Origin of the sequence: Sinomonas sp. ASV322, from assembly GCF_030908245.1 — a bacterium.
GTDB lineage: Bacteria > Actinomycetota > Actinomycetes > Actinomycetales > Micrococcaceae > Sinomonas.
Window position 1 is genome coordinate 56,730 of sequence record NZ_JAVFJJ010000006.1, and the last position, 112,471, is coordinate 169,200.

The 112,471-nt window shown below is 68.7% G+C and carries 112 protein-coding genes and 3 tRNA genes (2 of these 115 only partly in view); 25 read left to right on the plus strand and 90 right to left on the minus strand.

From position 1 onward, the window contains the following. From miaB to RBS12_RS10195, 5 genes are all read right to left on the minus strand, one after another. On the minus strand, positions 1-987 hold the 5' portion of the coding sequence (gene miaB, locus RBS12_RS10175) for a tRNA (N6-isopentenyl adenosine(37)-C2)-methylthiotransferase MiaB (protein ID WP_307965981.1). 519 nt of this gene lie to the left of the window's left edge; only the first 987 of its 1,506 coding nucleotides appear in the window; its start codon is at positions 985-987; its stop codon lies off the left edge, out of view. 51 nt (positions 988-1,038) lie between these two features. Then, positions 1,039-2,256: a hypothetical protein gene (locus RBS12_RS10180; RefSeq protein WP_307965982.1), complete on the minus strand. Its 1,218-nt coding sequence runs from the start codon at positions 2,254-2,256 to the stop codon at positions 1,039-1,041. Between the two features lie 66 nt (positions 2,257-2,322). Continuing rightward, positions 2,323-2,841, minus strand: a complete 519-nt coding sequence (locus RBS12_RS10185) for a regulatory protein RecX (RefSeq protein ID WP_307965983.1) — start codon at positions 2,839-2,841, stop codon at positions 2,323-2,325. After that, on the minus strand, positions 2,838-3,884 hold the full coding sequence (recA, locus tag RBS12_RS10190) for a recombinase RecA (protein ID WP_307965984.1): 1,047 nt from the start codon (positions 3,882-3,884) through the stop codon (positions 2,838-2,840). The genes RBS12_RS10185 and recA overlap by 4 nt, the downstream gene beginning before the upstream one ends. Before the next feature lie 214 nt (positions 3,885-4,098). Next, complete coding sequence (locus RBS12_RS10195; RefSeq protein WP_307965985.1) at positions 4,099-4,320, minus strand: DUF3046 domain-containing protein; 222 nt, start codon at positions 4,318-4,320, stop codon at positions 4,099-4,101. Positions 4,321-4,353: 33 nt separating this feature from the next. Between RBS12_RS10195 and RBS12_RS10200 the strand changes: the two genes are divergently transcribed. Next, positions 4,354-4,902, plus strand: a complete 549-nt coding sequence (locus RBS12_RS10200; protein ID WP_307965986.1) for a MarR family transcriptional regulator — start codon at positions 4,354-4,356, stop codon at positions 4,900-4,902. Positions 4,903-4,936: 34 nt separating this feature from the next. Here RBS12_RS10200 and RBS12_RS10205 read toward each other — a convergent pair whose 3' ends face one another. The 8 genes from RBS12_RS10205 to RBS12_RS10240 form a co-directional block, all read right to left on the minus strand. Then, positions 4,937-5,344, minus strand: a complete 408-nt coding sequence (locus RBS12_RS10205) for a helix-turn-helix transcriptional regulator (protein WP_307965987.1) — start codon at positions 5,342-5,344, stop codon at positions 4,937-4,939. A 147-nt stretch (positions 5,345-5,491) separates the two neighbouring features. Then, on the minus strand, positions 5,492-5,968 hold the full coding sequence (locus RBS12_RS10210) for a nicotinamide-nucleotide amidohydrolase family protein (RefSeq protein WP_307965988.1): 477 nt from the start codon (positions 5,966-5,968) through the stop codon (positions 5,492-5,494). A 10-nt stretch (positions 5,969-5,978) separates the two neighbouring features. Continuing rightward, positions 5,979-6,563 (minus strand): CDP-diacylglycerol--glycerol-3-phosphate 3-phosphatidyltransferase, encoded by a 585-nt coding sequence (gene pgsA, locus RBS12_RS10215; protein ID WP_307965989.1) that lies wholly within the window; start codon positions 6,561-6,563, stop codon positions 5,979-5,981. A gap of 9 nt (positions 6,564-6,572) precedes the next feature. Further along, positions 6,573-9,554, minus strand: a complete 2,982-nt coding sequence (locus RBS12_RS10220; protein ID WP_307965990.1) for a DNA translocase FtsK 4TM domain-containing protein — start codon at positions 9,552-9,554, stop codon at positions 6,573-6,575. Positions 9,555-9,655: 101 nt separating this feature from the next. Further along, complete coding sequence (locus RBS12_RS10225; RefSeq protein ID WP_307965991.1) at positions 9,656-11,347, minus strand: ribonuclease J; 1,692 nt, start codon at positions 11,345-11,347, stop codon at positions 9,656-9,658. Between the two features lie 43 nt (positions 11,348-11,390). Next, entirely contained in the window at positions 11,391-12,299 is a 909-nt protein-coding gene (dapA, locus tag RBS12_RS10230; RefSeq protein ID WP_307965992.1) for a 4-hydroxy-tetrahydrodipicolinate synthase, read from the minus strand. Between the two features lie 59 nt (positions 12,300-12,358). Next, complete coding sequence (locus RBS12_RS10235) at positions 12,359-13,108, minus strand: carbon-nitrogen hydrolase family protein (protein WP_307965993.1); 750 nt, start codon at positions 13,106-13,108, stop codon at positions 12,359-12,361. Between the two features lie 29 nt (positions 13,109-13,137). Next, positions 13,138-13,440 carry a hypothetical protein gene (locus RBS12_RS10240; RefSeq protein ID WP_307965994.1) on the minus strand — a complete coding sequence of 101 codons (303 nt, stop codon included), beginning with the start codon at positions 13,438-13,440 and terminating at the stop codon, positions 13,138-13,140. Positions 13,441-13,523: 83 nt separating this feature from the next. Between RBS12_RS10240 and RBS12_RS10245 the strand changes: the two genes are divergently transcribed. Beyond that, a complete protein-coding gene (locus RBS12_RS10245) occupies positions 13,524-14,804 on the plus strand; it encodes a heparan-alpha-glucosaminide N-acetyltransferase domain-containing protein (protein WP_307965995.1) in 1,281 nt (426 codons plus the stop codon). Here the strand turns inward: RBS12_RS10245 and RBS12_RS10250 are convergent. From RBS12_RS10250 to RBS12_RS10295, 10 genes are all read right to left on the minus strand, one after another. After that, positions 14,764-16,365 (minus strand): DUF222 domain-containing protein, encoded by a 1,602-nt coding sequence (locus RBS12_RS10250; RefSeq protein ID WP_307965996.1) that lies wholly within the window; start codon positions 16,363-16,365, stop codon positions 14,764-14,766. The genes RBS12_RS10245 and RBS12_RS10250 overlap by 41 nt on opposite strands. Positions 16,366-16,617: 252 nt before the next feature. After that, the gene (locus RBS12_RS10255; protein WP_307965997.1) at positions 16,618-17,376 is read right to left on the minus strand and encodes a hypothetical protein; all 759 of its coding nucleotides are present in this window, start codon (positions 17,374-17,376) and stop codon (positions 16,618-16,620) included. A gap of 122 nt (positions 17,377-17,498) precedes the next feature. Next, positions 17,499-18,113, minus strand: coding sequence for a DUF6318 family protein (locus RBS12_RS10260; RefSeq protein WP_307965998.1), 615 nt, complete (start codon positions 18,111-18,113; stop codon positions 17,499-17,501). A gap of 164 nt (positions 18,114-18,277) precedes the next feature. Next, positions 18,278-18,739: a hypothetical protein gene (locus RBS12_RS10265; protein WP_307965999.1), complete on the minus strand. Its 462-nt coding sequence runs from the start codon at positions 18,737-18,739 to the stop codon at positions 18,278-18,280. 4 nt (positions 18,740-18,743) lie between these two features. Then, positions 18,744-19,502, minus strand: a complete 759-nt coding sequence (gene dapB / locus RBS12_RS10270) for a 4-hydroxy-tetrahydrodipicolinate reductase (protein WP_307966000.1) — start codon at positions 19,500-19,502, stop codon at positions 18,744-18,746. Positions 19,503-19,540: 38 nt separating this feature from the next. Beyond that, the gene (locus RBS12_RS10275; protein ID WP_307966001.1) at positions 19,541-19,993 is read right to left on the minus strand and encodes a molybdenum cofactor biosynthesis protein MoaE; all 453 of its coding nucleotides are present in this window, start codon (positions 19,991-19,993) and stop codon (positions 19,541-19,543) included. After that, the gene (locus RBS12_RS10280; protein ID WP_307966002.1) at positions 19,983-20,459 is read right to left on the minus strand and encodes a MogA/MoaB family molybdenum cofactor biosynthesis protein; all 477 of its coding nucleotides are present in this window, start codon (positions 20,457-20,459) and stop codon (positions 19,983-19,985) included. The genes RBS12_RS10275 and RBS12_RS10280 overlap by 11 nt, the downstream gene beginning before the upstream one ends. Further along, positions 20,456-21,010: a cyclic pyranopterin monophosphate synthase MoaC gene (gene moaC, locus RBS12_RS10285; protein WP_373886505.1), complete on the minus strand. Its 555-nt coding sequence runs from the start codon at positions 21,008-21,010 to the stop codon at positions 20,456-20,458. The genes RBS12_RS10280 and moaC overlap by 4 nt, the downstream gene beginning before the upstream one ends. Continuing rightward, the gene (gene glp, locus RBS12_RS10290) at positions 20,998-22,389 is read right to left on the minus strand and encodes a gephyrin-like molybdotransferase Glp (RefSeq protein WP_307966003.1); all 1,392 of its coding nucleotides are present in this window, start codon (positions 22,387-22,389) and stop codon (positions 20,998-21,000) included. Before glp ends, moaC begins: the two co-directional genes overlap by 13 nt. 3 nt (positions 22,390-22,392) lie before the next feature. Continuing rightward, positions 22,393-24,045 carry a molybdopterin-dependent oxidoreductase gene (locus RBS12_RS10295; RefSeq protein ID WP_307966004.1) on the minus strand — a complete coding sequence of 551 codons (1,653 nt, stop codon included), beginning with the start codon at positions 24,043-24,045 and terminating at the stop codon, positions 22,393-22,395. Between the two features lie 36 nt (positions 24,046-24,081). On the opposite strand from RBS12_RS10295, the gene moaA reads away from it, so the two are divergent. From moaA to RBS12_RS10320, 5 genes are all read left to right on the plus strand, one after another. Continuing rightward, entirely contained in the window at positions 24,082-25,152 is a 1,071-nt protein-coding gene (moaA, locus tag RBS12_RS10300; RefSeq protein WP_307966005.1) for a GTP 3',8-cyclase MoaA, read from the plus strand. Between the two features lie 7 nt (positions 25,153-25,159). Next, the gene (locus RBS12_RS10305; protein ID WP_307966006.1) at positions 25,160-25,441 is read left to right on the plus strand and encodes a MoaD/ThiS family protein; all 282 of its coding nucleotides are present in this window, start codon (positions 25,160-25,162) and stop codon (positions 25,439-25,441) included. A gap of 103 nt (positions 25,442-25,544) precedes the next feature. Continuing rightward, complete coding sequence (locus tag RBS12_RS10310) at positions 25,545-26,807, plus strand: hypothetical protein (protein ID WP_307966007.1); 1,263 nt, start codon at positions 25,545-25,547, stop codon at positions 26,805-26,807. Between the two features lie 10 nt (positions 26,808-26,817). Further along, entirely contained in the window at positions 26,818-27,768 is a 951-nt protein-coding gene (locus tag RBS12_RS10315; protein ID WP_307966008.1) for an ATP-binding cassette domain-containing protein, read from the plus strand. Then, the gene (locus RBS12_RS10320; protein WP_307966009.1) at positions 27,755-28,609 is read left to right on the plus strand and encodes an ABC transporter permease; all 855 of its coding nucleotides are present in this window, start codon (positions 27,755-27,757) and stop codon (positions 28,607-28,609) included. The genes RBS12_RS10315 and RBS12_RS10320 overlap by 14 nt, the downstream gene beginning before the upstream one ends. On the opposite strand, the gene RBS12_RS10325 is transcribed toward RBS12_RS10320, so the two are convergent. From RBS12_RS10325 to rimP, 16 genes are all read right to left on the minus strand, one after another. Then, complete coding sequence (locus RBS12_RS10325; protein WP_307966010.1) at positions 28,606-29,970, minus strand: pitrilysin family protein; 1,365 nt, start codon at positions 29,968-29,970, stop codon at positions 28,606-28,608. The two genes, RBS12_RS10320 and RBS12_RS10325, sit on opposite strands and share 4 nt — an antisense overlap. 3 nt (positions 29,971-29,973) lie before the next feature. After that, complete coding sequence (locus RBS12_RS10330) at positions 29,974-32,229, minus strand: polyribonucleotide nucleotidyltransferase (RefSeq protein ID WP_307966011.1); 2,256 nt, start codon at positions 32,227-32,229, stop codon at positions 29,974-29,976. A gap of 201 nt (positions 32,230-32,430) precedes the next feature. Further along, positions 32,431-32,700, minus strand: coding sequence for a 30S ribosomal protein S15 (rpsO, locus tag RBS12_RS10335; protein ID WP_307966012.1), 270 nt, complete (start codon positions 32,698-32,700; stop codon positions 32,431-32,433). Positions 32,701-32,832: 132 nt separating this feature from the next. Beyond that, a complete protein-coding gene (gene kynU / locus RBS12_RS10340) occupies positions 32,833-34,065 on the minus strand; it encodes a kynureninase (protein ID WP_307966013.1) in 1,233 nt (410 codons plus the stop codon). Then, positions 34,062-34,853 (minus strand): tryptophan 2,3-dioxygenase, encoded by a 792-nt coding sequence (gene kynA, locus RBS12_RS10345; protein WP_307966149.1) that lies wholly within the window; start codon positions 34,851-34,853, stop codon positions 34,062-34,064. The genes kynU and kynA overlap by 4 nt, the downstream gene beginning before the upstream one ends. Before the next feature lie 81 nt (positions 34,854-34,934). Continuing rightward, on the minus strand, positions 34,935-35,519 hold the full coding sequence (locus RBS12_RS10350; protein ID WP_307966014.1) for a hypothetical protein: 585 nt from the start codon (positions 35,517-35,519) through the stop codon (positions 34,935-34,937). Positions 35,520-35,528: 9 nt separating this feature from the next. Next, complete coding sequence (locus tag RBS12_RS10355) at positions 35,529-36,530, minus strand: bifunctional riboflavin kinase/FAD synthetase (protein WP_307966015.1); 1,002 nt, start codon at positions 36,528-36,530, stop codon at positions 35,529-35,531. A gap of 49 nt (positions 36,531-36,579) precedes the next feature. After that, positions 36,580-37,053: a hypothetical protein gene (locus RBS12_RS10360; protein WP_307966016.1), complete on the minus strand. Its 474-nt coding sequence runs from the start codon at positions 37,051-37,053 to the stop codon at positions 36,580-36,582. A 2-nt stretch (positions 37,054-37,055) separates the two neighbouring features. Then, positions 37,056-37,424 (minus strand): hypothetical protein, encoded by a 369-nt coding sequence (locus tag RBS12_RS10365; RefSeq protein ID WP_307966017.1) that lies wholly within the window; start codon positions 37,422-37,424, stop codon positions 37,056-37,058. Further along, positions 37,421-38,326: a tRNA pseudouridine(55) synthase TruB gene (gene truB, locus RBS12_RS10370; RefSeq protein ID WP_307966018.1), complete on the minus strand. Its 906-nt coding sequence runs from the start codon at positions 38,324-38,326 to the stop codon at positions 37,421-37,423. Before truB ends, RBS12_RS10365 begins: the two co-directional genes overlap by 4 nt. Positions 38,327-38,377: 51 nt before the next feature. Continuing rightward, positions 38,378-38,851 (minus strand): nucleoside deaminase, encoded by a 474-nt coding sequence (locus RBS12_RS10375; RefSeq protein WP_307966019.1) that lies wholly within the window; start codon positions 38,849-38,851, stop codon positions 38,378-38,380. A 42-nt stretch (positions 38,852-38,893) separates the two neighbouring features. Then, the gene (gene rbfA / locus RBS12_RS10380; protein ID WP_307966020.1) at positions 38,894-39,394 is read right to left on the minus strand and encodes a 30S ribosome-binding factor RbfA; all 501 of its coding nucleotides are present in this window, start codon (positions 39,392-39,394) and stop codon (positions 38,894-38,896) included. A 66-nt stretch (positions 39,395-39,460) separates the two neighbouring features. Then, positions 39,461-42,352 carry a translation initiation factor IF-2 gene (gene infB, locus RBS12_RS10385; protein ID WP_307966021.1) on the minus strand — a complete coding sequence of 964 codons (2,892 nt, stop codon included), beginning with the start codon at positions 42,350-42,352 and terminating at the stop codon, positions 39,461-39,463. 171 nt (positions 42,353-42,523) lie between these two features. Next, positions 42,524-43,003 (minus strand): YlxR family protein, encoded by a 480-nt coding sequence (locus RBS12_RS10390; protein WP_307966022.1) that lies wholly within the window; start codon positions 43,001-43,003, stop codon positions 42,524-42,526. Beyond that, entirely contained in the window at positions 42,967-43,935 is a 969-nt protein-coding gene (nusA, locus tag RBS12_RS10395; protein WP_307966023.1) for a transcription termination factor NusA, read from the minus strand. The genes RBS12_RS10390 and nusA overlap by 37 nt, the downstream gene beginning before the upstream one ends. Then, entirely contained in the window at positions 43,935-44,606 is a 672-nt protein-coding gene (rimP, locus tag RBS12_RS10400; RefSeq protein WP_307966024.1) for a ribosome maturation factor RimP, read from the minus strand. The genes nusA and rimP overlap by 1 nt, the downstream gene beginning before the upstream one ends. A 98-nt stretch (positions 44,607-44,704) precedes the next feature. Here rimP and RBS12_RS10405 point away from each other — a divergent pair, with 98 nt between their 5' ends. The 3 genes from RBS12_RS10405 to RBS12_RS10415 are packed head-to-tail and all read left to right on the plus strand — an operon-like array spanning position 44,705 to position 49,921. Then, a complete protein-coding gene (locus tag RBS12_RS10405; RefSeq protein WP_307966025.1) occupies positions 44,705-48,142 on the plus strand; it encodes a hypothetical protein in 3,438 nt (1,145 codons plus the stop codon). Between the two features lie 52 nt (positions 48,143-48,194). After that, complete coding sequence (locus tag RBS12_RS10410) at positions 48,195-48,920, plus strand: VIT1/CCC1 transporter family protein (RefSeq protein ID WP_307966026.1); 726 nt, start codon at positions 48,195-48,197, stop codon at positions 48,918-48,920. A gap of 11 nt (positions 48,921-48,931) precedes the next feature. Continuing rightward, a complete protein-coding gene (locus tag RBS12_RS10415) occupies positions 48,932-49,921 on the plus strand; it encodes an aminoglycoside phosphotransferase family protein (protein WP_307966027.1) in 990 nt (329 codons plus the stop codon). 3 nt (positions 49,922-49,924) lie between these two features. On the opposite strand, the gene RBS12_RS10420 is transcribed toward RBS12_RS10415, so the two are convergent. Genes RBS12_RS10420 through RBS12_RS10430 form a run of 3 tightly spaced genes read right to left on the minus strand, consistent with a single transcriptional unit; the run spans position 49,925 to position 53,989 of the window. Further along, a complete protein-coding gene (locus tag RBS12_RS10420) occupies positions 49,925-51,322 on the minus strand; it encodes an aminotransferase class V-fold PLP-dependent enzyme (protein ID WP_307966028.1) in 1,398 nt (465 codons plus the stop codon). 43 nt (positions 51,323-51,365) lie between these two features. After that, complete coding sequence (locus RBS12_RS10425) at positions 51,366-52,160, minus strand: TSUP family transporter (protein WP_307966029.1); 795 nt, start codon at positions 52,158-52,160, stop codon at positions 51,366-51,368. A 26-nt stretch (positions 52,161-52,186) separates the two neighbouring features. After that, positions 52,187-53,989 carry a proline--tRNA ligase gene (locus tag RBS12_RS10430; protein WP_307966030.1) on the minus strand — a complete coding sequence of 601 codons (1,803 nt, stop codon included), beginning with the start codon at positions 53,987-53,989 and terminating at the stop codon, positions 52,187-52,189. A gap of 182 nt (positions 53,990-54,171) precedes the next feature. On the opposite strand from RBS12_RS10430, the gene RBS12_RS10435 reads away from it, so the two are divergent. From RBS12_RS10435 to RBS12_RS10445, 3 genes are read left to right on the plus strand one after another with little or no spacing between them, the layout of a single operon-like run. Next, complete coding sequence (locus RBS12_RS10435) at positions 54,172-54,954, plus strand: ABC transporter ATP-binding protein (protein WP_307966031.1); 783 nt, start codon at positions 54,172-54,174, stop codon at positions 54,952-54,954. Next, positions 54,951-55,706 carry an ABC transporter permease gene (locus tag RBS12_RS10440; RefSeq protein WP_307966032.1) on the plus strand — a complete coding sequence of 252 codons (756 nt, stop codon included), beginning with the start codon at positions 54,951-54,953 and terminating at the stop codon, positions 55,704-55,706. The genes RBS12_RS10435 and RBS12_RS10440 overlap by 4 nt, the downstream gene beginning before the upstream one ends. A gap of 10 nt (positions 55,707-55,716) precedes the next feature. Then, positions 55,717-56,349 (plus strand): TetR family transcriptional regulator, encoded by a 633-nt coding sequence (locus RBS12_RS10445; protein ID WP_307966033.1) that lies wholly within the window; start codon positions 55,717-55,719, stop codon positions 56,347-56,349. Here RBS12_RS10445 and RBS12_RS10450 read toward each other — a convergent pair. From RBS12_RS10450 to dxr, 6 genes are read right to left on the minus strand one after another with little or no spacing between them, the layout of a single operon-like run. Continuing rightward, positions 56,303-57,073: a hypothetical protein gene (locus RBS12_RS10450; RefSeq protein WP_307966034.1), complete on the minus strand. Its 771-nt coding sequence runs from the start codon at positions 57,071-57,073 to the stop codon at positions 56,303-56,305. The genes RBS12_RS10445 and RBS12_RS10450 overlap by 47 nt on opposite strands. A 53-nt stretch (positions 57,074-57,126) precedes the next feature. Then, on the minus strand, positions 57,127-58,008 hold the full coding sequence (locus tag RBS12_RS10455; RefSeq protein WP_307966035.1) for a GNAT family N-acetyltransferase: 882 nt from the start codon (positions 58,006-58,008) through the stop codon (positions 57,127-57,129). Beyond that, positions 57,962-59,128 carry a flavodoxin-dependent (E)-4-hydroxy-3-methylbut-2-enyl-diphosphate synthase gene (ispG, locus tag RBS12_RS10460; protein WP_307966036.1) on the minus strand — a complete coding sequence of 389 codons (1,167 nt, stop codon included), beginning with the start codon at positions 59,126-59,128 and terminating at the stop codon, positions 57,962-57,964. The genes RBS12_RS10455 and ispG overlap by 47 nt, the downstream gene beginning before the upstream one ends. Positions 59,129-59,176: 48 nt before the next feature. Continuing rightward, on the minus strand, positions 59,177-59,467 hold the full coding sequence (locus RBS12_RS10465) for a YciI family protein (RefSeq protein ID WP_307966037.1): 291 nt from the start codon (positions 59,465-59,467) through the stop codon (positions 59,177-59,179). A gap of 33 nt (positions 59,468-59,500) precedes the next feature. Further along, the gene (locus RBS12_RS10470) at positions 59,501-60,832 is read right to left on the minus strand and encodes a site-2 protease family protein (RefSeq protein WP_307966038.1); all 1,332 of its coding nucleotides are present in this window, start codon (positions 60,830-60,832) and stop codon (positions 59,501-59,503) included. Beyond that, a complete protein-coding gene (dxr, locus tag RBS12_RS10475; RefSeq protein WP_307966039.1) occupies positions 60,832-62,055 on the minus strand; it encodes a 1-deoxy-D-xylulose-5-phosphate reductoisomerase in 1,224 nt (407 codons plus the stop codon). The genes RBS12_RS10470 and dxr overlap by 1 nt, the downstream gene beginning before the upstream one ends. Positions 62,056-62,206: 151 nt before the next feature. On the opposite strand from dxr, the gene RBS12_RS10480 reads away from it, so the two are divergent. Then, positions 62,207-62,821, plus strand: coding sequence for a DUF6318 family protein (locus RBS12_RS10480; RefSeq protein WP_307966040.1), 615 nt, complete (start codon positions 62,207-62,209; stop codon positions 62,819-62,821). Positions 62,822-63,116: 295 nt separating this feature from the next. Further along, complete coding sequence (locus RBS12_RS10485) at positions 63,117-63,746, plus strand: hypothetical protein (RefSeq protein ID WP_307966041.1); 630 nt, start codon at positions 63,117-63,119, stop codon at positions 63,744-63,746. On the opposite strand, the gene RBS12_RS10490 is transcribed toward RBS12_RS10485, so the two are convergent. The 6 genes from RBS12_RS10490 to RBS12_RS10515 are packed head-to-tail and all read right to left on the minus strand — an operon-like array spanning position 63,743 to position 70,292. Beyond that, a complete protein-coding gene (locus RBS12_RS10490; RefSeq protein WP_307966042.1) occupies positions 63,743-65,587 on the minus strand; it encodes a phosphocholine-specific phospholipase C in 1,845 nt (614 codons plus the stop codon). The two genes, RBS12_RS10485 and RBS12_RS10490, sit on opposite strands and share 4 nt — an antisense overlap. Continuing rightward, positions 65,584-66,240, minus strand: a complete 657-nt coding sequence (locus RBS12_RS10495) for an HAD family phosphatase (protein ID WP_307966043.1) — start codon at positions 66,238-66,240, stop codon at positions 65,584-65,586. Before RBS12_RS10495 ends, RBS12_RS10490 begins: the two co-directional genes overlap by 4 nt. After that, on the minus strand, positions 66,237-67,301 hold the full coding sequence (locus tag RBS12_RS10500; RefSeq protein WP_307966044.1) for an ABC transporter ATP-binding protein: 1,065 nt from the start codon (positions 67,299-67,301) through the stop codon (positions 66,237-66,239). The genes RBS12_RS10495 and RBS12_RS10500 overlap by 4 nt, the downstream gene beginning before the upstream one ends. Continuing rightward, complete coding sequence (locus RBS12_RS10505; RefSeq protein WP_307966045.1) at positions 67,298-68,164, minus strand: ABC transporter permease subunit; 867 nt, start codon at positions 68,162-68,164, stop codon at positions 67,298-67,300. The genes RBS12_RS10500 and RBS12_RS10505 overlap by 4 nt, the downstream gene beginning before the upstream one ends. Beyond that, positions 68,161-69,123, minus strand: coding sequence for an ABC transporter permease subunit (locus RBS12_RS10510; RefSeq protein WP_307966046.1), 963 nt, complete (start codon positions 69,121-69,123; stop codon positions 68,161-68,163). Before RBS12_RS10510 ends, RBS12_RS10505 begins: the two co-directional genes overlap by 4 nt. Beyond that, positions 69,123-70,292 carry an ABC transporter substrate-binding protein gene (locus RBS12_RS10515; protein WP_307966047.1) on the minus strand — a complete coding sequence of 390 codons (1,170 nt, stop codon included), beginning with the start codon at positions 70,290-70,292 and terminating at the stop codon, positions 69,123-69,125. Before RBS12_RS10515 ends, RBS12_RS10510 begins: the two co-directional genes overlap by 1 nt. Positions 70,293-70,501: 209 nt before the next feature. Here RBS12_RS10515 and RBS12_RS10520 point away from each other — a divergent pair, with 209 nt between their 5' ends. Next, the gene (locus tag RBS12_RS10520; protein ID WP_307966048.1) at positions 70,502-71,260 is read left to right on the plus strand and encodes a GntR family transcriptional regulator; all 759 of its coding nucleotides are present in this window, start codon (positions 70,502-70,504) and stop codon (positions 71,258-71,260) included. A 25-nt stretch (positions 71,261-71,285) separates the two neighbouring features. Here RBS12_RS10520 and RBS12_RS10525 read toward each other — a convergent pair whose 3' ends face one another. The 8 genes from RBS12_RS10525 to RBS12_RS10560 are packed head-to-tail and all read right to left on the minus strand — an operon-like array spanning position 71,286 to position 79,926. Then, entirely contained in the window at positions 71,286-72,053 is a 768-nt protein-coding gene (locus RBS12_RS10525) for a sulfite exporter TauE/SafE family protein (RefSeq protein ID WP_307966049.1), read from the minus strand. Positions 72,054-72,062: 9 nt separating this feature from the next. Continuing rightward, positions 72,063-72,893: a CoA ester lyase gene (locus RBS12_RS10530; protein ID WP_307966150.1), complete on the minus strand. Its 831-nt coding sequence runs from the start codon at positions 72,891-72,893 to the stop codon at positions 72,063-72,065. 22 nt (positions 72,894-72,915) lie between these two features. Continuing rightward, the gene (locus RBS12_RS10535) at positions 72,916-73,458 is read right to left on the minus strand and encodes a MaoC family dehydratase (RefSeq protein ID WP_307966050.1); all 543 of its coding nucleotides are present in this window, start codon (positions 73,456-73,458) and stop codon (positions 72,916-72,918) included. After that, entirely contained in the window at positions 73,442-74,140 is a 699-nt protein-coding gene (locus tag RBS12_RS10540; protein WP_307966051.1) for a 3-oxoacid CoA-transferase subunit B, read from the minus strand. Before RBS12_RS10540 ends, RBS12_RS10535 begins: the two co-directional genes overlap by 17 nt. Next, the gene (locus RBS12_RS10545) at positions 74,140-74,901 is read right to left on the minus strand and encodes a CoA transferase subunit A (protein WP_307966052.1); all 762 of its coding nucleotides are present in this window, start codon (positions 74,899-74,901) and stop codon (positions 74,140-74,142) included. The genes RBS12_RS10540 and RBS12_RS10545 overlap by 1 nt, the downstream gene beginning before the upstream one ends. 40 nt (positions 74,902-74,941) lie before the next feature. Beyond that, on the minus strand, positions 74,942-76,117 hold the full coding sequence (locus RBS12_RS10550; RefSeq protein ID WP_307966053.1) for an acyl-CoA dehydrogenase family protein: 1,176 nt from the start codon (positions 76,115-76,117) through the stop codon (positions 74,942-74,944). Between the two features lie 9 nt (positions 76,118-76,126). After that, positions 76,127-78,298, minus strand: a complete 2,172-nt coding sequence (locus tag RBS12_RS10555) for a biotin carboxylase N-terminal domain-containing protein (RefSeq protein ID WP_307966054.1) — start codon at positions 78,296-78,298, stop codon at positions 76,127-76,129. Positions 78,299-78,303: 5 nt separating this feature from the next. Then, positions 78,304-79,926, minus strand: coding sequence for a carboxyl transferase domain-containing protein (locus RBS12_RS10560; protein ID WP_307966055.1), 1,623 nt, complete (start codon positions 79,924-79,926; stop codon positions 78,304-78,306). Between the two features lie 79 nt (positions 79,927-80,005). Between RBS12_RS10560 and RBS12_RS10565 the strand changes: the two genes are divergently transcribed. Beyond that, complete coding sequence (locus RBS12_RS10565; protein ID WP_307966056.1) at positions 80,006-80,683, plus strand: TetR/AcrR family transcriptional regulator; 678 nt, start codon at positions 80,006-80,008, stop codon at positions 80,681-80,683. On the opposite strand, the gene RBS12_RS10570 is transcribed toward RBS12_RS10565, so the two are convergent. From RBS12_RS10570 to pdhA, 3 genes are read right to left on the minus strand one after another with little or no spacing between them, the layout of a single operon-like run. After that, complete coding sequence (locus RBS12_RS10570; protein WP_307966057.1) at positions 80,680-82,137, minus strand: dihydrolipoamide acetyltransferase family protein; 1,458 nt, start codon at positions 82,135-82,137, stop codon at positions 80,680-80,682. The two genes, RBS12_RS10565 and RBS12_RS10570, sit on opposite strands and share 4 nt — an antisense overlap. Then, positions 82,134-83,174: an alpha-ketoacid dehydrogenase subunit beta gene (locus tag RBS12_RS10575; RefSeq protein ID WP_307966058.1), complete on the minus strand. Its 1,041-nt coding sequence runs from the start codon at positions 83,172-83,174 to the stop codon at positions 82,134-82,136. The genes RBS12_RS10570 and RBS12_RS10575 overlap by 4 nt, the downstream gene beginning before the upstream one ends. After that, the gene (pdhA, locus tag RBS12_RS10580; protein WP_307966151.1) at positions 83,174-84,304 is read right to left on the minus strand and encodes a pyruvate dehydrogenase (acetyl-transferring) E1 component subunit alpha; all 1,131 of its coding nucleotides are present in this window, start codon (positions 84,302-84,304) and stop codon (positions 83,174-83,176) included. The genes RBS12_RS10575 and pdhA overlap by 1 nt, the downstream gene beginning before the upstream one ends. A gap of 167 nt (positions 84,305-84,471) precedes the next feature. Here pdhA and RBS12_RS10585 point away from each other — a divergent pair, with 167 nt between their 5' ends. Then, entirely contained in the window at positions 84,472-84,945 is a 474-nt protein-coding gene (locus RBS12_RS10585; RefSeq protein WP_307966059.1) for an Lrp/AsnC family transcriptional regulator, read from the plus strand. Between the two features lie 24 nt (positions 84,946-84,969). Here the strand turns inward: RBS12_RS10585 and RBS12_RS10590 are convergent, their stop codons facing one another. Together RBS12_RS10590 and RBS12_RS10595 are read right to left on the minus strand one after the other, a co-directional pair. Then, on the minus strand, positions 84,970-86,565 hold the full coding sequence (locus RBS12_RS10590; RefSeq protein ID WP_307966060.1) for a sodium/solute symporter: 1,596 nt from the start codon (positions 86,563-86,565) through the stop codon (positions 84,970-84,972). Continuing rightward, positions 86,562-86,915 carry a DUF485 domain-containing protein gene (locus RBS12_RS10595; RefSeq protein ID WP_307966061.1) on the minus strand — a complete coding sequence of 118 codons (354 nt, stop codon included), beginning with the start codon at positions 86,913-86,915 and terminating at the stop codon, positions 86,562-86,564. Before RBS12_RS10595 ends, RBS12_RS10590 begins: the two co-directional genes overlap by 4 nt. Positions 86,916-87,159: 244 nt before the next feature. On the opposite strand from RBS12_RS10595, the gene RBS12_RS10600 reads away from it, so the two are divergent. From RBS12_RS10600 to RBS12_RS10615, 4 genes are read left to right on the plus strand one after another with little or no spacing between them, the layout of a single operon-like run. After that, complete coding sequence (locus RBS12_RS10600; RefSeq protein WP_307966062.1) at positions 87,160-88,380, plus strand: histidine kinase; 1,221 nt, start codon at positions 87,160-87,162, stop codon at positions 88,378-88,380. A 27-nt stretch (positions 88,381-88,407) separates the two neighbouring features. After that, on the plus strand, positions 88,408-89,142 hold the full coding sequence (locus RBS12_RS10605; RefSeq protein ID WP_307966063.1) for a LytTR family DNA-binding domain-containing protein: 735 nt from the start codon (positions 88,408-88,410) through the stop codon (positions 89,140-89,142). 29 nt (positions 89,143-89,171) lie between these two features. Beyond that, entirely contained in the window at positions 89,172-89,525 is a 354-nt protein-coding gene (locus RBS12_RS10610; protein WP_307966064.1) for a hypothetical protein, read from the plus strand. After that, on the plus strand, positions 89,522-91,069 hold the full coding sequence (locus RBS12_RS10615; protein ID WP_307966065.1) for a cation acetate symporter: 1,548 nt from the start codon (positions 89,522-89,524) through the stop codon (positions 91,067-91,069). The genes RBS12_RS10610 and RBS12_RS10615 overlap by 4 nt, the downstream gene beginning before the upstream one ends. Here RBS12_RS10615 and RBS12_RS10620 read toward each other — a convergent pair. The 6 genes from RBS12_RS10620 to rpsB form a co-directional block, all read right to left on the minus strand. Next, positions 91,050-91,631, minus strand: coding sequence for a DivIVA domain-containing protein (locus RBS12_RS10620; protein WP_307966066.1), 582 nt, complete (start codon positions 91,629-91,631; stop codon positions 91,050-91,052). The genes RBS12_RS10615 and RBS12_RS10620 overlap by 20 nt on opposite strands. A 113-nt stretch (positions 91,632-91,744) precedes the next feature. Further along, positions 91,745-92,716 (minus strand): phosphatidate cytidylyltransferase, encoded by a 972-nt coding sequence (locus RBS12_RS10625; protein ID WP_307966067.1) that lies wholly within the window; start codon positions 92,714-92,716, stop codon positions 91,745-91,747. After that, complete coding sequence (gene frr / locus RBS12_RS10630) at positions 92,716-93,273, minus strand: ribosome recycling factor (protein ID WP_307966068.1); 558 nt, start codon at positions 93,271-93,273, stop codon at positions 92,716-92,718. Before frr ends, RBS12_RS10625 begins: the two co-directional genes overlap by 1 nt. A 75-nt stretch (positions 93,274-93,348) precedes the next feature. After that, entirely contained in the window at positions 93,349-94,116 is a 768-nt protein-coding gene (gene pyrH, locus RBS12_RS10635; protein ID WP_307966069.1) for a UMP kinase, read from the minus strand. Between the two features lie 125 nt (positions 94,117-94,241). After that, positions 94,242-95,078, minus strand: coding sequence for a translation elongation factor Ts (gene tsf / locus RBS12_RS10640; RefSeq protein ID WP_307966070.1), 837 nt, complete (start codon positions 95,076-95,078; stop codon positions 94,242-94,244). A 123-nt stretch (positions 95,079-95,201) separates the two neighbouring features. Next, complete coding sequence (gene rpsB, locus RBS12_RS10645; protein WP_307966071.1) at positions 95,202-96,047, minus strand: 30S ribosomal protein S2; 846 nt, start codon at positions 96,045-96,047, stop codon at positions 95,202-95,204. A 464-nt stretch (positions 96,048-96,511) separates the two neighbouring features. On the opposite strand from rpsB, the gene RBS12_RS10650 reads away from it, so the two are divergent. Next, positions 96,512-97,123, plus strand: coding sequence for a peptidoglycan DD-metalloendopeptidase family protein (locus tag RBS12_RS10650; RefSeq protein ID WP_307966072.1), 612 nt, complete (start codon positions 96,512-96,514; stop codon positions 97,121-97,123). A gap of 1 nt (position 97,124) precedes the next feature. Here RBS12_RS10650 and RBS12_RS10655 read toward each other — a convergent pair whose 3' ends face one another. After that, complete coding sequence (locus tag RBS12_RS10655; RefSeq protein WP_307966073.1) at positions 97,125-98,309, minus strand: acyl-CoA dehydrogenase family protein; 1,185 nt, start codon at positions 98,307-98,309, stop codon at positions 97,125-97,127. Positions 98,310-98,452: 143 nt separating this feature from the next. Here RBS12_RS10655 and RBS12_RS10660 point away from each other — a divergent pair, with 143 nt between their 5' ends. Beyond that, a complete protein-coding gene (locus RBS12_RS10660) occupies positions 98,453-98,881 on the plus strand; it encodes a protease inhibitor I42 family protein (RefSeq protein ID WP_307966074.1) in 429 nt (142 codons plus the stop codon). A gap of 150 nt (positions 98,882-99,031) precedes the next feature. Here RBS12_RS10660 and RBS12_RS10665 read toward each other — a convergent pair whose 3' ends face one another. From RBS12_RS10665 to RBS12_RS10685, 5 genes are read right to left on the minus strand one after another with little or no spacing between them, the layout of a single operon-like run. Beyond that, positions 99,032-99,706: a hypothetical protein gene (locus tag RBS12_RS10665; RefSeq protein ID WP_307966075.1), complete on the minus strand. Its 675-nt coding sequence runs from the start codon at positions 99,704-99,706 to the stop codon at positions 99,032-99,034. 40 nt (positions 99,707-99,746) lie between these two features. Further along, complete coding sequence (locus RBS12_RS10670) at positions 99,747-100,967, minus strand: hypothetical protein (protein WP_307966076.1); 1,221 nt, start codon at positions 100,965-100,967, stop codon at positions 99,747-99,749. 5 nt (positions 100,968-100,972) lie between these two features. Next, positions 100,973-101,224 carry a hypothetical protein gene (locus RBS12_RS10675; RefSeq protein WP_307966077.1) on the minus strand — a complete coding sequence of 84 codons (252 nt, stop codon included), beginning with the start codon at positions 101,222-101,224 and terminating at the stop codon, positions 100,973-100,975. After that, positions 101,221-101,505, minus strand: coding sequence for a hypothetical protein (locus tag RBS12_RS10680; RefSeq protein WP_307966078.1), 285 nt, complete (start codon positions 101,503-101,505; stop codon positions 101,221-101,223). The genes RBS12_RS10675 and RBS12_RS10680 overlap by 4 nt, the downstream gene beginning before the upstream one ends. Further along, on the minus strand, positions 101,502-102,275 hold the full coding sequence (locus tag RBS12_RS10685; protein WP_307966079.1) for an ABC transporter ATP-binding protein: 774 nt from the start codon (positions 102,273-102,275) through the stop codon (positions 101,502-101,504). The genes RBS12_RS10680 and RBS12_RS10685 overlap by 4 nt, the downstream gene beginning before the upstream one ends. Before the next feature lie 849 nt (positions 102,276-103,124). Between RBS12_RS10685 and RBS12_RS10690 the strand changes: the two genes are divergently transcribed. Continuing rightward, positions 103,125-103,631, plus strand: a complete 507-nt coding sequence (locus RBS12_RS10690) for a hypothetical protein (protein WP_307966080.1) — start codon at positions 103,125-103,127, stop codon at positions 103,629-103,631. 215 nt (positions 103,632-103,846) lie between these two features. On the opposite strand, the gene RBS12_RS10695 is transcribed toward RBS12_RS10690, so the two are convergent. The 11 genes from RBS12_RS10695 to dusB form a co-directional block, all read right to left on the minus strand. Then, positions 103,847-103,920, minus strand: a tRNA-Ile gene (locus tag RBS12_RS10695). 69 nt (positions 103,921-103,989) lie between these two features. Continuing rightward, positions 103,990-105,210, minus strand: coding sequence for a glycosyltransferase (locus RBS12_RS10700; protein ID WP_307966081.1), 1,221 nt, complete (start codon positions 105,208-105,210; stop codon positions 103,990-103,992). A gap of 22 nt (positions 105,211-105,232) precedes the next feature. Next, on the minus strand, positions 105,233-106,150 hold the full coding sequence (locus tag RBS12_RS10705; protein WP_307966082.1) for a DMT family transporter: 918 nt from the start codon (positions 106,148-106,150) through the stop codon (positions 105,233-105,235). Continuing rightward, positions 106,150-106,863 (minus strand): CDP-alcohol phosphatidyltransferase family protein, encoded by a 714-nt coding sequence (locus tag RBS12_RS10710; RefSeq protein WP_307966083.1) that lies wholly within the window; start codon positions 106,861-106,863, stop codon positions 106,150-106,152. The genes RBS12_RS10705 and RBS12_RS10710 overlap by 1 nt, the downstream gene beginning before the upstream one ends. Positions 106,864-106,894: 31 nt before the next feature. Further along, the gene (locus RBS12_RS10715; RefSeq protein ID WP_307966084.1) at positions 106,895-107,821 is read right to left on the minus strand and encodes a phage holin family protein; all 927 of its coding nucleotides are present in this window, start codon (positions 107,819-107,821) and stop codon (positions 106,895-106,897) included. 258 nt (positions 107,822-108,079) lie between these two features. Next, entirely contained in the window at positions 108,080-108,490 is a 411-nt protein-coding gene (locus RBS12_RS10720) for a hypothetical protein (RefSeq protein ID WP_307966085.1), read from the minus strand. A 22-nt stretch (positions 108,491-108,512) separates the two neighbouring features. Beyond that, positions 108,513-108,588: transfer RNA gene (locus tag RBS12_RS10725), tRNA-Asn, on the minus strand. A 39-nt stretch (positions 108,589-108,627) separates the two neighbouring features. Further along, positions 108,628-108,700: transfer RNA gene (locus RBS12_RS10730), tRNA-Asn, on the minus strand. Between the two features lie 74 nt (positions 108,701-108,774). Then, a complete protein-coding gene (gene dnaG / locus RBS12_RS10735) occupies positions 108,775-110,655 on the minus strand; it encodes a DNA primase (RefSeq protein WP_307966086.1) in 1,881 nt (626 codons plus the stop codon). Between the two features lie 34 nt (positions 110,656-110,689). Further along, positions 110,690-112,024, minus strand: a complete 1,335-nt coding sequence (locus RBS12_RS10740) for a deoxyguanosinetriphosphate triphosphohydrolase (protein ID WP_373886506.1) — start codon at positions 112,022-112,024, stop codon at positions 110,690-110,692. Beyond that, positions 111,969-112,471 carry the 3' end of a tRNA dihydrouridine synthase DusB gene (gene dusB, locus RBS12_RS10745; protein WP_307966152.1) on the minus strand. Its footprint extends 706 nt past the window's final position, so 503 of the gene's 1,209 nt are visible here — the last part of the coding sequence; its start codon lies beyond the right edge, outside the window — the gene reads right to left on this strand; the stop codon is at positions 111,969-111,971. Before dusB ends, RBS12_RS10740 begins: the two co-directional genes overlap by 56 nt.

Consider the following 112,471-nt stretch of genomic DNA (forward strand, 5'->3'; position numbering starts at 1 on the left):
CTCGACGACGTCGAGCGTCGCCTGGAAGTCCTCTTCGGTCTCGCCGGGGAAGCCGACGATGATGTCCGTCGTGATCGCAGCGTGCGGAATCCGCTCGCGGACCCTGTCGAGGATGCCGAGGAACTTCGCCGAGCGGTACGAGCGTCGCATGGCGCGAAGAAGGCTGTCCGAGCCGGACTGGAGCGGCATGTGCAGCTGCGGCATGACGTTGGGTGTCTCGGCCATCGCGTCGATCACGTCGTCGGTGAAGGCGGCCGGGTGCGGGCTCGTGAAGCGCACGCGCTCGAGACCCTCGATCTCGCCGCAAGCCCGGAGCAGCTTGCCAAAAGCGAGTCGATCGCCGAACTCGACGCCGTACGAATTGACGTTCTGACCCAACAGCGTGACCTCGATCGCGCCGTCGTCGACGAGGGCCTGCACCTCGGCGAGGATCTCGCCCGGCCGGCGGTCGCGCTCCTTACCACGGAGGCTCGGGACGATGCAGAACGTGCACGTGTTGTTGCAGCCCACCGAGATGGACACCCACCCGCTGTAGACCGAGTCTCGCTTCGTCGGAAGCGTCGACGGGAACACCTCGAGGGACTCAAGAATCTCGAGCTGGGCCTCATGGTTGTGGCGCGAACGCTCGAGGAGTGCGGGCAGGGCGCCGACGTTGTGGGTCCCGAAGACGGCGTCGACCCAAGGGGCCTTCTCGAGGATCGTCTCGCGGTCTTTCTGCGCGAGGCAGCCGCCGACGGCGATCTGCATCCCTGGGTGGCGATCCTTGACGGGGCGGAGCTGGCCGAGGTTGCCGTACAGACGGTTGTCGGCGTTCTCGCGGACCGCACACGTGTTGAAGACCACGACGTCGGGCTCTGCCCCCTCTGCGGCACGCACATAGCCCGCGGCCTCAAGGAGGCCGGACATACGCTCAGAGTCGTGGACGTTCATCTGGCAGCCGAAGGTGCGCACCTCGTAGCTGCGGGGCTCGTCGATCGTGGAACTCACCCATCAAGGGTACTGGCTCGTCCGGTCTAGTGGCTCGTCGGGCGTAGTGGCTCAGTACCAGCCGATCGCCACCTCGTGCCCCCACGCGTTGCAGGGGCTGGCGTAACGGTCCCGGATGTAGCCGAGCCCCCAGTTGATCTGGGTCCTGTAGTTCGTCAGCCAGTCGCTGCCGGCGGAGTAATACTTGCCTGCGGGAAGGGCCTGCGCGATGCCGTACGCGCCACTCGACGGATTGGTGGCGTCGGTCATCCAGCTCGACTCTCGCGTCCACAGCTGGAGGAGGCACTGGAACTCGGATCCGCCCCATCCATAGCCGCCGATCTGCGAGCCCGCATAGGACTGGGCGCCTCTGGGATCGTTGACGACCAATCCGACGCCCGGGCTCACGGCCGTCGCGGCCGGCCCAACCTGGACGGCTGTTGCGGCGGCTGCTGCTGCCTGTTCCCTCTGCAACTCGACCTGCTCGGCAGCCCGTCTCTTCGCCTCCTGAGCGGCCTGATACGCCGCAAGCGCCGCCTGACCCGCCTCGTACTGCTGCTCGACGCCCGCCGACGTGTTCTTGAGATCGGCGAGCTGAGCCGTGAGTGTGTCCTGCTGCTGCTGCGTCTGGGCGACCACGTCCTGGGCGTGCTTTTGCGCTGCCCCGGCGGCCTCGAAGTCCTGCTTCGCGGCGTCCGAAAGCTTTGCAAGGGCGTCTTCGGCCTGCTGGGACTGTGCCTCGGCCGCATTCGCGTTGTTGGCCGCCGCCTTGTATTGGGCAACGGCCTTGGCGGCCTGGTCGCCGAGGATCTGGAGGGTCCCCAGCCGGTCGAGGCCGTCCGACTGCCCGAGAACCGAGAATGCGTCGAGCATCCCCGAGGTGCTTCCACCCGTGTACGCGGCCGCGGCCACTCGACCGGCCGTCTGCTGGCTCGCGTCGCGTTCCTTGACGCGCTGAGCCGCAACCGCGTGGAGCGCGTCGACGACCTTCTGCTGATCCTTGACGGCCTGCGCCGCCTTTGCGTACGCCGCGCCAGCAGCTACCGCCTTTGCCGACGCGTCGGCCGCGCTGGCCTGCACGTTCGCGAGAAGGCCAGTGATCTTCGTGACCTCAGCCTGCGCAGTCCCGACGTTGGCCTTCGCCGCCTGCACGTCGTCCCACGAAGGAAACCCTGTGGGCGGCCCATCGTCGGCCACAGCGGACGTCACGCATGAGCCCAGCACCAGAAGGGCGCTGAACATCGCCGCGAGGGCGGGTCCGTGCGGGGAAATCGGCCAGACGCGTCGCATAGTGTCTACGAGTATTAGACGTCCACACCCGCAGAGTCCACGAGGCGCGCGCACGGCACCCGCAATTCATCGGGTATTCACAGAGTCGGACCCGAGCACCTCGGAAACGATTCTGAATGCCCGGCCCGGTGAGTGACCCTTTCGGGCGAGCATGCCGACGAGTCGGCGAACCTCACGATCGATGGCCGCCCGATCGTCCGCGGGGACCTCCCGTCGACGCCGTTCCACGAGCAGCCTCGCCGCGTCGTCCTCCTCGTCCATGCTCACCGTGGCCAGAGCCTCTTCGGCCGGGGCGCCCGTGATCCCCTTGGTGGCGAGCTCTCGACGGAGCGCCGAGCGCGAGAGCGCCTTCGCACCGGACCGGCTGCTCACCCACAGCGCGGCGAACTCCGCGTCATCGACGAGGCCGACCTCTTCGAATCTCTCGAGAACGGCCTCCGCCGCCTCCTCAGGGACGTTGCGCTCCCTCAGCTTCGTGGCCAGCTGGTGCCGGCTCTTCCGCCCAAGCGTGAGCTGGCGAAGGAGGATCGCTCGCGCCACCGACTCCGGATCGGCGTCGCGATCCTCCGGATGAGGATCGCTCACTCCCCGTCGACTGCCTTGAGACGAGGCTCCTCGTCGGCTTCCTTCTTGGCACCAACCCCGAGCTTCTCCTTGATGAGCCGCTCAAGCTCATCCGCAAGTTCCGGGTTATCTCGGAGGAAGCGGCGTGAGTTCTCCATGCCCTGGCCGAGCTGATCGCCGTCGTAGGTGAACCACGAGCCCGACTTCTTGATGATTCCGTGCTCGACACCCATGTCGATGATCCCGCCCTCGCGCGAGATGCCCTGCCCGTAGATGATGTCGAACTCGGCCTGCTTGAACGGCGGGGCCATCTTGTTCTTGACGATCTTGGCCTTTGTGCGGTTGCCGACGGAGTCAGCCCCCTCCTTGAGGGTCTGGACCCGACGCACATCAATGCGCACCGACGCGTAGAACTTGAGCGCCTTACCACCCGTGGTCGTCTCGGGCGAGCCGAAGAACACGCCGATCTTCTCGCGGAGCTGGTTGATGAAGATCGCCGTCGTCTTGGTCTGGTTGAGACGACCGGTGACCTTGCGGAGTGCTTGGCTCATGAGGCGGGCCTGAAGGCCAACATGGCTGTCGCCCATCTCACCCTCGATCTCGGCCCGGGGAACGAGAGCCGCGACCGAGTCGATGACGATGATGTCGATCGAGCCCGAGCCCACAAGCATGTCCATGATCTCGAGCGCCTGCTCACCGGTATCGGGCTGGGAGACAAGAAGGGCGTCGGTATCGACGCCGAGCTTCGCGGCGTATTCGGGATCGAGGGCATGCTCCGCGTCGATGAAGGCCGCGATTCCGCCGTTGCGCTGCGCGTTGGCCACGGCATGGAGGGCGACCGTCGTCTTACCCGAGGATTCCGGGCCGTAGATCTCGACGACGCGTCCTCGAGGAAGGCCTCCGATGCCGAGCGCGACGTCGAGGGCAATGGAGCCAGTGGGAATCACTTCAATGGGGGCTCGGGTGTCATCTCCGAGCCGCATGATCGAGCCCTTGCCGAACTGCTTGTCAATCTGCGCGAGCGCCGCCTCAAGGGCCTTCGCACGCTCTGGCGATGCCGCCATGGTCCACCTCCGGTCGGGTTGCCGTTCAATCCACTCGCTACGCTACCGAGGCCCACCGACAAAACACGCTGCGTGCTCGGCTATGTGGATGGTTCGGCCTGAAATCGCGAATTCTCGTCCTGTTGAGGACAATACATCGAACCGAACACATCTTCGAATAGCGTCGCGGCGTGTCGCGCGGAGAATTGGGCGCACCCGGGCTGACGACGGCGGATCAGCCCTTGAGCGGGCGATCCTTGCCGAACCGTCGCTCCGGCGGGACGTCCTGCATGTCGCATACCGCAAGCCACACTTCCCGCGGACTCCGTCCTGCCCGGAGCGCCTCGTCTGCTGTGCGTCCGCCGACCGAGGTCAGCACGAGCGTCGCGGCAAGCACGCGCGCGTATGCCGCCCCGAATTCATCCTCCATGAGTCGCCAGAAGTCACTGTGCCGCACCGGTCAATTCTCCCTCACTTCTATGATGGGCTCATGCCCACCCCCAGCCAGAGCCCCCAAGAGTTCGACGCGGCTTTCGAAACGATCGAACAGCAGCTGAGCCTCTTCTGGCGTCGTGCCAGGGCCGTCTCACACGGGATTTCCCGCTCACTCCACCCTGACATGGAGCCTGGGGCATATGGCCTCCTGATGATCCTTCGCCGCGAGGGCCCCCTGCGCGTTACCGAGCTCGCGGCGCTCATCGGCATCGGGAAGCCGTCCGTGAGCCGTCAGGTGGCCCTCCTCGAGCAGCTCGGCCTCGTCTTCAAGGAAGACGATCCCAACGACCGGCGCGCCCAGCGTGTGACTCTCAGCGCGGCCGGCGCGTCCGAAGTCGACGAGCTCCGCCGTCGGCGCCTCTCCTTCTTTCGTGACGCCTTGGGATCGTGGGATCTGGCCGATCTGTCGCAGCTCGCGGACTATTTCTCGCGCGTCAACGAGGCCCTCGCCGCGGCAAAGCAGCGTCGGCAGAGCACAACGCCGGAGGGACCGGGTGAAAACCCGGTCCCTCCGGCGGACGAAGAATCGGTGGGCGAGGACTGACGCGCCCGATCAGATCAGGGGATCCGCGATCCGCTCAGCTCATCAGCTCTGCCGAGAGGTCCCGGCCGTAACGCTGCGAGAACTCCTGAGGAACCGTGTCGGGCACCGCAATCCCCTCAGCGACGGCAACGCGATCACTCACCTCGCGGAGCATTGCGGAGAGCGGAACGTCGAGAGCCCCGCAGATCGACGAGAGCAGCTCGGAAGAAGCTTCCTTCTGGCCACGCTCGACCTCGCTCAGATAGCCGAGCGAAACCCGTGCATTGTGAGAGACTTCACGGAGCGTGCGGCCCTGGCGCTGGCGGACGTCGCGCAGGACGTCTCCAATCTCATGACGCAGAACAACCATCTTGCGCTCCTTCTTCTCTTCAGGGGCGATTTCAGCCAAGCCCACATCGCGCCAGCGGACTACTCCATTGACGGTTACGGGCTGCTTGACCATGCGAATCAGTGCGCTCCTTGTCGTTGGAAGCCGGCCTCCCGGGCTTCCGTGTCACCCATCCTAGTGGTGCCGCCGCTCACGGCGACACTAACAACAACTCCCAGCTGCGATTCTTTGTTCCCCTGCGGACCCCGCTCCGGGCCAAATTCACAGCTGGCTCTCAGTAAGCGCCGCCAGCAGTGCCGCGAGGGCGGCGTCCCGTGCGGCTTCCCTGATCTCGGCCCGAGATCCCGAAAAGCGGTATTCGCGCGCACTCGCGGCGCCGGGCCCAGCGATGCCCACGAAGACGGTCCCGACAGGCTTGCCATCGTGGGCCTCGGGCCCAGCGACCCCCGTCGTCGAGACCGCATAGTCGGCACCGCAGGCCAAGCGGGCACCCGAGGCCATCTCCCGCGCGACCCGCGCATCCACCGAACCGGCCTCGGCGAGCAACGCCGTCGACACGCCGAGGAGTCCGGACTTCACCTCGTTCGCGTAGCTCACCACTCCCCCGCGCAGCATGGCGGAGGCCCCCGGGACATCGGCGAGGCTCGCCGCGACAAGGCCCGCCGTGAGGGACTCGGCCGTCGCGGCAGTAAGGCCTCGGGCGATGTAGGCCGCGACCACGTCCTGCGGGTTCACCATGGCTGGGCTCCTAGTCCCCTCGCAGGGCCGCAGCACGGAGCCGGGCGGCCTTCACAACATAGTCGACGCCCGTCACCACCGTGACGGCCGCCGCGGCGAGCATGACGACGAAGGCCACGGGCGGTAGTGCGGGGATTGCGTCCCGCAGCGGCAGCAGGTACAGGAAGAGCGCGATGGTCTGGAGGACCGTCTTGAGCTTTCCTCCCCGAGAGGCAGGCATCACACCGTAGCGGATGACGACGAAGCGCAGCACCGTGATGCCCCATTCGCGCACAAGGATGACGATCGTGATCCACCACGGGAGCTCGCCGAGCCCGGAGAGCAGGATGAGCGCCGCGCCGGTCAGGAGCTTGTCCGCAATCGGATCAGCGATCTTGCCGAAGTTCGTCACGAGGTTCCGACGGCGGGCGATCTGCCCATCGAGCTGGTCCGTGTACATCGCAACCGCGAACGCGAGCAGGGCAAACCACCGCAGCGGTCCCTGATGGGAACCGTCGGCCACCATGAACCAGACGAACACCGGGACGAGGACGATGCGGAACATCGTGAGAACGTTGGGCAAGTTCCAGAGCTGGGACGGCCCCCTGCTAATCATCACCCAAGCCTAGCGGCCGGTGAGCTGCCAGGCGTCTTCCCCGCCGTCGTCGTCGTCATCGTCGTAGTAGTCGACCGCCTGCGGGCGCGAGTCGAGATCCTTGGCGACGAGGTCCTCCGCATAGGGCGAGTCGATCGCGTGCTCGCCGAGCTGGTGGTTCGCGTTCGCGTTGTCGGCGAGGGCCCGATCCGCTGGGTTCGCTGGGGAGGCGGACGACGGCGAGTCCTCGCCCCGGAGAGCTGCGAGGACGGCGGGCAGGTCGTCCGGCTTGACGAGCACGTCGCGCGCCTTCGACCCCTCCGACGGGCCGACGACGCCGCGGCTCTCGAGAAGGTCCATGAGCCGCCCCGCCTTGGCGAAGCCGACGCGAAGCTTGCGCTGGAGCATCGACGTCGAGCCGAACTGCGTTGTCACGACGAGCTCGGTGGCCTGGAGCAAGACTTCGAGGTCGTCGCCGATCTCCTCGTCGATCTGCTTCTTCTCAGGTTCTGCGGAGACATCCTCGCGGTAGGTCACCTGGAGCTGGCCCTTGACGTGCTCGACGACCTGGTGGATCTCCGACTCGGAGACCCACGCGCCCTGGACGCGCATGGGCTTGGACGCCCCCATGGGGAGGAACAGCGCGTCGCCCTGGCCAATGAGCTTCTCGGCGCCCGGCTGATCGAGCACGACGCGCGAGTCCGTCACCGAGGACGTCGCGAACGCCATGCGCGAGGGCACGTTCGCCTTGATCAGGCCGGTCACGACGTCGACCGAGGGCCGCTGCGTCGCGAGGACGAGGTGGATGCCGGCCGCGCGGGCGAGCTGGGTGATGCGGACGATCGAGTCTTCGACGTCGCGCGGGGCCACCATCATGAGGTCGGCGAGCTCGTCGACGATGACCAAGAGGTACGGGTATGCCCTCACCTTCCGCTCCGAACCGGGCGGCGGCACGACCTTTCCGGCCTTGACCGCCTTGTTGAAGTCGTCGATGTGCTTGAAGCCGTAGTTTGCGAGGTCGTCGTATCGGGCATCCATCTCGCGCACGACCCACTGCAACGCCTCGGCGGCCTTCTTCGGGTTCGTGATGATCGGGGTGATGAGGTGCGGGACACCCTCGTACGCCGTGAGCTCGACGCGCTTCGGGTCGACCATGACCATGCGGACCTCGTCCGGCGTCGACCGCATGAGGATCGACGTGATCATCGAGTTCACAAACGAAGACTTGCCCGCACCCGTCGCGCCGGCGACGAGCATGTGCGGCATCTTCGCGAGGTTCGCGACGACGAAGCCGCCCTCGACGTCCTTGCCGACACCCATGACCATGGGATGGTCGGTGCGCCGCGCATTCTGGCTGCGCAGCACGTCGCCGAGCGAGACGGTCTCGCGATCCGTGTTCGGGATCTCGATGCCGATCGCGCTCTTGCCCGGGATGGGGCTCAGGATGCGCACGTCCGAGCTCGCGACCGCGTAGGCGATGTTCTTGCTGAGCGCGGTGACCTTCTCAACCTTGGTGCCCGGTGAGAGCTCGATCTCGTAGCGCGTCACGGTCGGGCCGCGGCTGAAGCCGGTCACTTCGGCGTCGACGTTGAACTGCTGGAGGGTGTTCGTGAGCGCCGCGACGACCGCGTCATTCGCCTCCGTGCGTTCCTTCGGCACCGTACCGTGGACAAGCACCTCGGATGAGGGGAGCGTGTACGTCACGTCGCCGGCGAGCTGGAGCTGCTCCGTGCGCTGGGGAATGGGCGACGGCGGGGCCATCGGCGGGCGTGGCACCGAGGGGACGCTTGCGGCGGCAACCGCGGGCGCTGCGCCCGGAAGACCCACGGCATCTGGAAGGCCCCCTGCACCCGGAAGACCCACAGCCGGGATCGCCTCCGTCGCTGCCTCGGGGCCCTTGCCCGCGCGCGCGGCGCGGATCTTCTCGATGGCGGCCTCGGCCTGGGACCGGCCGCCCATCGAGGCGCCGTCGGCCGGGGCGCCGTCGGCCGAGAAAGCGCCAGCCGAAATGGCGCTCGCTGAAATGGCACCGGCTGAAATGACACCGGCGAGCTGCGAGTCGCCGACAACGGCTTGCTCGTACGGCTCGTCGCCAGCGAAGCCCTCGGAAGTCGACGCGTCGTCGTCGCCCGTTTCTCTGCCGAACAGCCCGCGCTTCTTCCTGGCCTTCTTCTCGCCCTTCTGCTTCGCGGCTTCCGCGGCGCGGCGCTCGGAGTCGTAGAGGTAGCTGCGGTCGTGCCCGTCCTCGACTTCGTCGACGAAATCAACACCGACGAGATGGTCCCACGCCGAGCGGAGTCGCCGCGGAATGGCGGTGAACGGCGTCGCCGTCACGATGAGGACCGAGACCGCGATGAGGAAGGAATACATGACCACGGGCACGGCCGGGTGGACCGAGGCAAGGAGCGACGACGCGAGGAAGCCGAGCATGCCACCCGCCCGACGGAGGCCGTCAAAGCCCTGGGTCACGGACGGGAGGCCGCCCATGACATGGGCGAGTCCCGTCGCCGAAAACGCCATGACGAGGAAGCCGATGCCGATCCGGTTGTTGCCGCGCTGGTCCTCCGGATGGCGGAAGAGGCGCACCGCGCACGCGAACAGCATGAGCGGAAGGATGAGCGCGATAAAGCCGAACGTGCCGTTCACGACCGCGTAGACGACATCCGGGAACCAGCCGTGCCAGCCCCACCAGGCAAAGGTCGCGATGAAGACGGCGAGGGCAAGGTTGAAGAGCCCGGCGCCGTCGCGGCGGATCTCGGGGTCGACGTCGCTCACGTCGGTGCCGATCCTGCGAATGCCAGCACCCACCGCGTGCGCGAGGGCCTGCCATGCCCCGCCGACGACGCGAGCGAGCCACGGCTGCCCAGTGTCATGGCTCGTGACGGCGGCGGACCGGCCCGAGGGTCGCTTCGATCCCGGGCCCGAGCTCTTGGCGGGGCCTGTTCGGGCGGCTCGCGCCGCGGTGTTTCGTGGCGCGGTGCTTCGTGGCGCAGAGGATGTACGGGTCGCCATGTTCCCTACGCTAACGCGAAGGGCCGCCGATCCCGGGGATATCCACGGGTATCGGCGGCCCTTCCTGAAGAACCTGGCTGCTGCTCAGGCTTCTCGCGCTGTCACGCCTCGAGGACCACCGGAATGATCATCGGGCGTCGACGCAGCTTGCGGCTCACCCACGTGCCGATGACTCGGCGGACCACCTGCTGGAGCTGGTACGCCGTGTGGTCTGGCTTGGCAAGGATGGCCTCTTCGAGGGCCTCGTTGACCTTCGGGATGATGTCGTCGAACACGGCATCATCCTCGGCGACGCCGCGCGCGTGGATCTCCGGCCCGGAGACGACCTTGCCGGTCGAGCGGTTCACGACCGTGATCACCGAGATGAAGCCCTCGTCGCCGAGGATCCGGCGGTCCTTGAGGTCCGCGTCGGTGATCGCGCCGACGCTGCTGCCGTCGACATACACGAAGCCCACTTCGACCTGGCCAACAATCGTGGCCTTCCCGTTCGCGAGGTCTACGACCGTGCCGTTGTCCGCCAGGATGACGCTGTCCGGCTCCATGCCAGTCTCGAGCGCGAGGTTGCCGTTCGCGATGAGATGGCGCGTCTCCCCGTGCACCGGCATCGCGTTGAGGGGCTCGAGGATGTTGTAGCAGTACAGGAGCTCGCCGGCCGCCGCGTGGCCCGAGACGTGCACCTTCGCGTTGCCCTTGTGCACGACGTTCGCGCCGAGCTTGAGGAGGCCGTTGATGACACGGAAGACCGCGTTCTCATTGCCCGGGATGAGCGAGGACGCGAGAATCACCGTGTCGCCAGGGCTGACCTGAACGCGGTGGTCCCCGTTCGCCATGCGGGAGAGCGCCGCCATGGGCTCACCCTGCGAACCCGTGGACATGAGCACAAGCTGGTGGTCCGGGTAGTCGTCGATGTTCTTCATGTCGACGAGGATTCCGGGCGGGACGTCGAGGTAGCCGAGCTTCGCCGCGATCGTCATGTTCCGCACCATCGAGCGGCCCACGAAGGCGACCTTTCGGCCATGGTGATGGGCGGCGTCGAGCACTTGCTGCACGCGGTGGACGTGCGACGAGAAGCTCGCCACGATGATCCGCTTGCGCGCCTGGCCGAAAAGCCGGTCGAGGACCGGGCCGATCTCCTTCTCCGCCGTCGTGAACCCGGGGACGTCCGCGTTCGTCGAGTCGGCCATCAGCAGGTCCACGCCCTCCTCGCCCAGGCGGGCGAAATGGCGCAGGTCCGTGATGCGGCCGTCGAGCGGGAGCTGGTCCATCTTGAAGTCGCCGGTGTGCAACACCGTGCCGCCGGCCGTTCGGATGAACACCGCGAGGGCGTCGGGGATCGAGTGGTTGACGGCGACGAATTCGGTCTGGAACGGACCGAAGTCGAGGACCTGCCCCTCCTCGACGACGCGCAGCACGGGAGTGATGCGGTGCTCGGCGAGCTTCGCCTCAACAAGGGCAAGCGTGAGCTGGGAGCCCACGAGCGGGATGTCGCGGCGGTGCCGGAGCAGGTAGGGAACAGCCCCGATGTGGTCCTCGTGGCCGTGCGTCAGCACACACGCCACGATGTCCTGCATGCGGTCCTCGATGTAGGAGAAATCGGGCAGGATGAGGTCCACGCCCGGCTGGTTCTCCTCAGGGAAGAGGACGCCGCAGTCGACAATCAGGAGCTTGCCGTCGATCTCGAAGACGGCCATGTTGCGGCCGACCTCGCCCAGTCCCCCGAGGGGCACGATCCGGAGTGTGCCCTGCGGCAACGTCGGCGGCGTCGTGAGGACTGGGAGGGCAAGTTGGGTCATTTGTTCTTCTTTCTTGGGACAAGCCTTCAGCTAGCACCGGCCGTCAGGCAAAGTCCATTCCGGCTTCGGCCAGATCGGCTCGGATGAGGTCGAGCTCCGCGTCGCTGGGCTCGACGAGCGGCAGGCGGACGGTGGAGCTGGGCAGGACTCCCTGCCACGTGAGAACTTGCTTCGCAGCGACGGCGCCTTGGACGCGCGTCATGATGCCGCGGATCACAGGGTCGAGCTCGAAGTGGATCGCGCGGGCCGTCGCGAAGTCGCCCGCGAGGCCCGCATCGACGAGAGCCCGGAACTGCTTCGTGACGACGTGAGCCGTGACACTCACGACGCCGAGCGCGCCCGCGGCCATCCACGGCAGCGTCAGGCCGTCGTCGCCCGAGTAGACGGCGAGGTCAGTCTTGGCGAGCACGCTCGTGACGGAACCGAAATCCGCCTTCGCGTCCTTGAGGCCCTTGATGTTGGGGTGCTCTGCGAGGCGGATGATGGTCTCCGGCTGGATCGGGATGCCCGAGCGGCCGGGGATGTCGTACAGCATGACCGGGAGGTCGGTGGCCGAGGCGACCGTCTCGAAATGGGCCTGAACCCCGGCCTGGCTGGGCTTGTTGTAGTACGGGGTGACGAGCAGGAGACCGTCGACGCCGAGCTCCGCCGCGCGGCGGGACAGGTTCACGGAGTGACGAGTGTCATTCGTTCCGGTGCCCGCGATGACCTTCGCGCACCCGCCCACGGCCTCGAGGACGACCTTGAACATGCCAAGGTTCTCTTCGTCGGTGAGGGTGGACGTCTCGCCGGTGGTGCCTGTCACGACGAGGCCGTCGCATCCGTCGTCGACAAGCTTGGCTGCCAGGTGACCCGCTGCGTCGTAGTCGACGTCGCCATCCTTCGTGAAAGGCGTGACCATGGCGGTCAGAAGTGTGCCGAAGGTATTCACCCGGATGTCAGAGTCAGCCATGGTCAAAACGTTACCCTGTCCGCGCTGGTCATGGAGACCGTCGGCGGCCTCAGAACGCTTCAGTGCCGGTAGCGTTCGAGCGCCGACCGGAAGAGGAGGGCCGAGACGACCTCGGGGCCTGTGCCCTGAGCGTGGACCATACGATGGCCGTCAGGGCCCCAGACTCCGCTCTCCCCGCACGACGGGCCGAGCGACGACTCCCCTGCAGCGTTCGCGAGAAGCGCGAAAAAGCGGCTGTCCATGGCGCGCGCCCCGAAATGCAGATCGAGCCTGCGCTCCTCGCCGACGACATAGACGGCCGACGCCGCGTAGAGGTCAGCGCCCGACGACGCGGCTTGGGCAGCGTGGGCTGGCTGGGCGACGTCGAAGCACACCGCGAGGGCCACATTCCACCCGTCGATGTCTGCGTGAGTGGGCCCGGCTCCAGGCTCGAAGTGGTGCTGCTCGTCGCCGTGAACGTGGGTCTTGGGAGCGATGAGCGGCACCGTCCCGGGACGCAGGAGGACCGAGGCCAGGCGCGGGGTCCCATCGGGTTCGCGCACTGCTGCACCGACGACGGCGATGATCCCCATGTCCTCGCACGCCGATTGAATCTCGGCGAGCTCAGCCGACGGATTCGTGAGCCAGCACGCTTCGTCATCCAAGCGCGAGAGGTCGTAGCCCATGAGGGAAAGCTCAGGGAAGACCGCGAGACGGGCACCGTGCCCATCTGCGTCCTCGAGAGCCCGGACATGGCCGTCAAGATTGGCGGCGACGCCGCCTTCCTTCGACTCGTACTGCACGGCTGCGACAGTGAGCTCAGCAGTCATGCGGCAATCCTAGGCCATCGCGAGCTGCCTCAGTGGCGATCCGAAAGCCAGGCGAGCCGCGATACGGCTGCCAGATGGAGTGCTTCCGCCCATTGGGCAAGGTGTGCCGCAGCCAACGAGAACTGGACCAGCTCGGCCGGTCTCAGCACAGAGAGATCGGCCTCGCCGAGCCGGCGCGCGAGCTCGCCCACCGACGCAGATCCGACCGACGTGGGCTCGGGCGACGAGTCCTCCGGACGCCAGGCCTCGGGATCCGGGCCCGCCGACCCGTTGGACAGGTGCGGGTCGACGGGCCAGACCTTTAGTGGCCCCGAGTGCTGTGGAGCGGCCATGGTCTGAAGACTAATCGAATATATGTTCGATTAGCAAGGGCGCCTTCCCTCTTCTCCCCCGGGCCGCGTGAGAGCATTGGTCCATGGCCGCGCTGACTGCCCGACGGCGGCGCTCCCGCAAGCAGGCGTTATCAGGTTCCAGCCAGCGCATCATGGGGGTGGATCTAGCCCGAGGCGCAGCGCTCCTCGCCATGATCTCGACGCATCTCCTCCCGACCTTCGCCGCCGAACCGAGTCTCGGCGGACAGATCGTTCCCACCTTCGTCGGGCTCGTGTTCTCCGGGCGCTCCGCGGCTCTCTTCGCGGTACTCGCCGGCGTATCCCTCTCCCTTGGTCGCGTCCCCGCAGCCGCGAACCGCCCTGGGCTCGGCCTCCGCGCCGGCGTCATCGCCGTCGTCGGCCTCTCCCTCGGCGCCCTCAGCGTGAACATCGCCGTCATCCTCGTCCAGTACGCCGTGCTCTTCTGGTGCGTGATTCCGGTGCTCAGGCTCCAGACAAAGGCGCTCGGGCTCCTCGCGGGCGCCTGGATTCTCCTCGTGCCACTCGTGGCGTTCGGGCTGCGGCCTTGGCTGGTCGACGCACCAGAGCCGCTCCGTCTCGGGCACAATCCGACGTGGGTCGACCTGTTGGAGCCGCCGAAGCTCCTCGCCGACGTGTTCGTCACCGGGACATATCCCGTCGTCGAATGGTTCGGATACGTCCTCGTCGGCCTCTGGATCGGCAGACTCCCCCTTCGACGGGCCGGAACGCAGGTGGGCCTCCTCATCGGTGGCGCCGTGGCGGCCGTCTTGGCCAAGGGCGCCGAATGGGCCCTCATGGTGCCGCTGGGAGGCCGCGCTGCCCTGCTCGCGACGCCGCAAGCCAAGCAGTGGCCGCTCGAAGCGATGCTCAGGGCGAATCTCACGGGAGTCGACCAAACAGGCTCAGTGTGGTGGCTCGCAACGGCAGCGCCCCATTCGGGAACGACACTCGATCTCCTCCACACCTCGGGGACATCGGCCGCAGTCCTCGGCGCGTTCCTGCTCGTCGCGCGGGTCCGGCCGCTCGAAAGGACGCGGATCCTCGCGCCGCTCGCCGGCGCCGGCGCCATGACGCTCACGCTCTACACCGCCCACGTGTGCGCCGTGGCGTGGTCAGAGGCGGGCAACCCCCCGCAGATCTCGCGCGAAGGCCTGCTCGCGGTCCATATCGTGGCAGCCCTCGCCATCGGGCTGCTCTTCCGCGCGAATGACTGGCGTGGCCCACTCGAGTGGGCCGCGCATGGCGTCTATCGGCTCGGTCTGGCTGGCCGAACTGGCCGGCAGCGGTCCGGCGGAGGCCGGCTCAGAACGGCGGAGGCCCGCCCTCCGAAACCGAACCGTTGAACCGCGCCCGCGGCGCGGGAGGAGATGGCGCGGGAGGAGATTCGGAAGGACGTGTTGGCTTCACCGACCGCACGGGGTACGTCGATCTCTCATATCGTGCGGGTTCGGTGTGTTGTGCGGGTTCGGTGTGGTGAGTGCGACCGAGGGGTGAGCGCCATCGGAGGTTGCCGTCTCGGGTGTGGGTGTAGGTCCAGGCGCCAATGGATTTGAGGGCGTGGTGTTTGCGGCAGAGGAAGGCGAGGTTGTGCGGGTCGGTGGTTCCGCCGTCCTGCCATTCGGTTGTGTGGTCGGGCTCGCATCGGTCGGCCGGGCGGGTGCAGCCGGGGAAGCGGCAGGTGCCGTCACGGTGGGCGAGGTAGCGGCGCAGTGCTTTCGGGGGCCGGTAGGCAGTGCGGCCGACGCCGAGGGCGGTTCCGGTGGTGGCGTCTGTGTACAGCCGCTGCCAATTCTGGGCCAGGGCCGCCAACTGCCGGGCCGTGGAGGTGTCAATGGGTCCGTAGCCTGCGAGCTCCGCCAGCGACCAGTCCGCCCCCTGTCTCAGGTCCGCCGCCTGTGTCAGCTCCCGCTCCTGTGTCAGGTCCCCCGCCTGTGTCAGGTCCCCTGGGTGTTCTCCCAGGTGTGGCTGTTCCCCTGGGTGTAGTGGTTCGCCAGCGCGTGCGGCTCCCTCGCCGAGCAGCGTGTGGACTGGGATGGTGACGATGACCTCGGGGCGGAACGCGGGGAAGGGCTCGTCGGGGCCGGTGCCGGCCCCGAGGAGTCGTGCGGCGAGGGCATCGGCGCGGAGCTGGTCGAGGGTCTCGGGGGCGCCGCTGGCGCGGGCGGTGCGGGCGGCGGTGTCGAGGCCGTTGTAGATGGCCAAGCCTGCCTCGGCGGGCAGGTGGGCTTCGAGCGTGCACATGCCGTCCGGGTTCGGGGTGAACCAGACCCCTCGTTCCTTGAGGGCGGCATGCTTGCGCGTCGCGATGGTTTCGGGGTGGACTCGTTCGCGCATGCGGCGCAGGACCGTGCGCAGTTCCCCAGGGGCACGCCGGCGCCCGGTCCGGGTCGCTGCGCGCAGGAGGGCAGCGCGCGCGAAGTGCGGTGCGTCCTCAGCCGGAACCGAGCGGGCTGCGTCGAGGATGATCCGGGCGTGAGCGTCACTGATCTGCCCTTCTTCGAGGGCGCCCAGCACGGCCCGCTGCGTCGTGCAGAGATCGATTGCATCGTCCAGCTGCCGCGCCGCCGCTGATTCCGACACGGCGGTCGCAGTCGCGATCTCAGTCGCGGCCAAGGCGTGGACCTCTGCGCCATCGAAGCGTTCGGGTTGGCATTCGCGACGCGGCCCAAACTCCCCAGCGATCGTGTCCGCGAGGCGGGAGAAGGCCCGGTACTTCACGGCCGTGGCCCACGCGATCAGTCGGTCCGCGGCCAGGGCCGTCTCGATCGCGCCCGACGCGTCAGCGAATGCGTCGCGAGCGAGGCCGAGCCCTCCCCGGATCGGAGAACCGGGACCGGGCGCGAACCGTGGCGCGGCCGCCGGCCCGGTGCCGGATGCGGGATCCCCCATCTGATCCACCCCCATGAATCGAATCTATGTTCGATTATAGTCGGCGCGGGCCTCGCCCCGCGACCCTGTGGAGGGCCAATGCGGCCCCGGCAGACCCGGCCGGACCGCAAGCCTGCGGCGGCCACGGCCTGCCAGCCTGATGGGCCAAGCCCCGCAGCCGTTCGACCCGCGGACCTGCGCCAACCGCGCGCCCGGGGCCCGGCGGCGACCGGCACCTATTGGGGCTGGCTCATGTGGGGGCCGGCACCTGTGGGTTCGGCGTGGGCGTCAGCAGCCTTCGCCGTGGGGGTTCTGGAGGCAGTTCTCGGCGTAGAGCCTGACCTCGGAGCGCCACACGCTCAGGGTCCTGGGCGCGGAGGGGACCGCGGCGGTGCCGGCGATACCCTGCCAGGGCCCGCCCTCGACGGAGAACTCCCCGGCGAACACGGTCGTCAGCCCGACCCGGAAGTCCCCGGTGGCCTGGTAGGCGTGGCTCGTGGCGGTCTTCTCCCCCCACCGCGCCTCGGGCACCGGCCCGCCCGGGGCCGCCGAGACCAGGGTGGTGCCGTCGCCGTAGTCGAAGCGGTGCTCGACCGGGCGCACCCGCACCCGCACCTTCCGGCCCAGCACGGTCGTCTCGAACGACTGCACCCCCTCCCGGGAGGCACCGGCCGGCTCGGCGTACACGTTCGTCTCCGCGCCCTTGAGCGTATGCCTCCCCGGCTGCGCCCCCACCACCGACGGCGCGATCGGCAACTCCCGCAACTGCTTTTCCGTCACGACCACCACCTCGCCACCACCCGGCCGCTGAGGCGGCTCGCCGTCGTACAGGCAATCCATGGCTTCCCGCTTGCGCTCCCCCGGGTTGGACCGCGGGGCGCTGTACCACAGCACCATCCGACCGCCCGGGCGTTCAGTGCACATCCCGTCGAAACCTGAACAGAAGGCGAACGCCTTGGTGCCGATACCCATCATGCACGTGGGCTCATAGGTGTACACGGTCGCGGCGGAGTCCTCCGCCTTCGCACTCGGAGGGCGGTACTCCACTCGTCCCTTTGATTCAGCGTAGACCTGAGCAGAATCGCCGTTCCATTCGACCTTCGGGGGACTTGTTTCTGACGCCGCGATTGCTACCGAGACGACGAACGCTCCCAACAGACGCTGCCCAATCATGCCCGCCCGGCCTCTACCGTGGTCCACGCGCTATCAAACCTTGCATAGATGACCTGAGCGCCTTCGGCAGTTCCCCCTTCGTAGCTTTTGACCGCTGAACCGTCTCGGTCAAATCTCGTCGACGCCGATTCGTCGAGACTGAACAGGGCCATAACGTTTCCAACGGCGTCAATTGCCATGTTTGCCTGGAAACTGCTGACGGTTCTCCGAGGGCCGACTGACCAGCCACCATCCTGGTGGAGCTCTTTGGCTTTATCTATCTGAAACTGACACATCTTGCACGATGGTTGCGATGATTCGCTAAGTGGACCGATGTCGCCCGTTTCTCTCGCGTACGTCACCGTGTCGAACCAGTACTGCGTGAACGCCGCGAAACCCTCTTCGGTGTTCTGCTTGGCGGCCTCGGGAAGCACGGGCTTGGGCAGGTTGCGGGCCGGGCCCTTTGAGCTCGCGGGCGTGGGCCGGGGGTCCGGCGTTGGCGTCGAGACAGTGCCCGAGGCGGTGGCTGAGCCATCAGTGGCGTCGGGCGGCCCGCCGCACGCCACAAGCGAAAGCGCGAAGACCACAAGGCCGACGGGCAGCAAGGACAACAGAACACGGCGCAGCGCCATTAATCCCCCATATAGTCACGGTGCCAGTTTGTGACAGTGCCTAAGAACAGGCGCCCACGATCGGTGCGGATCGATGGGCTCTTCGCAGTCTAACAACCCGGGCGCGAGTCGGGGAAAGTTATCCACAGCCTGCCCGGCCGGCGGCACAGCCGCGAAATCGACCCTCAGCCGGCGCTTCGGTGCAGGGCAATCGCGCGACGCATCGCGGCACGAGCGCGCTTGCGGTCCCCCGAGGCGTCGTAGGCGAGGCCGAGTCGGTACCAGGTGCGCCAATCGCTCGGCGTGGCTTCGACGTCGGCCTGGAAGGCGGGGAACTCGGCGTCCGCGGCCGCGCGGACGATGCGTCCTCCCGGCGTCCTCGGAAGGTTGTCCTCAGGGAGTCCCCCCTCGGCGGCGAGCTCGCGGCCCAGCCGCTCGAGGCCCGCGCCGAACATGATCTCCCGCACGAGTGCCCACGCACCGATGATCGGCAGGACGAGGTACCCGACACCGATCGCCTTGGCCACGAGCTGAGGGTCAGCGAGAAGGAGAATCGCCCGATTGAACGTCAGGACGAGATAGAACACGAGCAGGAGCGCGACTCCCGCGACCCACAGCTTGGTGCGGTGCGCCTTCAGCCATTCCACGCGCTCACAGCCCCAGATCGAGGTAGCCGTCGAGTCCGTACGTCAGCCCCGGGTGCGCGGCAACGGAGCGGAGGCCGAGGAGGACTCCGGGCATGAAGGACGCGCGGTCGAACGAATCGTGACGAATCGTGAGCTGCTCCCCCGGCCCGCCGAGGAGAACCTCTTGGTGGGCAACGAGCCCGCGAAGCCGCACAGAGTGGACGTGGACGCCGTCGACGTCGGCGCCTCGTGCGCCGTCGAGCTGCTTCTCCGTGGCGTCGGGCGACGGCGCGACGCCGGCTTCCGCCCGCGAGGCCGCCACGAGCTGCGCGGTCCGCACCGCCGTGCCGGACGGTGCATCGACCTTGTCCGGGTGATGGAGCTCGATGATCTCGACGGACTCGAAATACCGCGCAGCCTTCGCAGCGAAAGCGCTCGCCAGAACTGATCCGAGCGCAAAGTTCGGCGCGATGAGCACCCCGACTCCAGGATTCCCCTCAAGCAGGCCGCGGAGCGATTCGAGGCGTTCGGCCGTCCAGCCGGTCGTGCCGACGACGGCGTGCAGGCCATGCTCGACCGCGAAGCGAACATTCGCCTCGGTCGAATCCGGGACGGTGAGATCCACGATGTAGCGGGCTCCGGCGTCGACAATCGCCTCAAGCGAATCGCTCCGGCCGAGTGCCGCGACGAGTTCCATGTCCGGGGCCGCAGCGACGGCCTTGACCGCCTCGGATCCCATGCGCCCGTTCGCGCCCAGCACTGCCACCGGAAGTCGTTCTGCCATGGGAACAAGCCTATCTGAGCCGACTTGGCCGAACGGCCTCACCCGAGCGCCGCGACCCACTCCTTGCCGCCGTCGTCGAAGAACTGCTCCTTCCAGATCGGCACTTCGGCCTTGACCCGATCTACGAGATCCGAGCACAGGCGGAAGGCCTCGCCTCGATGGGCGGAGGACACGGCGCAGGCGAACGCGACATCCCCGACGCCGAGATCGCCGATGCGATGGGCGATCCACACGCGCATGGCGCGCTCAGACGGCCCGTACCGCTCGAGGTGATCCGCGACGACAGCGTCGACGACGCCGCGCAGCGTCGCCTCGGCGGTCGGATGGGCCGTGTAGGAAAGGCGGAGGACGCCTCGACCCTCGTCGTGGTCCCGCACGATCCCGGAGAAGGCGACGACGGCGCCCGCGTCCGGGGCGTCGACGGCGGCGCGCGCGGCGGCCTCGTCGAGAGGCTCGAAGGAGATGGAGGCGTGAATGATCTCAGTGTCCATGGCTGCCCTCCAGCTGATCGCACAGATGAGCGATGATCGGATCGAGCACCGAAAGCCCGTCCATGACGCCCGACGGCGAGCCGGGCAGGTTCACGACGAAGGTCTTCCCTGCGGTCCCAGCGTGGCCGCGGCTCAGCGCGGCGAGGGGCGTCTTCGCCGTGCCGGCGCTGCGGATCGCCTCCATGATCCCCGGGATCTCGCGATCGAGGAGCGGAAGCGTTTCTTCAGGGGTCGCGTCGTCGGGGCTCAGCCCGGTGCCGCCACTCGTCACGACGATGGACGGACCAAGCGCCAGGAGCGCGCGGATGGCCGCTCCCACCGAGGGTCCATCAGGCACGACGGCGGCCGGAATCACGTCGAATCCGTGCTCGACCAGCCAGTCGGCGATCACGGGTGCCGAGCGATCCTCGTACACGCCCGTCGCGGCCCGCGTCGAGGCGATGACGATTCCCGCGCGGCGCGTCACCCGCCTACTCCGGTCCCGGCGCCGAGCGCCCAGTCCCCGCTCTTGCCCCCGCTCTTCGCGAGCACCATGACATCCGAGATCACGGCGTGCCGGTCGACGGCCTTGATCATGTCGTAGACGCCGAGCGCGGCGATGCTCGCCGCCGTGAGCGCCTCCATCTCGACCCCGGTCACGCCGCGGGTCTTGACGGTCGCAATGACGCGCACGGCGTCCATTTCGAGCTCGAAATCCACTGTCACCTTGGAGATGGGAAGCGGATGGCACAGCGGAATGAGCTCCGACGTCTTCTTGGCGGCCATGATGCCGGCGACGCGGGCGACGGCGAGCGCGTCGCCTTTGGGCAGTCCGCCCTCGGCGAGAAGCGAGAGCACCTCGCCGGTCGTGCGCAGGACGGCCTGGGCCGTCGCCTCACGGGTCGTCTCGGTCTTGACGCTCACGTCGACCATGTGCGCGCTCCCGTCGGATCGCACATGGGTAAGGCGAGCGGCATGTTGGGGATCGTTCACGGGATCGTTCACGGGATCGTTCACGGGATCGTTCACAGCAGCCATACTTCCACGTCGGCCCCAGCGGGCAGGTCGGTGACGTCCTCGGGGACCAGGACGAGGGCGTCGGACGTTGCGAGGGCGCCGAGGAGATGTGACCCCGGGCCCCCGACGAGGGCGACGGCGCCGTCCTCCAACCGCGCGCGCCGCACCTGGAGCTTCCCAGAAGGTGAATCGAGCGGCTCGGCAAGCGGAACCACGATTCGGCGCCGCGGCGCCGGCGCGCCGAGCAGCTCGGCAAGGACCGGCCGCACGAGGATCTCCCACGAGACCCAACAGCTCACGGGGTTGCCCGGCAGGCCGAGGAACGGCACGCCGTGGACCGTTCCGATCCCCTGTGGCCCCCCGGGCTGCATGGCAAGGTGCACGAAGTCGACCGGCTCGTCCGCGAGCGCGAGCTTCGTCGCCTCGAACGCGCCCTTCGAGACTCCGCCGGTCGTGACGATGAGATCGGCCCACGTCGCGGCTTCCGCGAGCGCGTCGCGAAGAGCCGTCGGCTCGTCGCTGCGCACCGCCGTCGCCCGCGCGTCGAGACCAGCCTCGCGCAGAGCCGCAGCAAGGAGCGTGCCATTCGCATCGTGGATCTGCCCAGGGAGCAGGGACGCGCCGGGCTCGGCGAGCTCGGCCCCCGTGCTCACGATGGCCACGCGCGGCGGCATCCGGACGGTCACCTCGGTGAGACCGAGCCCGGCCGCAAGCCCGAGCTGGGCCGGGCCGAGGCGGGTTCCCGCGGCGAGCACGACGGCACCCTCCGCGACATCGCTTCCGAGGCGCCGCACGAAAGTTCCCGACTCGGTCTCCGGAAGCAGGACCGGCCCGGACGCGCTGGTCGTCGACGACGTCGCGCTGGTGGTGGAAGACGGCACAGACTCCGGGAACCTGGGCGGCACGGCTCGCTCGACGGGCACGACGGCGTCGGCGCCCTCGGGCAGCATGGCGCCCGTCATGATCGGAGCGGCGTGCCCAGCGGGAAGGGGCACGGGAACAGAGCCCGCGGGAATCGACGCCGCGAGTGCGAATTCGCGGAGGGTTGCCCTGCCGTCATGAGCAGCGCCGTCATGAGCAGCGCCGCCGTGAGCAGCGCCGCCGTCAGCAGCGCCGCCGTCAGCAGCGCCGCCGTCAGCAGCGCCGCCGTCAGCAGCGCCGCCGTGAGCAGCGCCGTCGTGAGCAGCGCCGTCGGCGGCGAGCGCGAAATCGGCGGCGCGAACCGCGAAGCCATCCATCTGGGAGTTGTCGAACGGCGGCAGGCTCACGGGCGCCCTGAGGTCGCTGGCGAGGGCGAGGCCGAGCGCGTCGTCGAGCGCGCGGATCTCCGGTTCGCGGCCTGCGAGCGGCGCGAGCAGCTCGCGGATCGCGGCGCGGTGCGCGGAAACGCTTCTCCCCATGTATCAGGCTCCTGCCTCGATCGTGATGCTGTGGTGCCCCGTGGCGCCGTCCGGCGGCGGAGGCGCGGACTGCTCGGTCTGAAGGGCACCCGAGCCGTCGGTAGCGCGAACGCTCAGCACATGGCGTCCGGGCGAGAGCTGGACTGTCGCTGACCATTGGTACCACGTGTCGCGCGAGATCCCGGTGCCGAGCCGCGCGGGCCGCCAGTCGCCGTCGTCGACTTTGACCTCGACGCGCGAGATCCCGCGATGCTGCGCCCACGCAACTCCGCCGAGCGCTACCGTTCCGGCCGCCACACGCGCTCCGTCGCGCGGAGCGTCGATGCGCGAGGCGGTCTTGATCGGCCCGTGGTCCGACCAGCCGCGCGTGCTCCAGTACGCCTTGTCTGCCGCGAACGTCGTGACCTTGAGCTCCGTAATCCATTTCGTGGCCGAGACGAAGCCGTACAGCCCGGGGACGATCATGCGGACCGGGAATCCGTGCTCGGCCGGAAGGGGTTCGCCGTTCATCCCGATCGCGAGCATCGCATCCAATTCCGGGTCCATGAGGACTTCGAGCGGTGTCCCGGCCGTGAAGCCGTCGACGCTGCGCGAGAGCACCATGTCCGCCCCGGCGCGCGGCCGCGCCCGCGCGAGAAGCTCGCGGACGGGCCAGCCGAGCCAGCGGGCGTTCCCGACGAGACTGCCCCCGACAGTGTTGGAGACGCACGCGATCGTCACGTAGCGCTCGATCATGGGCTGCGACACGAGCTCCTGCCACGCGATCGACACCGGGTTGTCGACGAGCCCCGTGACGTCGAGCTTCCAGCCGTTCGGGTCGACGGACGGCACGACGAGCGCGGTGTCGATGCGATAGAAGTCCGCGTTCGGGGTCACGAGCGGCGTGATCCCTTTGACGTCCAGGCTTGCGTCGGGCGGAATCGGAGCCGCTGACGACGCTGGCGAGGGCAGGCGGAGCGCTTCCCGTGCTGCGCTCGCGGCGAGGGACGTGCCGCGGACGACGGCGGTGACCACGGCTCCGAGGGCGACGACGGCGGCGCTCCCCGCGAGCGCACGGACGAACCCCCTGCGAGACAGAGCCTGGGACGTCCCGGGCTGCCCCAGATCGCGGCCAGGCTCTGCGTCTCGGCCAGGCTCTGTGTCTCGGCCAGGCTCTGCGTCTCGGCCAGGCTCTGCGTCTCGGCGGAGGCGGCGCACGAGCCAGCGCACCATCCAGACCGCGACGATCCCCGCCGCGACCGCGCACGCGACCGCGAGGACGCTCACGAGCGAACGCGTTGCGACCGCGACGACCCCGACGACGCCGATCAGGGCCGCGAGGGCTGCCCCGAAACCGGGGCGGCGCAGCTCGAGGACGCCAGCGGCGGCCCCTAGGGCAACGAGCGCAACGCCGATGGCCGTCACGAGGAACGCCTTGTCCCCCGTGCCGAACGTCTGGATCGCCCACTCCTTGGCCGCGGGCGGCGCGAAATCGACGACTGCGCCGGCGACCGCGGACACGGGGCTCAGCGAGGGGCTTGCGACGCCCGCGAGGAGCTCGCCCGTGAGGACGCCGGCGATGGCGGCCAGCACCCCGGCGGCCGCGGCCCACCACGTCGTATGACGCAGGGGATGGCCTTGCGTGAGCTCGGCTGGTCGGGACTTGATTGCTCCCATGCGTCCAGAATAGGTCCGCTGGCGTACCGTAGATCTATGACTGTCCATCTCGGCATCCCGCAAGTTCTGGGGAACCGACCGCAGTTCGAGGGGCTCAAGGACCGGTACGGACGAGTCGCGACCGATCTGCGGGTCTCGCTCACGGACAAGTGCAATCTTCGCTGTTCGTATTGCATGCCGGCCGAAGGCCTCCCCTGGCTCGTCAAGGACGCCGTGCTCACCGCGGGGGAGATCGTCCGGCTCGTCGGCATCGGCGTCGACCTCCTCGGAGTGCGGGAGCTGCGCCTCACGGGCGGAGAGCCGCTCGTGCGCGCCGACGTCGTCGACATCGTTGCCGCCCTGCGCGCGGCGCACCCGGGCCTGCCGATCGCCCTCACGACCAACGCCGTGGGCCTCGACAAGAAGGCCGCCCCGCTCAAGGCGGCCGGGCTCACGCGCATCAACATCTCGCTCGACACCCTCCACCCCGAGACGTTCGCCCGGCTCGCGCGTCGGCCGTTCTTCGATCGCGTGCTCGCCGGGATCGAGGCGGCCGACGCCGCGGGGCTCGGCCCGATCAAGATCAACTCCGTGCTCATGCGGGGAATCAACGACGGCGACGCCCCCGATCTCCTCGCGTGGTGCCTCGAGCGGGACTACGAGCTGCGCTTCATCGAGCAGATGCCGCTCGACGCCGACCATGGTTGGACCCGCGAGGGCATGGTCTCGGCCGCCGAGATCCGGGCGATCCTCGGCGAGCGCTTCAGGCTCTCCCCTGACCAGAGGGCGCGCGACGGCGCCCCGGCCGAGCGCTTCGAGGTCCGGGGCCTCGAGGGAGACGCAATCCTTGGGACCGTCGGAATCATCGCCTCGGTCACCGAGCCGTTCTGCGCCGACTGCAAGCGAACCCGGATCACGGCCGAAGGCAAGGTCATGAGCTGCCTGTTCTCCCACGAGGAAGTCGACCTCCGCGGGCTGCTCCGCTCGGGCGCGGGCGACGCCGAGATCGCCTCTCGCTGGCAGGACGCGATGTGGCTCAAGCCGCGGGCCCACGGCATGGAGCACACGGGCCTCGGTGCCGCGGACTTCGTCCAGCCTGATCGCACGATGAGCGCGATCGGAGGCTGACCCGCCCGTGATCGTCACCGTGCGGTACTACGCCGCGGCCAAAGCCGCCACCGGCGTGGAGGCCGAAGCCGTCGATGTGCCCGATGGCGCGACGCTCGTGGCCCTGCTCGCTGCCTTGGATTCCCCCAACCGCGCGACGGCTCGCTCCCCCGAGCCCGGCGCGCCGGAACTCGGCGACGTGCTGCGCCGTTGCTCGTTCCTCGTCAACGAGGTCGCGGCGAAAGACCCGAGCCGACCCCTCGGAGACGGGGACACGGTGGACATCCTCCCGCCGTTCGCGGGCGGGTAGTGCCCCGTTCCCTTTCGTGATCGAGGGCGGGCTACTACCACGGGATGACGACACAGCCCCGGCCCAGGCGTAGTTTGGAGGGAGAATCCCTCTGGAGGTCGTCATGAAGCGAATCTGGACGAGATGGCTCCCCGCGGCCGCCGTGCCCGCCGTTGTCGCGGTTGCGGCGCTGGCCGGCGGTGCGGCGGCGGTCTCTCCGCCCCCGCCGTCGACGCCGGAGCAGGTGCTCGCGCTCATGGCGTCCCACGCGTCCCGCCCGCAGTTCTCCGGGACCATCGAGGAGCGGGCCAATCTCGGCCTCCCGTCGATCCCGTCCCAGGCGCTCGGGCCAGCCACGAAGAGCTCGACGCTCGGCGCCGAGGCGGCCTTCCTCGAGCTCCTCACGACGGCGCATACCGCGCGCGTGTTCGTGAACGGACCCATGTTGGTACGCGTCCAGGTCATGGACCAGCTCGCGGAGCGCGACTTCATTCGCGCTGGGAGCGATTGGTGGACGTTCGATTCGAAGACCAACGCCGTGACACACGCGACGATACCCACCCACGGCATCGGCAGCGACGGAAACAACCCGGCCGAACCGGGGACAGCGCCGAAGGCCCCTGTCGTCACGCCCGATCAGCTCGCGCAGCGCTTCCTCGCCGCGGCTGATGCGAGCACGAATGTGACGCTCGGACCGTCCGTGACCGTCGCGGGCCACGCCGCCTACGAACTCGTGCTCACGCCGAAGGCCTCCGGCACGCTTGTCGGCTCGGTGCAGATCGCCGTCGAGGCGCAGACCGGGATGCCGCTCGGGGTCGACGTCTATGCGAAGGGCCAGAAGGATCCCGCCTACCACGAGGCCTTCACGCAGCTCGACCTCAAGGCGCCGGACGCGTCGATCTTCATGTTCACGCCTCCCCCTGGCGCGACGGTGACGCAGGTGCCCGACCCCGCGAAGGAAGGCACCCAGAAGGCGCCGTCGAGCACCGCCCCGTCGAACACCGCCCCGAAGGCCCCGTCGAACACCGCCCCGAAGGCCCCGTCGAACACCGCCCCGTCGAACACAGCGCCGCCGAGCACCGCCCCGAAGGCCCCGTCGAACACAGCCCCGTCGAACACAGCGCCGCCGAGCACCGCCCCGAAGGCCCCGTCGAACACAGCGCAGGGGCCGACAATCATCGGCAAGGGCTGGGACGCCGTCGTCGTCATCCCTGCCGGCGACGTTCCCGTCGGAGTCTTGGACACCCCGCTCGTCAAGCAGCTCGCGACGCCCGTGGCGGGTGGGCGCGTGCTTTCGTCGTCCCTCCTGAACATCTTCCTGACGGACGACGGCCGGGTGATCGCGGGGGCCGTGCCGGTCGCCACGCTGATCGCGACAGCGAAGTGACCGTGGCCACGTGACCGAGTCCCCTGGGAGCCCGCTCGCCGTCCGCACGACCGGGCTCACCAAGCGCTTCGGCCGCCACACCGCCGTCGACCGGGTCGACCTCGAAGTGCCGCGCGGCGCGGTCTTCGGCTTCCTGGGACCCAACGGCTCGGGAAAGACGACGACGATCCGCATGCTCCTCGGACTCGTCTCGGCGAGCGCAGGCCACGCCGAAGTGCTCGGGGAGGAGATGCCGACCCGCCTCATGACGGTGCTCCCGCGCGTGGGAGCCCTCGTCGAGGGGCCCGCCTTCTACCCGTTCCTGAGCGGCGCATCGAATCTGCGCCGCCTCGATACCGCAGACCTGCGCGCGCCGGCCGGGACGCGCGAGAAACGAGTCGCCGCCGCGCTCGAGCGGGTCGGCCTCACCCACGCCGCCCACAAGCGCGTCCACGCGTACTCGCTCGGCATGAAGCAGCGGCTCGGCCTCGCGGCCGCCCTCCTCGCGCCTCGGGAACTCCTCGTGCTCGACGAACCGACGAACGGCCTTGACCCGCAGGGCACGCGCGAGGTCAGGAGCCTGATCCGATCGCTCGCGGACGACGGCACGACCGTGTTCGTCTCGAGCCACCTCCTCGCGGAGGTCGAGCAGATCTGCACGCACGCCGCCGTGCTCAGGGCCGGGAAGCTCGTTGCCCAGGGGCCGCTCGACGAGCTCCGGAACGCGGCGCGTCCGCGGATCGAGGTCCGGACCCCGGACGTCGAGAAGGCGGCAGAGGTCCTGCGCGAGCTCGGCGTCGCGACTGAGCCCGCCCCGCCGGGGACGGTCGTCGGGGCGTCGAACGGGTTGCCCGCCCCCGAGGATGTCGTCGCCGCGCTCGTCGCGGCCGGGGTGCGCGTGCGGGGCTTCTCGGCCGCCGCTGCGAGCCTTGAGGAACGCTTCGTCGAGCTCACGGGAGAGGGATTCGATGTCGCTGAGTGAAACGACGGCGGTCACGAGACAGCCACTGGGCGTGAGGCTCTTCGCGTCGGAGCTCTCAGTGCTGTTCCGCCGGTGGCGCACATGGGCGATGCTCGCTGCCCTAGGGGCCGTTCCCATGCTCATCGGGCTCGCCGTGAAGTTCTCCCCCAAGGGACCGCCGAGCGGCCGCGGACCGGCCTTCCTCGACCAGATCACCCACAACGGGCTCTTTGTCGGCGTCGTGGCGCTCGTCGTGAGCACCCCGCTCTTCCTTCCGCTCACGGTGGGGGTCGTCGCGGGAGACACCATCGCGGGAGAAGCCGGCCTCGGGACGCTGCGCTACCTTCTCGCGGCTCCCACGGGCCGCATCCGGCTGCTTGTTGTGAAGTACGTCTCGTCGGTCGTCTTCTGCGCCGCTGCGGCGCTCGCCGTCGTCCTCGGTGGCACCATCACGGGCGCCGTCCTGTTCCCCCTCGGCCAGGCGACGCTCCTCTCGGGCGACACGATCGGCCCGGCCGAGTCCTTCGGGCGGCTCCTGCTCATGGCGGGATACGTCACGGTCTCGCTTCTCGGCCTCTCAGCCATCGGACTGTTCGCGTCGTCGATGACTACCGTCCCCGTCGGGGCGATGGCCGCGACAGTTGTGCTCGCCGTCGTCTCCCAGGTGCTCGACAACCTCGACCAGCTCGACTGGCTCCACCCGTGGCTCTTCACGGACAAGTGGCTCGCCCTCGCCGATCTGCTGCGGCAGCCCATCTCGTGGACCTCGTTCGGCGATAACGCGCTCCTGCAGCTTGGCTATATCGCGCTGTTCGGCGCACTCGCGTATGGGCGGTTCACCACTAAGGATGTCTTGAGCTAGAGCTCGAGCCCGAAAGTCTCGGTATCCTCGAACGGCCCCACGACCGTAATCGTGCGCGGCGCGGCAGCGAGCTGAGCCGCGAGCTCGCGAACCTGGTCGGCCGTGACGGCGCGGATCTGCGCGAGCGTCTCGTCGACGTCCTGGAACTCACCCGAGACGAGCTCGGCCCGCCCGAGCCGGGACATGCGCGAACCCGTGTCTTCGAGGGCCAGGACGATGCCGCCGGAGAGCTGGCCGACGGCCTTGCGGAGCTCTTCGTCGGTCACGCCGTGTTCGGCCAGCTTGGCGAGCTCGGCGTCCATAAGGGACAGGACCTGAGGGACCTTCGCGGGCGCACAGCCGCCATACATGCCGAAATAGCCCGCGTCGGCGTACGCGGACGCGAACGAATACGTCGAATAGACGAGGCCGCGCTTCTCACGGATCTCTTGGAAGAGCCGGGAGGACATCCCGCCGCCGAGCACGGCGTTGAGCACGCTCATGACGTAGCGGCGAGGGTCGGTCGCGGTGAGCGCTGGGCAGCCGAAGATGACATTCGCCTGCTCGACCTGGCGCTTCACGACTGTCAAGCCGGGCCGGCCCGCAATCTCGGCAGCCGAGGTTGAGCGCCGCGGAACCGGCGCCGCGCCGTCGTCGAGCGTCCAGCCCGCGGACCGCAGCGCGTCGAGCACGAGCCGGCAGACGACGTCGTGGTCGAGCCCGCCCGCCGCCGTGACGACGAGCTCCGACGGGCGGTAGTACCGGCGGTAGTGCTCCCACACGGAATCGCGGGCGACGGCGCGGATCGCCTCGGGCGTGCCGCCGATCGGCCTGCCAAGGGGGTGCTCGCCGAGGACGGCTGCAACGAAGTGCTCGTGGGCGACGTCCGTCGGGTCGTCGCCGTCCATCGCGATTTCCTCGAGGATGACGTCGCGCTCCTGCTCGAGCTCGTCCGGGTCGAGGACCGCAGACGTGACCATGTCCGCGATGACGTCAATCGCCATGGGGAGATCGGTGTCGAGCACGCGCGCGTAGTAGCACGTGCTCTCCTTCGCGGTCGCCGCGTTGGACTCGCCGCCGACCTCGTCGAACGCCGAGGCGATCTCGAGCGCCGTGCGGCGGCGCGTGCCCTTGAAGAGCAGGTGCTCGAGGAAGTGGGTCGAGCCGTGCTGGCCGGCGGCCTCGTCACGCGACCCGACCCCCACCCAGAAGCCAATCGATGCCGACCTCTGGCCGGGCATCGCCTCCGTGAGGACGCGGACGCCCCCGGGCAGGATGGAGCGGCGCACGAGGGCGCCCCCATCCTGCCCGAAGATCGTGGTCGACGACGGTTCGCCGTCCACGAGCTGGCCGGAGGTCAGCGGCAAGGCAACGCTTGCCATGGGTTACGCGTCGGCGGCCTCGACCGCCGCCTCAGCCGACTCGGCCGGAGCGGATCCGGCCTCGTTCTCCTCGATCACGGGCGCGAGCGAGAGCTTGCCACGGTCGTCGATCTTCGTGATCTCGACCTGGACCTTCTGGCCGACCGAGACGACGTCCTCGACGTTGTCCACGCGCTTGCCGCCCGCGAGCTTGCGCAGCTCGGAGATGTGCAGGAGGCCGTCCTTGCCCGGCGTGAGGGAAACGAACGCGCCGAACGTCGTCGTCTTCACGACGGTGCCGAGGTAGCGCTCGCCGACCTCGGGGAGCTGCGGGTTCGCGATCGCGTTGATCGCGGCCCGCGCGGCCTCGGCCGAGGAGCCGTCGGTCGCGCCGATGAGCACGGTGCCGTCGTCCTCGATCGAGATGTCGGCGCCCGTGTCCTCCTGGATCTGGTTGATCATCTTGCCCTTGGGGCCGATGACCTCGCCGATCTTGTCCACCGGGATCTTGATCGCGATGATGCGCGGCGCGAACTCGGAGAGCTCGTCCGGGCCCTCGATCGCGGCGTTGATGACCGAGAGGATGTGCAGGCGGGCCTCGCGGGCCTGCTTGAGCGCCGCTGCGAGGACCGAGGCGGGGATGCCATCGAGCTTCGTGTCGAGCTGGATGGCCGTGACGAACTCGCTCGTGCCAGCGACCTTGAAGTCCATGTCGCCGAACGCGTCCTCGGCACCGAGGATGTCGGTGAGGGCCGCGTAGCGGGTCTGGCCGTCGACCTCGTCGGAGACAAGGCCCATCGCGATGCCGGCCACGGGCGCCTTGAGGGGAACGCCCGCGTTGAGCAGCGAGAGCGTCGAGGCGCACACGGAGCCCATCGACGTCGAGCCGTTCGAGCCGAGCGCCTCGGACACCTGGCGGATCGCGTACGGGAACTCCTCGCGAGACGGCAGCACCGGCACGAGCGCGCGCTCGGCGAGGGCGCCGTGGCCGATCTCGCGGCGCTTCGGCGAACCGACGCGGCCGGTCTCACCCGTCGAATACGGCGGGAAGTTGTAGTTGTGCATGTACCGCTTGTGCGTCTCGGGCGAGAGCGAGTCGATCTGCTGCTCCATCTTGAGCATGTTGAGCGTCGTGACGCCGAGGATCTGCGTCTCGCCGCGCTCGAAGATCGCCGAGCCGTGGACGCGCGGGAGCACCTCTACCTCGGCCGTGAGCTGGCGGATGTCAGTGAGGCCGCGGCCGTCGATGCGGACCTGGTCGCGGAGGATCCGCTGGCGAACGACCTTCTTCGTGACCGAGCGGAACGCTGCGGAGAGCTCCTTCTCGCGGCCCTCGAACTGGCCCGCGAGCGAAGCGAGCACCTCGTCCTTGAGCTGGTCCGAAGCCGCCTCGCGCTCCTGCTTGTCCGCGATGCTGAAGACCTGCGTGAGTCGCTCGTTCGCGGCGGCGTCGACGGCCTCGTACACGTCCTGCTCGTAGTCGAGGAAGATCGGGAACTCGGTGGTCGGCTTCGCGGCGCGGTCGGCGAGGTCCTGCTGGGCCTCGCACAGCGCGCGGATGAACGGCTTCGCAGCCTCGAGGCCCTCGGCGACGACCTCTTCGGTCGGAGCGGTCGCGCCCTCGTCCTTGATGAGGTTCCAGGAGTGGTCGGTGGCCTCGGCCTCGACCATCATGATGGCAACGTCGTCGCCGGCGATCCTACCGGCCACGACCATGTCGAACGTCGCGTTCTCGAGCTGCGAGTGCTTCGGGAACGCAACCCACTGCGAGCCCTCGGCGTCGTGCACGAGCGCGACGCGCACGCCGCCGATCGGGCCCGAGAACGGGAGGCCGGCAAGCTGCGTGGACATTGACGCGGCGTTGATCGCGACGACGTCGTAGAGCTCGTCCGGGTTGATCGCGAGGACGGTCACGACGACCTGGACCTCGTTGCGCAGGCCCTTGACGAACGCGGGGCGCAGCGGGCGGTCCATGAGCCGGCACGCGAGGATCGCGTCCGTGGACGGGCGGCCCTCGCGGCGGAAGAACGAGCCGGGGATGCGGCCCGCGGCGTACATGCGCTCCTCGACGTCGACCGTGAGGGGGAAGAAGTCGAAGCCCTCGCGCGGGGCCTTGCCGGCCGTCGTCGCGGAGAGCAGCGCGGTCTCGTCGTCGATGTACGCCATCGCGGAACCGGCGGCCTGCTTGGCCAGACGGCCCGTCTCGAAGCGCAGGACGCGCTGGCCGAAGCGGCCGTTGTCGATGACGGCCTCGGCAAACTGGATCTCGGGACCCTCCATGGGAGAGCCACCTCCCTTTCATTGTCAGGCGGAGGCGGCGGGAACCCGGTCTTCGATCGAGGCCCTTGGCGCGGTGCGAAGCCGCCCGCAAGGGCCACTACCGAGGACCGCAGATTGCCGGTGCCTCCGATGGTCTAAAACATGTTTGCGTGCTGAAGCGGCCCACCCATTCCCCAGAGGAAAAAGCGGGCCGCCCCAAGACTATCGGCGCAGGCCGAGACGCTCGATGAGCGAACGGTAGCGTTCGATGTCGGTGTCGTGCAGGTAGGCGAGCATGCGCTTGCGACGGCCGACGAGCGCGAGCAGGCCGCGCTGCGTGTGGAAGTCGTGCTTGTGCTGCTTCATGTGCTCAGTCAAGTCCTTGATGCGCTTCGTGAGAACGGCGATCTGGACCTCGGGAGACCCGGTGTCGCCTTCCTTGGTCGCGTATTCCTCGATGATCGCCTGCTTGACGGCGGGATCCAAAGCCATTGAGCTCAGTACCTCTCGAATTGTGCCGTGCGGCCCGCGGGACGCTTCGTCCCCGGGGAACACCGAACAGGTTTCCCGGATCGGCGCGGCCCAGGCCGCCACGGACTGCAGCGAGGACCACAGAGGATTCTATCAAACAAGCTCGTCGCGAACGGCCTCGATCCCGCGCAGCGTCTCTCCGAAGCTCGTGCTGAGTGGCGAGAGCCCGAGCCTGAGTCCCTGTGGCGCCCGGAAGTCGGGGATGACTCCGCGGCCCCACAGGCGCTGCGTGACCTCCCGGAACGACGGATGCTCGAGCGTCACGTGCCCGCCGCGCACGGCCGCGTCCGCGGGCGAGGCGAGCGTCACTCCGAGCGGCTCGAGGAGCTTGCCGTGCGCGGCGATCGCGAATTCGGTGAGCGCGATCGACTTCTCCCGGATCGCCGCGATGCCCGCCTCCTCGACGAGCTCGAGCATGCCGCGCAGCGGGAGCATCGCGAAGATCGGTGGCGTCCCGCTGATGAAGCGGCGGATGCCGTCCGCGGGCTCGTACCCTGGCCCCATCTCGAACGCGTCGCGCCGGCCGAGCCAGCCCTGGACCGGCTGCCGAAGGGCCGCGTGGTGCCGAGCGGCGACGTACGCGAACGCGGGCGAGCCGGGCCCGCCGTTGAGGTACTTGTAGGTGCAGCCCGCCGCGAAGTCGGCGCCCCACGCGTCGAGCTCCACCGGGACGGCGCCCGCCGAGTGGCACAGGTCCCACACGACGAGCGCTCCGGCGCGGTGCGCGAACTCGGTGATGGCCCGCGCGTCGGCAATGTAGCCCGAGCGGTACGCGACGTGGGAGAGGACGACGACGGCGGTGCGCTCCGAGATCGCCTCGGCGGCCTGCGCCGTGGTCACCCCGGTCAACGGGTCGGCGTCGATCCACCGCACGGTGAGTCCCCGCTCGGCGCCGATGCCCTCGACGAGATAGCGGTCCGTCGGGAAGTTGTCCGTGTCCGCCACGATCTCGGTGCGGTCGGGTCCTGCGAGCTCGACGGCAGCGCGGATGAGCTTGTACAGGTTGACGGTGGTCGAGTCGGCAATGACCGTCTGGCCAGCGGCAGCGCCGAGGCACGCGCCCCCGAGCCGATCGCCGAGGACCAGCGGCTCGTCGAGCCAGCGCTCGTCCCAGCCCCGGATCAGCCGGCCGCCCCACTCCTCCTCCGCGAAGACCCGCACATCCTCGGCCGTGCGCCGCAGCGGTCGTCCGAGCGAGTTTCCGTCGAGGTAGGACACGACGTCCGGCGACTCGACGAAGAGCTCGCGGAACCGCGCGAGCGGATCGTCGGCGTCGAGCGCCGCGGCGCGCCCGGCCAGCTCGCTCACCGGCGCCACCTCGCTCATCGGCCGATCTCCGTCCGCACGGCGAACAGCTCGGGGAAGAACGTGAGCTCGAGGGCTTTGCGGAGGAACCCGACGCCGCTCGAGCCGCCCGTCCCGACCTTCATGCCGATGGTCCGCTGGACGGTTCGAAGGTGCCGGAAGCGCCACAGCTGGAAGTTGTCCTCGAGGTCCACGAGCTCCTCGCACGTCTCGTACGCCGACCAATGCTCCTCGGCATGGTCGTAGATCTCCTTGAAGAGCGGCACGAGCGCCTCACAGAAGGAGTGCGCGACGCGCACGTCCCGGTCGAGCACCACGGCCGGAATTGCGTAGCCCTGACGAGCGAGGTAGCGGAGGAACTCGTCGTAGAGGCTCGGAGCGTTGAGAAGCTCCTCGAGCTGCGCCTGCATCTCGGGCTCGGAATCGAAGATCGGCAGCATGTCCGCGTTCTTGTTGCCGAGGATGAACTCGACCGAGCGGTACTGCCCGGACTGGAAGCCGGAGGCATGGCCGAGGAAGCCGCGGAACTGGGCGTATTCGTGCGGCGTGAGGGTCGCGAGGACGCTCCACTGCTCCGTGAGCGTCTTCTGGATGTGCTTGACCCTCGCGATGGCTTTGAGTGCGGCCCCGAGGTTGTCCTCGCGCAGCCACGCGCACGCACTCCGCAGCTCGTGCAGCACGAGTTTGAGCCACAGCTCCGTGGTCTGGTGCTGGATGATGAAGAGGAGCTCGTCGTGGTGCTCGGGAACGCTCACGGGGTGCTGGGCGCTCAGGAGCCGGTCGAGCTGGAGGTAGCCGCTGTAGGTCATGCGGCCAGCCAGATCGCGGACGATGCCGTCTTCGAGCGCGCGCGTATTGGGGTTTTCTGTGAGATGGGTCACCCAATCAGCCTAGCGGGCGCGGCGGCCCCGGGGCTGCCCATCGATCCGCACGGGTTCGAGCGGCGGCTCGCGCAGTTCGGCCCAGCCGAGCAGCACGAACGCAAGGCCCCACACGCCCACCGCGAATTCGCCCACGACGTTCCCCGCCGCGTACACGGGAAGGATCACGAACGGCAGGATCCCCACTCCGAGGGGCACGAAGCGCTCCCAGCCGTGCCACGTGTGGTTCCTCAGCGCGGCGATCCCGGCGAGCACGAAGCCGACCGGAATCGCCACCGTGGCGGACGCGTAGAAGAGCGCGAGATCGACAAACGGCTCGAAGATGTTGCCGATCGCGAGGAGCGCGAGGCCCACGATGGCGAGCGCAAGGCCCGTGCGCGCGAGCACGCCTCCCCCGAACGCGTGGTCGGACCAGAGCCCAACGCAGCCGAACGCGATGAGCAGCTGCGCAACGCCGATCGCCGGTCCGACGATGGCAAAGTATGCCGTCCTGTTGGACGCGAAGAGCTCCCCCGCCTGCAGGAGGAACATGACGGCCCCGCCGAGAATCATCGCGAAGGCCGCCCAGCGGAACCAGGCTCGTGACTCGCTCATGGCGGGATTCTAGGCCCCGGGCTTGGCCCCCACCAGAATCCGGCGAGCCTGATCGACGTCGACCTTCATTTGCTCGACGAGCGCCTCGGGACCCCGATACGCGACCATGCCCCGGAGGCGCTCGACGAACTCGACAACGACGTTCTGGCCGTAGAGGTCGAAGTCGTCGGGTGACTCGTCGGGGCGGTCGAGGACGTGCGCCTCGACCTGCCGCGCGACGCCCGCGAACGTCGGATTCGAGCCGACCGAGATCGCTGCGGGCCAGCGCGTTCCGGCGGCGTCGAGGAGCCAACCCGCGTAGATGCCGTCAGCGGGGATGTGGCCGATCGAATCGTGGGCGAGGTTGGCCGTCGGGAAGCCGAGCGCGCGTCCGCGGGCCGCGCCGTGGACCACCTCGCCGTGGATCGCGTGCGGGCGGCCGAGGATCTCCGCGGCCGTGCGGACATCGCCCCGGTCGAGGGCCTCGCGGACCCAGGTCGACGAGCAGCGCCGCTCCTCGCCGTCGTCCGCTGGCTCGGTGGGCTCGGGGTCCTTCTCCGTGAACTCCTCCACGACCACGACGTCGAAGCCGTGCTTGCGCCCGAGCTCCTCCATCGTGCGGAGGTCGCCGGTGTTGCCGCGGCCGAAGCGGACGTCATGGCCGACGACGACGGCGCTCGCCCTGAGCCCGTCGACGAAGACGTTCTTGACGAATTCCTCGGCGGTCTGTTGGGCGAACTCGAGCGTGTAGTGGAGCACGAGCACCGCGTCGAGCCCGAACGCGAGCAGCGCCGCGATGCGGTCCTCGATGCCCATGATGAGATCGGGCGCGGTGTCGGGCCGGTGGACCTGGGCAGGGTGGGGGTCGAACGTCACCGCGACGGTCTTGCTCCCAGACTCGCGCGCCGTACGCTCGAGCTGCGCGAGAACCTGCTGGTGCCCGCGGTGGACGCCGTCGAAGTTGCCGACCGTCACCGCCGCCGGGCCGAAATCGTCGGGGACTTCGTCAAGCCCCCGCCATATGTGAACCATCGTCCTCGCCTCGTCGCCGAATGTCTCGCGTCCCAACACTACCGGCCCGCTACCGGCGAGACGGCCGGCCGACCCTGCGGGGTCGGTTGGTGTAGAGCCAGGCGAGACCGATGAACGGCAGGACGAGGGGCACGAAGCCGTACCCGCGTCCGTAGACGCTCCACACCGTGTCCTGGGCGAAATCCTGCGGGGCGACGACGCTGATCGTGCCGACCACGAGCACGCCCACGAGCTCGACGAGCACGGCGCTGAGCGTGACGTACCAGCCCGGCACGCCGCGCCGAGCCATGGCGACAGTCGCGACGATGTAGACGACGGCGGCCACCGCGCTCAGTATGTACGCGAGGGGCGCCTCGCTGAACTTGGTGAGGATCTGGTAGCCGGCGCGGGCAGACGCAGACAGGGCGAAGATCCCATAGATGGCCACGATGATGCGGCCGACCCCTCGGCCCCTCGCGCTCGGCGAGTATTCGAGGTCCTGGGAATCGTCGGCAGACTTGTCAGGGGCGGTATTGTCGGCCACCTTCAGAACGCTCCATTCCAGATCTGTTCCATGCGGAAAAGCATCACGAACACCGTAACGGGAACGGCCGCGAGCACGACGTTGCTCCACCGGCTCTTGTCGAGGACGGCCCACCAGAAGGCGGCGATCGGCAGGACGAAAGCCGTCGCGGCGTAGCCCCAGAACTCCCACGACTCGCCCCGCACGGGCTCACCGCTGCTCTGGCGGATCGCGGCGCCGACGGCGAAGGCCACGAGGAAGAGCTCGACGGCGGCGACGGAAAGGATCGCGGCGTCGCCCGGGTACCGCTTCGTCACGGCCGCGACGAGGCAGACGACGAGAGAGATGGCGCACACCGCGACGCCGATCCAGTAGAACGGATCCGTGATCACTCGGCTGTCACTCCCCGTGTGTCTCCCCCGCGCGCGGCGAACACGAGCTCGGGCCTCGCTGCCTGGCCGGCGTCCTTGAGGAGCGCCACGAGGTTCCCGTCCGGGGAAAAGGCCGCGGTCACAGCGTCGCTGCCGCTGGGGGCGATGCGGCGCCCGAACGAGAGCTCCACCGCTTCGTCCGGCGTGAGCTCGCGCGACGGCAGGAGTGCTCGCGCGGCGTCGGCGAGCGGCAGGACCGAGAAGTCCTCCCCGAGCTCATCGAGCGTGCGGGCGGCGGCGATGTCGTAGGGACCGACTTGGGTGCGGCGGAGGGCCGTGAGGTGGCCGCCGACCCCGAGATCGGCCCCGAGGTCGCGGGCGAGCGCACGGATGTAGGTGCCCGAGGAGCAGCGGACGGTCGCGTCGACGTCCTGGACTCGCCCGCCGCGCTCCCGCCGGATCTCGTGGACGTCGAACGAATAGACCGTGACGGGCCTCGACTCGAGTTCGACGCTCTCCCCTGCGCGCACCCGCGCATACGACCGCTGCCCGCCCACTTTGATCGCGCTCACGCTGCTGGGGACCTGGAGGATCTCGCCCGTGAGCCGCATCGTGGCGGTCCGAATCTGCTCCTCCGTGACGGCCGCCGCTATCGTCTCGGTGAGCACTTCGCCTTCGGCGTCGTCCGTCACCGTGCTCTGGCCGAGCCGGATGGTGGCCGTGTAGGTCTTCGAGGTTCCCACGATGTACGAGAGGAGGCGCGTAGCGCGGTTGATGCCCACGACGAGCACGCCGGTGGCCATGGGATCGAGCGTTCCCGCGTGCCCCACTTTGCGGGTTCCGGCCAAGCGGCGGACGCGGCCGACGACGTCGTGGCTCGTCCATCCCTGCGGTTTGTCGACGATCACGAGTCCAGAAAGCACGCCTCCCAGTATATGGAGCGAGCTGGTGCCCCATGCGCCAATGCTCGTGCGCTAATACTCCACACGGGCGGTGAACGCCGCCCACGCGTCGAAGGGCGCGGTCCTCTGGGCGAGCTCCGACCGGGCGACGGGCATACGGCTGCGATCGTCGCCGTCGAAGTACTCGTAGAACTCAGCGTCGTCGAAGCCCGCCGCCGCCGCATCGTGCCGGTCCGCGGCGAAGTACACCGCCGAAATCCGGGCCCACAAGGCAGCGGAGAGGCACAGCGGGCACGGCTCGCAGCTCGTGTAGAGGGCGGCACCGTGGAGGTCGAAATCACGGGTCCCCGCGGCCGCGCGGCGGATGGCGACGACTTCCGCGTGGGCGGTCGGGTCGTTGTCCCGCGTCACGCGGTTGGTCCCCTCGAAGATCGTTCCGTCCGGCATGACGACGACGGCGCCGAAGGGGCCGCCCCCCTCGGCGACGTTCGCTGTGGCCAGTTCGACGGCGCGCTCGAGATGGCGGCGCACTGCATCCTCGTCCATGCGGCCCATGGTAGCCCGGTGTGCGGACACCAGGGCGACCCTTTATTCAGAGTCGACGTCGACGCCGTCGAACTCGGACTCGTGCTCCGCGTCGTCGAACTCCCCGTCAAACCCGTCGTCGTGGGACTCCGGCTTCTTATAGGGATCGGCGTCGCCCGCGTGCTGGGCGCCCACCGCGAGGCGGGCCACCTCCTCGTCGCGGGCCCGCGCCTGGCGCAGAAGGTCCTCGACGTGCGACGCATTCACGGGAACCTCGTCGGCAACGAACTCAAGGGTCGGCGTGAGCCGAATCGTCAGGTTCCGGCCGACCTCGCGGCGGAGGACGCCCTTCTTGGCATCGAGGACCTCGCGGGCGCCTTCTTGGGCCGCGGCGTCGCCGAGCACGGTGTAGTAGACGGTTGCGTGCTGCAGGTCGTTCGTCACGCGCGCATCAGTTATCGTGATCGCCTCGGCGCGCTCGTCCTTGACGGCCTTGCGCAGCGCCTCGGCCACAACAACCTTGATCCGCTGGGCAAGTCGCGCAGCGCGTGCGGGATCGGCCATGGGGAACTCCTCCTAAAGGGACTGGGAAGGGGCCCCGCGTGCGCAGGGCCCCTTCGTGCCGGACGGTCAGACGCGCGGCTTCTCGCGCATCTCGAACGTCTCGATGGTGTCCTCGAGCTGGATGTCGTTGAACGACCCCAGGCCGATACCGCACTCGAAGCCCTCGCGGACCTCGGTTGCGTCATCCTTGAACCGCTTGAGCGAGTCGATCGAGAGGTTCTCGGCCACGACGACGCCGTCTCGGAGGAGGCGGGCCTTCGAGTTGCGGCGGATGATGCCGCTGCGGACGATCGAGCCGGCGATGTTGCCGAACTTGGAGGAGCGGAAGATCTCGCGCACCTCGGCGGTGCCGAGCTGCACCTCCTCGTACTCCGGCTTGAGCATGCCCTTGAGGGCGAGCTCGATGTCCTCGATGGCCGCGTAGATGACCGAGTAGAAGCGCATGTCCACGCCCTCGCGGTCCGCGAGCTCGGCGACACGCTCCGCGGGGCGGACGTTGAAGCCGATGATGATCGCGTTGTCGACCGTCGCGAGGTTGACATCGTTCTGCGTGATCGCGCCGACGCCGCGGTGGATGACGCGCAGCTGGACCTCTTCGCCGACGTCGATCTTGAGCAGCGAGTCCTCGAGGGCCTCGACCGCACCGGACACGTCGCCCTTGAGGATGAGGTTGAGGGTGTCGATCTTGCCCTCGGCCACAGCCTTGTCGAAGTCCTCGAGGCTGATCCGCTTGCGGCGCTTCGCGAGCTGTGCGTTGCGCTCTGCGGCCTCGCGCTTCTCCGCGATCTGGCGGGCGGTGCGCTCGTCCTCGGTCACGAGGAACGTGTCGCCTGCCCTCGGAACCGAAGAGAGGCCCAGGACCTGGACGGGACGCGACGGGAGCGCGACCTCGACCGGCTCGCCGTCCTCGTCGAACATCGCGCGGACGCGGCCATGGGCCGTTCCCGCAACCATGTTGTCGCCCACGCGGAGCGTGCCCGACTGGACGAGGACGGTCGCCACCGCGCCGCGGCCACGGTCGAGGTTGGCCTCGATCGCGACACCGCGGGCGTCCTTGTTCGGGTTCGCCCGGAGGTCGAGCGCGGCGTCTGCCGTGAGCAGGACCGCGGAGAGCAGGTCGTCGATGTTCAGGTTCTGACGCGCGGAGACGTCCACGAACATCGTGTCGCCGCCGTACTCCTCGGGCACGAGGCCGTACTCGGTGAGCTGGCCACGGACCTTGTCCGGGTTCGCGCCCTCCTTGTCGATCTTGTTGACCGCGACGACGATCGGCACCCCGGCGGCCTGGGCGTGGTTGAGCGCCTCGACCGTCTGCGGCATGACGCCGTCGTCCGCGGCCACGACGAGCACCGCGATGTCCGTGACCTGGGCACCACGGGCGCGCATGGCGGTGAACGCCTCGTGGCCCGGGGTATCGATGAAGGTCAGCTTGCGCGGGTCGCCCTCATGCTCGAACGAGATCTGGTACGCACCGATGTGCTGGGTGATGCCGCCGTGCTCGCCCTCGACCACGTTCGTGTGGCGGATGGCGTCGAGGAGGCGCGTCTTACCGTGGTCGACGTGGCCCATGACGGTCACGACGGCCGGACGGACCTCGAGGTCTTCGTCGGTCTCGGCCTCGAGTTCGGCGTCGAGGTCGATGTCGAAGGACTCGAGCAGCTCGCGCTCCTCGTCCTCCGGCGAGACGACCTGGATCTTGTAGCCAAGCTCTTCACCGAGGACGCTGAACGTCTCCTCGTCGAGGGACTGCGTGGCCGTTGCCATCTCGCCGAGGTGGAACAGCACCGTGACGAGCGAGGCCGGGTTCGCATCGATCTTCTCCGCGAAGTCCGTGATGGACGCGCCGCGGCGGAGCCGGACGATCGTCTCGCCGTCGCCGCGGGGAACCGACACGCCGCCAAGCGACGGAGCGCTCATCTGCTCCAGTTCCTGGCGCTTCGCGCGCTTCGACTTGCGCTGCTTGCCGCGTCCGGCGCCGCCCTTGCCGAAGGCACCCTGCGTGCCGCCGCGACCGCGGCCGCCCTTGCCGAAGCCGCCGCCAGCAGGTCCGCCGCCAGCACCGGGGGCACCGCCACCCGGACGTCCCGGGCCGCGGCCGCCGGTGCCGGCGGGACGCGCGCCCGGCTGGGGACGCTCAGTGCGGGCGGGCATCATGCCCGGGTTCGGGCGAGGACCGCCGGAACCGCCCGGACGGGGACCGCCCGAGCCGCCGGGACGAGGGCCGCCGGAACCGGCAGGACGCGGGCCGCCGGGACGCGGGGCGCCGGAGCGCGGCGCGCCCGGGCGCGGAATCCCTGAGGTACCACCGGGCCGCGGGCCGCCCGAACCAGCCGGACGAGGACCGCCGGGGCGGTCGCCGTCGCGCGAACCGCCCGGACGCGGCATGCCCTGCGAGGTCGCAAACGGGTTGTTGCCAGGGCGCGGAGCGCGCTCTTCGCGGCCGGGGCGCTGCATGCCCTGGGACGACGAGAACGGGTTGTTGCCGGGGCGGGGACCGCTCGGCCGCGGACCGGGAGTCGCCGCGGGGCGCGGACCCGGGGTCGCCGCAGAACGCGAGGCCGGGCGGGTCTCGGCGGCCGGACGCGGGGCCGGAGCCGGCACCTGGGGTGCGGCCGGCCGGGCGGGTCCGGGCTTGACGGACGAGCCCGCCGAGGCCGCCGGTCCCGCGGAACCGCCGACGGGGGCGGGCACCGGCGTCGCGACGGCAGCGGGGGCCTGGGCGGGCCTGGGCGCCGACGGGCGGGCAGCCGACGACGGCGCCGCGCCACCGGACGTGCGCGCAGCAGCGGGTTTGGCGCTGCCAGAGGGGTAGGCGTCGCGAAGCTTCTTCACGACGGGCGCCTCGATCGTCGAGGACGCAGAACGCACGAATTCGCCGAGCTCCTGAAGCTTGGCGAGGGCGTCCTTGGAGGTGATACCGAGCTCCTTGGCGAGCTCGTGTACGCGGACCTTGGCCACATTTCTCCTGTCTCGGTCCGCGCCGAGCCAGGCGTGGACCGTCTACTGCTTGCTGCAGGCCTCGTCAGTCACTACTGAACGCTTCAGTGGACGAGCTGCGAGGCCGTCGGCGGCGCGCAACAACGTGTTCATCGCTACGCACTCATCGGATGGGGACTCATCGGGTTTCCATCAGATTTCTGACCCGCTTTCAGCTTGGACGGTGACCGTGCGGGCGGGGGCCTGCACGGCGGAGCCTACGAAGGCGTCGACCGCCGTGTGGTCCGCGGCACCCCTAAAGGCGCGCTGGAACGCGCGGCGTTTGACGGCTTGCGTCAGGCATACCTGATCGGGATGCAGCCAAGCACCTCGTCCAGGCAGTCGGCGGCGCGGATCGACGATGACGCGTTGAGGGTCATCGGGGTCCCGCACCAACCGGAGCAGTTCTGTCCGGGGCGCAGTCCGACGGCATCCGATGCAGGTTCGCAGTGGTTCGGCTTTGCTCCGCACGTTCCGCTGCCCCTGGGTCTGTTTCTCGCCGTCGGGCGCACGCCCGGACCTGTCTATTCTATAGCCCGCGTGGGAGGACGCGAAAAACAGGCTCCTCGCCGTGTTCGCCCGCGGAACCTCTCCGCTTACCCGGCCGTGTCCGACGCGATATCGATGCGCCACCCCGTGAGCTTCGCGGCGAGGCGGGCGTTCTGCCCCTCCTTGCCGATGGCGAGCGAAAGCTGATAGTCCGGCACGAGGACGCGCGCGGAACGTGCTCCCTCGTCGACGATGCTCACGGACTTCACCTTGGCAGGCGAGAGCGCGTTGGCGATGAAGGATGCGGGGTCGTCGCTGTAGTCGACGATGTCGATCTTCTCGTCGTTGAGCTCGGTCATGACGGCACGGACCCGGGAGCCCATCTCGCCGATGCATGCGCCCTTCGCGTTGACGCCCGGGACGTTGGCTCGCACCGCGATCTTCGTGCGGTGGCCGGCCTCGCGGGCAATTGCGACGATCTCGACGCTGCGGTCCGCGATCTCGGGCACCTCGAGCTCGAAGAGCTTCTTGACGAGGCCGGGGTGCGAACGGGACAGCGTGATCGACGGCCCCTTGACGCCGCGATGCACGTCGACGACGTAGGCGCGGATGCGGTTGCCGTGGAGATACTGCTCGCCGGGAACCTGCTCCGGCGGAGGAAGGAGTGCCTCGACGGCCCCGAGGTTGACCTGGACCATGTGCGGGTTGCTGCCCTGCTGGATCTGGCCGGCGATGAGCTCGCCTTCGCGCCCCTTGAACTCGCCGAGCACGTTGTCGTCCTCGACGTCCCGGAGACGCTGGAGGATGACTTGGCGCGCGGTCGTCGCGGCGATCCGGCCGAAGCCTTCGGGCGTGTCGTCGAACTCGCCGATCGGGTTGCCCTCTTCGTCGATCTCAGTTGCCCAGATCGTGACGTGCCCGCTCTTGCGGTCAACCTCCGCCCGGGCCTGATCGATCGCCCCCGGCGACTTGTGGTACGCGAGAAGGAGTGCCTGCTCGATCGTGGGGATGAGCTTCTCGACCGGAATGTCGCGCTCTCGCTCCAGCAGGCGCAGCGCGCTCATGTCGATGTCCACTAGGCCTCCTCGGCGTCGGTGTCGGTGTGCATGTCGGATTCGGTATCGGACTCAGTGTCGGCTCCGAACGCCGCGAAGGCGTCTTCGGGGATCTCGTCAACGCGGGCGAACTCGACTTCTACCCGACCGCTGCGAATGCGGGAGAACGGGAGTGCCACCGGTTCGCCCTGCTTGGGCTTGACCCCCTTGGGTGCCGGTAGATCCGGGACCAGGGTCACGCCGTCGTCCGTCACGTGGGTAAGGCGACCGGTGACGTTCTCACCTTGGATCACGTTGACTTTGACGAGGCGACCACGGGCGCGGTGCCAATGCCGCGGTTCCGTGAGCGGGCGGGCGATGCCGGGCGACGACACCTCGAGGTCGTATGGCCGATTGTCTGCGAACGTGCCCGCGGTCCCGTCGAGGACGTCCGACAGCTCGCGCGAGATCTCGGCGATCACGTCGAGGCCGACGCCGCCGGTTTCTTCCTGGGGCAAGTCGACGACGACGTGCACGGTGCGGTGGGCCCCGGCAACTTTGACCGAGATGCCCTCGAGGAACAGGCGGTGGGCCTGCACCGTGGGTTCGAGCAGCGCATGAAGACGCGCTTCCTCAGCAGCGAACGGCGATCCAGTGGCCTCTCGGCTCGGACGCACGTCCTGCTCGGCAGGCTCGGACCGTGGCTCAGACATGCGAGTCCGCCTCCTTGTTCTTTCGAATGTGCTCTTAGCCTATCGGCTCGTGCGGGGGCGTGGTGGGCACATGCCGCGCTCGTGGGATGATCGAGCCCGTGACTTCCACCACCGCCCCTACCGAACCGTCTCCGGAAGAGGGCCCGGCACTAGAACATCGGCGTGGCCCCGACGCGCCCGAAGACCTCGGTTCCGCCAACGCCGAGGCCCCCGAGCCGGGGGCGGCTGAGCACTTGGTCCCGGAGAGCGGCGAGGTGGGCGCTGCGACCGACGACGCGCCGTCCGCCGCGGAAGCGCACGACGACGAACCCGCGCCTGGGCTGCCATCGAACGAAGTTGAGGAGGGCGGGGACTCCCCCGCCGAGGAAGCCGCCGAGACGGAAGGGCAGACGCAAGAAGCGGGCGAGCCTGCGGGCGAGGCCGAACCCGAGAACGACGCCGACGAGCCGCGCGCCGAGGATTCCGACTCCCCGACCGAGACTCAGAAAGAGTCCGCCGGATACGCGGCAGAGCACACCCCGGAAACGGGCATTCAGGGAGCTCCGACAGAGGTCAACGAGAGGCCTGAAGCCGAGGACGCAGGCGAGTCCCACGACGAGCAGGGCCCCGCCGGTCCTGCGAGCGACAACGAGGGCACCTCCGCGAGCGAAGCCGCCGACGAAACGCAGGAGGCCGCCCCGGAGGACCCCACGGCTGCCGAGCCCGCCTCGGCGCAGGAGCCCATGCCGACCGACGACGCCGACGCGCTCACCCCGGAAGCCGGCGCACAGGAAGCTCCGACGGAGGCCGACGAGGCCCTGGTGACCCAAGCCGAGGCCGCGGGCGAGTCCCACGAAGAGCAGGGCCCCGCCGGTCCCGCGAGCGACGACGAGGGCACCTCCGCTGGCGAAGCCGCCGACGAGACGCAGGAGGCCGCCCCGGAGGACCCCACGGCTTCCGAGCCCGCCTCGGCGGCGGAGCCCACGCCGGCCGTCGACGCCCAAGTGACCGCACCCGAAGCCGACGCCGCCTCGGCGACCGAGGCCGCGTCGACCGACGACACCCCAGTGAACGAACCCGAAACCGACGGTCCGGAAGCTCCGACGGAGGCCGACGACGCCCCCACGGCCGAGCCCGAAGCCGAACCCGAGGCACAGCCCGAGGCTGAGGCCGAGCCCGAGCCCGAACCCGAGGCACAGCCCGAGCCCGAGCCCGAGGTGGAGGGCGAGGCCGAGCCCGAGCCACAGCCCGAAGCCGAAGCCGAGCCCGAGGCACAGCCCGAAGCGGGACACGAGGCAGAGCCCCAGGTCGAGGCTGAGGCAGAGGGCGAGTCCCCCGAAGGTCCGGACTCGGCCGGCGCCACGAGCGACGAGCTGGACGCCGCCGCGCGCGAAACGACCGACGAGACACAAGAGCCTGCGCCTACCGAACTCCCGGCGGCCGAGCCCCGCCCGGCGGCGGAGGCCACGCCGACCGACGACGCCGACACGGCCAGCCCGGAAGCCGACGCTCAGGAACCTCCAGCTGAAGCCGACGACCGCCCCGAGGCAGAGCCCGGGACCGAGCCCGGGCCCGATGCCGAGGCCGGGGCAGAAGAGGGCGAGTCCCACGAAGAGCTGGGCCTCGCCAGCGCCACCGCCGATGGCCAGGACGCACTCGCAAGCGAACCGACCGACGAGACGCAAGAGGCCGCGCCCACAGAACCCGCTGTCAGCGAGTCCCCTGAAGCGCTCGACACATCCATCACCGAGGAAGTCACCGCCAAGGAAGCCGCCGAGGAAGCCGCCGAGGAAGCCGCCGAGCCGGAGGAGCCGGCCAAGCCTCAACAACCTGCCGACGCTCAACAACCGGCCGAGCCTCAACAACCTGCCGGGCCGGAGGAACCGGCCGAGCCGGGGGAACCAGCCGGGGAAAGGGAACCGGTCGGGCCCGAGAACGCCGCCCACGAGCCAGTTCCCGAAGCCACCGCGGCGCAGGCAGCCAACGCCACGCTCGTCGACTCCCTAGAACCCGAGTTCAAAGCCGAAGAACACGATCCTGACGGCCAGACCGTTGCTGCCGAAGCGCCGGGAGCCGAGGATTTCCTCGGCGAGGAGTCGCGCGGCGAAACGCAGGCCCATGAAGACACGCTGCCTGCCGCGACAGAGTCTGTCGAGCCAGAGCCCACCGTCCGAGAGCCTGCCGAGCACAAAGCCGAACTGTCGGACGGGCTCGAGGCCGCAGCCGACGCCGACAGCGCTCCAGACGTCGCGGAGGAAGCCCCCGAACTTGCGGCGGCACCCGTCGACACCCGGAGCGATGCGTTGGCCGCGGCCGACGAGCCAGGGTCCGTCGCTGCGACGACATCCGTCGAAACGGCACCGGCCGAAACGGCACCAGCCGAAACGGCACCGGCCCTGACGACCCCGACGGCGGCGACCCCGCCCGCGACTCCACGGGCCGCGATGACAAGGGCGGAGGTTCGCGCGGCAGCAGCGTCATCGCCGCGTCCGCGCCGGACGTGGCCGTTCTGGGTGCTCGGGGCCGCAACGCTCGCCGTGGGGGTGGGGAGCGCGACGTTTGTCTCGCTCCAGCCGGTTGCACCGAGCGATCCCAGCAAGAGCGAGGTCGCGCTGCGCACGGCAGAGCAGGACGCCACGCAGCTCGCAGGGCTCGCGCGGGCAGCATCCCGGGGCGCGACCCCTCGCGTTCAGTCGGCGCTCGCCGCGACGGCGACCCTGCTCGACCGCCAGGCCGCGGTCCTCTCGACGCGAACGGGCGGACCGTCGTCGTCGGCGTCGGGGGCATCGGGAGGCCGCACAAGCACGGCGGACGCCCGGACGACCACGCCCCCGGCAGGCGCGGCCGACGTCGTCTCGCGCCTTGCAGCAAGCATCGAGGTGCGCCTCGCGGCCCTTCAGGACGTGGACGGCCCCACCGCGACGGTCCTCGCGTCGCTCGCGGCGGGACAGTCGCTGCAGGCGGAAAGCCTCTCCGTGGCTGCTGGTCTCACCCCGCAGTCACCCGCCAAGCCGGTGGCGGGCACGTCCGGGAGCCCATCAGCCAGCCAGTCTGCTCAGAGCCCCTGCCCGACTCCAACCCCTGCGCCGTCGCCTGCGCAACCTGCGGCGTCGTCCGGGTCGACGCTCACCTTCGGCGGCGCGCTCGCGAACGTCGAGCGCGCCGAGACGGCCGCAGCCTACGTCCTCGAAGCGGCCCTGGCCCACACCCCGGCGTCGTCCTCTGATGCCACGGCCCGCGAACAGGCCCTCGAGGCGCACCGCCATCAGCTCGACGGCATCGACGCCCTCGCGGCGGCGTCCTGCCTCGCCCTCCCGCCGCGCGAAGCGGGCTTTGCGGTCCCCGCCGAGTTCGCGGCGAACCCGAATCCGACACTCACTGCCGTCGCCCGCTCCGCCGAGGACTCGTGGGCCCAACTCGTGGGTGCCGCGCCCGCCCAGCGTCGTCGCGACGCCGCGAAGGGACTCGTCACCGCGTCGCGCCTCGCGGGCGACATCGGGGCCTTCCCGGGGCTGCCGTCCGCGGAACAGGCCGCAGGGCAGCCGACGGGCCAATGAGGCTAGGCTTGCTTCGCTGGAAGGGTGCCGAGCGGAGTGCCACAGTGGAGGCATGACCACGGAAAGCACCACGGGCCTGCACCCAGAACCGCAGGGAACCGACATCGCGGCAAAGCTCAACTGGCTCCGGGCCGGGGTGCTGGGTGCGAACGACGGCATCGTCTCCGTCGCCGCCGTCGTCGTCGGTGTTGCCGGCGTCACGACGAACAACGGGCCGATTCTTGCGGCAGGCATGGCCGCGCTCGTGGGCGGCGCGATCTCGATGGCCCTCGGCGAATACGTGTCGGTGAGCAGCCAGAGGGACAGCCAGCGCCACCTCATCGCGAAGGAACGCGAGGAGCTCAAGGAGCAGCCCGAAGAAGAGTTCGAAGAGCTCGTGAACCTCTATCAGCGCAAGGGGCTGTCGCGAGGCCTCGCGACGCAGGTGGCCGAGGAGCTCACAGCGAAGGACGCGCTCCGGGCACATCTCGACATCGAGCTGGGCATCGATCCGGATGAGATCGTGAGCCCATGGCACGCCGCCTTCGCCTCGGCCATCTCGTTCCTGTGCGGCGCCGTCCTCCCCCTGATCGCGATCCTCCTTCTTCCCGAGGCCATCCGCGTTCCCATCACGTTCGCCGTCGTCCTCATCGCTCTCGCGCTCACCGGCGCGCTCGGGGCGTGGATCGGCGGCGGCTCGCGGACGTGGGCTTCGATCCGCGTCGTGGCGGGCGGCGCGCTCGCCCTCGCGGCGACATTCGCGCTGGGCAGCCTGCTCGGAACCACAGGTATCGCCTAAGCTGCATTTCTGTGAGTGCGGTCATCGCGCCTGAAGACTTGGTCCGGCGGTTTTCCCGCACGGCCGCCGGTCGGTCGTGGCTCGATTCGCTCCCTGACCGCATCGAACAGTGCCTCCGCAGGTGGGGGCTGCGGCTCGACGAGGACTCAGCGGGTCCGTGGTCGGGCTTCGGCTCCATGGTCGTTGCAGTGGCACGCGGCACCGAGCCGCTCGTCCTCAAGCTCGCCTATCCGTATCCGGAGGCGTCCTCAGAGCCGGTTGCGCTCCGCCTGTGGGATGGCGACGGTGCCGTGCGCCTCGTGGACGACGACGGCGACGGCGCGCTCCTGCTCGAACGGCTCGACGGCGGGCGGCGGCTTCAGGACGTTCCGTTCCCCGAGGCCACGGCGGTGTGGGGCGACGTGGTCCGGCGGCTGTCGATCCCCGAGGACGACCGCCCCGCGTGGGCGGCTCTCGACCGGATCGACGCACGGGCGGAACGCTGGAGCGACGAGCTGCCCGAACGCTGGACGCGGCTCGATCGTCCCTTCCCGCGGTGGCTCCTCGAGGCGGCGCTCGACGTGTGCGCCACGCGCGGCGTCGTGGGCCGCCGGGGCGGCGTCGACGTCCTCGTTCATACGGATCTGCACGGAATGAACGTCCTCGGAACGTTCGACGCGGCTTCGGACGAGGGCTTCCGGGCCATCGATCCCCAGGCGGCGGTGGGCGAAGCGGAGTTCGCGGTGGCCCCGATGCTGTGGAACCGGCTTCCCGAGCTGCGGCGCGGCGATCCGTCGGAAGCCCTGCTCGAGCGCTGCCACGACCTCGCTTCGGCGGCGGGGATCGATCCGGAGGGGGCGCGCGAGTGGGCGGTTCTGCGCGAGGTCGAGAACGCGCTCTGGTACGCGGCCAAGCCGGACCACGAGGGGGATCTCGAGCGGTCGCTCTGGGTCGCGAGCGCGCTGTGCTCACGGCCGCTCCCGGGCCTTCCCGATGTGTGGGAGCTCAAGCGCCTCGGCTGAGTGTCAGAGGCCCTCAGTTGCCGCGAGCGCGTCCCGGACCGCCGCGAACGCGATGTCCGCGTCCTGGCCGTCCGAGGACCAGTTGGCGACGGAGATCCGGAGGACCGCGCGCCCGTGCCAGCGGGATCCGCTCATCCACACTCGCCCGTCCCGCACGAGATAATCCGCGACCGCCTGGGTTCGCTCACCGGACCCGAACGCGAGCGTCACCTGGCTGAAGACGACGTCGTTGAGCACCTCCGCGCCCGGGAGCTCGCCGATCCGACGCGCGAGCTCGGAGGCGTGGGCGGCAAGGCCCGCGACGAGCGCGTCGACGCCCGAGCGGCCCAGCGAGCGGAGCGCGGCCCACACGGGAACGCCCCGGGCGCGTCGGGACAGCTCGGGAACCTTCTCAAATGGGTCGCCCGGGCCGTGGTCTCCGTGGGCGTCGTGGACGAGATAGTCGGCGTGCAGGCCGAGCGCACGCCGGAGGGCGACGGCGTCCTGGCACACGACGATCCCGCAGTCGTAGGGGACGTTGAGATTCTTGTGCGCGTCCGTTGCCCACGAGTCGGCCTGCTCGGCCCCGCGCATGAGCGGCCGCGTCGCGGCGGACGCCGCGGCCCACAGGCCGAACGCGCCGTCGACGTGCACCCACGCGCCGTGCGTCCGGGCCACGTCGATGGCCTCGGGGAAGGGGTCGAACGCGCCCGAATGGAGGTTGCCAGCCTGAAGGCAGACGACGGCGGGGCCCTCCCCCCGATCGAGCGCCGCGGCGAGTGCCTCGGGCCGGATGCGTCCCTGCGCGTCGGCGGCCACGGACTCCGGCGCCCCGAGCCCGAGCATGCGCAGCGCCATGTCGATCGAATCGTGCCTCTCCGCGCCCACGAAGACCCGGACCCGCGGCCCGCCCGCGAGACCGCGCTCGTTGAGGTCCCAGCCCGCACGCTCGAGCACGCGCCATCTGGCGGCCGCAAGTCCGCTGAAGTTGGCCATGCTCGCGCCCGTCGTGAAGCCCACATCGGCTCGCGCTGGGAGACCAAGCAGCTTGACGACCCAGCGCGCCGCAGCCTCTTCGGCCGCGGCGGTGGCGGGGGTCGCAAAGCGCAGGCCCGTGTTCTGGTCCCACGCGCTCACGAGCCAGTCGGCGGCCATGGCCGCGGGGAGCGTCCCGCCGATGACCCAGCCGTAGAACCGGCCCGACGGCATGGCCATGAGGCCCGGCGCCGCGGCGGCGGCGAGGAGGTCCACCGTGTCGGCGGGATCGAGGCCGGCCTCCGGCAACTCGTCACCGAACGCCTCGGCGAGCTCGTCCGCCGTCGTCAGCGGACCGACGTGACGTGATGGAATGCTCCCTAGCCAGCGTCGCGCGTGCTCCGCGGCGCGGTCCAAAGGTTCGTCGTAGTCCTCAGGGCGCAGCATGGCTGCATGCTACGCCGGGGCGCCCGTGGGGACAGAGGACGCGCTATGCGAAGTTCTCGTTCCACACGTCGAAGCCGAGCTTGACCGCGAGGGCCGCGACGACGGCGAGGAAGACCCAGCGGATGAACCTGTTCCCGCGGGAGACGGCCATGCGGGCTCCCACGTAGCCGCCGCACATGTTGGCGGCGCCGAGCACGAGCCCGAGCCCCCAGAGCAGGGCGCCATTGGGTGCGAACAGCAGGAGCGCACCGATGTTCGTCGCCATGTTGACGATCTTCGCCTTCGCGCTCGCCTCAAGGAACGCGTAGCCCATGCCGGACACGAGCGCGATGACGAGGAAGGACCCGGTACCCGGCCCGATGAGCCCGTCGTAGAAGCCGATCGCGCCCCCAAGGCCGCACGCGGCCGCGAAATGGCGAGGGCCCTTGAGCCGCAGCTCGGTGTACTGCCCGAGCTGCGGCTTGACGATCGTGAAGATCGCGACGGCGACGATCGCCGCGAGAATGATCGGCTTGAACACGCGCGCGGGCAGGGCCGAGGCGAGCGCCGCCCCGCCGAACGCGCCGGCGAGGGCTACGAGGGCCATCGGGATGGCCGTGCGGAAGTCCGGCCGAACCCGCCGCGCATAGGTGGCCGCGCTCGTCGTCGTACCGAAGACCGAGCCCATCTTGTTCGTCGCGAGCGCGTGAACGGGCGTCATGCCCGGCAGCGCGAGCAGCGCGGGAAGCTGAATGAGCCCTCCCCCGCCCACGACGGCGTCGACCCACCCCGCGCAGAACCCCGCCACGATCACGAGGACCAGCGTCAGGAGGTCGATGGACTCAAGTCCCGAGGCCACTCGCGCTACGCCGTCACGAGGGCCGGCTACGCACCGCGCACGGCGGCCACGACGCGGTCCACGACGTCCGCGACGGGGACGTCCTCGGCCGTGCCCGAACGGCGGTCCTTGACCTCGAGCGTTCCCGTCGCGAGGCCCTTGCCTACCGCGATGATCGTCGGGACGCCGATGAGCTCGGCGTCGCCGAACTTGACGCCGGGCGAGACCTTCGGGCGATCGTCGAGCATGACGCTCAGGCCGCGCGCTTCGAGCTCGGCGGCGACGCGCTCGGCCTCGGCAAAGATCTCCTCGCCGCGGCCGACGGCGACGACGTGGACGTCCGCGGGCGCGACGCTGCGCGGCCAGATGAGCCCGCGGTCGTCGTGGTTCGACTCCGCGAGCGCCGCGACGGCGCGCGTCACGCCAATGCCGTAGGAGCCCATCGTGACCGTGACCTGCTTGCCGTTCGCGTCGAGGACCTTGAGTTCAAGGGCCTCGGCGTACTTCCGGCCGAGCTGGAAGATGTGGCCCATCTCGATGCCGCGGGCGATCTCGAGCAGGCCCGAGCCGTCCGGGGACTCGTCGCCGTCGCGCACCTCCGTGCACTCGATGACGCCGTCCCAGCCGAAGTCGCGCCCGGCGACGAGGCCGTAGACGTGCTTGCCGGGCTGGTTGGCGCCCGTGATCCACGAGGTGCCGGGGACGACGCGCGGATCGACGAGGTAGAGGAGACCCGACTTCCCGTCGAGGCCGAGGAGCGCGTCCTCGGGGTCGAGGCCCGGGCCGAGGTAGCCCTTGACGATGAGGGGCTGGGACTTGAGCTCGTCGTCGTTCGCTGCCTCGAGGCCGATCTCGCCGGCGACGGGCAGGAACGCGCCGATGTTCGCCTCGACGCGCTTGAGGTCGACGGCGCGATCCCCCGGGACGCCGATCACGACGAGCTGCTTTTCGCCCGTGGGAAGGGTCACGGACAGCACGACGTTCTTGAGCGTGTCCGAGGCCACCCAGGGGCGATCCGGGTTCGGGAACACGGTCTGCGAGGCCTCGACGAGGGTATCGATCGTCGGGGTGTCGGGGGTGTCGAGTACGCGCGCTTCGGGCGCGCCTGCGTAGTCGATCGAGGGCGGCACGACCGTCGTGACGGCCTCGACGTTCGCGGCGTAGCCGCCGGGCGAGCGGACGAACGTGTCCTCGCCGATCTCGGTCGGGTGGAGGAACTCCTCGCTCTTGGATCCGCCCATCGCCCCGGCCGTCGCCTTGACGGGGACGACCTCGAGCCCGAGCCGGTCGAAGATCCGCAGGTACGCCGCGCGGTGGGCGGCGTAGCTCGTGTCGAGGCCCTCGTCGTCGGCGTCGAACGAGTAGGAATCCTTCATGATGAACTCGCGGCCGCGCAGGAGCCCCGCGCGCGGGCGGGCCTCGTCGCGGTACTTGTTCTGGATCTGGTAGAGGCTCAGCGGGAGGTCCTTGTACGACGAGTACAGGTCCTTCACGAGGAGCGTGAACATCTCCTCGTGCGTCGGCGCGAGGAGGTAGTCGGCCTCCTTGCGGTCCTTGAGGCGGAAGATGCCCTCGCCGTACTCGGTCCATCGGTTGGTCGCCTCGTAGGGCTCCTTGGGCAGAAGCGCGGGGAAATGGACCTCTTGGGCGCCGATCGCGGCCATCTCCTCGCGGATGATCTGCTCGACCTTGCGCAGCACCGCGAGACCAAGCGGGAGCCACGTGTAGATGCCCGGCGCGGCGCGGCGGATGTAGCCGGCGCGCACGAGGAGCTTGTGGCTCGCCACCTCGGCGTCCGCCGGGTCCTCGCGCAGGGTTCGCAGGAACAGGGTCGAGAGTCGCAGGACCACGCGGGCATCCGTTCTGGCTGTGAGCCGTACAGGCTCGGGCAGGAAAAGGTCAGCTACCAATGTATCCCGTTGAATCGCGCTCAACAGTCTGTTGACTCGGATTCACCGCCGACCTAACCTAAATTCATCACGTGATGAATTAATCGCTCAAGGCACGGTTCGAAGAGCCAGGAGTCAGTCACATGTCTCGATCACCAGCCCACCTCGCAGGCCTTCCTTCCACCTCGACCGGCCCGTCGCCGGCCATCGAATCCGACGGCCTCGTCGTGCGGCTCCGCCGCACCGAGGTACTGCATGGCATCGGCTTCTCCGTTCCCGAGGGCCGTGTCACGGGCCTCCTCGGCCCCTCCGGGAGCGGCAAGAGCACCCTCATGCGCACGATCATGGGCGTCCAGCGCATCGCCTCCGGGACGCTCAGCGTCCTCGGCAGGCCCGCTGGAACCGCGTCCCTGCGCCCCGAGATCGGCTACATGACCCAGAACGCCGCCGTCTACGGCGATCTCACCGTCCTCGACAACGTCCGCTACTTCGCCGCGCTCCACGGCAAGAGCCGCGCCGCCGCACGCGAGGCGGTCGACGCCGTCGGCCTCACCGGCCTCGAGAGGCGCAAGGCCGTCGACCTCTCGGGAGGGCAGTTCAGCCGCGTGTCCCTCGCATGTGCGCTCGTGGGCCAGCCGAAGCTGCTCGTCCTCGACGAGCCCACCGTCGGCCTCGATCCCGTGCTGCGCGTCGACCTGTGGGAGCGCTTCCGGGCGCTGGCCGATCAGGGGACCACGCTCCTCGTCTCGAGCCACGTCATGGAGGAGGCGAGCCGCTGCGACACGCTCCTGCTCCTCCGGGAAGGACTCCTCGTCGGCCAGATGACCCCGGACGAGCTCCGCGAGCGCGGCCGGAGCCAAGACCTCGAGCAGGCCTTCCTCGGCATCATCCAGTCCGGCTCCAGCCGCGAGGAGAGTGTGGCATGAACCCCCGTATGCTCATGGCGACAACGGCCCGAGTCCTCAACCAGCTCCGGCACGACGAACGCAGCATCGCGCTGATCCTCGTCGTTCCGTCGGTGCTCCTCGCCGTCGTCTACTGGCTCTTCGAGAACGAGACGCTGCCCCCCGGGGTCCCGCATACGTTCAACCGCATCGGGCCGATCATGCTCGCGATCTTCCCCTTCGTGATCATGTTCCTCATCACGTCGATCACGATGCTGCGGGAGCGCACGTCCGGCACACTCGAGCGGCTCATGACGACGCCAATCCACAAAGCCGATCTCCTCTTCGGGTACGGGATCGCGTTCGCGGTCATGGCGGCCCTCCAGTCGGTCGTCGCGACGGGCGTGGCCTACTGGCTCTTCAATCTCGACATCAAGGGCTACGGCGGGCTCGTGGTGCTCGTCGCCGTCGTCAACGCCGTGCTCGGCGTGTCCCTCGGCCTGTTCTGCAGCGCGTTCGCGCGGACGGAGTTCCAGGCCGTCCAGTTCATGCCGGTCGTCGTCATCCCGCAGATCCTGCTGTGCGGACTCTTCGTGGCACGCGACCGCATGAACGACGTCTTCCACGCCATCTCCGACTGGATGCCGCTCACGTATTCGGTCAAGGCGCTCCAGGAGATCACGGCGAACACGGACCCGACCGCCGAGATGTGGCGCGACCTCTGGATCATGGCCGGCGTCCTGTTCGGCGTGCTCGTCCTCGCGTCGCTCACGCTGCGCCGGAAGTCGTCATGACGAGCGCCACATGATGGCTCGCCCGAAGGGGACGTCAGACCGCCGTGCTGCGATCGTCGACGCCGCGACCCGCCTCTTCGCGGACAAGGGGTACGACGGCGTGAGCCTCCGCGAAATCGCGCGCGAGGCAGGGGTCGACGCCGCCCTCGTGCACCACTACTTCGACGGCAAGGAATCGCTCTTCTCGGCGTCCGTCGCGCTGCCGATCGAGCCCGAGATGATCATCGGCGGGATCGAGAGTTTCGCCCTCGCCGACCGCGGACGCTTCGTGGCCCACGCGATCGTGCGGCTATGGGAGGGGCCTCAGCGCCACGCACTTGCCGCGTTCTTCCGCTCGACGATCAGTTCGACGACGCGCTCGCGGCTCCTCGCCGACGTCGCGCGTCGGCGGATCCTCGCACGGATCGCTGAGGGCATGCCGGGCGACCGCGCCGAACGCGACCTCCGGGTGTCGATGGCCGCGACGCAAGTGGTCGGCTTCATGATCGCGCGCTATATCGTGCGCCTCGAACCGCTCGCCTCCCTGCCCGCCGACGAGGCCGAGGCGCTCCTCGCCCCAGCCATCCAGCGGCACCTCACGGGCCCGCTGCCCTCGATCAGGCCGGAGCCCCCTGAGAGTCGAGTGCGGCGAACGTCGAGCTGACGAGGGCCGTGACCTTGTCGACCGACGACGGCGAATCAGCCCCGGGCGCCGCAAGGTTCACCGTCACCTCGGTCGATCCCTTGACCGCCGTGACGGAAAGCGTTGTCTGAGCGGTTCCGGCAGAATCGACAATTCCCACCGAGCCCATCGCCTTTGCCCCGGGGACGCTCACCTCCACGAGTTTGACCGAGGCATGCGCCGAAAAGCCGCCGATGCGCATCGTCACGTCCGAGCAGATCGAAGCGACGCTCGCATCCACCGGGAGCAGGCGCTCGAGCGCTTCGACCGATGGAAAGCTCACGACGTGGACGGTAAGCGAACGGGACGAGTTGGACCGGTCCGAGGCGAGCATCCCCAGGTTTGCCTCCGACACGACCTTCGACATGTCGGTCTGGAACACACGGGCGCATGCCGGGGGCTGCACGTCGAGCAGCTTCATGGCCTCCTTGGCCTGAGGGATGATCTTGGCGAAGTCAGCCTGCCCGATGACCTGCCCGGTGATCCCCTGGTCGGCCTTGACCTTCGTGAGGGCCGCCTGAATCGCTCGATCGGAGTAGACCGCCGGAGTCGGCGTCGGGCTTGGCGTCCGACTCGCCGTCGGGCTCTGAGCGGACGACGGCGCGTTCGCGCCTTCCTGAGCTCCTGGCGCCGAGCAGGCCGAAAGCGAAAGAACAGCGACGGCGAGAGCGGTTGCGAATAAGGACGCGGGGCGCAGAATGGCCACTTGAATCCCCCCAATTGTGACTACGGTGGCGCCAGAGTACGCGGTAGGGCGAGCTAGAACAAGACCGTCGCGAACGTCCCGACCCGTTCGAAGCCGACGCGCTCGTAGCAGGCCCGCGCGCGGTAGTTGTAGTCGTTGACGTAGAGGCTCACGATGGGGGCCAGTCTGCGGGCAAAGGCGACGACGGCGGCCATCCCGCCGTGGCTCAGGCCCATTCCCCGGTGGCTCGGGTTGACCCACACGCCCTGGACCTGGGTGACGGCGGAGGAGACGGCGCCAAGCTCTGCCTTGAACAGGACCTGGCCGTCGTCGCCGAAGCGGGCCATCGAGTGGCCTTGCTGGACGAGCTGCCGGACGCGGCGGTAGTAGTTGTCGCTTCCTCCGGCCACGGGGGAATAGCCGACTTCCTCCTCGAACATCGCGACGCAGGCGGGGGCCACGGCGTCGAAATCGTCGAGGGTCGTGATGCGGACGAGCGGGTCGGGATGCACTGCCGGGCCGCCCTCGAGGGCCATGAGCGGCTGGACCGGGCGAACGTCCCGCGCCCGGCGCCCGGGGAGCTCGTTGTACAGCGCGAGGGTCGCCTCGGCTGGACCGAAAATGGAGGCGAATCTGCGATCCGCGGCACGGATGGTCTCGGCGAAGGCCGGCGCGTCAGCCTCGCCCATGCTCACGGGCACGATGTTGGCGCCCAGCCAGCACGCCGCTGTGAGCCGCCCATCGCCGTCGAACGCGCCGATGATCTCGGCGCCGCTCGCGGTCGGGCCCGCCGTGCCGGCGGCCAGGACGTGGGCCGCGATGAAGACGTTCGCGACCGGGTCCTCGGCCGCGAGCTCGCACAGCTCGAGGGTGTCCTCGTGCTCTAGCGTCCGGACTTGCCTCTCGCCCTTACGAGACGGTGACCACGGGGCCGCCCGCTGCAGCATCTTCGCCATCGGCCTCCCCCATCTCCTCGGCGATCTTCATCGCCTCTTCGATCAGTGTCTCCACGATCTCGCTCTCGGGAACAGTCTTGATGACTTCTCCCTTCACAAAGATCTGGCCCTTGCCGTTGCCGGAGGCCACGCCGAGATCGGCCTCGCGGGCCTCCCCCGGACCGTTGACGACGCAGCCCATCACCGCGACGCGCAGCGGGAACGTCATGCCATCGAGACCCGCCGTGACCTCCTCGGCGAGCTTGTACACATCGACCTGCGCGCGTCCGCACGAAGGGCACGAGACGATCTCGAGCCGGCGCGGGCGGAGGTTGAGGGCCTGGAGGATCTGGATGCCGACCTTGACCTCCTCCACGGGAGGCGCCGAAAGCGAGACGCGGATCGTGTCGCCGATCCCCTTCGAGAGGAGAGCCCCGAACGCCGTCGCCGACTTGATCGTGCCCTGGAACGCAGGCCCAGCCTCAGTCACGCCCAGGTGAAGTGGCCAGTCGCCGCTCTCCGCCAGCATCTCGTACGCGCGGACCATGACGACCGGGTCGTTGTGCTTGACCGAGATCTTGAAGTCGTGGAAGTCGTGCTCCTCGAAGAGGCTCGCCTCCCACACCGCGCTCTCGACGAGCGCCTCGGGCGTGGCCTTGCCGTACTTCTTGAGCAGGCGGGCGTCGAGCGAGCCCGCGTTGACGCCGATCCTGATCGACGTGCCGTGGTCCTTCGCGGCCTGGGCGATCTCCCTGACCTGGTCGTCGAACTTGCGGATGTTGCCCGGGTTCACCCGGACCGCGGCGCAGCCCGCCTCGATCGCCGCGAAGACGTACTTCGGCTGGAAATGGATGTCCGCGATGACCGGGATCTGAGACTTCTTCGCGATGATCGGCAGGGCCTCGGCGTCGTCGGCCGACGGGCACGCGACGCGCACGATGTCGCAGCCGGCCGCGGTGAGCTCGGCGATCTGCTGGAGGGTCGCGTTGATGTCCGTCGTCGGCGTCGTCGTCATGGACTGGACGCTGATCGGCGACTCGGAGCCGACCCCCACGGACCCCACACGGATCTGCCGGGTCTGGCGCCGAGGGGCGAGGACCGGCGGCGGGGCGGACGGCATTCCGAGGCTGACCGAAGTCACGAAGAGCTCCTTGCTTAGTGGTGCGTCGGGTCTTGAGGGCTGGGTCTTTTAGAACTGGGAGGCGAGCGGACCGCTCACGGGGTTCCACGCGACGGCCGAGCTGCTGGCGAGGAGTCCCTCGACCGCGAACGGGTCCTGCGCCAGAAGCGTGTCGAGGGTTTCGGCGTCGTCGGCCTTGAACAGCAGGAGCGCACCGGTGCCGTCCTCGTACGGGCCGCTTGCGAGGAGCAACCCCTTCTCTGCGATGCTTGCGAGCCAGCCCCGGTGGTCAGCGCGGACCTCGTCGCGGCGCGCGGCGGTCGAGACGTCATAGAGGTATTCAACGGCGAAGACGGTCATGCCACCAGACTATCCCCTCGGGACTGGGCCGGTTCAGCCGAAGAGCTTCACGGGCTTCACGATGTCCGCGTAGATGAGCAGGACACTCATGACGATGAGCACGCTTGCCACGGCGTACGTGAGCGGGAGGAGCTTCGCGATGTCGAACGGTCCCGGGTCCGGCTTCTTGAGCCACTTCGCGACCCGGCGCCGGACGCCCTCGTAGAGCGCCCCCGCGACATGCCCGCCGTCGAGCGGGAGCAGCGGGACGAGATTGAACACTGCGAGCGCGAGGTTGACTCCCCCGAGGATGCTGACGAGCGTCGCGATGCGCGCCGAGAGCGGGACGTCCTCGAGCGCGGCGACCTCGCCCGCCACGCGGCCGACGCCGACGACGCTGATCGGCCCGTTCGGGTCCCGCGGCTCGTTGCTGAACGCGGCCTGGGCGACGGCGATCACCCGGGCGGGCAGATTGACGACGACGCCGGCCACCTGGACGATGTTCTCGCCCACGGCGGGGAGGACGGCCGTCGCGGGCTGCGGCGTCGTTGCCTGCTTCGAGCCGATGCCGATGAACCCGGACTCGGTCGTCTTGTAGCTGCCGTCCGAATTCTTGGCGGGCTGGCCGTCCGAACCAACGACGGCGACCTTGTTGAGCACGGGCGTGATCGTCAGGTCGACGGTGCTGTCGCCGCGCTTGACGGTGATGCCGACGGTCTTCCCGGCCGACGCACGGATCCACGAGGAAAGCTGATCCCAGCCCGTGACTTCCTTTCCGTCGAAGCGGATGACCGTGTCGCCAGGCTTGAGCCCGGCCGCGGCGGCAGGCGTCCTCTTGCACGTCGAGGTATCGGCGGGCGCCCGCTCATTGGACGCGACCATGCACGCCGAGACGCTCGCGACCTGGGTCGTCGGCTGCGGGATTCCGAACCCCATGAGGACGATCGCCATGAAAAGGATCCCGAGAAGAATGTTCATCGCGGGACCGCCGAGCATGATGATGATCTTCTTCCACACCGGAAGCTGGTAGAAGAGCCGCCCGTGGTCTTCGGGGCGCACCTCCTCATGCGCCTGATCTCGCGCAGCCTCCGCGAGCCCCTGGAAGATGCCCGTGCTCGACTGGCGCACCGATCCGTCACGCCGGTTCGGCGGGTACATCCCCACCATCTGCACGTAGCCGCCGAGTGGGAGCGCTTTGATCCCGTACTCGGTCTCGCCTTTGCGGGTCGACCAGATCGTCGGCCCGAAACCGATCATGTAGCGGGTCACGCGCACCTTGAACAGCTTGGCCGGGATAAGGTGCCCGATCTCGTGGAGGGCGATCGAGACGGCGATTCCGACGGCGACGAACACGACGCCGAGAATGAAGAGAACAGTGGGATTCATCAGCTAGCCAAACGCTCGTGGGCGCGCTTCCGTGCCCATTCTTCGGCGGCGAGGACCGTTTCCACAGACATTTCCGAGGATCCACCGTGCTCGGACAGCACGGCCTCGACCGTGTCGACGATGTCGAGGAAGCCGATCCGGCCGTCATGGAAGGCCTCGACGGCCTCCTCGTTGGCGGCGTTGAACACCGCCGGGAACGTGCTGCCCTGCTTCGCCGCGTCCTTGGCGAGGTCGACCGCAGGGAAGGCCCGCGCGTCGAGCGGTTCGAACGTCCACGCCGTCGCCCGGCTCCAGTCGCACGCGCTCGCGGCGTGCGGAACACGGTCCGGCCACCCGAGGCCAAGCGCGATCGGCAGCCGCATGTCGGGAGGCGAGGCCTGGGCGACGATCGAACCATCCGTGAACTGCACCATTGAGTGGACGACCGACTGCGGATGGACGACGACGTCGATCGCCTCGAGCGCGACGCCGAACAGCAGATGCGCTTCGATGACCTCGAGGCCCTTGTTGACGAGCGTCGCGGAGTTGGTCGTGACGACCTTCCCCATGTCCCACGTCGGGTGGTTGAGCGCCTCGGCTGGCGTGACGTGTTCGAGCTGGGCCCGGCTGCGCCCCCGAAACGGCCCTCCCGACGCCGTGAGGATGAGCCGCTCGACCTCGTCTGCCCGCCCCGCGCGCAAGCACTGGGCGATCGCCGAGTGCTCGGAGTCCACGGGAACGATCTGGCCGGGCGCCGCAGCCGCCGTCACGAGCGATCCACCGACGATAAGGCTCTCCTTGTTCGCGAGCGCGAGCGTCGCGCCCGAGGCGAGCGCCGCGAGCGTGGGCCCGAGGCCGATGCTGCCCGTGATTCCGTTGAGGACGACGTCGGCCGGCCCGCTTGCGCCGCTCCACGCGGCGATGTGGGTCGAGGCGTCGGGGCCGCCGAAGAGCTCAGGCTCGTAGTCCGTCATGCCTTCCGCCGCGGCGGCCCCGCTGATGAGGCCCCGGAGCTCGTCGATGTTCCCCTCTGCGATCCCCACCGCCTCGGCACGCGTGTGCGCCGCCTGCCGGGCAAGGAGCGCGAGGTTGCCGCCCCCGGCGCTCAGCGCCGTCACCCGGAATCGCTGCGGCGCGCCGTCGACGACGTCAATCGCCTGAGTGCCGATGCTCCCTGTCGATCCGAGGATGATGACAGAGCGCTGCTCAGCAGGGCGTTCGGCGGGCGGCTCAGGGATCTGCATGGCACCATTCAACCGCAGAAGCCCGACATGTACGGCTGCCTGTGGATAACTCCCACCACGCTGCCATGCGACCTGTAGACTGCTTGAACGTCCCGGAACCGCACCGTTCTTGGGCGCTCTCTTTCGCACCGGAGAAACTTTTGGGGGACACATGGCGCTGCGCCGCGCGTTTCGCGCACTCCTGCCCACGGCACTTCTCGCTCTCCTGCTGCCCTTGTCTGGCTGTGGCGGTGCGCCGCAGGCCGACGGGCCGTCCGTCTCCGGGTCGCAGGGATCCACGCCCACCCCGGACCCCCGGCCCACGCCCGCCAGCTCCAAGGGCCCGGCCCGCAACCTGCCCAGACCCGTGCTGCCCGAGGCGGCGAAGCAGAACACCAAGGAGGGCTTCGCGGCGTTCACGCAGTACTGGTTCGACACAGTGACGTACGGGCTTGAGACGGGCGACAGCAGCGCTCTGCGCGAGATTTCCCTGCCCGACTGCCAGATGTGCAACGGCTATATCGAACAATCGGACAAGGTAAAGCAGGGGATCGGATGGCACGTAGGTCCACGATGGACGGTCTCGACCTTCACCTCGGATATGAGCGTTGATCCTTACAAGCAAGCATTGGGATACTTCTTCTTGACTGAATCACCGTCTGAGGACTACGACCGGTCCGGCCGTCTTACAGAACGGCTCGAGCCGGAACGAGACACACATCCGAAGGCCATTTACGCAGTCCATAAAGATGGCCGCTGGCTAGCCGCTCAAGCTGGTCAGGCCTGAGATGCGCAAACTGCCGCCGGTTGCCCTGGCACTGCTGGTTTCCCTACTCATTTCGTTTGGTTCCGGATGGACAGCAGCCGTGGCCGCGCCTTCCGAGCCCAGAATTGATTCGAAATTCAATCGAGGCGCCGTCGACATGAATGGGCAGCGAGACGGGACTATCGATATTAAGATTCCGCCACCACCCAAGGAGGCGGTCGGCCCCTTCGTGTACAGCTATCAGCCCGCGTGTAATGAGGGGCTTAGCGGGGACGCTGCAGATCTGTGCGTTGCGTTCGACGTGAAGTGTCGGGGGATGCATCCGGGAAAGGCGCAGCTCATCCGCTGGTTCCGGGCGAGCCAGTCGGACCCAAGCACCCTCGAGCGGCTAAACGAGGATTGCCTCTACGAAGGGGATCCGCCTCAGCGGCCGGGTAGTGGCGAGGTGGTGGTCGTGACGGAGCGGCAGTTGCGGGAGTTGCCGATCGCGCCGTCGGTGGTGGGGGCGCAGCCGGGGCGGCATACGCTCAAGGGCGCGGAGACGAACGTGTACGCCGAGCCGGCTGATGCCTCCCGGGAGGGGGTGCAGTCGTTCGAGACGACCGTGCTGGGCCGGAAGGTGCGGGTGCGGGTGCGCCCGGTCGAGCACCGCTTCGACTACGGCGACGGCACCTCCCTGGTCTCGGCGGCCCCGGGCGGGCCGGTGCCCGAGGCGCGGTGGGGGGAGAAGACCGCCACGAGCCACGCCTACCAGGCCACCGGGGACTTCCGGGTCGGGCTGACGACCGTGTTCGCCGGGGAGTTCTCCGTCGAGGGCGGGCCCTGGCAGCCAATCGCCGGCACCGCCGCGGTCCCCTCCGCGCCCAGAACCCTGAGCGTGTGGCGCTCCGAGGCCAGGCTCTACGCCGAGAACTGCCTCCAGAACCCCCACGGCGAAGGCTGCTAACCCACTTCCTCGGCTGCCAGGAGATTCGCCTCACCAAACAGCGCAGCTTCTGGAACACCCCTGCCGGCAAAGCGGCGCAGCAGCGAACCCGCGCTGACGACGACGTCGTAGCCTCCGCCCACCGGCCACGTGATGGTTTCGGTGTGTGCGGGCTCCACCAGAACGCGAAGATCCGAGTCCCCGAAGTCATTCGCTTTCACCGTGAATTCAACCGGGTCTGCGCGATCGTTGGTCAGCGATAACTCGAGGCCGTCACCCAACGCAGCGGCGACTCGAAGGCCGTCATTCTTCGTTCCCGCGAATCGGGCCACAAATCCGTCCGGTCCATACACAGCGAAGTCGTACCGTCCCCCGGTCGCCGCCAGCTGCCACCGATACTCGGCGGTCCCGCCGGGAGCGACGGTGAACGGCGTACCGGCGAAGGGCTTGGCGACATAGGGATAGACGGTGAAGGGGAAGGAGACCGCGCCGTCATTGCGCATTCGGCACACAACATCATCGTCAACCACCACGTCGGCCCATGGCAGATACGGAAGAGCCCGCCGCGGGCGCTCCCCCGGCTCCTGGGCGGTCCGTGCCTGCACGAAGGGCGCCGGTGGCGCAGGGGCCGAGAAGGCGCTGGCCACGTTTGCATGGGCGACGAGTTCGGCCGTATCCGGCAATTGCGGCACCGAGTAATCGGGCGAGGAGAAGTCGAAGCACGTCATGAGATCTCCGCAGACCGCGCGGCGCCACTCGCTGATATTGGGCTCGACAACACCGGTCACAAGTTCGAGAAATCGCAACACCGACGTGTGATCGAAAACCTGCGAGTTGACCCAGCCGCCTCGCGACCAGGGCGAGATCACCCAGAGCGGCACGCGATTGCCGAGCCCGATCGGTTGGCCGTCGATGAACTCGTCCGCTGTTCCCACGGGCGGGGTGGGCGGCACCACGTGGTCGAAGAATCCGTCGTTTTCGTCGTACATCAGCAAGAAAACGGTGTGCCGCCAGACGTCCGGGTTGGCAAAGACCGACTGAAGCGCTGCGTCGACCCAGGAAGCGCCACGGGCGGGTGATGCGGCGGGATGCTCGCAGTAGTTGTACGGGGCGACGAGCCACGAGACCGTCGGAAGCGAGCCGGCCCTGCAGTCGGCGTCGAACGCGTCCCGACCCGCATCGGCGCATGCCTTGTCCCGCAACGGCCCGTCCGACTGAAACTGCACAAAGTACTCCAGCGCGTTGTCGCCGTAGTTGCCATGCTCTTCGTCCATGCCCGGCGTGTTGTAAACCCGCCACGACACGTCTGCCGCCTCGAGACGCTCAGCATAGGTGGTCCAATCACAGACCGGGTTCTCGCGCAGGGGCGTGTTGTCGGGCCAGGGACCAGATGTTCCGTCGGTACCCGGACCGACCGTTCCGCTCCAGAGATAGAGCCGGTTGGGACTCGTCGGTCCGGCCAACGAACAGAAGTACGCGTCGCAGATGGTGAACGCGTCGGCGAGTGCGTACTGGTAGGGGATATCCGCTCGCGTGAAATAGCCCATGGTCGTGGGGCCCTTGGCGCCAACCCACGCGTTCATCGCGCCACGGGCGATTGCCTGGTGACCGGTCTCCCAGTCATGCGGCAGCTCCTCTCCATGCTGCGCGCTCGTGGTCCGCGCATCCATGTGCCACGGCAAGAGCCGCTGGTCGGCCCGGGAACGATCCGGCTGACAGAAGACCGAGCTGCCGTCCGGGAAGGTGAGCGCTTGCTTGTCGTCGAATCCGCGGACCCCGCGGAGCGTGCCGAGGTAGTGGTCGAAGCTGCGGTTCTCCTGCATGAGGATCACGACGTGTCGAATGTCTGCGGGGAGCGTCATTCGCCGACCACCGCCCGCAGCATCTCGAGGTCGACCTGGGCAAGCGATTCGAGCACCCGCCGCCGCTGGCCCCCCGCGACTGGCTCGAGCGTGGGAACCATGACGATCGCACAGCCCGCCGACTCCGCGGCCCTCACGCCGATGACGGTGTCCTCGACCGCGACGCACGCGACGGGATCCACTCCGAGGACCACCGCCGCGGCCAGATAAGGGTCCGGTGCCGGCTTCGTCACTGCGGTGTCCTCGACCGCGATCGTGGCAGCGAAGAGTTCGGCACCCAGCGACGTCTTCACCAAGGTGAGGATACGCCGAGGTGACGCCGTAACGATCGCGGCCGGAATGTTCGCCTCACGCAACAACTCCAGCAGTGGCAGCGCGCCCGGGCGCGGCACAATCTCGTTCTCGACTCTCGCGGCGAATACGTCGTCGAGCGCTGTCGCGATCACCTCCACCGATGGGGCACCGGGACCGGCGGTGCGGCTGAGCACCTCGGCGGTGTAATCGATGGGGCGTCCGAGGATGTCGTCGTAATCCGCCGGCACGATCGGTCGCCCAATCGACTCGCCAACCTGGACGACTGCCTCGTACCACAGGCCTTCGGTATCAACGAGGGTGCCGTCCATGTCGAACAGCACCGCGGCAGGACGGGTCACGAGGCCACCAGGACTGGGGCATCGTGCAAGGCGACCGACGCGCGGGCCCCCAACGGGAAGTCGCCCACCCGGTGAGCGGCGACGTCGGCAAGCAGGTCGTCGTGACCGGCATTGGCGAGACGCAGCCGGGTGTTGGCTCCGCGGAACGTCGATGCCGTCACCGTCCAGCCCTCGAGGGCCGGGTTGAGCACGAGCGATTCGGGGCGGACCAGCACGGTGACATCCTCGCCCGGCGCACGAGTCGCGCCGTCGGCGGCCACGCTGTGGCCGAGCACGCGGACGCGACCGTCCGACTCAGCGACTCCTGCGACCCGGTTCATCGTGCCCACGAACTCGGCCACGAAGGCGGTAGAGGGCCGCTGATAGAGGGTCGCGGGATCCGCACACTGTTCGAGCCGTCCGGAGTTCATGACGGCGACGCGATCAGCCATCGCGAGCGCTTCCTCCTGGTCGTGGGTCACGATCACGGTCGTGACCCCCAATTCGGTCTGAATCCGTCGGATCTCATCGCGCAGCTGCTCGCGCACCTTGGCGTCCAGCGCCGACAGCGGCTCGTCCAGGAGCAGGAGTCGAGGCTGGATCGCCAGTGCACGCGCGAGGGCGACGCGCTGCTGCTGGCCTCCCGACAGCTGATGCGGATACTTCTGCGCATGCGCCCCGAGGCCCACGAGTTCGAGCAACTCCACCGCCTTCGCCCGCCGAGCGCCGCGCTTGACGCCGCGAACGCGTAGGCCGAAGGCGACGTTGTCGGCCGCGCTCATGGTCGGGAACAGGCTGTAGGACTGGAAGACCATCCCCATGTCCCGCTTGGCCGCCGAGACGCCCGAGACGTCTTTGCCGCCCACGAACACGCCGCCGGACGTCGGGCGGTCGAAACCCGCCAGCAGGCGCAGCGCCGTCGTCTTGCCGCACCCCGACGGCCCCAGGAGGGCAAGCAGCTCCCCCGGCTCGACTGTCAGAGTCAGGCCGTCCAGCGCGGTCATCGAGCCGAAGACGCGCCGCACGTCGCGAAACTCGGCCGAGACTCCCGTGGCGGTCGCCCGGATCTCCGTTGTTGTCATGGCATGCCCTTCTTTGAACCCTTGACTCCGAAGCCGCTGACCAACAGCAGCGCCGCTTCGACGAGCAGCAAACTGAATACAGAGACCGCCGCCTGCTCTTGACCCGAGGCCGCGGGCAGCTGCGCGAGCCAGACCGGGAATGGCTTGGTGTACAGCAGGATGGACGCGACGGTGTACTCACCCATCACGAGCGCGAAACACAGGAAGCCCGCGTTGACCAGGCTGGTCCGAAGCGGTGGCAGCAGCACCGAGGTGATCGTGGTCCACCAGCTCGCGCCGAGGTTGCGGGCCGCCTCCACGAGGGTCGCGAGCGGCAAAGCCTCGAGACCGGTGTTGATGGTCCGATAGACGAATGGCAGCGCCATGACGCTGTACGTCGCCACGAGGAGGAGCGGATGGTCGGTATCGCGCGCCCACTTGAGCGCGAGGAACAACGGCGAACCATCGTCGCCAGCCTGGGGTGCCACCGCCTTGTAGATGTTGCTGATGCCGACAACCAGAACAACCGGCGGAAACACGAGCGGCAACAGGCAGATGATCTCGACCACCGACTTGAGCTTCGGCAGGTACAGATGCAGCAGGATCTGCGTGGGCACCATGAGCGCGAGTGTCAGCGCGATCGAGAAGACCGACAGCAGCAGTGAATAGACGAGCGCCTCCACGAAGCCGATCTGGCCGGTGGGCGGCGCAGCAAAGATCTGGCCGTAGGCGTCGAGGCTGACCCCGCCGCCCGGCGTCTTCACCGTGAAATTGATCGCCGCAATCAGGGGACCGACAAAATAGACCGCGGCAAGGGCCAGCACGAGCCAGCGTGCGCCGGCGCCCCATGAGAGACGCCGGACCGTCGTCGTCGAGCTGCTCATGCCAACCACCTCGAAGTGCGTCGCTGGAGCCACTGATAGATGACGGTCATCGGCAGGACGATCGCGATCATGTCGAGCGCGAGGGCCGCGCCCAGATTCTCCTGACCGGACAGCACATTGCCCGAGAGCACAGCCGCGATGCGGATCGTGACGACCGGGAAGGAAGAGTTGATCGCGTACACCGTGGCATAGGCGGAGAACGATGAGCAGAAGAGGAGCAGGAGAGACCCGAGGAAGCTCGGCAACACGACCGGCGCGGCCACCCAGCGCCAGTACTGGGCCTTGGAAGCACCGAGATTCTCGGCCGCTTCGGCCCATTGAGCCTTCAAGCCCTCGAGCGCCGGCATCATCACGAGCACCATGAGCGGGATGAGGAAGTAGAGGTAGACGAGCGTGATCCCGGCCAGTGCGGGCAGCTTGAACCCGAAACTGTCGAGCAGAGAAATGCCGAAGGCGTCTTTGAGAAAGACCGTCACGACCCCGACGTTGGCATCGAGGCTCGCGATGAACAGGAACGCGAGCGGGACGCCGCCGAAGTTCGCCGTCACCGCCGACGCGGTCGTGACGATCTGCTTGAGCGCGCTCCCCTTGCTCGTGACGACTGCGTAGGCGAGCAGGAGCCCCAGCACACCGCCGACAAGTGCGGTGATTGCGGAGAGCTCGACGCTGGTCCAGAGGGACGTCGCCTGAATCCCACTCAGCGAATTCTGCACATTGTCCACGGTGAACATCGTCTGATCGCTGTGCACGAATTGGTGCGTCGCCGGATCACGGTGAACCTCGCCGGGCACCGTCTTGACGAACGCCTGCCAGCAGATGAACAGGATCGGCAGGATCAGCGCTACCCCGGTGAAAGCGAAGAAGGGCGCAAGCCCCAACCACGCGGGCGCTGCGAACGAGCGACGGCGCCGTGGCTGGGAATCCCCAGCCACGGCCTCCGTCTCGAGATGGACTGTCACTACTGAACCGCTGCCGCCCACGCCGAGGTGATCGCGGCCTTCGCCTTCGCGGTCTGGTCCTCAGACGGGGTGAACGGCTTCTTGTCGTCGACAGCCGGGAGCTTGTCGGCCCCGACCGCCTTGCCATTCTTCAGCATCGCAGCGAGCTCGGCCGGGCGAGCGAAGCCCTTGATCCAGCCGTTCTGGCCACCGTCGGCGTCCTGGCTGTACAGGAACTCCTGCCACAGCCGCGCCGCCGCCGGGTGCGGCGCGTTCGCGTTGACGGCCTGGTCGTAGTAGGCCGCGATCAGACCATCGCTCGGCACCGTCACGGTCCAGGTGACGCCGGCCGACTTCAGCTTGTCGGCAAGGCCGAGGTTGAGGTAGTCCCAGTTGACGACGATCGGGGTGGCGCCGGCCTGAGTGGTGGCGTCGGTGGCCTTCGTCTTGTTGTAGATGCCCTCGGAGTTGAGCTTCTTGAAGAAGTCGATACCCGGCTGGATGCTGTCAGCCGACCCTCCGTTGGCGAGCGCCGCGGCCCAGACTGCGTTGAACGGCGAGTTGCCGCTGGTCGGGTCACCGCTGAGCGCCACCTTGCCCTTGTAGGCGGGGTTGTCGAGATCCTTGAACGTCTTGGGGCACGTTCCGCCGACAGCGGCCGCGTTGCACCCGATCGACATGTAGCCGCCCAGGTCAGCCCACCACAGGCCGCCGTCGTCCTTGATGTTGGCCGGGATGTCGCCCCAGGTCGCGACCTTGTAGGAGGCGTACAGGCCGTCCTTCGCGCCCGAGACTGCGTAGGAGTTGCCCACGTCCACCACGTCCGGCGCGCTGGCCTGGCCCTTGGTCGACTTGAGCGCGTTGATCTCATCGCCCGACGAACCGTCCGGGTTGGCGTCGTTGACGGTGATGCCGTACTTCTTCTGGAAGGTGTCCATCAGCTCGCCATAGTTGGCCCATGTGCGGGGCAGGGCGATGACGTTGAGCTGGCCTTCCTTCTTGGCCGCGGCGACGAGCGCGTCCATTCCGCCGCCGTCTGCCGCGGACTGCGCCTTGGCCCAGTCTCCGTTGTGCCCGGCACTCACGGCGCTGGTGCTGTTGCTCGTGCTCGAACCGCATGCGGCCAGCGAGAGGGCGAGCGCACCGCTCGCCGCAACCGCCGCCAGGCGGCGTACATCATTGATGCGCACAATTGCTCCCGTGTTGTTGCTTGCGTGCGGCCCGGTTGGCTACACAACTTTCAGAAGGGATTCTGGGCTGGCGACGGTGAACGCACCGTGAACGAGGTCTCGAATCCGACTGAACACTCTGAACACTCCTCAGGACCGCCGGGAATTCGGCGGAAGTTGGGGCGGGTAGCATGGTCACGACTCGGCCCATCACCTCACGAGGAGCAACCATGGCAGTCGGCGACGCGAGCGCCGCGGCACGTCCGCAGTATCGAAAGTTGGCAGCCAACTTGCGCGAGGCGATAGCTTCCGGCGCCTATCAGGACGGCCGACTGCCGAGCGAGGAAACTCTCGCCGCCCAGCACGGCATGTCGCGCGGAACGGTGCGCCAGGCTCTGGCCCTGCTGCGGGCCAATGGTGTGGTCACGTCGCGCCGCGGCACACCGCGAGTGATCCTCGGCACCGCGCGCACCCAGAGCTTCTACGAGCTCATGAGCTTCACGTCATGGGCGCGGGCCGTCGGAGAGGAGCCCGGAGGACATACGCTCGCCTTCGAACACCGACCAGGTGAGCCATGGGAATGCGCGCAACTCGACCTTGAGCCCGGCTCGATGCTCTATTTCGTGCTGCGCGCCCGCACCCTCTCGCGCGTGCCGGTCATGGCCGAGCGCACCCTCTACCCGGAGGCGGTCGGCCGCGTTCTCGCGGACCTTGGCCCCGATGCCATCTCGCACATGGATCCGCTCGTCGACGAGGGACTCATCTTTGCCGATCTCGAGCACTCGATCGACCTCATCAGCGCCAATGCGGAAGACGCACGCATCCTTGATATTCCCCAAGGCTCCCCGCTGCTGCGCGAGCGTCGACGGGCAACGGATCCATCCGGCGTCGTCCTGCACTGGTCCGACGACCGCTTCCTGCCCGGCACGGTCAGCTTTACCGTGCACAGTTCGGCGGCGGTGACCTCAATGTCACGCCGCCGCGGATAGCCAGCCACGAGGCCCTGCGACGCGCCTAGCCGCCAACGTGTGGGGTCAGATGCCCGATCCCGTTGAAGATGGCGAGGGCCGCGCCCGCGTAGGCGATGACGATCACGACGCGGCGCACAGCTTCGCCCGCGACCCGCCGCGCCAGGAAATCGCCCGCGACGATGCCTGCGACCATACAGACGAAGATCAGCATCCACTGCCAGAACTCGAGCTCCGGCCAGTGGCCGCCGGTCGCGAAGACCTTGGCGAGCAACGACGTGGTGCCTGTCGTGATGAAGTACGGCTGGAGGGTCGCGCCGAAGCGTCGCTGGTCCCAGCGGCTCAGCACGGCATACGCCGTCACGGCGGGACCGCCCACGGCAGCCGCCGCGTTCATGAGCCCGCTCGAGAAGCCGCTCGCGGCCATGACGCCCAGCCCGTCAACCCGCTTCCCCAGATTCCGCTGTGCCCGCGCGACGAGCTGCGACCCGACAAGCCCGGCCACGAGAATGAGCCCGATGCCGATCTCGAGCGGCGCCGCCGCCACATGGCTCGCGAGAAACGCACCGATCGCGATGCCCGCGAATCCGGGAATGATGAGGCCGAGATACCGGCGCCATTCCACGTCCCGCCACACCCTGGACAGGATGAGCAGGGAAGACGTGGCCCCGCAGGCGTTGACGATCATGACGCCGTCGAGCGGTCCGAGCAGCACGACGAGCACGGGCGAGACCATGAGGCCGAACCCCAGCCCGGCGACGCGCTGCGCCGTGGCCCCGACGACGACAGCGAGCAGGACCACGGCGAAGAGCACTCCGGAATCCTATATCTGATATCTGGCGGGATGCTCCCCGGCCCGCCGCAAGACAGCCTCGGCATGACGCAGGATCGGGCCGTCGATCATCCGGCCCTCGAACTGGAACACTCCCGTTCCCGCCGCGTCGGCGGCGGCAAGGAGCTCGCGCGCGGCGGCGACGGCAGCCGGGCTCGGCGCATATGCCGCACGCACCGGCGCGACCTGATTCGGATGGATACAGGCCTTCGCGGCGAAGCCCGACGCCGCTGCGTCGGCTGCCTCGGCAGCGAGGCCGTCAAGGTCGGGAATCGCCGTGTACACGGCATCGATCGCTGCCTTGCCGAATGCACCCGCCGCCAGCAGGACGCTCGAGCGGGCATGCAGGGCGACGGCGCGATAGCCGCCGTCTTCCGCCCTGCTTGACGTCCCTCCGAGCGAGGCGACGAGATCCTCGGCGCCCCACATCAGGGCGACGACGTTGGGTTCCGCGGCGATCGCCGCGGCGTTGACGACGCCGAGTGCGGTCTCGCACAGCGCGATCACCGTGAGTCCCGGGTCGGCTGCTGCGAGCCCCCGGAGCTGCTCGGGCGACTCCGCCTTCGCGAGCATGAGCGTCCGGTAGGGCGTGGACGCGAGGGCCTCGAGGTCGGCCTCGACGTGAGCGCTGCCAGCGGAGTTGATGCGCACGATGGTCCGCCTGGGGTCGAGCGGAATCTCCGCGAGGTTCCTGCGCGCCGCCCCTTTCGCATCGGGGGCGACGGCGTCCTCGAGATCGAGGATGACGGCGTCGGAGCGCTCCGCAGCCTTGGCGAATCGCTCGGGCCGGTCGGCCGGGCAGAACAGGAGGGCGGGGCCCATGGCGAACGCAGCGTTCGCAGGTTCAGTCACGGTGGTGTGCATCCTTGGTCCACATGAGGCACGAGCGCTTCGCCCGCGCAACGACGACGCCGTCCTGGTTGCGACCCGTGTGCTCCATCGTCACGATCCCTTGGCCCGGGCGAGACGATGAGAGCCGCTTCTCGACGACGACTGTTTCGGTGTAGAGCGTATCGCCGTGGAACAGCGGATGTGGGAAGGAGACGTCCGTGAGGCCGAGTTGGGCGACAATCGTGCCTTGCGTAATCTGCGCGACGGACTGGCCCACGAGGGTCGCCAGAGTGAACATCGAGTTGACGAGCCGCTGCCCGAAGGGCTGGCCCTCGCTCCACGCCGCATCGAGGTGCAGGGCCTGGGTGTTCATCGTGAGGGCCGTGAAAAAGACATTGTCTGCCTCGGTCACCGTGCGGCCCGGGCGGTGAGCGTAGACAACCCCCTCCTCGAGCTCGTCGTAGTAGAGCCCCCGCTGCTCGATGACGCGGGGCCTGCTCGCCTCGGGCTCCCCCGCCTCGGGCCCCCTCTCCTGACGCTCAGGGCTCGTTGTCATGGATCTCGACCTCGAGCTCGGCGGCGGTGGCGGCCACGACGTCGTCCTCGGTCACGCCCGGGGCGAGCTCGCGGAGCACCAGGACCGGCCCCTTGCCCGGTTCCATGCCCGCGCCAACAATGCCGGCCCCGCTGTCGCGCACGACGTCGATGACGCCGAGGTCCGTGATGATGCGGTCCACGCAGCCGCGCCCTGTGATGGGCAGCTTGCAGTCCGGGAGGATCTTCGGGTTCCCGTTCTTGTCGGTGTGGTCCATCATGACGATGACCCGCTTCGCCCCGAACACGAGGTCCATGGCGCCGCCCATGCCCTTGACCATCTTTCCGGGGATCATCCAGTTGGCGAGATCGCCGTTCTGGGAGACCTCCATCGCGCCGAGCACCGCGACGTCGACATGGCCGCCGCGGATCATGCCGAACGACGTCGCGGAGTCGAAGAACGCGGCCCCCTTCTTGATCGTCACGGTTTCCTTGCCGGCGTTGATGAGATCCGGGTCCACGTGGTCCTCGTCGGGATATGGTCCGGTCCCGAGGATCCCGTTCTCCGAATGGAGCACCACCTCGACGCCCGCCGGAATGTAGTTCGGGATGAGCGTCGGCATACCGATCCCCAGATTCACGTACTGCCCGTTCGAGAGCTCTTGGGCGACGCGCGCCGCAAGCTCATAGCGATTCCACGGCATTACTGCGCCACCGTCCTCTTCTCGATTCGCTTCTCGCCGAGCGGGCTGTCGGCGGGGACGTGCACGACGCGCTGCACGAAGATGCCCGGGGTGTGGATGCGTTCCGGATCGAGTTCGCCAGGCTCGACGAGCTCCTCGACCTCGGCGATCGTGATGCGGCCGGCCATCGCGCACAGGGGATTGAAGTTCATGGCGGTTTCGTGGAACACGAGGTTGCCGTGCCGGTCGCCGCGCAGCGCGTGCACCAGGCCGAAGTCCGGCGTGAGGGACTCCTCGAGCACGTACTCCCTGCCGTTGAAGGCGCGCACCTCCTTGGGCGAGGACGCCTTCACAACGTTCCCTTCGGCGTCGTACTTTTGCGGGAGCCCGCCCTCGGAGACCTGGGTGCCGACGCCCGCGGCGGTGTAGAAGGCGGGGATGCCCGCACCGCCGGCCCGCAGCTTCTCGGCGAGCGTGCCCTGCGGTGTGAGGACCACCTCGAGTTCGCCGGAGAGGAACTGCCGCGCGAACTCCTTGTTCTCCCCCACATAGGAGCTCACGGTGCGCCGGATGCGCCCGGCGGCGAGGAGGATCCCGAGGCCCCAGTCGTCGACGCCGCAGTTGTTGCTGATGGTCTCGAGGTCTGTCGTCCCTTGGCGCAGGAGGGCGTCGATGAGCCCCACCGGGATGCCGCACAGGCCGAAGCCGCCGACGGCGAGCGAGGCCCCATCTGGGATGTCGGCCACGGCGTCCTCGACGCTGGCCACCACTTTGTCGATCACAGACCCTCCTTGTGCCGTGGTGCTGCTTTCGTGACCTACGCTACAGCCCGAGTTCGCGAGCGATCAGCATGAGCTGAACCTCCGTGGTTCCCTCGCCGACCTCGAGGATCTTCGAGTCTCGGTAGTGCCGCGCGACCGTGAACTCGTTGATGAAGCCGTAGCCGCCGAAGACCTGCGTCGCGTCCCGCGCGTTGTCCATCGCGGCCTCGCCGGCAACCATCTTCGCAATCGCGGCCTCGGTCTTGAAGGGCTTTCCGGCGAGCATGCGGGCCGCGGCGTCGTAGTACGCGAGGCGCGCGGTGTGGGCTCGGACCTGCATGCGAGCGATCTTGAACTGGATCGCCTGGTACTTCCCAATGTTCGTGCCGAACGCGCTGCGTTCCTTCGCGTACTTGACGGAGAGATCCACGCAGCCCTGGGCCGCCCCGGTCCCGAGAGCGGCGATGGCGATGCGCCCCTCATCGAGGATCGAGAGGAAGTTCGCGTACCCGCGTCCACGCACTCCGAGGAGGTTCTCCTCCGGCACACGGGCGTCCTTGAAGGAGAGCGGATGCGTGTCCGAGGCGTTCCAGCCGACCTTGTTGTACGGCTTCTCGGCACGGAATCCGGGGGTTCCGGACGGGACGATGATCGTCGAGATCTCCTTGCGCGTGGTTCCGTCCGGGCGGTTCTCCACGCCGGTCACGGCGGTGACGGTCACGAACCTCGTGATGTCCGTCCCCGAGTTCGTGATGAACTCCTTCGAGCCGTTGATGACCCATTCGCGCCCGTGGGTCGTCTCCTCGAGCCGCGCGTTCGTCTTCGTGCCGCCCGCATCCGATCCGGCCTCCGGCTCCGTGAGCCCGAAGCCCGCGAGCGCGCGCCCCGCCGCGAGATCCGGAAGCCAGGCCTGCTTCTGCTCCTCGGTGCCGAAGCGGAAGACGGGCATCGCGCCGAGGGACACGCCAGCCTCGAGGGTGATGGCGACCGACTGGTCCACGCGGCCCAGCTGCTCGAGGGCGAGCGCGAGCGCGAAGTAGTCGCCCCCCATGCCGCCATAGTCCTCGGGGAACGGGAGCCCGAAGAGGCCCAGCTCCCCCATCTGGGAGACGACCTCGTACGGGAAGCTGTGCTCCTCGTCGTGCTTCTGCGAGACGGGCGCGACGACCTCGTCGGCGAACTCGCGGACTGTCTCGCTGAGCTCCCGATACTCGTCGGCGAGCTGGAAGTCGACCATAAGGGCTCCTCAATCTTCTTTCGGGGTCACTTCTGTGGGAGTCATTTCTTGCGGGGTCACCGTGGCGACGACGTGATCGGCCCGCACGAAGGAGCCCACGGCGACGTGAAGCTGGACCACGCCCGCGAAGGGGGCGACGAGCTGGTGCTCCATCTTCATCGCCTCGACGCTCGCGAGCGGCTGGCCCGCCTCGACGGCCTCCCCGGTCGCGACGGCGACCGAGACGACCGTCCCCGGCATGGGGGAGCGCACGTCCGGCGGGAGCTCGCCCTTGCCGTCGAGCGCGGCCCGGCGGGCGCCGTCGAGCACCCTCTCAAGGCGCTGCGAGCGGTCGAGGACGGGCAGCGCAACGGACCAGCCGCCGTCGCCGAGGTACACCGTCCGCCCGGCGGGATCGAACGCCCACGCGTAGGTGTGCGGCTCGCCGTCCTGATCGGGGTCAAGCTGGAGGACAAGGCTTTGGCCGACGACGGCGATGCTCGCCGCGCGCTCGGGACCGTTCCCCAGGCTCACGGCCAGGTGCGCCGTGGAGCCCGAAGCAGCGCGCGCCACCCGGACGGTGGCGACACCGCCGTCGGGCGTGCCAAGCGCGACCCGACGCGGCCCGGGTGCGCCGACGCGCCACGCGTCCCGCCGCCACGGGCCCTCTTGGGAGAGCGCGCCCTCCTGGGAGCACGGGCCCTCCTGGGAGAGCGCCGGCTCGGACTCCCGCACGTGCTCGGCGAGCATCGCCGCGGCGATGAGCTCGGGCTCACCGACCTCGCGGAATGCAAGGCTGTCGAGCCGACGCTCGATGAGCGTCGTGTCGAGGTGGCCGGCGCGCACGTCCGGGTCTGCGAGCAGGAGCCGCACGTATTCGATGTTGGTCGGGACGCCCAGGACCGTGTAGGCGCCGAGGGCGGCGTCGAGCTTTTCAAGAGCCGACGCGCGGTCGGGACCCCACGCGATGGCCTTCGCGAGCAGGGGGTCGTACGAGGCGCCGATCTCGAGCCCCTCTTCGAGGGCGCTGTCGACGCGCACGCCCTCGCCGTCCGGCTCGGAGAGCAGCTCAATCCGACCCGTCGCCGGGAGGAACTCGCGACGGGAATTCCCGCTCCGCGCGCCGGTCTCGACGAGCGCCTCGGCGTAGATGCGGGCCTCGATCGCGTGGCCGTCGAGTCGCACCTCCTCTTGGCGGAGCGCGAGCCTCTCCCCCGCGGCGACGCGCAGCTGCTGCTCGACGAGGTCCACCCCGGTGACCATCTCGGTCACGGGGTGTTCAACCTGGAGGCGCGTGTTCATCTCCATGAAGAAGAACTCGTCCGGGGCGTCATCGCTCACGAGGAACTCGACCGTTCCGGCGCCCGCGTAGCCGACGCTGCGGGCGGCGTCGCACGCGGCCCGGCCGATGCGCTCGCGCGTCCCGGCGCCGAGCCGCGTGTCGAGCAGCGGCGACGGCGCCTCCTCGATGACTTTCTGGTGCCGGCGCTGGAGTGAGCATTCACGTTCGCCGAGGTGGATCGTCGTCCCATAGTGGTCCGCGAGGATCTGCACCTCGATGTGGCGCGGGGAGCGGATGAGGCGTTCGAGGAACAGGGTGTCGTCGCCGAAGGCCGCGGACGCGACGCGACGCGCCGTCGCGAGGGCGCCCGCGAGCTGCCCGCGGGACTCGACGACGTGCATGCCTTTGCCGCCGCCCCCGGCGGAGGGCTTGATGAGCAGCGGGTACCCCACGCCGTCGGCCGCCTCCATGAGCTCCTCATCGGTGAGGCCCGGCCGGGCGATGCCCGGGACGACGGGCACGCCATAGCCCGCGACATGGTTCTTCGCCCTGATCTTGTCCCCCATGACAGAAAGGGCTTCGACGCCGGGGCCGACGAAGATGATGCCCGCGTCGTCGAGCGCTCGCGCGAACGCCTCGTTCTCGCTCAGGAAGCCGTAGCCCGGGTGCACGGCATCGGCGCCGGTCGCGCGGCACGCGGCGAGTATCGCGTCGATGCTGAGATAGCTCTGCAGGGCGGCAGGTGGCCCGATTCGCACGGCCTCGTCGGCCTCGTGCACGTGCCGCGCCCCGGCGTCGTCGTCGCTGTAGACGGCGACGGACCGGATGCCGAGCCGGCGAAGCGTGCGGATCACCCGGCACGCGATCTCGCCTCGGTTGGCGACCAGCACTTTAGCGAAGCGAAGATCGGACACAGTCATGGTCCTCACATCCTGAAGACGCCGAACGACGTCTCGGGCAGCGGGACCCGGGAGACGACGTCGAGGGCCATGCCGAGAACCCGGCGGGTGTCGGCGGGGTCGATGATGCCGTCGTCCCAGAGTCGTGCCGTCGAGTAGTAGGGGCTTCCCTGTGCCTCGTATTGCGCCTTGATCGGCGCTTTGAATTCCTCTTCGGCCTCGGGCGGCCACGGCTCGCCCCCTTCTCGGAGCCGTTGCGCGTCGAGCTGCTCGCGCTTGACCGTCGCCAGGACGCTTGCGGCCTGGCTGCCGCCCATCACGGAGATGCGGCTCGCGGGCCACATCCAGAGGAAGCGCGGCGAGTAGGCGCGCCCGCACATCGAGTAGTTCCCGGCGCCGAAGGAGCCGCCGATGATGACCGTGAGCTTGGGGACCCGGGTCGTGGCAACGGCCGTGACCATCTTGGCGCCGTGCTTGGCGATCCCGCCGTGCTCGTAGTCGCGGCCCACCATGAATCCCGAGATGTTCTGGAGGAACACGAGCGGGATCCCGCGCTGGTCGCACAGCTCGATGAAGTGGGCGCCCTTGAGGGCGGACTCGGAGAACAGCACCCCGTTGTTCGCAATGATCCCCACGGGGTGACCGTGGATCCGTGCGAAGCCCGTGACAAGGGTCGGGCCGTAGTCCTTCTTGAACTCGTGGAACTCGCTCGCGTCGACGAGCCGGGCGATCACCTCGTGCACGTCGTACTTGGCGTTGACGTCCGTGGGCACGGCGCCGTAGAGCTCGGCCGGGTCGACGGCGGGAGGCGGCGCGGGCGCGACGTCCCACGCAGGGGCGGCGGTCACCGGGAGCGTTTGGACGATGTTCCGCACGATCTCGAGGGCGTGCTCGTCATTCTCGGCGAGGTGATCCACGACGCCCGAGATCTTCGCGTGGACCTCGCCTCCGCCGAGCTCCTCCGCTGTGACGACCTCTCCGATCGCGGCCTTCACGAGCGGGGGCCCGCCGAGGAAGATCGTGCCCTGGTTTCGCACGATGACGGTCTCATCGCTCATCGCCGGGACGTACGCTCCGCCGGCCGTGCACGAACCCAGAACCGCCGCGATCTGCGGGATCTTCGCCGCGGACAGGCGGGCTTGGTTGTAGAAGATCCGCCCGAAGTGCTCGCGGTCGGGGAAGACCTCGTCCTGGCGCGGGAGGAACGCGCCGCCCGAATCGACGAGGTACACGCACGGAAGCCGGTTCTCGAGCGCGATCTCCTGAGCCCGCAGGTGCTTCTTGACGGTCATCGGATAGTAGGTGCCGCCTTTGACTGTCGCGTCGTTCGAGATGACGAGCACGTGGCGCCCGTGGACGAGGCCGATGCCGGCGATGATTCCCGCCCCCGGGCTCTCGTCGCCGTACATCCCGTTCGCCGCGAGCGGCGCGATCTCGAGGAACGGCGACCCCTCGTCGAGCAGCACGTCGATGCGCTCGCGCGGGAGGAGCTTCCCTCTCGCGACATGCCGCTCGCGCGAGCGCGGCGGGCCGCCGAGCGCGGTCGCCGCGAGACGCTCCGCGAGCTCGCCCGCGAGGGCGCGCTGGCCGGCGTCGTTCTCCGCGAACTGGGCGCTCGAGGGATCGATGCGGCTGAGCAGGGTCTCCATCGAACCTCTAGTCCAGTTAGTGACTATTAACTGAAATCAAAGTTAGTCTTGATTAACTCTGATGTCTACAGGAGCGATCATGAGCGATGCATCCACGACTCCCCGCAGCGAGGGCCCCAGCTCGCGCAGCGAGGCCAAGGCCGTGCGCCGCCTGGCCCTCCTCGACGCCGCGGCTGGGCTCTTCGCGGCGCAGGGATTCGCGGGCGTGTCGCTCGACGACCTCGGCTCCGCGGCAGGCGTGAGCGGCCCCGCGATCTACCGGCACTTTCCCGGCAAACAAGCGGTGCTCGGAGCGCTTCTGGTGGGCGTGAGCGAGGAGCTCCTCGAGGGCGGGCTGCGCGTCGTCGCGCGCAGCATCGGAGACGACGGCACAGCGCACGACGGCGAGGCCGGTCGCGGCACGGACGACGGCGAGGCCGCCTTGCGCGCGCTCGTCGCCTTCCACGTGGACTTCGCGCTCTCGAAGCCCGACGTCATCCGCGTCCAGGACCGCGACTTCACGAACCTCTCCGCCGAGGATCAGGGGGCCGTGCGCTCGCTCCAGCTCCGCTACATCGAGGTCTGGGCGCGCGCCCTCGCGCGCGTGCGCCCGGACTCGCCCCCAGCCGAGCTTCGGCTTCGCGCGCAGGCCGTTTTCGGGCTCATCAACTCGACCCCCCACTCGGTGGGCTCGCCGGGGCGCCGCACGAGCGAGCGCAGGGCGCGCCGGATTCTCGAGTCGATGGCGCTCGCGGCGCTCATCGCCCCTGCGCCCTAGACCATCGTCAAGACCATGCCCGGGTCGGCCAGGATCGCGCCGACATCGGACAGGAAGCGCGATGCCTGCTCGCCGTCGACGAGCCGATGGTCGAACGAGAGGGAGAGCGTGAGCACGTCGCGGAGGGCGATCTCGCCCCGATGCTCCCACGGCAGGCGCCGCACTTGGCCCATCGCGAGGATCGCGGCCTCCCCCGGGTTGAGGATCGGGGTGCCCGCATCGATGCCGAACACGCCGATGTTCGTGATGGTGATGGTGCCGCCCGTGAGATCCGCCGGGCTGATGTGGCCCTCGCGCGCCGAGCCGGCGAGCCGGGCTATGGCCTCGGCGAGCTCGGTCAGGCTCATGGCGTCGGCGTCCTTGACGTTGGGCACGAGAAGTCCTCGCGGTGTCGCGGCGGCGAAGCCGAGATTCACGTAGTGGTACTCGACGATCTCCTGCGCCGCCTCGTCCCAATGCGAGTTGAGCGACGGGCTGCGGCGCAGCGCGATGAGCACGGCCTTCGCAACGATCGTCATCGGCGTGAGCTTGACCCCGGCGAATGCCCTTGAGTCCTTGAGCCGTGCAAGCAGCTCCATCGTCGCCGTCGCGTCGATAGTGAGGAACTCGCTCGCGTGCGGGGCCGAGAACGCGCTCGCGACCATGGCGGCCGCGGTCTGCCGGCGCACGCCGCGGATCGGCGTCCGGGTCTCGCGTTCGCCCGCGACCCGCACCGGCGCTTCGGGCACCAGGGCCTGCTGCGGGGCCGTTGCTTGTTCTGGGGCCGCGGTCCCGACTTGGCCCAGGATGTCGTCGCGCGTCACCAGACCCTTGGGTCCGGTGCCATGGACGACGGCGAGGTCAACCCCGAGGTCCTTCGCGAGCTTGCGCACGGGCGGGGTCGACCGGGGCCGTTCCACGGGCACGCCTGCGGCCGGGACCTCTGCGACCGGCACCTCTGCGACCTGCGCCTCGGCGACCGGGGCCTGTGCGACCCGGACCTGGGCGACCGGCGCCTTCGGTTCGGCCGCGCCGGCCCAGCTTCTGGCCTTGCGCGCCGGGCGGCCCGAGAGCTCGGGCATGGCGCCGTACCCCACGAGGTTCGGCTCGCGCTTCGGCGCGGTGCCTCGGCCAGAAGCTGCATCGCGGCCAGACGCGGCGTCCCGCGCCGGCGCGCCGGCCCGAGCCGTCCCGGCGTCGCCCACCTCGAACTCCGCAATGGGCGCACCGACGGCGACGACCTCGCCCGGTTCGGCGAGGAGCGCGACGACCTTCCCGGCATACGGGCTCGGAAGCTCGACGACGGCCTTGGCCGTCTCGACCTCGCCGATCACCTGGTTGAGCTGGACGGTGTCCCCCACGGCCACGCGCCACGCGACGATCTCGGATTCGGTGAGACCTTCTCCGAGATCAGGGAGCAGGAACTCTCGAGTTTCGACCCCCGATGCTGCCGCCGTGTGGGGTGCCGCGCTCATTCGCCCTCCTCCGTGCCGCTCAGCGAGTTGGGCCGGCCGAGCACGCGATCGACCCCGTCGAGGATCCGGTCGAGATCGGGAAGGTGATAGAACTCGAGCTTCGAGTAGGGGTATGGAATGTCGAAGCCGGTCACGCGCACGGGCGCGTGCTCGAGGTAGTAGAAGCAGCGCTCGGCGATGCTTGCGGCGATCTCGGCGCCGAGCCCTCCCGTGCGCGAGGCCTCGTGGGCGATCACGAGCCGGCCTGTCTTGCGCACTGACGTCTCGAGAGTCGCGTAGTCGATCGGCGACAGCGAGCGGAGATCGATCACCTCGACCGAGACGCCCTCGTCCGACGCGGCAATCGCGGCGTCGAGACACGTCTTGACGAGCGGGCCATACGCGACAAGCGTCACGTCACGCCCCTCGGACGCGACCCTCGCCGAGCCCATCGCGAGCCCGCCGGGTCCGTCGAGGCCGACGGAAGTGTCGACGTCGCCCTTGTCGTGGTACCGGCGTTTGGGCTCGAGGAACACGACGGGGTCGTCGCTCGCAACGGCCTCCTGGATCATGGCGTACGCATCCTGGGGATTCGACGGCGAGATGACGCGGAGCCCCGCGGTGTGCACGAAATACGCCTCGGGCGATTCGGAGTGGTGCTCGGGCGAGCCGATGCCGCCGCCGAACGGTATGCGCACCGTGATCGGGACCTTGACTCGGCCGAGGCTGCGGAAGTGGAGCTTGGCGACCTGCGAGACGATCTGGTCGAACGCGGGGTACAGGAAGCCGTCGAACTGGATCTCGACGATCGGGCGGTAGCCGCGGTAGGCCATGCCGATCGCGGTGCCCATGATGCCCGACTCAGCGAGGGGCGTGTCGATCACGCGATGTGCCCCGAAGTCCTTCTGGAGCGCGTCGGTGACGCGGAAGACGCCGCCGAGCTTGCCGATGTCCTCGCCCATGAGCACGACGCGCGGATCGCGCTCCATGGCCCGGCGGAGCCCGGCGTTGAGGGCCTTCGCGAACGTCATCTGAACGAGAGGATTCTGCTCGATCATCAGTGGCCTCCTTCCACCAGCGTCGCACTCGAAATCCCGCCGTGGTAGCGCTCGAACTGATCGCGCTGCCGGTCCAGAACCGAGTGCGGTCCCGCGTAGACGTGCTCGAAGAGGGACCCGGGGGCCGGGTCGGGCATGTGGATCGTCGCCTCGCGGAGTTCCGCCGCGACCGCGTCTGCCTTCGCCGCGACCCGCGAGCGCAGCTCGTCGTCGAGGAGGCCGAGGCCGCCGAGGTAGGCCTCGAACCGGGCGATCGGGTCGCGTTCCTTCCAGTCCTCGAGCTCGTTCGGATCGCGATAGCGCGTGGGATCGTCCGCCGTCGTATGCGGGCCCATGCGGTAGGTGACGGCCTCGATGTAGGAGGGCCCGTTGCCCGAGTGCGCCCGCTCGAGTGCCTCGCGCGTGACGGCGAGGCATGCGAGCACGTCGTTGCCGTCGACCCGAGCGCTCGGAATGCCGAAGCCCGGCGCGCGGCGCGCGATGGGGACGTGCGCCTGGAGCCCGACGGGCTCCGAGATGGCCCAATGGTTGTTCTGGCAGAAGAACACGACGGGCGCCTGATAGCTGGCCGCGAACACCATGGATTCGTTGACGTCGCCCTGGCTCGTCGCGCCGTCGCCGAAATAGGTGACGGCCGCGGTCTCGGCGCCGTCGAACAGGACGCCCATCGCGTAGCCGACGGCGTGCAGGGTCTGCGCGCCGATCACCACTTGGGAGGGGGCCATGTTGAGCGCGAAGGGGTCCCAGCCCGAGTGGGCGTTGCCGCGCCACTGCCGCACGAGATCCGGGAGGGAGGCGCCGCGCACATACGCGACGCCGATCTCGCGGTAGCTCGGGAAGATGAAATCGTCGGCGCCGATCGCGTGCGCCGAGCCGATCTGCGCGGCCTCCTGCCCGACGAACGGCGGCCAGAGGCCGAGCTGTCCTTGGCGCTGCAGCGCGGTTCCCTCCGCGTCGATGCGGCGGGCCACGACCATGTCCTCGTAGAGCGACGCGAGGGTCTGGGCTCCGCTTTCCCCGTCCACATCATCGAGGTAGTGGTCGAAATGTTCGTTGGGGTGTCGCTCGCCGTCCGGCGAGAGCAGCTGAATCGGCGATCCGTGGTCGCCGGCGGTCATCTGATAGCGCATCTGATATGTGGACACTTCGGTTCGCATCCCTATCTGCTCGCGGGAGGCCTGTAGGCCCCCGGGGTTAATGTGACGATACTCACAACGAACAGGGGGTACAACCAACCACGGTGAAACTGAGCAGGATGCCCTATTCGATGACTCCCCGGCGTGCTAATCTGCGCAGCATGCACGCCGTGGACGCCACTGACACCAGAATCCTGCGGGCGCTCGCCGATGACCCGCGGCGCACCGTGGTCGCCCTCGCCCAAGAGCTCGGGCTCTCGCGCAATACCGTGCAGGCCCGCCTCGCGCGGCTCGAACAGCACGCGTTCCTCGCCTTCGACCGGCGGATCAATCCCTCGTCGCTCGGCTACCCGCTCCTCGCGTTCATCACGGTCCACGTCCAGCAGCGCAAGCTCACCGAGATCACGGCGGCGATCGCGAAAATCCCCGAGGTGCTCGAAGGCCATGGTCTGACAGGGACGGCGGACCTCCTCCTGCGGGTCGTCGCGGTCGACGCCGAAGACCTCTTCCGGATCAACGGGAAGATCCTTGCGTGCGACGGCGTCGAACGCACCGACACGGCCCTCGCCATGGGCGAACTCATCCCGTTCCGGATGGATCCGCTCCTCGAGCGAGGGCCGCGCCTGTCTGGTTAGAGCTGTCAGTGCTGGCTTGAGCTGTTAGTGCTGTACGGCCTTTTCCGCGCCGGCGCCCGTGAGCGAGCGGACCTCCATCTCGGCCCGCTTCGCGGGGTCCTCGACGCGGCGGTCGAGCTGGCTTCCGAGCCATCCGAGGAGGAAAGCGAGCGGAATCGAGACGATGCCTGGGTTGCTGAGGGGGAAGACCGCGAAGTTCGCGCCGGGGATCATCGACGTCTTCGCCCCCGAGACGACGGGCGAGAGCGCGATGAGGATGATCGCCGACGCGAGGCCGCCGTAGATGCTCCACAGCGCGCCCCGGGTCGTGAACTTCTTCCAGAAGAGCGAGTAGAGGATGGTCGGGAGGTTCGCGGACGCCGCGACGGCGAAGGCGAGCGCGACGAGGAACGCGACGTTCTGGCCGTTCGCGAAGATGCCGCCGACGACGGCGAGGATCCCGATGACGACGACGGTGCGTCGCGCAACTTTGACCTCGGCGGCCGGCGTGGTCTTCCCCTTGGCGAGGACGTTGGCGTAGATGTCGTGGGCGAACGACGCCGCGGCCGTGATCGTCAGCCCGGCGACGACGGCCAGGATCGTTGCGAAGGCGACGGCCGCGATGAAGCCGAGCAGGAGCGGGCCGCCGAGCTGGAACGCGAGGAGCGGAGCCGCCGAGTTCACACCACCGGGGGCCTTCTTGATGGTGGCCGCGCCGACGAGCGCCGCGGCGCCGTAGCCGAGGACGAGGGTGAAGAGATAGAAGGCGCCGATCAGCCAGATGGCCCACACGACGGACTTGCGGGCTTCCTTCGCGGTCGGAACAGTGTAGAAGCGCATGAGGACGTGCGGGAGGGCCGCCGTGCCGAGCACGAGCGCGAGGCCGAGCGAGAGGAAGTCGAGCTTCGTCGTGTCGCTCAGGCCGTACTGGAGGCCCGGGCTGAGCAGCGCCGCACCGGTCTTGCCGCCCGCCTCGACCGCGCTCCCGAGGAGGCGTGAAAGATCGAAGCCGTTCATCGCGAGGACCATCACGGTCATGGCGGCCGCGCCGATCACGAGGAGGAACGCCTTGACGATCTGCACCCACGTGGTGCCCTTCATGCCGCCGATGAGCACGTACATGATCATGAGGGCGCCGACGACCGCGATGACGACAGCCTGCCCGGTCCACGTTGAGATGCCGAGAAGGAGGGCCACGAGGCCGCCGGCTCCGGACATCTGGGCGAGCAGGTAGAAGAAACAGACGGCGAGCGTGGACGTCGCGGCGGCGATCCGCACGGGCCGCTCGCGGAGGCGGAACGCGAGGACGTCAGCCATGGTGAACTTGCCGGTGTTGCGCAGGAGCTCGGCGACGAGGAGGAGCGCGACAAGCCACGCGACGAGGAAGCCGATCGAGTACAGGAATCCGTCATAGCCATTGATGGCAATCGCCCCCGTGATCCCGAGGAACGAGGCGGCAGACAGGTAGTCGCCCGCGATCGCGGTGCCGTTCTGCCAGCCCTTGAAGGAACGCCCGCCCGCATAGTAGTCCGCGGCGGTCTTGTTGTTCTTGCTGGCCCGGAGCACGATCACGAGGGTGATCGCGACGAAGACCGCGAAGATCGTGATGTTGAGCCACGACGAATCCTGGAGGCCTTTCACTCGGCACCTCCTTCGGCGGCGGCACGCGCGGGCGCGCGGTCCTCGATCTCGGCCCGGATCGCCTCGGCTGCCGCGTCGAGGCGCCTGTTCGAGTAGCTCACGTACCACGCCGTGATCGCGAACGTGCTGACGAATTGGAGCAGGCCGAGCACCAGGCCGACCGTGATGTTTCCCGCCACCTTGATGGACATGAAGTCGTGCGCATAGTCGGCGAGCAGGACGTAGGCGAAATACCAGATCAGGAACGCCGCTGCGAGGGGGAAGACGAAGCTGCGGTGTCTGCGCCGCAGCTCAGTGAACTCGGGGCTGGCCTGGACCAGCTGGAAGTCGGGGTGAGCTTCTTTGCTCAAGGGAGCCTCCTCGTGATGCCCGCAGGCCTGCCGCGGGCGTTGCTGAGTGATGTGCATCACTCTCGCCGCATGCGCGCGACGGCGCCACGCGCTTCGGCGCCGGATCGCCGGGCGGCCGTGTGGCTGCGCCGAACGGAGTCGGCCACAAGACGAATGGAACGGGATTGACGGCGGGGCGGGCCTGACAACGGCGGGCCCGACAACGGAACGGCCTGAACGGGCCGGATGGCGTTAGCCTGTGCTCATGTCCCCCGAGTCGCTCGCGGCCGCCGTCGTCGTCGTCATCGTCGTCCTGGCCGCGCTGGGACTCGCGGTAGCCGCCGTCGCCCTCCGGCTGTGGCGTTCGCGGCGAGACTTCGGCAGCGACGCCGAACGCGCAACCTACACAACCCTCCACGCCGCGGCCCAGGCAGGCCGGCACCTCAGGGGCGGATTGGAGCCCGACGGCGCAGCCAAGGCTGTCCGGCATCTGCGGGCCATGCTGGGCTCGCCAGCCCTGGCTCTCACCGACGAAGCGCGCCTCCTCGCGTGGGACGGCGAGAGCCCGGCCCACAGCGGCACCGTCATGGCCCTCGCCCTCAAGTCCCTCGCCGGCGGGCGCGCCAGGATCGCCTCCGCGCCCGAGGTCTCGTGCTCGGCCGCAGGCTGCGGCGAAGCGGACTGCCGCCTGCGCCACGCCGTCGTCGCGCCAGTGCAGGCAGGCTCGCGGACCATCGGCACCGTTGTCGCCTTCGCCCCGGATGCCCGAGCCGGGCTCGTGAGCGCGACGAACGAGGTGGCCGCATGGGTCGCGACGCAGGTGGAACTCGCTGAGCTCGACCGCTCCCGCACGCTGCTCATGGAAGCCGAAGTGCGGGCGCTCCGAGCGCAGATCAGCCCGCATTTCATCTACAACTCGCTCAACGCCATCGCGTCGTACATCCTGACGGACCCCGAACGAGCCCGAGAGCTCGTCGTCGAATTCGCGGACTTCACGCGATACTCGTTCCGCCGCCACGGGGACTTCACGACGCTCGCCGAGGAGCTGCGCAGCATCGACCGGTACCTTCTGCTCGAACGGGCCCGCTTCGGCGACAGGCTCCAGGTGAGTCTGCGCATCGCACCCGAGGTGCTCGGCACGGCTGTGCCGTTCCTGAGCCTCCAGCCGCTCGTCGAGAACGCGGTCAAACACGGGATCGAGGCCCGAGAAGGGGTCGGCAGGATCTCCATCACTGCCGAGGAGGAGGGGGCGGACGCGGTGGTACGGGTCGAGGACGACGGCGTCGGGGCCGATCCCGAACGGCTGCGGCAGGTTCTCGCGGGCCATGCAGGAGGGGAGCACGTGGGCCTGCGCAACGTCGACGCCCGCCTGCGCCAGGTCTACGGGGACGACCACGGGATCGTCGTCGAGACCGCGCCCGGCGCGGGAACCCTCATCACGCTTCGCGTGCCGAAGTCCCAGCCAGATCACGACGTCGGCCGCTAGGATAGCGCGACCAGTAAACTTGCGCGCATGTTGACCGTCCTCGTCGTCGACGACGAGCTGCCCGCCGTCCGCGAGCTCGCGTATCTGCTCGGCAAGGACGGACGGATCGGGACGGTCCACACTGCCGGCTCTGGCGCAGAGGCGCTCCTCGCGCTCGAACGCGAAGACATCGACGCGATCTTCCTCGACATCCACATGCCCGGGCTCAGCGGCCTCGACCTCGCGAGGGTCATCGCGCGCTTCGCGCGGCCTCCCGCCGTCGTCTTCGTCACCGCCGACGAAGAACACGCCCTCGAGGCCTTCGACCTCGCCGCCGTCGACTATCTGCTCAAGCCCGTCGGGTCCGAGCGCCTCTCGCGGTGCGTGGGCCGCATCGTGGCGCTGCAGGAGGAATCCCGCCCGGCGCCGCAAGAACCCGCACCCGAGCTCATCACCGTCGAGCAAGCCGGCGTGACGCGCAGGATCCGGCGCGAGGATGTCCGGTTCGTTCAGGCGCAGGGCGATTACGCGCGTCTTCACACCGTCGACGGAAGCTATCTCGTGCGGGTGCCCCTCAATGACCTCGAGCGCCAGTGGGCACCGGCAGGCTTCGTGCGGGTCCATCGGTCCTTCCTCGTCGCGATGGCCAACGTCGAGCAGCTGCGCCTCGGGGGCGCCCACGCAAGCGTCGTCGTCGCCGGGGTCGAACTCCCCGTGAGCCGCCGGCTCCTCCCGGGGCTCCGCGAACGGCTCGCCGCAACACGGATCAGGCCGCTGCCATGACACCCGATCCCCACCCCCAGAGAGTGCGGGTGACGGCCCCGCGTTCGAACGCGGCGCCTGCTCCCGTCGCACCGTCCCTCGCGCGCGAACTCACGGAACAGTCCGAGATCGGCGAGGTCCTGCTGCGTTCGCTCATCCGCTCGCAGCTTCGGCTGGCCCTCGTCGTCGGCGGCGCCTTCCTCACGTGCCTCTGCGGCCTCGGGGTCCTCGCGGCCCTCGGCGCGAGTTTCCCCTTGCTGCCCGGGCTTCCCGGGCTTTCTCTCGCGTGGCTCCTGCTCGCGGTGCTCCCCTACCCGGCCGCGATCGCCTGTGCGGCGTTCTACGCACGGGCCTCCGCGCGCAACGAGGAACACTTCCGCGAGCTCGTGCGGGACAAGCCATGACGCCCGCGCCATCGCTCCCGCCCGCACTCGCCATTGGGGCAGTCGCCGCCGTCGCCCTCACGACGGTCCTCGTGGGGGTTCTCGGGCTGCGGATCTCCCGCACGACGAGCGACTTCTACGTTGCCTCGCGCACGGTGCGTCCCTGGTGGAACGCGTCGGCGATCGGAGGAGAATATCTCTCGGCCGCGAGCTTCCTCGGCGTGGCCGGACTCATCATGGTCAACGGGGCGCAGGCCCTCTGGTACCCGATCGGCTACACGGCCGGGTTCCTCATGCTCCTCCTGTTCGTCGCGACGCCGCTGCGGCGTTCCGGCGCCTACACCGTTCCAGACTTCGCGGCCGCACGCCTCGGCTCGAACGCCGTGCGGCGGGCAACGAGCGTGCTCGTGGTCCTCATCGCATGGTTCTACATCGTCCCGCAGCTCCAAGGTGCCGCCCTCGCCCTCCATACGACGACGGGGCTGCCGGGCTGGGTCGGCTCCGTCGCCGTCGTCGCGGTCGTCGTCGCCTCGGTCATGTTCGGCGGAATGCGTTCGATCACGTTCGTGCAGGCGTTCCAGTTCTGGCTCAAGCTCGCCGCGCTGGCTCTGCCGGCACTCTTCCTGGTCCTGTGGCTCGCCGGGCGCGGCGCGCCCTCGGGCGAACCGATCGACGCGCTCGGCGCCGCCTCCGGCAACGCACCGGCCATCCCGGCGTCGCTCGTGGCGCCCGACGGCGTCTACCGCACCGTGTCGGTCATGGTCGCCCTGCTCTTCGGCACGCTCGGCCTCCCCCACGTGCTCGTCCGGTTCTACACGAACCCGGACGGCCCCTCGGCGCGGCGCACGACCGTCATCGTCCTGAGTCTGCTCTCGGTCTTCTATCTGTTCCCGACTGCGTTCGGGATCCTCGGACGGACCGCGGCACCCGATCTCGCGGGGCAGGCCGACGCGACGGTCGTGCTCCTGCCGGCGCGCCTCATCGACGGCCCTCTGGGGGCAGCCCTCTCGGCACTCGTGCTCGCGGGAGCGATGGCCGCGTTCCTCTCCACCACGTCGGGCCTGCTCGTCTCGATCGCGGGCGTCATGAGCCAAGAGCTCTTCGGAGGAAGCGTCCACGGCTTCAGGGTCGCGGCCGCAGCCTCCGCGGCGGTCCCCCTCGGCGCAGCCCTCCTCGCGGGGCCTCAGGCGCTTGCCGGGAGCGTCGGCCTCGTCTTCGCCTTCACCGCCTCGACGATCTGCCCGCTCCTCATCCTCAGCATCTGGTGGCGACGGCTCACCGCTGCGGGCGCGATCGCCGGGCTGGCGGCGGGAGCGCTCGCGTGCGGCAGTGCGGTCCTCTTCTCCGCGATCGTGCCCGGGATCGCGAACATGGCCGTGCTCCAGGCGCTGCTCGGCCAGCCGGCCGCGTGGTCGGTACCGCTCGCGTTCGCGGTCATGGTCGGTGTCTCGGCCGTTCGCCGCAGGCCGGTGCCCACCGCCGTCGACCGCTTCCTCGTGCGCATCCACCGCCCCGAGGCATACGAGCCGGACCCGGCCCGGGAGGCTACGCGATCTTCGAGATGAGCTCGACGCAGCGGTCGAGGAATGCGTCGACCTGAGTCTCCTCGTAGCCGTCGCGCCCGGTCACGGTGCGGAAGACGGCGGTGCGGACTTCGTCGGCGCTCATGACTTCGTCGTGCTCGAGGTAGTTGAGGAGCCGGTGGCACAGCTCGTCGACGTCTCCCGGATGGTAGCTGGGGGACGTGATCTTGACGGGCCTGCGGAAGCGGTCCCCGTCCGGGCGCAGGAGGCGGCCGCGCAGAAGGCTCGCGAGGGCCCCCACCTCATGCAGCCAGGCGTCTTCGCCCTCGCGGTCGATGAGTTCGTCGCGTTCACGGCGGGCAAGGGCGTCTTCGAGGCGGTCGAGGGCAGCGTCGACCTGGCTGGCGTCGTATCCTCCGCGCACGGCGTCGAACGCGACGCTCCGCACATCGTGGCTCGTGACAGGCTGGCCGGACGCGGACGTGTTGCGGAGATAGGCCCTGGCGGCCTCCATGAACTTCTCGACCTGCTTGGGGCTGTACCCCAGGTCGCCGCGGCCCACGCGGCTGAATCCAGCCGCGGCTCCCGATTCAGTGCGCGCCACCGTGCCTCCGTCCTCTCACGCGGCGAGCACCCCGCCGCAGGCCGCGATCGGCCCTGCCCAACATTATCCCGCTCCGGCCCTGCAACCGGATCTATGTCTGGTTGTGCCGAGGCCTACCCGGTCACGGGCAGGAGGTTAAACACGACGTAGGCCACGGGCACCCCGAACAGGATCGAATCGAGCCGGTCCATCATGCCGCCGTGCCCCGGAAGGATGCTGCTCATGTCCTTGATGCCGAGTTCGCGCTTGACCATCGATTCGGCGAGATCTCCCGCCGTCGCCGCTCCCACCATCGCAACGGCGAGGACGATGCCGACCCACCACGGACGCCCGAGCAGGAAGACCGTGCCAAGGACTCCGATGACCATCGCGCCCGCGACCGATCCTGCGAAACCCTCCCACGACTTCTTCGGGCTGATCTTGGGGGCCATCGGATGCCTGCCCCAGCTCGCGCCGACGATGTACCCGAAGGTGTCGTTCGCGAAGACGAGCAGGAGCGTGAGGACGAGCTGAAGGACGCTGTGGGGCACCGCGAGGCCCGGCCACAGTCCGAGCGGCGGCGGCGCGACACCCGAATCGTGCAGGGGAAGCACCGAGAAGCCCACGAAGAACGGGATCCACAGGAGGACGAACACGCCCCCCACGACGTTCGCCACGGCGCCGACCGCCGTCTCGAGGCTCTGCCAGAGCAGCACCGCCGCGCTCGCGGCCAGAAGCGCGAAGAGCTGCGCCTCCTGCCCTCCGAGGAACGCCGAGAACGGGATCGCGATCGCACCGACGAGCACCGGCACAATCGGGATCGTGATCCTGCGCGTCTGGAGCGCCCGGAATACCTCCCACACGCCCAGGACCCCGGCCGCCGTCGCGATGATCACGAAGCCGAGCGGCCACACGAAGAGCCCGCCGAGCACCGCGGCGAGGAGCGCCAGGCCGACGACGATCGCCGCAGGGAGATTCCGTCCGGCCCTCGACGACGCGGCCGCCCCTGCCACGCTGGCGGACGTCGCCTTGTCCGCGGCCGCCGCCTCACGGCGGGAGCGCCTCGAGGCGGGCGCTCCCGGGGCATCAGGCTGGGATTCGGTCATCAGACCTCGAGCAGCTCCGCTTCCTTGCGCTTGACGAGCTCGTCGACGCTGTCCGTGTGCTGCTTGGTCAGGCCGTCGAGCTCGCGCTCGCCGCGCGTGCCGTCGTCCTCGCCGACCTCGCCGTCCTTGACCAGGCGGTCGAGGGTCTCCTTCGCCTTGCGGCGGATGCTGCGGATCGAGACCTTCGCGTCCTCGCCCTTGCCCTTGACGATCTTGACGTACTCGCGGCGGCGCTCCTGCGTGAGCTCGGGCAGGATCACGCGAATGACGGCGCCGTCGTTGGACGGGTTCGCACCGACCTCGGAGTCGCTCAGGGCCTTCTCGATGTCGCGCAGGGCCGTCTTGTCGAACGGGGTGATGAGGATCGTGCGGGCGTCCGAGACCTGGAACGACGCGAGCTGCTGGAGCGGGGTAGGCGTGCCGTAGTACTCGACCATGACCTTCGCGTAGAGCGCCGGGTTGGCGCGGCCGGTCCGGATCGCGGCGAAGTCCTCCTTGGCCACCTCGACGGCCTTCTCCATCTTGTCGGCGGCTTCGAGGAGAGTCTCTTCGATCACGGTTGCTTCGCTCCTGACTGCTGGTCTCTTGACAGCTGGAATGCTGACGGGTGGGCTACGGACATCCTAGCCGGATCAGGGGGTCACCAACGTGCCGAGCTGGCCGTCCAGGATCGCCTTCGTCACGTTGCCCTCGCCCTCCATGCCGAAGACGACCATCGTGAGCCCGTTGTCCTTGCACATGGTCATCGCCGTCTGGTCCATGACGCGGATGTCGCGGCGGAGCGCCTCGTCGTACGTGAGGCGCTCGAGCTTGCGCGCCTCCGGGTCCTTCTTGGGGTCGGCCGTGTAGACGCCGTCGACGCCGCTCTTCGCCATGAGGACGACGTCGGCATGCACCTCGAGCGCGCGCTGCACCGCGACCGTGTCGGTCGAGAAATACGGAAGCCCCGCGCCGGCGCCGAAGATCACGACGCGGCCCTTCTCCATGTGCCGGATCGCCCGCCGCGGGATGTACGCCTCGGCGACCTGGCCCATCGTGATGGCGCTCTGCACGCGGGTCTCGACGCCCGCCTGCTCGAGGAAGTCCTGGAGGGCAAGGCAGTTCATGACCGTGCCGAGCATGCCCATGTAGTCCGCGCGGGAGCGGTCCATTCCGCTCTGCGAGAGCTCGGCGCCACGGAAGAAGTTGCCTCCGCCGACGACGATGGCAACCTCGACGTCGTCGACCGCCGCAGCGATCTGGCGGGCGACGCCGCGGACGGTTGCAGGGTCCACGCCGAGCTTGCCCCCGCCGAAGACCTCGCCCGAGAGCTTGAGCAGAACACGACGACGGCGCGGCGGGAGAGGATCGTCGGTCACGGGGAGGGCTGAAGTCTGCACGTCGGTCTGTACGGTTTCCATGGTGATTTGTCCCCTCGAACCGGTTTGTGGGCTTGCTCTAGATTATCTGGGCGCAAAAGGGGCGGCCACTCGAAGTGAACTGCTTCAAGTGGCCGCCCCTTGCGCCGGGCGTGCCGGTTCGGCGACTAGGCGCCGACGCGGAAGCGCGCGAACGCGGTCGCCTCGACACCGGCCTCCTGGAGGACCTGGCCGACGCTCTTCTTGGCGTCCTTCGCGAATGCCTGGTCGAGGAGGACCTCGCCCTTGTAGAAGCCGGTCACGCGGCCTTCGACGATCTTCGCGAGGGCTGCCTCGGGCTTGCCCTCGGCCTTCGCGGTCTCCTCGGCGATGCGGCGCTCGGACTCGACGAGGTCGGCCGGAACGTCCTCACGGCGGAGGTAGTTCGGAGCCATCGCGGCGACGTGCACGGCGACGTCGTGAGCGGCAGCGGCCGCGGCCTCGCCCTCGCCGTTGACGGCGAACAGGACGCCGACCTGGGCCGGGAGGTCCTTGGACGTCTTGTGGAGGTACGCGTCAACGGTCGCGCCCTCGACGCGGGCCACGCGACGGACCGCGACCTTCTCGCCGAGCACGGCGCCCTCTTCGACGACGAACTCGCTCGCCGGCTTGCCGTCGATCTCGGCGGCGAGGAGAGCCTCGACGTCAGCCGCGCCGGAGGCAACGGCGGCACCGAGGACCTTGTCGGCGAGTTCGATGAACTTGGCGGACTTGGCGACGAAGTCAGTCTCGCAGTTGACCTCGACCATGACGCCGACGCCGTTCTCGACCTTCGCGGCCACGAGACCCTCGGCGGTCGAGCGGCCCTCGCGCTTGGTCGCGCCCTTGAGGCCCTTGATGCGGATGATCTCGACGGCCTTCTCGGCGTCGCCGTTGGCCTCGTCGAGAGCCTTCTTGACGTCCATCATGCCGGCGCCCGTGCGCTCGCGCAGGGCCTTGATGTCAGCAGCGGTGTAGTTCGCCATGTGAACCCCTCTGTCTCGTTCTTAGCACTTCTCACACATCGGCAGGATGGCACCGGGCTTCGGTGCCATCCTGCCGTCCGCCTCCCGGCCGGCCGAGACCGGCCGGGAGGAATGGTCTAGGGGCTAGTTCTGCTCGCCCTCAGAGGAGCCAGCCGCGCCGGCCTCAGCAGCGTCAGCGGCCGGAGCGGCCTCTTCGGCGGTCTGGCCCTCGAGGAGCTCGCGCTCCCACTCGGCAAGCGGCTCGGCGGACGTAGCGCCCTCCGAACCTGCGGCACGGTTGTTGCGGGCGATGAGGCCCTCGGCCACGGCGTCGGCGACCACGCGCGTCAGGAGGTTGACGGAGCGGATGGCGTCGTCGTTGCCCGGGATCGGGTAGTTGACCTCGTCCGGATCGCAGTTCGTGTCAAGGATCGCCACGACCGGGATGCCAAGCTTCTTGGCCTCGTCGACCGCGAGGTGCTCCTTCTTGGTGTCGACGACCCAGAGGAGGGCCGGCGTGCGGGAGAGGTTGCGGATGCCGCCGAGGGTCTTCTCGAGCTTGTCCTTCTCGCGCTGGAGGATGAGGAGCTCCTTCTTGGTGCGGCCAGAACCGGCCACATCCTCGAAGTCGATCTCCTCGAGCTCCTTGAGGCGCTGGATGCGCTTCGCGACCGTCGAGAAGTTGGTGAGCATGCCGCCGAGCCAACGCTGGTTGACGTACGGCTGGCCCACGCGCATGGCCTGCTCGGCGATGGCTTCCTGAGCCTGCTTCTTCGTGCCGACGAAGAGGACGGTGCCGCCCTTGGCGACGGTGTTCTTGACGAACTCGTAGGCGCGGTCGATGTAGGAAAGCGACTGCTGGAGATCGATGATGTAGATGCCGTTGCGCTCGGTGAAGATGAAGCGCTTCATCTTCGGGTTCCAACGGCGGGTCTGGTGACCGAAGTGGACGCCGCTGTCGAGCAGCTGGCGCATGGTAACGACGGGCATGCCGACGCTCCTTCCGGCAGGTCCTTCACGAGGGAGCCTCTGCGGCCGCCCTTGCCCCTGCCCTAGTTGTTGACGGTTCTTCGACGACGGCCGGCTGGCCGCCGCCCCTGGCACCCCTCGCAGACCCGAGCCGCCCAGCTCATTCACCGGGGCGGACCGTCAGGCACACGAGGCCCTGCCACACGTGCGGCGGGGCGCTGGATGCGCGGAGTCAGCTTTCCACCCGTTTGGCATGAGGCATGACGAGCAATTGGCATGACAAAGAGGACGCAGAAAGCCGCGGTTCTCAGTGTACTACAGGGGCATTGCGCGGCTGGCAGCCCTGGCCGCTCCCGCCCGCCCCGCTGCGCTTCTCCCGCCCGCCCACCCTGCTTTTTCTCCTCCACACAGCGCACGACGGCGTGCCCTCCACATGCGCTGCAGGTCGTCTTCCAAGGGGGTCGCCAACGCGCAAGGCTCGGGAGATGACTCGCTTCCCGTCGAAGGACTGCAGGCCTCCCGCCGCGAGGATCCTTGCGGTCACGCTCGCGGCAATCCTTGCCACCACTCCCCTGCTCGGCGGCGCCGCGCCGCACGGCCAGTCAGCCTCGGGGCCCCCGCTGCAGGGCCCTGCGGCCACCCCCGCCTCGGGGTGGGCGTGGCCTCTCGCCCCGCGACCCGTGCTCTTGCGGGCGTTCGACCCTCCGGCCCGCCCGTGGCTGAGCGGACACCGCGGCGTGGACCTCGCTGCGGCGCCGGAGCAGGAGCTTCTCGCGCCCGACGACGCCACGGTCGCCTTCGCGGGCTGGGTCGTGGACCGGCCGGTTCTGACGATCATGCATCCGGACGGGCATCGCAGCAGCTTCGAGCCCGTCGCGACGGACCTCGCCGTCGGCACGCGCGTCACCCGTGGGCAGGCCATCGGACGTGTCGCTGCAGCACCACGGCACTGCGCGGTGGGCTGCATCCACTGGAGCGTACGGCGCGATGACAGCTACCTTGACCCGCTCCGCTTCGTCGCGGACACGCGGCCCTCCGTCCTGCTCCCGTGGACAGGCACGCCACCCCCATGGACCGGCCGGTCGCCTCCGGCATGAGTCACACGATCGCGGAGATGCCCGTGATCGCCCGACCGGTCACGAGAGTGTTGATCTCGTGCGTCCCTTCATAGGAGAAAATCGCCTCGGCGTCCGCGAACACCTTGGCCATTCCGAAGTCGGTGACGATCCCGTTCCCACCGAGAACGGCCCGGCCGAGGGCAACGGACTCGCGCATGCGGGCCGTCGTGAAGGCCTTGGCGAGAGCCGACTGCTCATCACGCGCTTGCCCCTCCTCGGCGAGCTGCGCGAGGCGAACCATGAGGCCCATCGAGCTCACAGTGTTGCCGAGCATCGTGACGAGATGATCCTGAACGAGCTGGAAGGAGGCGATCGGGCGGCCGAACTGGTACCGCTCCACGGCATACCGGCGCGCGACGTCGAATGCAGCCATCATGAGGCCGACGGCCTGCCACGCCACGGAGAGGCGTGTTGCCTTGAGCACTTTGTTGGTATCGCGGAAAGAGTTGGCGTGCGCGAGCTTGAACTCTTCAGGGACCACGACGTTTTCAAGCGTGATGTCGGCGTTCTGGACAGTGCGGAGCGAGATCTTGTTCTCGATCTTGGTGGCCGAATATCCCGCAAGCGAAGTGTCCACGAGGAACGCCTTGACCTGGTTGTCGTCGAGATCGCGCGCGTAGATGACCACCCAGTCGCAGAAGGTCGCGTTTCCGATCCAGCGCTTGGCCCCGTTCAGCACCCATGAGGAGCCGTCCCGCCTCGCTGTCGTACGGGTGCCTCCCGCAACATCGCTGCCGCCGAGCGGCTCAGTCAGGCCGAAGGCGCCGATCTTCCTGAGGGCGTAGACGTCGGGGAGCCACTCCTGCTGCTGCTCGCGCGATGCGAGCAATTCGAGCGAGCCCGTGAACAGACCGTCGTGGACGCCCATGAATGTGGCAATTGACGCGTCGGCGCGCGTGAACTCGGCGTGCAGGAGACCTGCCAGGAGGTTCGAGTGGCCTTGCCGACGCACGGGGCTCATGACGTCCAGTTCGGCGAGCTGGGGAATGAGACCGTGTGGGAACTCGGCGCGGTTCCAGCATTCGACCGCGATGGGGCGCACGTTGGCGTCAAGCCACTCGCGCACCTCATGGAGACGGTCTCGCTCCTTGTTCGAAAGCAGCGTTTCGAAGGCGAAGAAGTCGCCATCGGCGTAAGGCAGCTCAACGGGGCTCGACTGGGTCATGTCCACTCCTCATTCCGCGCTCCATGAAGGATCACGCGAGCTATGTTACTGGCGAGTAACATAACATCCGCGGCAGGGGCGAGACAAGAGATGGGTTTGCGACGGCATTGCCCTATCGCCGATTGCGGACCAGAATCGCTCGCGTGAACGGCACTCGGGATTCGGGAGATACGCGCGATGTGCTCGAAGTCCAGGCAGGCACCGCCTTCACCGTGGCGCTGCAGTCGCCGAGTGGAACCGGATATCGCTGGGAGGTAATGCAAACACCCCCTGGCATCGACCTTGTCGGCCGAGAGACCGACGTCGTCGGCCGGGAGTCCGGCAGCGCTCCGGATTCCCCGGAAGGGTCGACCCGCGCAGCGGTGGCGGTTCCAGTGCCGGGCTCGCCCGTCGTCGACCGGTTCACGCTGCGTGTCGCCGCAAAAGCTGAGGCCGGCACCGCGATTGTCTTCGGACTCAGGCGTTCATGGGAGGCCGAACCAGTGCGCACGCACACCGTCACGGTCGAGCTGGCAAGTGGGTCCAGCGAACCGACAAACGGCCCAGCGGCCGGACACGGCCAGGGAGGCTAGGGGGCAAACGGCGCGCCCGGTGCTCTGCCCGTTGTGACCGGGCGCGCCGACGCACGCAACCCCCAGGGCCTCATGCGCTGGATAACAGTAGCTCTCGCAACTATCCATCGACCAGCTTTTTCAAGATTGCGTCGCACATGTACAACAACCTCACAGCAAACTTCGCGGCGAGGCGTCCGATCGAGCCGCCCTCCGTCGTCGGCTGAGCTGGGCCACGGCCCCCCAAATCGTGACACCATCCCCAACGGGCCACAAGGCACACAAGGCGTGGCCCAAGGCAATGGCCAGCCACGCTCCGCAGGTCAAGGGTGCGACCCACAGAAATGGCACCAGAAAGGGCACGAGGAATCCTGGCGCGAGGGGCCCGGCAGCCGCGACAAGAAGGTCGCGCCACGGAGGCAGGCCCCTCCTCACGAGGTGACACCTCATGCCCTTCGCCACGGCGATCCCGGGAGCCATTGAACCACCGAGAAGTCGATAGGCGGCCACGTGCCCGAGTTCGTGCACGAGGATCGAGCACGCCAAGAAAAACCCGGCGAGGGCCAGCCCGGCCAGCGACGTGAGCCCGGTCCCGAGACCCGCAACAAGCACGAGGCCGAGAAGCACGAAGACGCGAAACATCGCCCGCGCGTAGTGGCTGAGGGCGACCGCCACCGACGAGCGCCACCCGGACGGGAGCACCGTTGCCCGGCTCAGGCTCGTGCCGAAGACCGAGCCAAGCGGCGCGCGCTTCCGGTTCTCGCTCGCGAGGCCGAGCTCGAGCAGGTCATGGCGGAACGTCGGCGACGTCTGGGTCACCGCAATCCCGAGAGGGGGAAACGCCACGACCGCATCTTCGCGTGTGACCCCGGGGGTGAAAACGAGATCAGACATAGCGGGCCACGTTGTTCTCCTGCGACGAAGCAGCCGCCGCATACAGGAGGAGGAACAGCCCGGCGAGGAGCACCTCGGCGGCCGCCGCCGTGAGCGAGTTCGTCGCGGACGCCACCCACGAGGTCAGGAGCGACGAGAGCATGACGGCGATCGCCGCGAGGAACCCCGCTGCCGTGACGGAAAGGCCCTGATCTTCCGAATAAGGGATCAACGCGCCCGCGAGGAGGGCCACCGCGAAGATGAGCGCCATCCGGGCGACGACGCCGGGCGTGTCGCCGATGGCGATCATGCCAAGCGCCAGCTCGGCCGCATAGATCGGGATGGCCAACCCGACGCCGACGAGTGCGTACGCGGCAACCTGTGGGCCAATCCACCACGACCAGCGTCCCTGGATGATCGCGCCAAGCCAACGGAACCGCATCGTGCGCCCCACAGCGTACATGCCCAGCGCGAACGGCACCGCGGGAAGGCCCGCGGCAAGCTTCTCCGCGGCCGGGGCGATGAGTTCCACGGCAGACATGCCCCGCACGGCCAGGACGAGCGGAAGGCTCGCGAGGCACGTGACGATGAACTGCGGAGTGCGAATGGCGATCAGGGCTTCGAACCACGCCCCTGCGGCAAATTCGCCGGACGGCGGGGTCGTGCGGGTGAGCAGCCGGATGCCGGCCGGCGCTTGCTCTTGGCGATGCATGCGGCTTCCCGCGACGAACACGATGGCTGCCGCGATCCACCAAACCCCGATGCCGACGACGGCGAGGCCTTCGCCGGCGAGGATCCGGGCCGTGAGTCGTGGCAGAAGGAGATCCCAGGGGCTCCATGCTTCCTGGCCGTAGCGAAACTCGAGAACGTCGCGCGAGAACGCGAGCAGCGCCGACGCCATGACGACGGCGGCGCCGCCGGCGACGGCGTATTGATGCGGCAGCCTCACACAGCGCTTGAGGAGGCTGGCGAGCGCGTGAAAGGCCCCGAGCGCGAGCATCTGCAGGGAGACGATGTTCCCGACGAGAAGCGCACAGGCTGCGACCGCGCCTCCCGTGCCGAGAACGCGCTGCGCGACCACGACCGCGGTTGCCGAGAGGGCGAGACCGAAGATCGCGGCGATCGCCATGAGAGGAACAAGCTGCCCCACCTGGCCCGTCGTGCGGCCGACGGGGAGTAGATCAAGGAGCGATTGGAGCGAGGTCCTCGACGGCAAGGAGACCGTGAGAACCACGACGATCAGCGTGCAGATGACGGCACTGGACGAGAACCCACCGTGCGCAGCATCGTCTCGCCCAGCTCCCGCGGGATCGGCCCCGCCGCGGACTGGGCCGCAACCATCGCGAGGACGAGGCCCAGCGCGAGCGCCGCCCCGAGACCTCCTCCCGCGGCCCACAGGATGGTCTTGGTGGTCGTGCGGAAGAGCCCAGCCAGCTCCCGGACCCACAGCACCCCTGCCGTACGCGTGACCGCGGCCAGCGTCGAGCTCATCGAATCCGCTCCGCCGAGCCCGCGGAACGCCGGCGTAGAGACCCCACGACGACGAGCGCCGTGACGACAAGAATGACAGCCAACATTCCCCAGGGATGCGGGACGAAATTCACCGCGGGCATGCCGTTCTCCTCCGTGAGCCACGCTTCGAAGATCCCGGGAAGATTTGCCCGCGTGCCCGTTGACCACGCGAACGCCATCGAAGCCACAAGGCCCAGCACAAGAACGGACACCCCGACGACGAGCCCACCAAGGGCGGAGAAGACGACTCTGACAATCATGAGAACCTACCTCGCTGAGAGAGGGCTGATATGCGTGCCTCGCGCTCCGCGCTCGCGCGGCGGAGGCCAGTGATCGACATGAAGACTTCCTCGAGACTCGAACACTCGGGGTGAGCCGCGAGAAGCCCCTGCGGCGATCCGCGGCCGACGGTCCTCCCCTCAGAGAGGATCGTGACCTCGTCGCAATCGCGCTCGGCCCGCAGCATGTCGTGGGTTGCGATGAGAACCGACCGACCACTCGCCGCGAAACTCGAGAGAATCTGCCTCAAGGCGGCCGACGCATCGGGATCGAGGCCCCTGAACGGCTCATCGAGAACCACCAGCTCGGGACTGTGGCTCAGGGCCGCAACAACTTGAAGCTTGCGCTTCATGCCGTGTGAGAAGTGGCCCACTTGCTTGTCGAGGTCGCCCGACAGCCCAAGAATGTCCGCGAGCTCATGACTTCGGTCCTGATCGCGGCGCCGGTGCATCGCGTCGTGGAACGCGAGATATTCGCGGCCCGTCAGCGCTCCGGGCAGGGGCAGGTCGTCCGGCGCGAACCCATACAGACGGCGGGACGCCTTGTCCTCGACAGGAATGCCGAGGATCTCGACGGTGCCCTCGTCGGGCGCGAGGAGCCCGGTGAGGATGTGGAGGCCGGTGGTCTTCCCCGAGCCATTCGGCCTCAGCAGGCCATAGATCTTGCCTGCTTCAAGCTGCAGGTCGAAGCCGGAGAGCGCGGCGCGCTTTCCGTATCGCTTGCCGACTCCGGCCGCATCAAGGGTGAACATCACACCAGCCCCCACATCACCTGTTCGCTAGTCCCCGCGATCGAGTCGGTACGACGACGATGCGGCGTGGACAGCCCGTTCCTGGAGTTCAGAGAGCAGCATGGCGCCACCGAGTGCGCCCTTGGTCATGAGCAGAGTCACGATTCCCCCACTTTCTTGGTAGCTGACTTGGGTACAGATAGCTGGGTGTCTAGTTGTTCACACTTGGCTCAGTTGCCTGCGTTGGTTCTGCGATGCCGCCTTCACCTCCCTCGCCTTGGTCGCTTACGTTGCTCCCCTTGTCCTTCCGGTTCCGAGATGTCGACTGACGATTTCCCCTTCGAGGAGCACCACTAGGAGGGATGGGCGTAAAAAAGACCTCGACAGGAACGTCGAGGGCCCGGCAGATGAGCCGAGCGGTCCGCGCCTGATTGACCGACTGAGTCTTCCCCGAGATCAAGTTGTCGATCGTCCCGGGAGCGCAGCCGACATAGTCGGCCAGACCTCGGTTCGACCATCCCTGCCGAGTCATCACATCGATCAGGACGTCGCGCGCCACAAGCTTGAACCGCATGTCGGCGTGCCACCCCCTCCGGTACGTCCGATGCCTCGTGCGTTCCTCCATTCAATCGAGTAGCGGCCGGGTCGTCAAGTAGAGGGTAACGTCAACAGAACCAAAGTTAGGCATTTCTTAGGCACTTCTTAGGCACAACTCGCCGCTTGGCCAGTGATCACGCGGATCGCCGAGATCGAAAGTTAGGCACTTCTTAGGCACATCCCACGCTCGTGGCAGCATGCCAAGCCGAGAGATGCCTAAGATTCAGTGGTTGGCACCGTACCGAGCAGCAGCATGCGCATGAGGGGAGAGAGATGAGTCAGCAGGATTTGGGAGCGCTACTCGCTGACGTGAAGGCCGCACGCGGCTGGTCGTTCGAGGCCATGTCGAGGGCATGCGGCGGTGTTCCGACGGGCAAGCGCCTCTTCCAGCTCGTCAACTCGCCGCTCAAGAACTTCCCAGACCCGGACACGATCCGCGGCCTCCAGCGGGCCACGGGCGCGAGCACGACTGAGATCGTCATGGCGGCGGCCCGCTCGCTCGGGCTCGAGGTGGCAGAAACCGATCCGGATGCACTGCACGTGCCGGGCATCTCGCACGCGCCGGATGCCGCACGGGAGGCCTTTCTCGCCTTGGGCCGGGAGGTCTCGGCACTCGCGGAAGCTGCGTCGTCGTCGTCCGTACGAAGCGCTCGCGGAAGCCGCCGCAAGCCGGCTGACCTCCCCTCGGACTGGCAAGATCTCGCCGCCTATCAGGGGCCCGAAGAACATCTCCGCCGCGAAGACGAGTGGGGCGCCCGAGGCGAGGAGTCGCAGGGCTGATCCCAGAAACGGCTGAGGGCCCCCAGAGTCGCAGGTTCAGGGGCCCTCATAGCGGTTATTCGGTTGTTGCGGCTCCTCGCGGGGAACTCATAAATACCTTCACACGCGCGGGCGCGGGCTCCAACACTTGCGTGTACTCGAATCTGGCGGAGCGAGTACCTGATTGAGGAGGAGACGGCCCCTACAGTGCGGCATGGGCGGTCTCGTCCTCGGGGTAGGGCTACTGGGACTTGAACCCAGGACCAAGGGATTATGAGTCCCCTGCTCTAACCGGCTGAGCTATAGCCCCTCGGACCCGAATCGACTGCTGCCGATCGGGGCCATTCCATCCTAGTCGGTGATGGGAGTGGTGCCTGCGTCATCCGTGGGACGGGACGGAGTCCGCGCCCCGATACAGGGCTTCGAACGTGTCGAGCGTGTACGTGATGCTGTGCTTCTGCACCATCTCGTGGCTCACCTTGCCCATTGCGAGGCGATCCGCCTCGGGAAGGCTCAGGATGGCGTTGATCTTGCGGGCGAGGTCGTCGCTGTCGTGGGGGCGGAAGAGGAAGCCGTTCTCCCCATCGCGCACGAGGTGCGGGAGGGCCATTGCATCGGCAAGCACGACGGGTGTCGAGGCGCTCATGGCCTCAAGCGTCACGAGCGACTGGAGCTCGGCGGTTCCCGGCATGCAGAACACGTCGGCGCGGATGTACGCCTCGCGGAGGTCCTCGTCGGACGCGAGCCCGAGGAACCGCACCCTGTCACCCAAGCCAAGCCGCGCGACCTGGGCGTCGAGGCGAGCGCGGATTTCGCCGTCGCCCACGATCTCGAGGTGCGCGTCGAGCTCGGCCGGAAGCTTCGCCACCGCGTCGATGAGGAGATCGACGTGCTTCTCCTCGGCGAGTCGCCCGGCGAAGAGGACCGTGGGCCACGGGTTGCGCTCGACGCGCTCGCCCGGCGCGAGCTCGTAGGCCTGGGCGTCGATCCCGTTGGAGAGCGGGATGACCTCGTGCAGGAACGCGTGGTCGTGCATCGCCTTGGCGGCGAGGGGCGTGGGCGTCGTGACGACGTTCGCCCGCCCCATGACCTTGCCCATGTCCTTCCAGGACTGGCGGCCAACGATGTCGAGGAACCACTTCGGGAACGGCAGGAACGGGTTGAGGTTCTCCGGCATGAAGTGGTTCGTGGCGACCACCCGGATGCCGCGCTTCACGGCCTCGTACAGGACGTGCTCGCCGACCATGTAGTGGCTCTGGATGTGAACGACATCCGGCTTCACGCGGTCGAAGAGGAGCGAGATCTCCTTCTTGATCTCCCACGGGAACACGACGCGGAAGTACGGATGAGTCGGCACCGAGTGGGACCGCAGCCGATGCACGGTGGCCTCGGGACGCACCTCGCTGTAGCTCTTGCCCTTCTCCGAGCGGCTCGCGAGGACGTGCACGTTGTGGCCGCGCGCCGTCATGCCCTTGGCGAGGCGGTAGCCGAACTGGGCGGCCCCGTTGACGTGCGGAGGATAGGTGTCGGCGCCGATGAGAATCGTCAGCGGCTTCTGGCTCTGGACGTCACGGTGCGGCTCAGCGTCGGGCAGGGTCACGATTCCTCTTCTGGTTGGCCGGTCATTGCCCCGGTTCCGAGGATCCCCGGAGTTCGCGTGCCGCCTCGTTCCTGCGACTGGTGACTTCAGGATGATGGCGGGACAGGGCAATGACTCCCACGATAGCAACGAGCGCGGCCGCAGCCATGGCGATTCCCATGACAGGAGCGACGTCCGGCCGCAATTCACCGAGAATTGTGATGCCGATCGCCACACCGACCATGGGGTCGATCACCGTGAGCCCCGCGATGACGAGATCCGGCGGACCGGACGAGTACGCGTTCTGCACGAACCACGATCCCAAGCCTCCTGCGGCCGCGATCGCGAAGATCGAGTACCACTGGACGTTGACCAGGAACAGCCCGTTGGGGTCGAGGATCTGGCGCCCGATGATGCGTGTGAGCACAGCCACGAAGCCGAACAGGACGCCTGCTCCGAGAATGAACACGAACGCGTTGAGGCGCTGGCGGAACGCGAGCGCGAGGCCGCCGAAGATACAGATCGCGAGCACGAGGAGGAGCACGATCGTGAGCTCCTCCCCAGCCGAGACGTGATGGTTCTCCTCGGTGGCCGTGACGGCCAGGAGCACGAAGAGCGCCGATCCGGTGACACACGCCGTGATCGCGACGACGGTCGGCCGATTGAGCGTGATCCCCTGATCCTTCGAGTTGACCACGGTCGTGATGACGAGCGCGATCGCGCCGATCGGCTGCACCACGGTGAGCGGTGCCGAGATGAGCGCCGTCATGTTGCACACCATGCCGAGCGCCAGCAGCAGGAGCCCCAAGAGCCACCGCGGATTCCGCAGGAGCCGGAGGAATCCGCTCGAGTTGACCCCGAGGCCGCCGGTATCGAACTTCACGGCGCTGCCTTGGCGCTGGGCACCGAGCGCGAGGAAGAGGGCGCCGAGCAGTGCGAGGACGACGGCGAACCACACCATCAGTGCCTCACCTCGCCGGGGCCGCCAGCGTCCGGGCCGCCTGAGTCCGGGCTGCCTGAGTGAGGGCCGCCTGAGTCCGGGCCCGGATCCGAGTTACCGGCTCTGCGCCCGCTGCGGACCCCGCGGCCCTTGCGGACGATCGCCCAGAAGTAGTTGTAGCCCGCGATCCAGTGGCCAGCGAGCCCTAGCGCAAGGCAGGTCCACGCGAGCGCGAGATAGACCCCCGAACCGGGGATGGGAAGCTTCGAGAGGACGAGCAGCGGAGTGCCGATGAGGAGGAACGCCGTGCGGAGCTTGCCGATGCGGCTCACCGGAAGGTCCGGGTGGCTGCGGAAGTAGAAGAGCGACGTGATGCCGAGCACGACGTCGGGCACGACGAACGCCGCGAGGTACCACCATTGGACGACCCCCGCGAGGACAAGTGTCAGCGCGACCGCCATGAGGGCGAGCCGATCCGCGGCGGGGTCGAGGACGCGACCGAGCTTGGACGTCTGGTCGAAGCGCCGTGCAACGTAGCCGTCGACCCAGTCGGTTCCGCCCATGATGCCCAGCACGACGACCGCCCACGCGTATTCACGCGGCCCCAGGACGAGCCACATGAAGAGCGGCACGCCCATGAAGCGGACGACCGTGAGGACGTTCGGAACCGTGAGCACTCGGTCGTGATGCACCGGCGGCTGCCCCGGCCGTGCACCCGCGCCGAAGACCCTCATCGACTCCCCCGAATGGCGGCCTTGGGTCGCCTCAGCTCTTCACCAGCTTGCGAAGGAAGACAGCAAACGCGGTCGCCGACACGGCAAACGCCGCAATTGGCGCCCACCGCTCCTTGACTGTTTCGCCGACGCCAGAGGCGTTCGCCGAACCGGCGGACGACGCGCGGGCGCTGCTCCCCGCCGTCGTGCTCGCCGTTGAGCTGGACGACCCGGCGCCTGAGCCTCGGCTGCCAGCTTGCACCCTCGCGAACGCCGCGGCACGTAGGCGGTTGAACGCCTGGGCCGCATCGTCGGCGAGGGCTTCGGCCTGGCGCTTGACGTCGAGCTCTTCGACGAGGTCGTCGCGGACGTCGAGGATGTGCTCGCGCCGCTTGGCAATGCGCTCGCGCAGCTCGGCCTCGCTCGGCGTCGGGGGCTTGATGCGCCCGTGCGCACGGTCCTCCGCTGCCTTCTCCATCTTGGCTTTGGCCTCCGCGGCCTCCTTGGCCGCCTTCGCACGCTTGTACTGGATGGTCGAGGGGTCGAGGACACGCGGATCGAAGTTCCGACCCTCCGTGATGACCCCGAGATCGTGCCGGATGCCGCGGATCGCGTCCGCCGGGATGAGCGGCATGGCCTTCTTGACGCGGCCGAGGCCGATGAGGACGGCGATGAGCAGGATGATGAGGCACGCGGCGCCGACTACGAGAGCGGCGAGCCAGCCCGGCATGACCGTCGCGAGCCCGAGGATCGCCGCTACCACGAGCGCGATCACGAGGAAGCCGAGGAAGACGAGCGCGACGACGAAGAGCGCTGCACCGATTCCGGCCTGAACGCCGCGGTCCTTGAGCTCGTACTTGGCGAGGGAGATCTCGTCGTTGAGCTGCCTCGGCGCCAGTCGGGCCGCCTGGCCGACGAGATCTGGCAGGGCGGCAAGGCGCGGGCGCCTCCCCGCCGGCGAGCTGTGGCGACCACTCATCGCTGGGCCCCTTCCCCTTCTGGCCAGATTGCTGGGCGGGACCGCGCGGCGGTCCGTCACCAAAGCTACCATTGACCCCCGCCATTCCGGGCCAATGAACGCAGGGTGGGGCGGCGGGAGAAGCCAGCTGGGGCGGTGGGAGAAGCCAGCCGGGGCGGCGGGAGCAACCAGCCGGCGCGGGGGGAGGAACCAGCTCGGGTGGTGGGAGAAGCCAGCCGGGGTGACGGGAGCAACCAGCTCGGGTGGTGGGCGGCGCACTCAGCCGATGGCGCCGAACGCGGCCTCAGCGACGAGGAACTGCTCGGCGGACGCGACGGCGGCGGCAAACGCGTCGACATCGGTCGTCGAGCCCCGGGGGCCGCGCGGCTGCCATTCGTGGCGCGCGGACAGGACCGGTTCGAGACCGTCGCCGGGCGGCGCGTAGTAGATCGCGAATCGCTGGACGGGCCATGCCGCGGGAGTCTCGGGCGCTACGAGGATCGCCGACTTGGCGGAGTAGTTGATCCACTGGGCGATAGGACGCCGATGGTCCCGGACAAACATGCCGTCGGCGTAGTGCTCGGCTGACCCTTCACCGTAGATCCGCTCGTACCGTACACGCCAGATCGTCAGCAGCGGACCCTCGTAGCGGGTCCATCCGGCAGGCAAAGCGACCTTCCGCGCGCCCATGGATCCATGATATTCCGGGACGTGGCTCCCCCGACTGGACTCGAACCAGTAACCCTTCGATTAACAGTCGAATGCTCTGCCAATTGAGCTACGGGGGAATGGCGCCACCCATCCGATGAGGGTACGGGGGCTCCAAGCTCCCCCGACTGGACTCGAACCAGTAACCCTTCGATTAACAGTCGAATGCTCTGCCAATTGAGCTACGGGGGAATGCGCAACGCGGTCCAGATTAGCAGGGAGCCGGGCCGGATACGAAATCAGGGACCGTTCTGCCGATTCCCGTCTCAGTCCCGATGCCGGAGCTCGCGCCGACGCAGCTCGAGCGCCATGAGCTCGCGGTTGAGCCGCTGATGTTCCTCGGGCGGGGCCGTCGCGTCGAGACGCTGCAGCTGCCCCATGAGCTCGGCCTTGCGATGCGTGATCTGAAGTTCGAAGAGGCCCGCGAGGATGTCGCGGCAGTAGCGCTCGAGGGAATCCTGCGTCGAGGCCGGAAGCGGCGTGACGGCAAGTTCGGACAGGAGATGCCGCAAGGGTTCTGGCGCTTCATCCCGGACTCTCTCGATCCATGCGGCGTGGCCCTCGGCCCCGCGTCCGAGACGGCCTGCGGCGACGATGGCGGCGTGGAGCGCCTGGTACGCGGGGGCGGTGAAGTGTGCCTCGCCGAAATGCCGCCACGCGTCGTCGTCGAGCGTCGCAGGGTGTTGGAGGACGACTTCGAGCGCCTGCCGCTCCATCATCGCTACGGGATCGCGTGGATCGGGGCGGTCGCTGCGCATCCCGGGCGACGGCGCGTCCGCCTGTGCCGGCTGCGCCGCCCCGGCGCCCGACCCGGCCTGCGGCAGCCGCCTGCTCGCCGCTCCGACGGCCCTCGCGACGTCGTCCGGTGACATCCCGAGCCACTTCGCGAGCTCGCGGGCGTAGGCGGGGCGGATCGACTGGTCGCGGATCTGCGCCACGACGGGGGCCGCCTCGCGCAGCGCGGAGACCCGCCCCTCGACGGTGTTCAGGTCGTGCTTGCGCAGCGTCGCCTGGATGGCGAACTCGAAGAGCGGCCGCCTGCTCTCGATAAGCGCCTGCACGGCGGAGTCGCCGCGGTGCTGCCGGAGTTCGCACGGGTCCATGCCGCTCGGCTCGACGGCGACGAACGTCTGGGCGACGAAGCGCTGGTCCTCCTCGAAGGCCTTGAGGGCAGCCTTCTGGCCTGCCGCGTCGCCGTCAAACGTGAAGACGACCTCTCCCCCGGTGCCGTCGTCTGAGAGGAGACGCCGGGCGATCTTGATGTGGTCGCTGCCGAAGGCGGTGCCGCAGCTCGCGACCGCCGTGTCGATCCCGGAGAGATGGCAGGCCATGACGTCGGTGTAGCCCTCGACGACGACGAGCTGGCGCTTCTTCGCGATGTTCCGCTTCGCGAGGTCGATGCCGTAGAGAACCTGGGACTTCTTATAGAGCGTCGTCTCGGGCGTATTGAGGTATTTGGGTCCCTGGTCGTCGTCGAACAGCCGGCGCGCCCCGAAGCCGATGACGTCCCCCGCGATGTCCTTGATCGGCCAGACGAGACGCCCGCGGAAACGGTCGTAGAGGCCCCGGTTTCCCTCTGAGAACATGCCCGTGAGCTTGAGCTCGTCGTCGCGGAAGCCCCGTCCCCGGAGGTGCTTGAGCAGTCCGTCCCAGCCCTGGGGGGCGAAGCCCACACCGAATCGTTCGGCCACGTCCCGGTCGAAGCCGCGTTCGAAGAGGAACTGCCGCCCGGCCGCAGCCTGCGGCGTGAGGAGCTTGTCGCGGAAGAACTCGGACGCGATCTTGTGGGCGTCGAGGAGCCGCTGACGCTTCCCGACGTCCTCGCGTCGCGGGCCAGTGCCTTCCTCGTAGTGGAGCTCGTACCCGATGCGCGCCGCGAGCTTCTCGACAGTTTCGGCGAAGCTCGAGTGATCGAGCTTCATGACGAAGCTGATCACGTCGCCGCTCTCGCCGCAGCCGAAGCAGTGGTACGTGCCGACCTGTGGGCGGACGTGGAAGGACGGCGTGCGCTCGTCATGGAACGGACAGAGGCCCTTCCACGAGCCGATGCCGGCGCTCTTGAGGGTCACGTACCCCTCGACGACTTCCCTGATGTCCGTCCGTGCGCGCACCTCGGCGATGTCTTCGGGTTTGATCAGGCCAGCCACGCCACCACCTTAGTCACCACAGGCTCGGAAGGAGTCACCACAAGCTCGGAAGGCTCCCCACGAGGCGTTCATACCAGGCAAGGGCCGAAGCGTCTGTGAGGGAGGCGACCTGGTCGATCACCACGCGCAGCCGCGCGGCGTCGTCCGCAGCCGCGCGCCAGTCGGCGGCGAACATGGGCTCGAGGTGACGATCGCCGGTCGCACTGAGTGCCGTGACGAGGGCGTGGAGGACCTCGCGCTGGCGCTCGTAGATCGGTTGGCGGTGGTCGGTCGTCATGACGAACGTCGTCGCGAGGCCCTTCATGACGGCGATCTCCATGACCGTCTCCTCGGGCACGACCACTTGGGCCGCGTAGCGGGTGAGCGGGGCGTCGCCGAACGCCGCCCGCGTCAGGCCCAGAGCACTGTCGCAGAACCGGCCGATGAGCTGGCTGGTCATGTTCTTGAGGGCGGCCATCGACTTGCGCGAGCCGTCGGCTTCGAGGACCCACACTGGGGTGGCCTCGAGGCGCGCTAGGGCCGCGTCGATCTCCTCGGGGCCGCTGTGCGGGAGGTACCACTGCTGCGTGTAGCCGACGACGCGCGCGCGGTGGTCCGGGTTCGCCATCCACCGAAGCTGGAACTTGCCGGCGACGATCGCGTCCTCGACGTCGTGGACCGAGTACGCGATGTCGTCGGAAAGGTCCATGATCTGGGCTTCGAGGCAGCTCTGCCCGGCTGGGGCGCCTTCGCGGATCCACTCGAAGATCGCGAGATCGTCCTCGTAGGCGCCGAACTTGCTCGTCCGCTGCCCGTGCACGAGCGGCGCGTCCGGCGCCGTCCAGGGATATTTGCACGCCGCATCGAGGCTCGCGCGCGTGAGATTGAGGCCCGCGGGGCGCCCGTCGGCATCGAGGACCTTCGGCTCGAGCCGGGTGAGGAGTCGCAGTGTCTGCGCGTTGCCCTCGAAGCCGCCGATGCGGTGGGCAATCTCGTTGAGAGCGCTCTCCCCGTTGTGGCCGAACGGAGGGTGGCCTAGGTCGTGGCTCAGGCACGCAGCGTCCACGACGTCCGGGTCGCACCCGAGGACGCGGCCCAGCTCCCGGCCCACTTGGGCCACCTCGAGCGAATGCGTGAGCCGGGTGCGCACGAAGTCGTCGGTGTCCGGCGCGACGACCTGGGTCTTCGCCCCGAGGCGCCGAAGGGCCGACGAGTGCAGCACGCGCGCGCGATCGCGCTCGAAGTCGCTGCGGTAGCTCTTCTTGGGCGGTTCCGCGACCCACCGTCGGCTGTCCTCGGCCGTGTAGTGGCCGTTCCTTCGTGCCTCTGGTGCCTCAGCCACCGGACACGTCCAGTTCGGCGGCGGCGATGTCCCGGGTCTGGTCGGCATCCATCGCGCGGCTTTCGAGCCAGCGGTGCGGGAGCGCGGGACGCTTGGGAGTTCCCGCACGCCCTCGCGGGCCCTCGGCGTCCGCACCGGGATAGGTCGCGGCGGCATCGAGCTCGCCGAGCAGTTCGCGGAGGACGGCGAGGGTCGGGACCTGGGCGAGCTTCGCCCTCAGTTCACCGCCCACTGTGTACCCCTTGAAGTACCACGCAACGTGCTTGCGGATGTCGCGAAGCGCCTTGCCCTCGTCCTCGAAGTAGTCCACGAGGAGCTCGGCGTGCCGATAGAACGCCTCCGCGACGTCGCGGAGCCCCGGCTTGATGCGTTCCTCACGGCCGTGGAACGCGGCTTGGAGGTCGCCGAAGAGCCACGGCCGCCCCTGGCACCCTCGGCCGACGACGACGCCGTCGACGCAGGTCTGCTGGACCATGCGGATCGCGTCCTCCGCGC

Bases quoted from the DNA above. Each gene is read 5' to 3' on its own strand.
- RBS12_RS10470 (WP_307966038.1), bottom strand. From the start codon at position 60,832: ATGAATCCCACTGTTCTCTTCATTCTCGGCGTCGTGTTCGTCGCCGTC.
- tsf (WP_307966070.1), bottom strand. From the start codon at position 95,078: ATGGCGAACTACACCGCTGCTGACATCAAGGCCCTGCGCGAGCGCACG.
- pdhA (WP_307966151.1), bottom strand. From the start codon at position 84,304: ATGCGCTATCAGATGACCGCCGGCGACCACGGATCGCCGATTCAGCTG.
- RBS12_RS10585 (WP_307966059.1), top strand. From the start codon at position 84,472: ATGCACGCCGTGGACGCCACTGACACCAGAATCCTGCGGGCGCTCGCC.
- RBS12_RS10440 (WP_307966032.1), top strand. From the start codon at position 54,951: ATGAACCCCCGTATGCTCATGGCGACAACGGCCCGAGTCCTCAACCAG.
- RBS12_RS10350 (WP_307966014.1), bottom strand. From the start codon at position 35,519: ATGAGCGAGTCACGAGCCTGGTTCCGCTGGGCGGCCTTCGCGATGATT.
- RBS12_RS10480 (WP_307966040.1), top strand. From the start codon at position 62,207: ATGGCGCTGCGCCGCGCGTTTCGCGCACTCCTGCCCACGGCACTTCTC.
- RBS12_RS10500 (WP_307966044.1), bottom strand. From the start codon at position 67,301: ATGACAACAACGGAGATCCGGGCGACCGCCACGGGAGTCTCGGCCGAG.
- dapA (WP_307965992.1), bottom strand. From the start codon at position 12,299: ATGGCTGACTCTGACATCCGGGTGAATACCTTCGGCACACTTCTGACC.
- dapB (WP_307966000.1), bottom strand. From the start codon at position 19,502: ATGGCAGAACGACTTCCGGTGGCAGTGCTGGGCGCGAACGGGCGCATG.
- RBS12_RS10220 (WP_307965990.1), bottom strand. From the start codon at position 9,554: ATGGCGACCCGTACATCCTCTGCGCCACGAAGCACCGCGCCACGAAAC.
- RBS12_RS10625 (WP_307966067.1), bottom strand. From the start codon at position 92,716: ATGACCGAATCCCAGCCTGATGCCCCGGGAGCGCCCGCCTCGAGGCGC.
- RBS12_RS10485 (WP_307966041.1), top strand. From the start codon at position 63,117: ATGCATCCGGGAAAGGCGCAGCTCATCCGCTGGTTCCGGGCGAGCCAG.
- dxr (WP_307966039.1), bottom strand. From the start codon at position 62,055: ATGCAGATCCCTGAGCCGCCCGCCGAACGCCCTGCTGAGCAGCGCTCT.
- kynA (WP_307966149.1), bottom strand. From the start codon at position 34,853: ATGACCTACAGCGGCTACCTCCAGCTCGACCGGCTCCTGAGCGCCCAG.
- RBS12_RS10245 (WP_307965995.1), top strand. From the start codon at position 13,524: ATGGCCGCGCTGACTGCCCGACGGCGGCGCTCCCGCAAGCAGGCGTTA.
- glp (WP_307966003.1), bottom strand. From the start codon at position 22,389: ATGGGGAGAAGCGTTTCCGCGCACCGCGCCGCGATCCGCGAGCTGCTC.
- RBS12_RS10715 (WP_307966084.1), bottom strand. From the start codon at position 107,821: ATGAGTGGTCGCCACAGCTCGCCGGCGGGGAGGCGCCCGCGCCTTGCC.
- RBS12_RS10705 (WP_307966082.1), bottom strand. From the start codon at position 106,150: ATGGTGTGGTTCGCCGTCGTCCTCGCACTGCTCGGCGCCCTCTTCCTC.
- RBS12_RS10690 (WP_307966080.1), top strand. From the start codon at position 103,125: ATGAGTCAGCAGGATTTGGGAGCGCTACTCGCTGACGTGAAGGCCGCA.
- rpsO (WP_307966012.1), bottom strand. From the start codon at position 32,700: ATGGCTTTGGATCCCGCCGTCAAGCAGGCGATCATCGAGGAATACGCG.
- RBS12_RS10435 (WP_307966031.1), top strand. From the start codon at position 54,172: ATGTCTCGATCACCAGCCCACCTCGCAGGCCTTCCTTCCACCTCGACC.
- RBS12_RS10490 (WP_307966042.1), bottom strand. From the start codon at position 65,587: ATGACGCTCCCCGCAGACATTCGACACGTCGTGATCCTCATGCAGGAG.
- pyrH (WP_307966069.1), bottom strand. From the start codon at position 94,116: ATGGAAACCGTACAGACCGACGTGCAGACTTCAGCCCTCCCCGTGACC.
- RBS12_RS10295 (WP_307966004.1), bottom strand. From the start codon at position 24,045: ATGGGAGCAATCAAGTCCCGACCAGCCGAGCTCACGCAAGGCCATCCC.
- RBS12_RS10650 (WP_307966072.1), top strand. From the start codon at position 96,512: ATGACTCGCTTCCCGTCGAAGGACTGCAGGCCTCCCGCCGCGAGGATC.
- RBS12_RS10200 (WP_307965986.1), top strand. From the start codon at position 4,354: ATGCCCACCCCCAGCCAGAGCCCCCAAGAGTTCGACGCGGCTTTCGAA.
- RBS12_RS10465 (WP_307966037.1), bottom strand. From the start codon at position 59,467: ATGACCGTCTTCGCCGTTGAATACCTCTATGACGTCTCGACCGCCGCG.
- RBS12_RS10520 (WP_307966048.1), top strand. From the start codon at position 70,502: ATGGCAGTCGGCGACGCGAGCGCCGCGGCACGTCCGCAGTATCGAAAG.
- RBS12_RS10410 (WP_307966026.1), top strand. From the start codon at position 48,195: ATGACCACGGAAAGCACCACGGGCCTGCACCCAGAACCGCAGGGAACC.
- RBS12_RS10565 (WP_307966056.1), top strand. From the start codon at position 80,006: ATGAGCGATGCATCCACGACTCCCCGCAGCGAGGGCCCCAGCTCGCGC.
- RBS12_RS10275 (WP_307966001.1), bottom strand. From the start codon at position 19,993: ATGGACACTGAGATCATTCACGCCTCCATCTCCTTCGAGCCTCTCGAC.
- RBS12_RS10570 (WP_307966057.1), bottom strand. From the start codon at position 82,137: ATGAGCGCGGCACCCCACACGGCGGCAGCATCGGGGGTCGAAACTCGA.
- RBS12_RS10605 (WP_307966063.1), top strand. From the start codon at position 88,408: ATGTTGACCGTCCTCGTCGTCGACGACGAGCTGCCCGCCGTCCGCGAG.
- RBS12_RS10615 (WP_307966065.1), top strand. From the start codon at position 89,522: ATGACGCCCGCGCCATCGCTCCCGCCCGCACTCGCCATTGGGGCAGTC.
- RBS12_RS10680 (WP_307966078.1), bottom strand. From the start codon at position 101,505: ATGATTGTCAGAGTCGTCTTCTCCGCCCTTGGTGGGCTCGTCGTCGGG.
- RBS12_RS10320 (WP_307966009.1), top strand. From the start codon at position 27,755: ATGTCGCTGAGTGAAACGACGGCGGTCACGAGACAGCCACTGGGCGTG.
- RBS12_RS10535 (WP_307966050.1), bottom strand. From the start codon at position 73,458: ATGACAACGAGCCCTGAGCGTCAGGAGAGGGGGCCCGAGGCGGGGGAG.
- RBS12_RS10740 (WP_373886506.1), bottom strand. From the start codon at position 112,024: ATGCCGACCAGACCCGGGACATCGCCGCCGCCGAACTGGACGTGTCCG.
- RBS12_RS10445 (WP_307966033.1), top strand. From the start codon at position 55,717: ATGATGGCTCGCCCGAAGGGGACGTCAGACCGCCGTGCTGCGATCGTC.
- RBS12_RS10210 (WP_307965988.1), bottom strand. From the start codon at position 5,968: ATGGTGAACCCGCAGGACGTGGTCGCGGCCTACATCGCCCGAGGCCTT.
- RBS12_RS10675 (WP_307966077.1), bottom strand. From the start codon at position 101,224: ATGAGCTCGACGCTGGCCGCGGTCACGCGTACGGCAGGGGTGCTGTGG.
- RBS12_RS10355 (WP_307966015.1), bottom strand. From the start codon at position 36,530: ATGGTTCACATATGGCGGGGGCTTGACGAAGTCCCCGACGATTTCGGC.
- RBS12_RS10710 (WP_307966083.1), bottom strand. From the start codon at position 106,863: ATGAGGGTCTTCGGCGCGGGTGCACGGCCGGGGCAGCCGCCGGTGCAT.
- rimP (WP_307966024.1), bottom strand. From the start codon at position 44,606: ATGTCTGAGCCACGGTCCGAGCCTGCCGAGCAGGACGTGCGTCCGAGC.
- RBS12_RS10375 (WP_307966019.1), bottom strand. From the start codon at position 38,851: ATGGACGAGGATGCAGTGCGCCGCCATCTCGAGCGCGCCGTCGAACTG.
- RBS12_RS10455 (WP_307966035.1), bottom strand. From the start codon at position 58,008: ATGGCGAAGATGCTGCAGCGGGCGGCCCCGTGGTCACCGTCTCGTAAG.
- RBS12_RS10205 (WP_307965987.1), bottom strand. From the start codon at position 5,344: ATGGTCAAGCAGCCCGTAACCGTCAATGGAGTAGTCCGCTGGCGCGAT.
- RBS12_RS10540 (WP_307966051.1), bottom strand. From the start codon at position 74,140: ATGCCGTGGAATCGCTATGAGCTTGCGGCGCGCGTCGCCCAAGAGCTC.
- RBS12_RS10720 (WP_307966085.1), bottom strand. From the start codon at position 108,490: ATGGGCGCGCGGAAGGTCGCTTTGCCTGCCGGATGGACCCGCTACGAG.
- moaC (WP_373886505.1), bottom strand. From the start codon at position 21,010: ATGGCTGCTGTGAACGATCCCGTGAACGATCCCGTGAACGATCCCGTG.
- RBS12_RS10330 (WP_307966011.1), bottom strand. From the start codon at position 32,229: ATGGAGGGTCCCGAGATCCAGTTTGCCGAGGCCGTCATCGACAACGGC.
- recA (WP_307965984.1), bottom strand. From the start codon at position 3,884: ATGGCGGCATCGCCAGAGCGTGCGAAGGCCCTTGAGGCGGCGCTCGCG.
- pgsA (WP_307965989.1), bottom strand. From the start codon at position 6,563: ATGATTAGCAGGGGGCCGTCCCAGCTCTGGAACTTGCCCAACGTTCTC.
- kynU (WP_307966013.1), bottom strand. From the start codon at position 34,065: ATGAGCGAGGTGGCGCCGGTGAGCGAGCTGGCCGGGCGCGCCGCGGCG.
- RBS12_RS10180 (WP_307965982.1), bottom strand. From the start codon at position 2,256: ATGCGACGCGTCTGGCCGATTTCCCCGCACGGACCCGCCCTCGCGGCG.
- RBS12_RS10575 (WP_307966058.1), bottom strand. From the start codon at position 83,174: ATGATCGAGCAGAATCCTCTCGTTCAGATGACGTTCGCGAAGGCCCTC.
- RBS12_RS10505 (WP_307966045.1), bottom strand. From the start codon at position 68,164: ATGAGCAGCTCGACGACGACGGTCCGGCGTCTCTCATGGGGCGCCGGC.
- RBS12_RS10225 (WP_307965991.1), bottom strand. From the start codon at position 11,347: ATGACCCAACTTGCCCTCCCAGTCCTCACGACGCCGCCGACGTTGCCG.
- RBS12_RS10235 (WP_307965993.1), bottom strand. From the start codon at position 13,108: ATGACTGCTGAGCTCACTGTCGCAGCCGTGCAGTACGAGTCGAAGGAA.
- RBS12_RS10325 (WP_307966010.1), bottom strand. From the start codon at position 29,970: ATGGCAAGCGTTGCCTTGCCGCTGACCTCCGGCCAGCTCGTGGACGGC.
- RBS12_RS10250 (WP_307965996.1), bottom strand. From the start codon at position 16,365: ATGGGGGTGGATCAGATGGGGGATCCCGCATCCGGCACCGGGCCGGCG.
- RBS12_RS10655 (WP_307966073.1), bottom strand. From the start codon at position 98,309: ATGACCCAGTCGAGCCCCGTTGAGCTGCCTTACGCCGATGGCGACTTC.
- RBS12_RS10530 (WP_307966150.1), bottom strand. From the start codon at position 72,893: ATGGGCCCCGCCCTCCTGTTCTGCCCGGCCGACCGGCCCGAGCGATTC.
- RBS12_RS10240 (WP_307965994.1), bottom strand. From the start codon at position 13,440: ATGGCCGCTCCACAGCACTCGGGGCCACTAAAGGTCTGGCCCGTCGAC.
- RBS12_RS10560 (WP_307966055.1), bottom strand. From the start codon at position 79,926: ATGGAGACCCTGCTCAGCCGCATCGATCCCTCGAGCGCCCAGTTCGCG.
- RBS12_RS10550 (WP_307966053.1), bottom strand. From the start codon at position 76,117: ATGGTCGACTTCCAGCTCGCCGACGAGTATCGGGAGCTCAGCGAGACA.
- RBS12_RS10685 (WP_307966079.1), bottom strand. From the start codon at position 102,275: ATGTTCACCCTTGATGCGGCCGGAGTCGGCAAGCGATACGGAAAGCGC.
- moaA (WP_307966005.1), top strand. From the start codon at position 24,082: ATGACTGTCCATCTCGGCATCCCGCAAGTTCTGGGGAACCGACCGCAG.
- RBS12_RS10600 (WP_307966062.1), top strand. From the start codon at position 87,160: ATGTCCCCCGAGTCGCTCGCGGCCGCCGTCGTCGTCGTCATCGTCGTC.
- RBS12_RS10555 (WP_307966054.1), bottom strand. From the start codon at position 78,298: ATGACTGTGTCCGATCTTCGCTTCGCTAAAGTGCTGGTCGCCAACCGA.
- RBS12_RS10310 (WP_307966007.1), top strand. From the start codon at position 25,545: ATGAAGCGAATCTGGACGAGATGGCTCCCCGCGGCCGCCGTGCCCGCC.
- RBS12_RS10420 (WP_307966028.1), bottom strand. From the start codon at position 51,322: ATGCTGCGCCCTGAGGACTACGACGAACCTTTGGACCGCGCCGCGGAG.
- rpsB (WP_307966071.1), bottom strand. From the start codon at position 96,047: ATGCCCGTCGTTACCATGCGCCAGCTGCTCGACAGCGGCGTCCACTTC.
- rbfA (WP_307966020.1), bottom strand. From the start codon at position 39,394: ATGGCCGATCCCGCACGCGCTGCGCGACTTGCCCAGCGGATCAAGGTT.
- RBS12_RS10260 (WP_307965998.1), bottom strand. From the start codon at position 18,113: ATGGCGCTGCGCCGTGTTCTGTTGTCCTTGCTGCCCGTCGGCCTTGTG.